Here is an 87,440-nt window from a genome sequence, read left to right on the forward strand (position 1 = left end):
CTCGATCGCCTCGAACCGGCCGGTGAACTCATCCCAGTCGGTGACTGTTCGTTTCACCGGTTGCGCGACTGTCACCGACGGTGGCGGAGGCGCGGCCGCCTGCGATTGCGCCTTGTCTTGGCAGCCAACGAGCGCCAACGCAAGCAGCAGAACGATCGGCGCGCCGCTGCACCGAAGGCGACGAAACGAACTACACACGGGAGGTTCCGCCGCCGCTAAGGACGGAGGTCGCAGTGTCAGCGTGCCCATGGAGCGAGGATTTCGAATACATCGTTCTTAGCATGTCGACCCACTCTCAAAGATTCCCATGTTGGTCCGGGTGCCGAACCTCGAAACCGTAAATATCCCTCGACGATACTTTGGAGAGTGACCTTGCAACGTCGGCGACTGAAATCACCTCTTGCTATGGAGTTGATAAACGGCCGTTATTGCCGCTCGACCCGCGAGCACGACGCCTAGCGAGGGACCTCAGAAGCCGCACCGCACTCGAGGGCGCCGCGTTACTCTGCAGAGGCTTCCAGGCCGCGTGCAGTCATCGGGTATCGATGCCGCCGCGAAGTCGCGTCAAGGGCTCCGAGCAAAGCTCGTACGACGGGCTTCGTTGCGTTATCCTGAGACTTAACTGGCGCAACCATCACTGAAGAAGGTCACGCATCGTTTGAGGACCGAGTGTGGAAAGCGGTGTGCTCGTCCACGTTCTGGGACTTCGGCTGACTGGAACTTAATGCATTCTTCGTGACCGGACGGACCCTAGGCCCGCCACACGCATTGATGCAGTTGTTCACCCGGACGTCGATACGCTCGACGGAGCATTCCTGGCGATTATGGAAATGATAACTTTACCTGAAGGACCTTCGGACTTACCTGCTGAACGCGCTCGCTTGCGTGGACGCAAGGCTGGGATCTCCCACCACAGCTAACATCTATTTCCTGCTGTCACTGGCGGACAAGCTCGTCGAAGTCGATGGATCAATCATTCGAAGGATCGGGACCTAATCGTGACCAAGATTCGCGAAGTTGTTGTCGCAACCGACCCCACCAATCATAGCGCGCTGATTTGCCATGTCGGCGAATCTCGGTTTGCTGTCGGCGGCCCAGATGGCATCGGCCACAATTCTTCTGGACCCAATCCTTACGACCTTCTCAGCGCGTCTCTTGCTGCATGCAGTGCTATGAGCGTTCGTTTCCAGGCTCAGCGCCAGAAACTACCGCTGGAGCGCGTGAAGGTGGGCGTCAGCTTCCATCACGGCTCCCGAGGCAAAAAGGATTCGTTCGAGCGCACCGTGGTGCTTGAAGGAGACCTCGACGCGCAGCAGCGCACATTCTTGCTGGAAGCCGCAAACCTCTGTCCCGTAGGCCAAATTCTCGGTTCTGGTGCGGATATTACCACACGTCTGGACGTTACAACCTCCGGCCACCTAGAAAGCCCTCAGGCCAGCTACGAGGATGACGTGGCTCTGCTCCCGATTCCGAATATTACTCCGGATTGACCGTCTCTCGTGCCGTCGATCACAGCACCGGGGCATCGCAGTCTGTCATACCCGCAGGGTCTTCAATTCGCGGCGCGCGATGCCCCGCGGGGCATTCGCTCCGCCGACGCGCTCTGGGCTTTCGCGTCCATGGCATCGATTGCATAGCCACCCGTCATTAGACCATCGATTTTCACGACCGTACTTTTGCTCGTCTGCAAGAGAACTTGAAAATGACGACACACCACACACAGGGAGGCCGATGATGAAGGCAATTGTCGTAACGGACCAGGCGGCGGGAACTGCGGGTATGAGGCTCGTGGATCGGCCCCAGCCGCGAGCGGCGATCAACGACGTCGTCGTTCAAGTTCATGCGTCGGGATTCGTCCCGACTGAGCTGGAGTGGCCCTCTACATGGACCGACCGCCTCGATCGTGACCGAACACCGTCGATTCCCGGACACGAGCTGGCCGGAGTGGTCGCCGCCCTCGGCTATGGCACAACGGGGTTGTCGGTTGGACAGCGGGTGTTCGGCCTCGCCGACTGGTATCGCGATGGCACCCTGGCGGAGTATGTAGCAATGGAGGCGCGCAACCTCGCCCCGCTCCCGGGTGACGTCGACTTCATAGTAGGCGCGAGTCTGCCAATCTCGGGCCTCACGGCGTGGCAGGGGCTCTTTGTGCACGGCCGCCTTCAGGCAGGGCAGAGCGTTCTCGTGCACGGCGCGGCCGGCGCAGTCGGATCAATCGTGACACAGCTCGCACGAGAGGTCGGCGCTTACGTCATCGGCACCGGGCGTGGCGCTCATCGTCAGAAGGCGCTCGACTTCGGCGCGAATGAGTTCGTTAGCCTCGACAACGACGTCCTGGAAGACGTCGGCGGAGTCGATCTGGTGTTCGACGTAATCGGTGGCGACATCGGGAAGCGTTCCGCCCGCCTGATCCGAGCCGGAGGAACGCTGGTGTCCATCGTCGGGCCGAGCGAGGCGTCGCGCGCTGCCGACGCCTTGGCGGTCGACTTCGTCGTCGAATCCGATCGTGCCCAACTGACTGAAATCGTCCAGCGGGTGCGGGACGGGCGACTGCGGACGAACATCGGCACCGTCTCGATCCTCGATGACGCCGTCGCCGCTTTCAATCCGACCGAGCGCATCGACGGGAAGACGATCATCCGCACTCGCCCCTGAACGACGTGCGCCTTCGATGCACGTGGCCGGGCGCGTCCTATCGGAAGAGCCGGAGCAACGTGGGAAACTACCGAGCGGGCTCCGTAGCATTTCCAGTAAAAGGAGCAAAAGCCCTCATTATCTCAGCCTATTCCCTCACGCAGAACAACAACTTGACCAACGGAATCACTATGACCAGCAGAAGAACTATGACCAATGAGGTCATCGAATGCATCCTGAGCCGCCGGGCCACGAAGTACTACGACCCTGCCGCCACGTTGAGCGACGACCAAATCCGCGAGTTGGTTCGAATCGGGACCACCGCGCCGACATCCTTCCACTTGCAGAACTGGCGCTTCATCGCGGTGCGCACGCCGGAAGCCAAGGCTCGCCTCAGTCCGATCGCTTGGAGCCAGCCCGCGATCACCGAGGCGGCTGTTACTTTCATCATCTGCGGCCAGTTGGCCGACTCTAGCGTAGTACCCGACCGTCTGGCACCGCTGGTAAAAGAGGGCATCATGCCGGCAAAGATGGTGCCGGAATGGGAGATCCCCGCACGGGACCTGTACATGGAATACCCGCAGCGCCAGCGCGACGAGGCCGTACGCACCGGCACCTTCGGCGCGGCGGCGATGATTTATGCGGCCCGCTCGCTAGGCCTGGGTTCGACCCCGATGATCGGTTTCGATGCGGAAGCAGTGCACCGCGAGTTCGCGCTTACGAAGGATGAAGTACCGGTCATGCTGTTGTCCGTAGGGGCCGAGCGTCCGGGAAACTGGCCACAGAAGCCGCGGCGGCCTTTGGCTGAAGTGTTGAATCTGGTCTGATTATTAGTGAAGCCACCGAAATACAGAGAACATGATGCCCAGGATTGCAGCTCTAAAGCCGGAACAAGTGCCACCCGAATCGAAACCGACCCTCGACATGTTCACCAAGAACATCGGGTTCACGCCGAACATGATGGCGACTTTCGCGGCAAGCCCGATCGCGTTCAACGCATGGGCCGCCCTGCTCGGCTCCTTGAGCAAGTCGCTCGACGTGAAGACGCGTGACAGCATCGGTCTCGCTGTGTCCGAAGTGAATGGCTGCGACTATTGCCTGACGGTTCATAGTTTTACGGCCGATCATATGGCCAAGCTGCCGGCCAATGAAATAATTCTCGCTCGGATGGGTCACGCCAGCGACCCGAAGCGGGACGCCGGGATCCAGTTCGCGCGCAAAGTCGCCGAGACCCGCGGCAAGATCAGCGACGCCGATCTGAAGACCGTCCGCAATGCCGGCTACACGGATGCGAATGTCATTGAGATCGTCGCGCTCGTGGCCATGTACTCCCTGACGAACTTTTTCAACAATGTGTTCGATCCCGAGAAGGACTTTCCCGCCGTTGCGCCGGCTGGCTCGGTCTAAACTCCATCCGGTCGTATCGAACACCTCCGAGAGTGCTCGGAGCGTTCATGTGATGCGAACGCAACACCACTGCCCGGATGCGCCCAGGAAAAATGGTGGGAGCGCCTCCGGGCGTTTTGGTACGTGCCGACGAGGAGTTTACGAAAAGCCAGAACGGCGATTGTCACTATGAGGGACAGCTTGGCAAGTGCGAAGGAACACAGGATCGGCGCGATACCGAGAAGAGGCCGGGCTCGCTCATAGGATCGGAATTGTTATCAGCTCGAAGCCTTAGCGAAACGGCAAACTAGCACTCGCGACATGAAGCGAAGGAACGATAGCAGAATCGGAGAAGACCGTTGATGTGAAACAGTACGTCTCGTCCGCCTCCCTCAATAGGCAATATCTTAGGCCGAGCAAGATGGGCGTAACCCTCAACAGCGGCACAAAAGCGGAAAACGCGGGAGGTGGCCGAAGGGCCGAGTGCGACGTAACGTCCGGGTCTGCTCGGATCGAGTGGTGGGTCGGGGACCTAGCTCCGTGCTACCGCTAGACCTGGGTATGAAAGAACAGCTTCATTGTTAACCGCGTCACCGCAATATGCAGAGTTAAAAATGGGACTCGATCGCGGCAATGGAAGTATTTGCAGACGCAGTCGTTGAGAGTCCTCGTTCGGGCATCATGCGGCGCGGCGGCAATAATGATCGTCTATCGACTCTATGGCCAGAGGTGATTTCCCTCGCCGGCCTTGCAACGTCATTCTTGCCGGGGGGTAGAACGAACAGGAGCTACTCATGAAGATTCAAGTCCGCAGCCTCGCGATTGCCCTCGCGATTGCTGTACCTCTTGCAGTGACCGCCACCGCCCAGTCGTCTGCTGCGCCGATTAATGGTACGTCGATTAGAGCGGCGGGACCGGCCCTGACGATGGACGTGCGCTATCAGGCGCGGCGGGGTCATCCTGATCCTTCGTACTCGGGCTATCCGACCGATGATGCGAACTGGGGTTATCCCGCCTATAGTTCGTATTGGGGCGATCCAATCTATAATTCATATTATCGAGCCTACGGCTACGGATATTACAGGTCAGGTTGTGCGCCCGGACCGCGCGTCGGCGCCTTTGCGACAGCCCCCTGGGCCGACTTGCCGACTTGTCCGCCGTATTGACAAAGTCCTCTGCGCTCCCGAGGGTTTGCGCCTGCATGTAAGGAAGTCGGCGCCGACCTCCGGACGATCCACGATCAGATCACCGCCGTCGATGACACCCCAAGGATTGGCGATGATATTGGAGCTATCCTACCATTACTGTCCGAGCTTCTCTTAGGGTCCGGCTGGCCACGCTCGTCGTGACCCCAAAGCTTGGCGGCGTGCGGCTCCTCACGCCGCCGCTGGCCAACATGTATTTGAAAGAGTTTAGCGTCCCTCGGTCATCCAGATGACTAACTAGGAAGGCAACTGCCACCCCTCTATGATCGTTCAGCATTCCCCCTGAGGATGCGATGGCGTGAGTGCATCTGCCCGTCAACGCACCGATCTTCTTGAAGTCCAGCAGACCTTCCGGCCGAGGCCTGCGGCTAACGAATCCGGTAATCAAGTCCGAGGATGGCGTTCACGGCGCCAGCGTCAAAGGCTCGCGGCGTCGCGAACATCGCGATAGTCCGGCTTCCGGGCAACTCGTGTTCCAGCGCCTGGTGCGTCTGAGCCTGGATCGAGACACTCCGCTCCGAATGGCTCGGCGAACTTGAGGGCATCTGGCAAGCCAATATCGAATCTAGTTGAATTCCATGGGTCTAGACGCCTCCCGAGCCGCCCGCTTTCGTGTCGGCCGGCATGGCGATTATTGCGGCTGTAAAAGCTCCGCAGATTGAGGTCCCAGCGGCTACGGCGAGACCGATCTCGTAGCCGGAGTCGAAAGACGCGGCACCGGCGGCTAATGCCGCACCTGCAAGCTGCGCAACCCGGCTCGCTGCATTGTTGATGCCGGAGGCGAGCCCTTCATCCGTCTGGTCAACGCTTGACATAACGGACGCGGTGAGCGGTGCCACGAGCACCGCGAAGGACAGGCCAAGCAGCGTCATGGGTACGATCACGCCGAGCATCAAAGATTCTTTCTGACCGAGCGCCAACCAGACATAGGCGAGCGCGGCACCTGCCGGTCCCGCGATAAGCATGGTCCGCGTGCCAATCTTGTCGGCCAACCCGCCGAAGACATTCGACAACAGCCCCACGCCGAGCGTGAAAGGCAGGAACGCCAGCCCGGCATCGGTCGACGACAGGGCGCGGCGGTCGACGAGGTCAAAAGGTAGAAGGAAGAACACGATCGAAATCCCCATATAGATCATCAGCGTCGCAACGTTCAGCCCGAGAAAGGTGCGGTTCTCCACCAGGCGGGGTGGCGTCATCGGATGCTCGCTTCTGCGCTCCCACAACGCGTAGACGGCGAACCCGAGAACGCCGAACCCGGCGACTATCGTGAGCACCGTCACGGATTGGGCTGGTGCGTTTGCAGCGGCCCGAGCTTGACTTGGTCCGATCTGGCTCAGCGCCCAGGTGAGTGTCCCGAGCGCTAAAGCAAGGATCGCTGCGCCAATCCCGTCGAACCGGCGCTGGATAAGGTCATCTCTGCCCGCGAAGACTAGCAGAACTCCCACTGCTACGAACGCGAGCGGCGGGTTGATCCAGAACACGGATGGCCAGCCAAAGGTCTCGGTCAGCCAGCCGCCCAGGACAGGACCTCCGGCGGTGGTGAGAGCGGATGCCGCTGCCCATGCGCCGATCGCCCGGTTCCGCTCTGCGCGCGGATAGGTTGCTCCGATCAGGGCGAGACTTGCAGGTGTGACGATCGCTGCGGCCGCTCCCTGCGCCACCCGGGCAGTGATCAGCCATGCGGGCGAAGGCGCCAACGCGCAAGCCGCGGACGCCAGAGCGAACAGGACGCAACCGAGGGTGAGCATGCGCGCCTTGCCATAAACATCCGCGAGCGCCCCGCCGATCAATGTCAGGGAGGCGAGCGCCAGCATATACCCGTTGAGAACCCATTGGACGGAGACGAGGTCAGCACCGAAATCGGCGCGCAATATCGGCAGCACGACGGGCAGCGCTGTCCCATCGATGAACGCCATCGACGACGCGAGCACACAGGCCGTGAGCACCATGCGTCGGCATGGAGCCGGCGCTTTCCGCCCGAACTCTCGAGGGCAGGGGTCTGGATCGATAACGCCGCAGCTGCGGCACTCTACATGTTTTTGCGCCATTCATTCACCTTCGCCATAGTTTGCCGCTGCTCCTCACTAGTTTTGCCGAAGGCTTGAGGTCGCGGGCCAGACCCAGACGGCCGAATAGACGGAGTCACGATCCGGCTCTTGGGATTGAGAACAAAGCTGGTTGCCTGGAGATAGAGGGATCGTCATTGGCGATGCTCCGGTGACTACGGAGACCACCGGCGCATCGGAGCCGTAGGCGATCATGAAGCTGAGCTTTTCAACAAGCGCCTCCGTGTTTTCCCGACCGTCCAACGATACTGCTTCGATTTGCCCCGGCCGCATTGTCCACCGTCGCAAAAAGCTGCAGGCGGTTACACAGGATGGCGCCGACCCGCTCGCCTGATCGCTAAGCAAATGGATTTAGCCGCCACAGCGCATGCAAAAGCAAGAGAGACGTCGCTAGTCTGCAGCCTCAGTATCGCACTCCTCATTCCGGTATCTGGCGATCAAAGCGCCGGACGATCCTCCACTGCCTTTGCCACAAATGCGGTCTCACACGATGGCGGTCGCCCAGCGGTGAGGGAAATCATCTCGCGGCATAGAGTTGATAGACCATGGTTATTGCGGTTCTGCGGGCAGCGTGCTGCAGCAACGGACTGCGCAACTCGCCTCGACCTAGAATGGATTGAGGAACGGCACCGTGCCATTCCCAGTTTCCATGCTATACGCATGTGCAATTGGCAATGTTCGTCCAGCGTTGGGATTGCAGCGCGGGCCGGAAGCGATAGCGGTTTAGGAAGAGTCTGCTTGAGGTTGCATTGATGCCGAGAGAGTGATTTGTCAAGGGATGCGGCGGCCCGGCTTCAAGCTGTTGGCCAATGAATTCGCGCCCGCGAAGCGCTCGACTTAAACCTGAAGGATTACGTCGTGAGCAGCGCGTCCCTGATGCCGGCCGACCACCGCCTGCCGCTCTAAAAGCCTAGGCCGTCGGGCACAGCACAAACGTGCTCTCCACATGCAGCGTGGGCAACTGCCTTATGTTCGTCAGGAGCGCCGTCATCATGGTCCCCTCGCGGCGATTGGCGGACATGGCCCTGTCGCCGTTCCAAGTGCACTGGCTGATGAACGCCGAACTGCGCGGACCGTCCTCGCGGGGCCGATCTCCACGCCTCGGCGCCACCGTGGTTGGCTCCGCGCCGGCTCATCGTCGGCCGGTCACTGCAAGGTTTGGGCGAAGGCTTGATCCTGCCTGACGGCCTTTCGGTGCACGAGCAGCGATTGCCCACTGACAAGAGAGTCCGTGCGGTAGGCATCTGGTCCGGCGCCACGGCTGTCGCTAGCGGCGTTGCGCCCGCGGTGGCCGGTGTGGCATGCGGCTGACCCGCTGGTTGCCTCGAGCAAGTTGCAGTTCACGCGATGTTTTCAGATCGACGATGGCGGCGCCCGGAGTAACTGGCCGGTGACAAAAAGAGTGCGACTTTGGATCAACTGTGAACACGCGTTCAGAACGAGATTTGCTCAAAATCGATGGGATGGAAGGCCCCTGCCCCGCCGGTGCTACGTTCGCACGACTTAGCGTGGCAACCCGGGAGCGTTCGAGCGGAAGAGATTTCTACTCGAGCGCTGGTCTAACCGACCGCGCGGGGCGCCCTGGCGTCTGAAAGCTTTAGACCGGGCGGCTGGAGATAATGAAAACGATAACGATCCGACATTTCTAACCTCGCGCGGACGGGAATACGCTCTTTATACGCCCTATCGATATTTGGTGGCAGCACGGGTCGCCCAGATCACAAGCCCCTATTTTCGATGTCCCGACAACTCAATCTAGCAGCCCAGCATGCAGGAGTTCCGCCATGTCATTCCGCTTCATCACAAAATTTATCCGCACGTACCTAATCGACTGTCCGGTCGCCGTCGTTTTAATTGTTGCGCCATTCCTGCTCAAGCTTGGCAAGAGCAGTCCCGTCGCGCTGTGGCTTTCGGTGGTGACCCGCGTCTCACTGCTGCTGTCGGCATTCACGGATCACTCGACGGCACTCGTCGGAGTCATCCGTGCCTCGCTACAATGGGTGGACCGCGCATTGGGTGTGATCTCCATCACTGCCCCCTCCGCTTTCCATGTCACTGGGCCAGACGCCGGCTATTCCTGGGTGTTCGCCGCAGCAGTCTTGCTGACGACCTCAGCTCTCAACGCGCCCGAGGTGAGCGCCGCCCGGAGAGCGAACCTCAACATGCGGACCCGCAGGCGGGGATCGGTTCGTCTTAGCGGGTCAAAAGAGCAAGCCCAATGACCGACGATGCTCGATGTTCTGTGCTGGGGGCAAGCTACTTGCGGAGCTCGGAACTGCCGCGATCGGCGGGATGACGGCCTGTCACGCGGGCTACACCAGCAGGCGCTCAAGATAGCAAGAGTGTCGCTGTGGTGCCGTAGATGCTTGCGTTCGAGGTCAATGATTCGCTGCTCAACATCCGGCACTGTGGCCGCTGTTTGAGCGGTTATTCAGCGATGCGCAGCAGATTGGAAGCAATAACCCCCGTTTGGGGGCCCACACACCTTCTTTAATGTTGACCGAAACCCGTGCTGCAAATCGATTGGTTGGGTCCCGGCATCCCGATCCAACACGCGAGCCCTTCGAAGTGGAAGACGATCCGCTACGATGCCGCGCACCCCAATGTGCCCATTGCGTCCCGTGGTGTGGTTTAGCTGGCGGCGGATCACCGCGTTTCCGGCGAGAGCCGGGCAGGTCAGCTGGCGAGAGCCGTGAGGCTGACGCTCGAATCATCGCGCAACGGCGCGACTGCTTCCGTTATCATAACGGGCACAGTGAACCGCCCATTCTTCGTTTTGCTCGAGCAGGATCGCGCCGATGAGGCGAACGACGGCGTTCTCGTTGGGGAAGATGCCGGCCACCTCGGTGCGCCGCTTGATCACGCCGTTGAGGCGCTCAATCGGGTTGGTGGAGTGCAGCTTGGTCCGGTGCTGCGGCGGGAGGTCGTGTAGGCGAGCACGTCGGTCTCCGCCGCCTCGAAAAGGCGCAAGCTTCGGCAGCTTGTGGCGGAACTGATCGGCAACCTTGCGCCACTGCGGCTTGGCTGCCTCGGCATCGTCCCGGGCAAACGGTTTTGAAGGCGGAGACGACGCGCCGTCCGGTCTTGCGGCATGCGCCAATGCACTGCGCATGAAGTCGAAACAGCAGCGCTGCCAGCTGGATTTAAGCAGATTTGCTACGGTGGCCTTCATGCCCTCGTGGGCATCGGACATGACGAGCTTAACGCCTCTGGCGGCGTGCCCCGAGCGAGTGGAATGGAAACCATAACGACCAGGCACTTCTAATGCTTGGCGTACCGTCATAGGTTTCCTGTGTGTCTAACGGGCTGACCCTTTACGATTGTGCAGAGTGCTTGCTGGCATACGGCGGCACGAGCAGCAAAGCACGTAGGAGTCACTGATGTCGTTCCGCTTTATAACCAAATCTGTCCACGCTTACCTGATCGACTATCCCGCCGCGATCGTCCTGATCGCAGCGCCATTCGTGCTGAACCTGGGCCAGAGCGAACCACTCGCGATGTGGCTTTCCGTTGTCGTAGGTGTTGCCGCGCTGCTCTTGGCCGCTGCAACCGACCATCCCACCGGTCTCGTCCGTATCATCCCCTACTGGCTGCACCTTCGGCTCGATCGCGCCCTTGGGGTGGTGTTTGTGATCCTACCCTTTGCCCTCAAATTCGGTTGGCTCGACGCGTCGTATTACTGGATCCTCGCTGCCGCTGTCCTGCTCACGACGTCAATCTTTGACGCGCCTGAAGAGCCGGTCGTAAGGCGTCAGGGATTGCACACGCGCACAGCGGGTTAGGCATGAAGCCCCCCGCGCTGTGCAGCAAACCTTGCGCCGCGTTTGAATGCAAGTCCCGGGATGCGACATCAGCGCCGGCTTGCTAAGCGTCGAGCGATTCAGCCACGTGAAGGCATGCATCGACCACAACCCCGTCGCCCGAGCGCCTCCTCCGGAAAGGCGGCCGGCTCAAGCGTGGCCGATCGTCGTGGTGGGTCGCGGTCTTCCCGCCCAGAAGATGTTCCAGGAGTTCAGGTTGCGGCTCTTTGTGAATTTTCCTCACGTCGGAGGCTATGCATCTCCGTTTCGAGTCTGCCTTCTCGCTCGTCGAAGCGACCGATGAACCGCCGTAAATCGGGCCGGCATCGGAGTAACGAGCGAGTTTAAGACAAGGTATGAGGGCCCTCGCACTTTGGCAGTTCGGGACTTTTTCTAGATGACAATAAACGGCAGCCGAAGCGTTTTACCCTCATTGTCACCGGCTCAGCTCTCTTCGGCGCCGAGGTTCATTTTGCTCTCCGTCACTGCTAGGGTTCGATCACCAGATCGCGATTGACGATCACGTTGACTCGAAGCCTCGCCTGATTGTCATTATAGCTTGAATATTGCAGGTCACGGAACGATCTGCTGTCGGGTCTGGCTCAGAAAATTTTCCGTCGCCGATCGAAGCGCCTGGACGACGGCCTGTTATGCGCGCCAGCGCTGAGCTCTGACCCAGCGCCCAGGACCGTAGACAACAGCCCTGCCCTTACAATTCGAAGCCGATTTAGTCCTCAAGACCAGAGTGACGGCCGAGTCGGCGCCCTCCTGTCGCTCCGAAAAGATCGCGCGACCGTTTGACATTATTAGCCGCGTCCACACCCGCAGCACGCGTCACTGCTCGTGCGACCGTGGTAGGTTCGGTCAAACGCGTTCGCTGTCGATCTAGCTGCGGGCGGTAGGGGTTTCAAAATGATCTCTCTACTTGCGCGGCCATGGCTTGATCTAAGCGGCAAGACAATCATTCATGCGCCCGGAGTCATCGATTGAAGAACGTCGTCGCGCAAATAGAAGTGGTGGAAGAGAGCCGCGGCTGTATGCACAGCGGCAATCCAGAGGATGGCGTTGCCGAGGATGGTGTGTATTTCCATGATCAGCTGCCCCAGTCCATGCGCCTTCGCGATCAGGGGGGCGATGTCGAATCCGGGAAGGGTGACGGGAATCCCCTCCAGCCAAGTGCCGAGCACCGCGGTTGCCGGAATCGCGATGAGGAGCGCATAAAGCGCGAAGTGAACGAGCTTTGCGGCCGCAGCCATCCATGGCAGCATCGGCTGCTTCGCGGGCGTAGTCTCGATCAAGCGCCATAGCAGCCGCAGCACGACAACAATGAATAGGACGACCCCAAGCGCCTCATGAACCCTGCGAAGCCCGTCCGCGGCCGCGGAATAGAGCGAATAGCCGTCGCCGGTGCTCAGCACATAAGCGGCGAGAACTAGCATGACGGTCAGCCAATGCAGGACTTTGGCCCCGGCGCCGTGGCGAGAGGAATTGCTGCGCAAGCCGATCATCTCGCTCCGATCCCGCCACACGGTTGGTGAACTGTCGCGGCGTCTAGCCAGAGATTTGGGCGGTGGTAAGCCGGCCGGTTGCCCCGGCGATCAACTTTACCTCCGACCCATTGCCCAGGGGCCCAAAATGGGGCGTCTGAGCCTCCGGTGCTATTAAACCCAGACTGCAAGCGGGAGATGATCATCGCCAGGGCCGCGGAGATTGGAGGGGAGGTCGTAAAAAAGAACCGCCGATTAGCTTCGTTCCGTCGTGCTCACAACTGGAGTGATAAGCGCACAGCGTAGTTGTCTTCGCTCCTGCATTGACGGATAGCATGTTCGCCGGAGTCTCGGAGGACGACCAGCGAACGCCGCCTTCTAATCTAAGCGCCCCTGCCATCCTGTCTTCCAATTACGCAGCGCCATGCGGCCAAACGCTCGGCCGGATGCTGGTTCATCCAGTCGGCGAGCTGCGGCGCGCCCATCAGGCAGGACTGCATCGAGACCTCGGCGAAGTCCGAGGTGGTGACAATTTGCTCGTGGCAATTCGCCGGAGAGGAAAGACTGCAGAGGACGGCGATGATTTTGATCATGAGAACTCGCCCTCGTCACCGGTGGTGCCGCCCACTTCGTGACTTGTCAGTGCCTTGTCCTGCTGCTCCGGCGGGAAGATACTGTCGTGGATCGCGCGAGCCTCTCGAATTAGGCGAACTCGCTCGCGCTCAGATTTTGGGACAAACCGAATGACTTCGCCCATATTCGCTCCGAAAAGCTGCCTCGTGAACCAGCTTCGCTATGATATGACCATAATCATTTCATTCAGATGTACCATCTGAGCTCCAACTTTGAAGCCGTGCGGGCGGTTCAATAAAACTGCTCGTGACCGGGGTCGCGCGCCGGACGTTCGAAAGATCGCTTCGATTTCTTCCGAAGACGAGCGATGAAGCAGCCCGTCAGGTCATGCACGCCACTCATCTCAGTTCTTGGCAACCGATCGAGCCGATGCCGTTGGGTTGATCAAGATGCGAACGTTTTCATCCTGCGACTGGTAGTCGTCGGCAAGGGACTTGAGCCGGGCCGCAATCACAGAGTCAATCACCGCTTGAGCCGTGCGGAGCAAAGTCCGCCCTGCTTCCAAGCACACAGTGCCGCGTTGCGAGCTCCGGAGCGTCATGATGAGCCCGGCCGTTTCTCTGGCAGTTGGTTGAAGGCGATCGGGAGCCAGCTTACCCAATCGCGGTCACGTTCCCTGCGAGCTCTGAAGCGATCGACGCATTTCTTGGAACATAGCCCGGTTCGCCACGAATAGTGCCGGACGAGACCAAACTTGCCGTCACAAACTGCGCATCGCGCGGCTCTGCCAGACTTAGGAGTTTCGGAGCAATAGGGCATCGCAGTCTCCTTCTGGTTTTAGTACAGTTGTTCCTCGATCCTCGTTTTTCCTCATCGCACTTCATAAACTCGTGTGCGTTCCAACAGATGCAGCCTAAGACCATCGGGGCCAGCAGCTCAATCGGACATAGGTAATCATCGGGCACCAAAAAGTGGGCACGGAACGATACGAAGGTGTATGGTGTTCGTCTCTAAGTCGACAGCTCCACTTTGATCGATTGCGCTGAAAAACTGCGACGGCCGGAAGGAGGTTTGTTCGGCTCCCGATCTCAGTCAGGTGGACAGCGAGTTCGGCGGCGCGCTCGTAGCAACCCGTTGGTTTACAGTTCGACTGCGAGCTGGGCCACCAACCGGCCGCAGCGGCGCGTTCTATCCCGCGGGGCGCTTGTCAGCGGTGGAACGCACATCGCCTAGAGCGTGGCGGGTCGCTCGAAGCATCCGAGCACGAAAAGAGTTCCGGTCGGAAGCGCGCATGCGCTCGAGAATATCCTTGAGCACCTTGAATCGAGCGGTGCGGAACGTTGATCGAAATAACCGCCGAGCTCAGCGGAGCTTGTTCGTTACACACACAATTGTTGCCTATGCGGTTACGCTCGCGGCGAGTTCATTGGTCACTGTGGGTCTTAGGGCCATGCCAGACGAAATCCTACAATGCTTTCTACCTTGCATGGCGTTGGTTTCGCGTTCGTTTCGGTGAAGGCAGTCGGTTTCCACGGCATCATGGTTCAAGACGCGGCGTAAGGCGGCGCTCGTCAGTCGCAAAGTAAGTCCTCATCTGAGGAGCCCGCCTCAAGCGAGCGTCTCGAAGGATGCGCCGCAAGGAAGAATCGCTCTTCAGCCCCGCACCCGCTTCAGCATCTGCTCGACATGGGCGATCGGCGTCTCCGGCTGGATGCCGTGGCCGAGATTGAAGATGAACCGTCCTTGCGCGAAATTCGCCAGCGTGTTGTCGACCGCGCGGTCGAGCGCGGCGCCGCCTGTGATCAGCACCAGCGGATCGAGATTGCCTTGAACCGCGACCTTGCTCTGCACGCGCTCGCGGATGAAGGCCGGCTCCGCGGCCCAGTCGATGCTGACGGCGTTGACACCGGTCGCCTCGACGAAACCGGGCAGTTGCGCGCCGGCGCCGCGCGGAAAGCCGATGATCTTCGCGTCCGGCACCTTGGCGCGCACGCCTTCGATGATGCGCCGGGTCGGTTCGACCGACCAGCGCGCGAACTCGGCGGGTGGCAGCACGCCGGCCCAGGTGTCGAAGATCTGCAAGGCGTTGGCGCCGGCCGCAAGCTGCGCCAGCAGATATTCGATCGAGTTCTCGACCAGCACGTCGATGATCTCGGCGAACGCCTCCGGATGCCGGTAGGCCATCATCCGCGCCGGCGCCTGGTCGGGCGTGCCGTGGCCCGCGACCATATAGGTCGCGACCGTCCACGGCGCGCCGCAGAAGCCGATCAGCGCGATCTTGGGATCGAGCGCCCCGCGCACGATTTTGAGGGCCTCGAACACCGGCGCGAGCTTGCCGAAATCGGCTTGCTTCGCCAGGGTCGCGACCTTGGCGGGATCATCCAGCGGCTCGAGCCGCGGACCCTCGCCGACCTCGAAGCGCACGGAACGTCCGAGCGCATAGGGGATCACCAGGATGTCGGAGAAGATGATCGCCGCATCGAAGCCGAACCTCCGGATCGGTTGCAGCGTTACCTCGGCGGCCAGCTCCGGGTTGAAGCAGAGATCGAGGAATCCGCCGGCCTTGGCGCGCACCTCGCGATATTCGGGCAAGTAACGGCCGGCCTGCCGCATCATCCAGACCGGCGGGATCGCCTGTCGCTCGCCGGAGAGCACGTCGCTGAAAGGCTTGGTCGGAGACTGGGGCACGAACCGTCCTGTTGCAGATTGAGGTTCCTGATACACCGGCGAGGGCCCGAGCGGAAAAGGGGAACCAGCGGTGCGACTATGCCGGGCTTCAACTCGGCTCAGCTTGCCACGTTGAAGAGTAACTCCTTGGACCTTCCAGAACTTCCCTCGCCCGCTTCATGGAATGTCGTGGGTGGCTGGGTAAACGTCATCCACGCGCCTATGTAGCCGTTGCGGCCTCCAGAAAGACGTTAACTTCCAGTTATCCGCGCGCGAAGCTACATTGTAAGCGCCGGGCCCTGAACCCATCTCACGTTCATTAGGCTGGTGCGATAGCGTTCTCACCGCGCACCCGCGAGGTCAGCCGCATCAGAAGACCAGTAACCGCGATAACTACAAGGTAGACGATGAGCTGCATTTGCGTCGGTTGATCACTATAGCCGATCAGCGTGTGCAAGGCGCGGCCAGGAATGCTGGCTTCGGATAAGAACCAGCCCGAGTCCCACACGACGCTGTCGAGCGACGTTAGCCAGTTAGCCCGCTCCAGGAAGGCGACGGCCTGCGCCGCCAAACCCGCCGCCAGGAGGGTGATCAAAACAGTCGTCGTTGCGAACAACGCGCGCGGTGGAATCCGCACCAGGCCCAAATAGGTCAGCAGGCAAACCGCGACCCCGAGCAACAGGCCGAGGCAGCCGCCGAAGGTAAGGCCCAGGGCCGAGCCGCCTTCGGAGGTCCCGACCCCATAGAGAAACAGCGCGACCTCGCTGCCTTCGCGCAGCACCGCGACGCCGACCACAACCGCCAGTGCCCCTAGCGGCTTGCTGCCCTCGGCCACCGCGTGGCCAACCGCGCGCATTTCGAGGGCAATCTCGCGGCCATGGCTCGCCATCCACACATTGTGCCAGGTCAGCATCACGACGGCGATTCCGAGGATGGCGGCGTTGAACAGTTCCTGTCCCATGCCTGCGAACAGCTGCGATAAGCCGCCAGCAAATGCCGCGACAAGACAAGCTCCCCCGATTCCCGCTAGCACGCCGCCGACAATCCAGCGACCGCGGTGGACGACATCACGCGTGACCGCGAGCACGATGCCGACGATGAGGCCAGCCTCGAAAACCTCGCGGAAAACGATTATGAGCGCGGCGAGCACGAGACGTGGGCCTATTCGACGACAAGAACGCCACGCGCGCTCTCGTTAAAATCGTCGTAGAACTCATAGCGTCCTGGCTTCAGAGGGCGGACATTGATAACACCTTGGCTTTTGGCGGCTACGACCTTTTCCACTCTTAGTGAGGTGCTTTCAAACTCCATCGCCTTGCCCTCGAGATTCCTGATCCGGAATAGGACAGGCTTGTCTGCTGGGGCACGCACCTCGCGGGGCTGAAACTGCCCGTTGGAGTAGGAGATCTGGATTTCGGTCGCCTGCTGCGCCGATGCTGTAGAGAACGGCAGCATAGCCGTACAGAGCGTTGCGAAGACCAGCTTCCTGCTCATGGTCAAAACGTACATTCTGAGCCCTGGATTTGAGGGAATTAGAACTCGATGGCGAATTTGAGTTTGGCGCGATTCCGCTGGAATTCGGCAAGATTGAGCGAGAACGGACTGCCGACTTCGCGACCCCATACTTGCGTATTCCACGCCGCTGTCATGAACATCTTTGGCGTAAACCGCACGAAAAGCGTCGGACCGAGCATCACGGCATCACCCGTAAAGGCCGAGAGCGCGAAGTCGTCATAATGACGCAGATACCAGACTTCCGCTCCGATGAGGACGTTCGGCGTGAGGCGGAACGACAGCGCGGCGGAGCCGCCGAGCTTCGTTTCCCGGATGGTCTCGTCAAGCAGGGTGTGGGTGTATTCAGGCTCATACAGGAGATTGAAGCCGGCGAAGAGCCGGTTTCTGACCAGCTCGAGGTCAGCATTGAGAGTGGTCTCGAATTCGTAGTTGTGAACCCGCTCACCACTTGTCTCATCGACTAGCCGAACCGTCGGTTCGAATGCAAGCGTCACCGACAGCGGGTTGTTCGACGTCCGCTCAAGCGCAAGGTAGCGGAATTCACCAAACCCGCCGCTGAACGCAACTTGGCGACGGTCGTCGAGATCAGTAGCATTCCGGATGTCATGGGTCGATCCAAGCGCCCCAAATTCGATTTGCACGAATTGAGACGGGGTGAATTCGAACTCGTACTTCGTCTCCGTCGCACTGTAGCGTCCGCCGCGCTTGCCAAACCGGCCGATCGTGTCGGTCGTGAACTCCTTTTCGCCTTCAATCCCGATACCTGAGCCGGTGGTAAATCCGAAAATGTATTTTGTCTCGATCTCGCGCCATGAGCTTGCATCCGAGCTGGCGGGGCCGCCAGCGCGCGCAAATCCGCTGAGACCAATCAGCACAATGAACGCGCCCATTAGCGCGCTCGAATGCCGTACACGTCCAATTGTTTGGCGCATTCCGTCGGCCCTAGCCTATTCGGCTGCATTGATTAGCGGATTACAGCACTCGATCCAAAGAGATTCCCGTCCCGCTAATTTGGAATGCTTCAAAAGCGGGCGTCAACACGCTAAGCCGGTGTGCGATGGATAAGAAAGGTTCCGGCCAAGCATGGAGTTCCGCGCGACGAATGAGAAATGACGTCACGCCATGAAGTTGATAACCCCGCGTTATGATGCCCGTAGGCACCTGAACTCCGCTCCGCGGTTGCCTATGCGAACCGGCGCAGTCCCACTGCATCGTCCTCTGCTATTCCGACAATTGGCGGCTATCGGCTTTTTCTCGGGTGTTTGGCGACGCTGCCACGAATATGCAAGACACCAGCGGCGCGACCGACTTGTCGGTCCCCCGTGTGTACTCTTCGGCCAGCGGGATTCTTGCAGACGACCAGGCGCATTAGCGCATTTCACCGCTCCGCGCGCTAGTTGGTTTGAACCGGGAGACCGCTGGCGCACTCGGCCGGCGCGGGTCGCGCGCGGCCTGTCGCCGGGCCGAGCGGGCGCACGGCCGCGGGCTCCGCGCGGCCGGTCCCCGCCCTAGGGGAACGTCAGGCCGAAAGCAGCCGGATCGAGCTGCTCGCCTTTGCGAGGGACCAAGAAGCGCTCCAGCCCACCCGGCACGAAGCTGAGCAGCAGGATGGCCTGATCGCCGACCACCTCTATTGTATGCGGCACACCGCGGGGAAGAGCCGCGTAGGCGCCCTGCCCCACCTCAATGCGGGCATCGCCGACTCGCGCGATCAGCTGCCCCTCCACAACGAAGAGCAGCTCGTCCTCGTGCGAGTGGGTGTGCAGCGGCGGCTCCTCCCCGGCCCGCACCGTCCACAGGACGGTGCCATATTCGCCTCCAGTCTGGCTGCTCTCCACCTTGATCTCGTGCGTTGAGCCCCCGCTCGACGTCACCGTCTCACCGCCGTGGGGCGGCGTAAGAACCGGCTGCTTCACTGCCATTTGTAGCCTCCTGATTGTGGACCCTTTGCTCGGGTCTCGGAGTGGCGACGTAAGTTGCCGCTCACACTCGTCAGCATGAGATTGCGCGCGGCGTATGGGAAATGACGTCACGCCATGAAGTCGATAGCCGCGCGTTATAGTGGCCGGGAGCACGTGAACGTCTCTTCGCGGTCGCGGAGAGTTGCGTTTCAGGGATTGTGGATCCCCTGCGCCACCCAGTTTGGTCTGCAAGATCCTCGAAGCCGCAAAGACCCGGCGAACGACACCGGACAAGCTGCGGGAGACCGGCCGAAAAGCCCTGACACACGTGGCCTTGATCGGGCGAGGTGCGGGTTGAACTTGCAGGTGACGGTGTTGAAGATCTTGGTGAGCTACCCGGACAGGTTCGCTGTGGTGGCGGACCTCAACCGCATGTGGCGATCCTCGCCACCAGCGGCCGGAGTGGGCCGAGCGCACCAAGCGACTGGCCGCGCGCGTGCCCGGACTGGACATCTTTTCGGACGGCCTCGTTGAGCGTCAAAATGGCGCGTAGAGGGTCACTGCCAAAGGGCGAGCCGTGCTCGAACGCATGGAGGCGCACCGAAGCCAAGACCCTGCGATTGAGAAGGACCCAACAGAAACGGCTGGCGCGCCGGTGCCTGCGTTGCCGCAGCCGATAGAGCGAGCGAAGCGCCGACGCGAACGTCGCCAGCGTCGCTGAGAAGCCCGTGAACGCGCGAGGGCGCATGCATCATAAACGTGGGGGCGGCGCTCAGATTGTCGATTCCGTCACACTCCGCTCAACCGTCAGTCTGCCGAGCGGCTATTTTTCCCAACTGTTCTGGGAAACGCATCCGTCTCTCCTCGTGGAATGCGCGATCCGTGGCCGGCTAACTCGCCCGAAATCCATTGTATCAGACGAATCTTGAGCAGTTCGCGACTAGAATCCCCTTGGAATGGGTCGCGGTCGTGATCTCCCTCCGATCGGGCGTGGCGCCGAAGAGCTGGTCGCCGAGCCCAATGTGCCAGCTGGTCTGCTGACTGGGGTTATCGCTGTACTGATCCAGCCAAGGATCACGTTCAGCGAGGGCTAGTTCGTGCGCCTCTCGGTCCGTCAGCGCCTTGGGTCCGGCGCTCAGATTAGCCCAGCGGACCTCAAGTCCAGGGAGCACCTTGAGCCGACGGAACGCTGGTGAGTCAAAGCAGGCGGCTGATAGCCCCGCTGGCCCATCAACGAAGTAGTAGCACGCGCCATCGGCATGGGCAGGATGGATCGACAGGCGATCGGCGCTAAGTCCCACCGTCCGCCGCCCGCATGCGGCATCGCCACGAGCACAAGGAGACCTAAATGCAGTATTCGTCTTTCAACAGATCGGCGCTGCCGCGGCTCGATTGACTTGATCGGGATCAAGCAGCACTAGGGTGGGCATGTCAGACAATCCCGGGATCCACCGTTGATCTCGACAGCTGGCATGATCTTCGTCGCCTCATCTTCCGGAAACAGACTTCCACGGCGCTCCGCGCTCAGGTCGGCAGGGGGCCACCAGGCTGTGAGCAGATGCGAGAGCTAGTGTCGCGGCGTTCGTCCGCGTATACGGTCGAAGCCCTGCTTGATCGCTGCGAAGCGGTCGTCGATGAACGATTCGTGCTCGGTATCCGTGAATATGTAGGGCCAGTCGTTTTCGATGGCCTCGCGAACCAGTTCGCCCACATACAGCGGATCAATGCCGTGGTTGATCCGTTCCTGTAATGCTTTGATGAAGTTGGCGCGGGGTCCTTCTGTCGGCGGAGGGGGGCCGACAGCCAAAGCAAATCGCTGCGGCACGTTGCGCCGAGAGTTCATGATCTGCGTGCGGATGACGCCCGGACACAGAACGGAGACCCCAATCTTCCTCGGCGCGAGCACGTTACGCATCCCCTCGGACAGCGCCACCACACCATATTTGCTCACATCGTACGCCAAACTTGGTCCCGCAATCAGCCCGGCGACGGAGGCCGTGGAGACAACCTGTCCTCCTTCGCCGTGCGCTTCGATCAGCGGACCGAAAATCTCGAAGCCCCAGATCACCGACATCAGGTTGACGCCGAGGACCCAGTTCCAGCCTGCATCAGTCCACTCACCATAGGTGCCGCCGCCGCCCACGCCCGCATTGTTGACCAATATGTGGATTCTGCCGTACCGGGCGACGGTCGCGTCCGCTGCCGCCTGAAGTTCGCCTTTGAGCGAGACGTCGGCGTTCACGCCGTCGACATCGACGTCGGTCCGTGTCTTCAGGTCCGCGACCGCTTTTTTCAGCGCCTCTTGTTCGATATCGCAGAGCATAACCTTCACCCCGGCCTGTGACAGCGCGGTCGCGATCCCCAGTCCGATCCCCGAGGCAGCGCCTGTCACGAATGCGGTCTGTCCAGCCAAGTCTCTCATGCGCTTTCCACCTTGCTTTCACTCAACAAATTCACCCGCCAGGCCGCGCCGCAGAGTGGCACAATGAACGCGGCGTGGTCTAATGTTCCGCGCCCCCGCGCCAAGCCTAGAAATAACCGGTCGCGAGTTTCAAACTAGCACATTGGAAACCACTGGATAACGAGGGTCAGGGTCGGCTTTTGGAAGCGCTGGCTCCACAATAACGATAGACACATTCATTGGTTCATAAGGAGAAGCGAGACGTCCTTCGTCGCACGACGATTGGCGGCGTTTTCGACCGCCATTATAATGCTTGCTGCCAGCGGAGGCAGCGTATTTGCCAGAAGAAATACGATGCCGGCGCAACCGACACCGAAATCAAGATCGGCAACATCACCTCTACAGCGGCGTCGGCTTACGGTACTACAGGCAAGACCGAGGCCGCCTACTTTCGCGAGATCAACTGCGAAGGCGGCATCAACGGCCGCAAAATCAACTTCATTTCCTATGACGACGGTTACAGTCCACTAAAAGCGGTCGAGCGGGCGCGCAGACTGGTTGAGAGCGAAGAGGTTTTCCTCATCTTCGGTGCGCTTGGCACGCCGTCCAACACCGCCACACAGAAATACATGAACGCGAAAAAGGTGCCGCAACTGTTCGTGCAGACCGGCGCGACCAAATGGAATAATCCGCAGAACTTCCCGTGCACTTTAGGTTAGTCGCCCAACTATCAAAACGAGGCGCGGATCTAGGCGAGGTATATTTTGAAGGAAAAGCCGAACGCCAAGTCGCCGTTCTCTACCAGAACGACGACTACGGCAAGGATTACCTCAAACGCCTGAAGGATGGCCTCGGCGCCAAGGCTGCGTCGATGATCGTTGCCGAAGACGCCTATGAGGTGGCCGAGCCGACCATCGACTCGCACGCGGTCAAGATGAAGTCGCTCAATGCCGACGTATTCGTTGACATCGCCACGCCAAAGTTCACGGCGCAAGCCATCAGGAAGGCGGCTGAGATCAGCTGCGTTGGAACTCCTGGGGCCCTGCGACGCACTCGCCTCTGCCGAGGCCAGTGCGCACGCCGGCATCGGAAGGACTTCCTTTCCAAGGTCGGTGAGCTGCGTCAGCTGGCGCTCGCGGTACAGCAACGGGTCGCCGAGTTCCAGCTCGCGCCGGGCAAATCGCTCGTAATCGTGCTAAACGAACAAGGATCTACGTCCGCCCTACCCGGCAAGACAAAGGGAAGGCTGGCATTTCTCTGGTGATGGAGTACGATTTCTCGAGGCGGAGAGAGGCCGCGCGCGTGGCGCGCGAAGAGCTTGATCAGCCGACTTCAAGCCGAAGCCCCCACGGCGGAGTTTGACGGATGGTGCAGCAGTCGCTGAACGTCACGTACTCGGACGGCGGCTCTGAGGTGTTGTGGGAGGACGGCGAGCGCGTGTTCAGTCGCGGCTGGCGACTGGACGACAATGGCAACCGGCTCGCCGTGCTACTTGTTGCGCCTGCCGCCGACCACCCGGCCCGGGCGAGACTCGATCGCCTCACGCACGAATACGAGCTGAAAGATGAACTCGACGGGGCATGGGCGGCGCGGCCGCTCGCCCTCATGCGCGACGCCGGTCGGACCGTACTGGTGCTCGATGATCTCGGTGGCGGGGAGCCGCTCGATCGTTTGCTCGGGGGGCCCATGGAGGTAGGACGCTTCTTGCGCCTTGCTATCGCTGTTACCTCTGCTCTGGACAAGGTTCATCAGCGCGGGCTCATCCACAAAGACATCAAGCCAGCTAATATTGTAGTGGACTGCGCGGATCAACACGTGCGGCTCACTGGGTTTGGCATCGCATCGCGCCTGTCCCGCGAGCGGCAGGCGCCCGAGCCGCCCGAGACCATCGCAGGTACGCTTGCCTACATGGCACCCGAACAAACCGGGCGGATGAATCGCTCGATCGACGCCCGCAGCGATCTCTACGCCCTCGGCGTCACGCTGTACCAGATGCTCACGGGCGTTCTGCCCTTCACGGCGGCTGATCCGATGGAATGGGTGCACTGCCATATTGCCAGAAAACCAGTGCCGCCAGGGGAACGGCTAGAGGATGTCCCAGCGCCCGTCTCGGCGATCATTATGAAGCTGCTCGCCAAGACTCCCGAGGATCGTTACCAAACCGCCGGCGGTGTCGAGCGCGATCTGCGACGCTGCCTGGCGGAATGGGAAGCGCGCCGCCGTATCGATGACTTTCCGCTCGGCCTGCTGGACACGCCGAACCGGCTGCTCATCCCCGAAAAGCTGTACGGACGAGATCGTGAGATCGCCACGTTGCTTTCCTGCTTCGATCGCATCGTCAAGACCGGTGTACCAGAGTTGGTGCTGGTCTCCGGATATTCCGGTATCGGCAAGTCCTCTGTCGTCAATGAGCTGCACAAGGTGCTCGTACCGCCCCGCGGTCTTTTTGCATCGGGTAAGTTCGACCAATACAAACGCGACATCCCGTATACCACGTTCGCGCAGGCCTTCGGCAGCCTTGTCCGCCCGCTTCTCGGCAAGGAGGAAGAGGAGCTGAGCATCTGGCGCGATGCCTTTCGCCAAGCGTTGGGGCCAAACGCGGAGCTTATCATCGATCTTGTCCCGGAATTGAAACTAATCATCGGAGAACAGCCTCCGGTTCCTGTCCTTCCGCCATTGGATGCGCAACGCCGATTCCAATTGGTATTCGGGCGATTCATCGCCGTATTCGCGCGGCCGGAGCACCCGCTTACGCTGTTCCTCGACGACTTGCAGTGGCTCGATGCAGCAACGCTCGATTTGCTCGAAGATCTTCTGAGCCGGCAGGACCTGCGGTACATGATGTTGATCTGCGCCTACCGAGACAACGAAGTGGACTCCGCCCATCCTCTGACGCGCAGGCTCGAATCAATCCGCAAAGCTGGCGCGCTAGTGCAGGAGATCACCCTCGCGCCCCTGGCCTGTGAACACTTGGGACAATTGATTGCGGACTCCCTTCATTGCGAGCCGGAGCGCGCCACATCGTTGGCGCAACTAGTTCACGAGAAGACTGCTGGCAATCCATTCTTCGCTAACCAGTTTATTTATGCGCTTGCCGAGGAGGCGTTACTGAGTTTTGACCACTGCAACGCGCGATGGTCTTGGGATGTAAATCGCATTCACGCAAAGGGTTACACTGATAACGTGGTGGAGCTCATGGTCGGGAAGCTGACTCGGCTGCCCGTTCGAACTCAGAACGCATTGCAGCAGCTTGCCTGCCTAGGCAACAGCGCGGATTTCGCACTACTTACGAAGGTTTACGGAGGCTCGAAAGATGTAGTGCATCGAGATCTGCTGGAAGCGGTCCGAGTTGGGCTCGTTCTCCACTCCGAAAGCGCGTATAGCTTTCTGCATGATCGTGTCCAGGAAGCGGCTTATTCACTAATACCTGAAACGGCCCGCGCCGAAGCTCATATTCGAATCGGCCGCCTCCTCGCAGTCGGCATTCCGCCAACGCAGATCGAAGAGAAGATCTTCGATATCGTAAACCAGCTCAATCGTGGCTCTCATCTCATAGTGTCAGATCAGGAGCGTGAGCGGGTCGCAGAATTGAATCTAATTGCAGGTAGACGCGCGAAGATCTCAACTGCGTATACTTCAGCGCTTTCGTATCTCGCCGTTGGGCGGGCGTTTTTGACCGAGCAGAGTTGGGACGACAACTACGAGCTCATCTTCGCCATCGAATGTCTCACAGCCGAGTGCGAATTACTGACCGCGAGTAAGGTGGCAGCCGAAACTCGACTTTCGATGCTGGCGCGTCGTGCTAGAAGCGGCCCCGACACCGCCGCCGTCACACGTTTGCGGCTCACGCTTTATACCACTTTGGACCGGAGCGATCGCGGCCTCGAGATATGCCTTGAATACCTCCAGCGTGGAGGCATTGATTGGTCACTTCATCCGACTCGTATCGAAGTACAACGCGAATACGATCGAATCTGGTCCCAGCTTGGAAGTCGACAAATCGAGGAACTCGTCGACTTGCCTTTGATGAGCGATCCGGACTTACTCGCTACTCTAGATATATTAGCCGAGTTTCCGGCAATGCATATCGAGGAGAACTTATCTTCGCTCGTTGTTTGTCGAATGGTGAATCTGAGCCTCGAGTATGGCAACAGCGATGGGTCATGCTTCGCTTATGTATGGTTCGCCCAGATCGCGGGACCTCGCTTCAGCAACTATCAGGACGGTTTTCGTTTCGGCCGGCTTGGCTATGAACTGGTAGAAAAGCGCGGCTTGAAGCGCTATCAAGCTCGAACGTACATGTCCTTTGGTAACATTGTCATGCCGTGGGCAAAACATGTCTTAGAGGGACGTGATCTGGTACGTCGCGCCTTTGCTACTGCTGACCGCACAGGGGACGTCACATTTGCGGGTTATAGCTGTAATCACTTGATAACCAACTTTTTGGCAGCGGGAGACCCGCTTGCTGAGGTGCAGCGGGAAGCCGAGAGGGGTTTCGAGTATGCGCAGAAGGTTCGGTTCGGTTTCGTCATTGACAATCTCGCCATGCTGCTCGGATTTATTCGGACGCTTAGCGGACTGACTCCGACGTTTGGCTCCTTCAACCACGAGGGTTTCGATGAGCTTCGATTCGAGCGCCACCTAGCGAGTAATCCGGTCTTGAAGCTGCTCGAGTTTCGATATTGGGTCCGTAAGTTACAAGCACGGATCTTCGCTGCGGATTATGCTTCCGCCATGGATGCGTCATTGAGAGCGCAACAGCTACTTTGGACCTCACCATCACATTTCGAAACGGCTGAGTATTGCTTCTATAGTGCGCTCGGCCACGCGGCAGCATGGAATTCTGCATCGCCGGACGAGAAACAGGAACATTGTGAGGCTCTTGTGGCCCACCGCAATCAACTCGAAGTATGGGCGGCGCGCTGTGCGGAAAACTTCGAGAACCGCGCTGCCTTGGTCGGTGCCGAGATCGCCCGCATGGAGGGCCGCGTATTGAACGCTGAGGAGCTGTACGACAAGGCGATCCGCGAGGCCCGCAAACATGGGTTCGTGCACAACCAGGCCATTGCCAACGAGATTGCCGGGCGTTTCTACGCGGAGCGCGGTCAAGAGAAGATCGCTGCGACCTATTTGCGGGCCGCGCGGGCCTGCTACCTGCGCTGGGGAGCCGACGGAAAGGTTCGCCACCTCGAGGAACGTTATCCGCACCTCAAAGTGGACAAGGAGTCCCCGGCGACGATAGTGACACCCTTCGAGCAACTCGATTTGGCTACCGTAATCAGAGTTTCGGAAGCGGTGTCAGGCGAGATCGTTTTCGAGAAGCTAATCAACACGCTCATGAGTGCGGCAATCGAACACGCGGGTGCCGATCGAGGTCTCTTGATTCTTCCGCGAGCCGATAAATATCAAATCGAAGCGGAGGCCATAGCCAGCAGTGACAACGTGACCGTGGTCCTGAAACAGGCGCGCGTCACGACCGCAGATCTACCAAGCTCGGTGTTTCACTACGTGCTTCGCACAAAAACAAGCGTTCTCCTGCACGATGCGTCCAGTCAGAACCCGTTTTCAGCGGACGACTATATTCGCGACCGTCGCTCACGGTCAGTGCTCTGCCTGCCGATACTGAAACAGACCAGGTTGATTGGCCTGCTGTACTTGGAGAATACGCTTACGACTGCCGCATTTACTCCTACTCGAATGGCGGTGCTCACGCTGCTCGCCTCCCAGGCGGCTATCTCAATAGAGAACGCTAACCTGTACCGCGAGCTGGCCGAGCGGGAGGCGAGGATCCGACGGCTAGTGGATGCCAATATAATCGGCATCCTCTTCTGGGATATAGACGGCCGGATCATCGATGCTAACGAAGCGTTTCTCCGCATCACCGGATACGGCCGCGACGATGTTGTCTCCGGTCGACTGCGCTGGCGGGATCTGACGCCCACCGAATGGCGCGATGCCGACGACCGACGAATGGCGGAGCTCGAGGCGACCGGAACGGCGCTACCCTACGAGAAGGAGTACTTCCGGAAAAGCGGCAGCCGCGTACCGGTGCTGGTCGGGGCAGCGACGTTCGGCGGGCGGTCCGACCAGGGCGTGGCCTTCGTGGTAGACTTAACTGAGCGCAAGCGAGCAGAGCAGGAAATTCGCGAAAGCGAGCGGCGCTATGGCGAGGTGCAGATGGAGCTCGTGCACGCAAATCGAGTCGCGACACTGGGGCAGCTCTCGGCTTCGATTGCCCATGAAATCAACCAGCCGATCGGGGCGACGCTCAACAATACTTCCGCTGCGTTGCACTGGCTGAGCAAAGAACCGGCAGATTTGGAGAAAGCTCGGCAGGCTCTCAACCGGATCTTTGCAAACGGCAATCGCGTCAGCGACGTCGTCGCTCGGATGCGCGCCCTTTTCAAAAAAGCACCTCTACGGAAAGAAGACGTGGACATTAACGCTGCAATTCTCGAGGTCATCACCCTGACCCGTGGCGAGATCGTGAAGAACGGCATTTCGGTCAAGTCGCAGCTCGCGGACGACTTGCCGCTTATTCAAGGAGATCGGGTTCAGCTGCAACAAGTGATCATGAACCTGATCATCAACGCCGTCGAAGCGTTGAGTGCGGTCAGCGAGGGGGCGCGAGAATTGGTGATCACCACTCACACCGGAGAGCCCTCCGGCGTGCTCGTCGTGGTGCGGGATTCGGGTCCAGGTCTCAGTTCAGAGGGTCTCGAGCGTATCTTTGACGCCTTCAACACCACAAAGCCTGGCGGCTTGGGGATGGGTCTGTCGATTTGCCGCACCATCATTGAAGCGCACGGAGGGGGACTCTGGGCCACCGCTGCCCAGCCCCAGGGCGCAAGTTTTCAATTCACGGTGCCCGACCAGTCAAATGAGGCAGCGTAAATTGAACATCTGCAGCAGGCCATCACCGGAGCGAGCGCCTACAGAACTGACGAATCTTGATATGATTCTTGCAGTTTTGTGATTTCAAGCACGCGGCATTGCCCGCGACCGGTTCGCAGCAACTATGCTGCAAAACCGGACACAAATGTGCCTCTCGTCTAGCCACCCTGATGAACGGTGGAGAAACCGAAGGATGCCTGGAGTCGTCTCGTCTCCGCATGCGGAGCGAATGACGGGTCCTTCGGATTCGCTTGAAGAAGCAGACGAAGAGTCGGGGAGCCACCTGCAAAAAGTGGTGCGGGCTTGAGCCTCCCGATGGGAGAACCGAAGATCGACGCCGAGATCGAGGAGCTGATCGAAGACGACGCGAAAACCGACAGTCGCCATCGAATCGCGGCCGCTGACTTACGACACGCGCGCCGCGGGGCGGCGCTAGGTGGTCGGAAGCCGGGAGACCACTAGGCGCACCCGACCGGGGCGTGAAATCAATCATCCGACGCTCGCGCGCGGCCCGTAGGCCGGGCCCGAGCGGGCGCACGGTCGCCGTTCAGCGAAAATGCGCCGCCGACAATCGGGCACCTCGCAATCGAACCTCCGCGTGATCACGCAAAGGCGCATTTTCCTTGCCTGTATAGGCCAAATCCGCAGCCTGTCGGTCGTATGGGCTATGATTCTTGATCTCGCCCGCACGATGCGCACGCGGCCACGCCGCTTTCCGCTCGGGCCGCTGCAACAATCGAGTCACATGAATCACCTGCGCTCTGGATAACTGACCCACTCCTCACAAAGAAGGAAATCCAAATGCTAGCTTGCATGAGCCTGAGTCCTCCGCTGGAGAAACGCAAGCTCGGCAGAAACATCGTCGGATCTGAGTCCGACCCAATGTTCGAGGCCGATACACATTCAGTGCCTACGGAACGACTGAACCGGTTACGGCGAATGAGACACGCGCCCGCTCGTATTATTGAGGCGTCTCTGGGTCGACGCGACGGAAACAGGGCCAGACGCGCATAAAAACAAGCCGACAAAACACTCCTGCAAGAGATTGCGTCAGAAGGCAAACTGCGTGCGCATCGCCACGGCATCGAATTTCGAGCCGACATCGGCAGTCGAGACCGGCGAGGCCTGCTTGGAGATATTGCCATGCAGGTAGTCGAGCATGAAGCGGACGTTGCCGTTGACATACCAGTTGAGCGCGAGCGTGTAGACGGTCTGGCGTCCGCCGGCGATGCCATTGGCGGTCGCGAGCTGATCGTTGAGGTCGATCTGGCTCACGCGTCCGGCGACTTCCCAAGCACCCCAGCCGCCGCCATCCAGCGAGAACGGATGCGCCGGCTTGACGCCGTTATAGGCCGCGTTCGCCGCATTGTAGCTACGACCTTCGCCGGTCAGCACGTAGCCGGCCTGCGCGTAACCGCCCTGGAACTTCAGGCTCGACGCACCGACCAGCGGCACGCCGGTGTTGGCGGTGCGATCGACATTGTACCAGAAATACTCGCCCTGGAGGATCAGTGGTCCATAGGTGGCGGCCGCCTCGAGACTGTAGACCTGCGCGCCCGAGACATTGGCGATCGCACCGGTGGACACCAGCGTCGTCGGGTCCAGACGCAATTCCGGACGGTCGCTCAGCGTGACCGTCTGTGTGTTGGCGATGAGATTACGCGGCGGCTGGATCAGCCACTGCGCGTCGGCACCGATATGCACCGAATAGTCCTTGCCGCTGATGGGGTTGCCTGCAACGCGCGCCACGGCGCCATATTGCTCGCTGGTGCCGGCTGGCGCGGCGCTCGAGGCGGAGTGGATCGCGCCCGTCGCTGGTCCGGTGACATAGCCGCCGACCCAGAGCTGGTCGTTGTACCACCGCGTGCCGGCCGCGGAGCGGAAGTCGCCGGCGGCAATGTTGGTGGCGATGATGCCCGGCGAGGCCCGCTCCATGAACATGATGTCGTTGGAACTCGTGGCCTCATCGAGAGTGTAAGGCAGGTCCATGATGCCGGCTTCGACTGCCATCCTTCCGCCGAACGGCTTCAAACCGGTGTAGCTGAGATAGGCATTCTCGAGGCCGGAGACGCCGCCGCCGGGCAGCGATCCCGGAGCTGCGCCGCCAAATCCATCGGAGGTGCCGCCGAAATCGTAGACCAGTGCGAAATTCCAGTCGTTGAAGAATTTGCCGGCGAGCCCGATGCGGGCGCGGCGGACGTTCTCGCCGCTGTCGAGCTTCTGCGGCACCGTGGCCGCGGTGTTGGGACGATAGTCGTAGCCGCCGACATCCCAATGCACGCGGCCAGTGATGGCGACGCAGTTCGCTCCATCGGCGGTGCAGATGGTTGGCCGGTTGTTCGGCATCGTTACGACAACGCCGGATGCCGGTGCAGGGCCCTTGAGCGGGATCGCAGCACTTGCGTTGGCGACGACAGCCTTGGCCTCCGACCGCGCTTCGGCCTTTGCCTCTGCCCTTGCTTCGACTTTGGCCTTCGCCGTGGCGGCCGTGTTCGCGGCAGTCTGGCTCTGGAGCTTATCGAGCTTCTGCTCCAGCATCTTCAATTGCTGCTTCAGGAGCGCTATCTCCTGCTCGCTGTTGCCTGCCGACTCGGCATGAGCTTGCGATATCATGAGGGCACCGGCGATGCCCAGTGCCGTTGCAAATGCTTTCCTGAGCATTTCACATCCCCTGCTTTCCATGAGACGTCCACCCTCATTCAACAGCCCGAGCGCCAGGATCACATAAACTACGTCGGTCGCTCGGAGCCGTCGTCAATTCCTCCGACGCACACACCTGCAATAACGTTGCGCCGAGTGAGCTCAAATGCCGTCGAAGAATTGTCGCACTACTTGACCATAAACTAGACCTTGTGGCCAAGAGCGCTAGACGCGATGCCGATCCTGTCGTGCGCCCCGTGCTGATCGATGCGACCTTCGCAGGAATTCTCTGTCACATCAAGGTATCTGTCGTCATGAATAAGCGGCTACCGGCGCGGTGCCGAAGCACTATAACGAAGGATGCAGAGCAGTTCGAAGAGGGCTTGAACCCTCCGTTCAGCGCTCTCGCTCTTGCAGTCTGACATGTTCACTCTTGTGGGTTTGATAATCCCCGTGCTTGTCACGGCCCAGTTTTTCACCGCGAACGGGTTCCATTACTGTCGCGCGCCTGAACGAATGCCCCTTCTCGAGGTGTTGGGCGATGCGCTCCTTTGCGGCTGCAATGATGCTCTCACGTGCGCGCTCGTCCTTTGGGAACGCGCGTGCTAGCAGCTTCTCGATGATGGCGACTTGCGACCGTGCCGCGACCAGATCGGGATCCCGGGCGGCCGTAGGTCGGTCGGTTACGCGAAATTTCTCCGCGGTCACACGCCAGCGGTTTCGCGGCACCTGCCGCCTTTCCGTTCGCGCACCTCCGGCTGCATCGATGACCTTGATAGTTTTGAGAACGCGCTCGACGCCCTCCCGGCGCAGTTGGATTTGGTCGCCGGGCCCTGCCTTGCTGTCGGCGATCGCCTTTTCCAGACCCACGCCCCACACTTTATGCCGCTGGCCGTTGTCGAGCTCGATGGCCAAGTAGGCCGTTGTCTCGGCGTTGCTCCGATTGCCGTAGGGTGCCTGGCCGAAGTCGATCAAACGCCCCGAAATGCCTTTGTCGTAGTCGAGCCTTGCCGTGGGCGCGTCCTTGTCAACATTTGAACGAGTCTCGACCTCACGCGTGCGAGGGTATGTTCGATTCCGGACTTCTCTTCGGTCGGCCAGCGCCTGCCGATCGAGATCGGTCGGCTGATACCCCTGAACTTCGATTCCGCGCGCACCAGCCTCAAGCCAGGCCTCGCGTCGGAATTCCGCGGAGCCGCGGACGTGAAGTGCCTCCCATTGGCGATGTTGTGCCACGCTGACCATGTCCCGGATTACTTCCGCTGCGGCCAGCCGGGTGACCAGTCGATCTTCCGTGATTTTGAAGGCCAGATACTCGCCACGTTCGTCGGCATAGAAGCGCGTTTCCCCGCTATGCCGGTCTCTTCCGGTCTCATTTGAAATGACGTAATATTTGCGACTGATACGCTCGGGGAGCGCATTGTCATCAACTATCGCGGCGGACGACCTCGCAGCCGACTTTGACTTCGCTTGCGCCTGGTCGCCCGGTTCGTTTCTCCCCGGATCGCGCCCGGCGCGACGTTGCCGCTCCAGGCTGAATTCCTCGCCAGCGTCATGCTTGTCGTTCATGCTGCTCACCCTTCTGCCTGCGGCCGGCCCGCCGCGGCGGCGGAATGACCTGAGCGTCGATGTAGTTCAGGGTCCAGGCCTTTAACTCGTCTTCGGAGAGCCCTTCGAGGTCCACGTCCACGTCCCCGAAATCGAAACTGGCACCTGCAGGAATGGTGGAGGGGTCGGCCACCTCCTCGTCGGTCATCGGTCGCGACCGAAATACCATGCGGAGCTCAGCGACTTCGGACCGAAGCTCTTTGATCTCTGCCTCGATCAGCGCATTCGAACGGCCTTTGGCCATCTCCGAAACAGGCGGCGGGAGCAGACGCCGCAGGAAAGCCTTGTCTTCGTGATACACGATCTTGTCGGCGATGACGGGCGGCAGCCCCGAGGCTAGGATGAAGGCTTTGGACCTAGGCAAGAGTTTCAGTTCCTGCGGCAGCATCAGGGCGCGGCGATGCTCGGAGACGGTCTCGCTGGTCGCGCGCCTCGCCAGCCCTTTTGGTCCGCTCCGGCTGCGCGCCTTCACCGTGTCGTAGCCAATGCGCTCTGACAGCTCATTGGCGACATCCTGTTCCTTCGGCGCAAAAACGACCTCGACGGCGTGGTTGGTCATGAAGTTACGGGCGGCGTCCACGCCGTAAATTGCGCGAAGCTGAGCCGGACTTTGGACCACCGTGAGAAGGCGGATGCCGTATCCGGCAATGAAGGCGACCGATTTCGCAAGCACATTGACATTGCCGAGCGCCGGAAACTCATCGAGTAACAGCAGCACCTTGCGATCGAGTTTGGGATTCTGCTCCGGCAGTTCGCGGGTGTTAAGATCGACCACCTGCTGGAAAAACAGATTGAGAAGCGGCGCCATACGGTCGAGATTGTCTGGCGTGACCCCGAGATAGATCGACATCGGCCGTCGCCGCAGCTCCCGCAAATCGAAATCGTTGGTCGAGGTCGCGGCATCGATGCGAGGGTTGAGCCAGAGACCAAGCCGCGCCGTCACGGTCTTGCGCACCGAGTTCATGGTGTTTTCGGAAGCGGCGAGGAAGTCGTTTAATGCCGTTATGCAATGCCGCGACAGTTGCGAAGGGCCTGACTTGCGAGCGGAGATGATTTTCTCGAAATGAGACTTGAGGTCGCTTGCTGCCGAGAGCTGGTGCAGGATCTCGCCAATCGTCAAGGGCAGGCCAGGCGTTTCCGCGACATAACCGCCAATCGCCACAAAGGCCGAACGTGCCGCCTCGAACCAGAATGGGTCGCCCCGGCTTTCTGCCGGAAACAGCATCACCGCGATGCGCTGCAGATCGTCATAGAGATCGGCGGGATCGCTGCGGACATAGCCCAGCGGGTTGTAGCGTGCGGTCCGACCGTTCTCGTCAAGCGGGTCAAACAGATGGACCTCTTGCCCGTGGGCTGCGCGAAATCCCGCCGAGCGATCCCAGTTCTCCTTTTTCACATCCAGCACGACAACTGAATCCGGCCAATTGAGCAGGTTCGGAATGACATAGCCGACGCCCTTGCCCGCCCGAGTTGGGGCGTAGACCAGGACATGCTCCGATCCGCCAAAGCAGAGCAGTTTGGCGTCCTTGCGGCCGAGCAGCACGCCCTCCTTGGATCGCAGGCCGGCGGCCTTGATCTCGCGCTCCGAGGCGAAACGGGCGCTGCCATGAAGCGGCAGAGATCGCTGCCGGAGGATAGCGCCGAGCAGGCCAAAGACGACGATCACCCCGGCTAGAGTTGAGAGCGTCAGCCAGCGGTCAAAGCGTGGGTCAGTACCGTACCGGGGCCAGCCGGTGGCGATTTCGGACCAATGGATGCCTCCGTCGTGATGCCTGAGCCCGAGCAGCAGAATATTTGAGGCGACCAGCAGAAACAGCCCGATGGCGCCGACCGCAAGCGCAGTACCGAGCGCGAACCTAGTGGGCGTGGTCGCGTTTGCGAACGGGGTCATAATAGATTTCCGAGATGCGATAGCGGCCGTCGCGCTTCTGCATCTGGACGACGACGTCGACCAGAAGCAGCAGCAGCGAGCGGATATCGTCGCGATGAAGGTCGCGGCCTTCCGCGCTTTCCTTCACCAACAGGGTCAGTTGCTCGAAGGCGAGCGGGGCGCTGTCGGCGTGGACCGTTGTGATGGACCCTGGATGTCCGGAGTTCACGTTCCTCAAATAGAAGAACGCCGTCCCATCCCGAAGCTCCTGCAGCAGGATCCGATCTGGCCGCATCCGCAAGCACGACTCGAGCAGTTCGCGCGGTCCAATCTTGGCGACGCCCTGCCCGTCCTTGGCATAGAGCAGCCGCACGTAATTCTGATGAGGGATGACCAGCTCGGCGGTATCCTCAATCGTGATGAGCCGCTCGTGCGGCGGGATCGCCGCGATCAGCGCCTTCGACAGGGTGGTCTTGCCGGAACCGGTTGCGCCAGAAATGAGAATGTTGCGGCGAGCTCTCACGGCCAGCTCGAGGAACTCGCGCCATGCGCCGGCTTCCTTTAGGGCAAGTAAGCGATGCTCGTCAGGGCTGAGCTCATGACCGGTCACACGGATCTCGTCGAACAGCTTTGCCTGCTCGAAGGCGTCAAGCGTCATGGTCAGGGTCGAGGGCTTGCGGATCGTCAGACTTATCGTCCCGGCCGGCACAGCCGGCGGGACCACGATCTGACAGCGCTCCTCGCCGATCAGGGTCGTCGACACCACTGGATGCTCCGGACCGATGTCCTGGCGGGTGTGACCGGCGGCGGCAGTCGCCAGATGCGACAGATAAGCGTGCGTCAACGCCGGCGCGTCATGCCGGGTCCAACCGCCGGGCCCTTCGACGAGGATCTCGCCAGGGCGGTTGACGACGATTTCGGTCAGGCTCTTGTCCGCCAGGTATGGCGCCAGCGGCTCGAGATAGCGCTCCAGGACAAGGCGGCCACCATCGCGTTCAAGCGATGCCACGTGGCTCATTTCGTCACCAGAGCCGGGGCCACGATGCCACCAGGGATGGTGCGGTCGAGAATCTGGGTCCGGGTCTCAATTCGCCGAAGTTGATAGACCGAGGAGAAATCGACGTCGCGTGCGACAAAGATATTGACGAGTTCGCCCTGGTTCTTGTTCAGCGTCGGCGGGATGTTGATCGACTGCTCGACAGCGATAGCGGAGGCCGTATTGGTGGCCCCCGCGGTGTTGTTGATTTGGATGGAGCCGTCCTGCATCTGCTGACGGCCGATCGATGAGGCATCGCTGACGATCGAGAGCAGGAGCGCCGAGCCAAACCGCTCAAAGAAGTGGGTGTCAATGTCACCGTCGAAGCCGGCGCGGCCCAGCGCATCGGTGGCCGGCGAGGCCAGTGCTACAATCACGCCGGTCGGCGTCTTGGCGCGCGTCCATAGCACGAACAGGCGTTTTGAACCGCGCCGCACATTGCCGCGATACTCGCCAACCACCTGCGTGCCTTTCTCCATGAGCACCACGTTGCCGGAATCCGACATCACGTCCCGTATGACGACGCAGGAGACGAAGCCGGCCACGTCTGACGACATCGCAGTTTCTAGTACGCACGGAATTGAAGTGCCCTGGGTGACGAGCAGATTGCGGTTGGGAAGCCGCGCGGCGCGCACGCCCTCGATCGGAGTGGGCTTCAGCCTGTCGGCAAGATCGTTGCGCGGCTCGCTCCGTCCAAACTCATAGGGCTCGGTCAGGACGCTTCCGGTGGCGCTATCGCGGGCGGGGCGCCCGGAAGAAATCGGCCGATTATAAGCGAGTACCGGCGCCCGCCGCGCGCTCTCTAGGAGCTGGTCGGACGGAGGTGCCGGTGCCGCTGGGGCGGCTGCGACCGGTATCGCTATCGAGGCTGTGGTGATCGGCGCCGACGGCTGTTCCGGGGCGGGTTCGAAGGCCGCCGCCGGCCGGATCATCAGCTTGCGAGCGGAGTCGCTCACCGGCTTATCGCTCTTCCAGGTGCTCCAGATAATCAGAAAGGCAAAGGCGGTCAGCGCCAGCGCGCCGAAGCCGCGCTTGAGCATCGCCGTTCGACCATTGTCCCCTCCTCCCACGGGGGTAATGCCGCGGTCGCCGGCAATCGTCTCGTCATCATGCTCGGTCATGTCGCGCCCGCCTATCGTGACTTCAGGGTTGGAGGTGATTTCTTCGCCCGCCGCTCAATCGAGGGGCTGGTGGTATTGGTACCCGGGTTGATTCCCACCGCGTCGAACGCCTCGTTGAAAATGCAGAGCACGTTCTCGCCCTTGCGCAGCCGAAACTCCCGCGCCGTGGCATGAACGACCACGAGCTCGCCGCGGACATCCTTGGGCACCAGGCTTTCCGAGCCGTCTGAGTTGATCAGGTAGATCGCTGGAACTTCGCGGTTGCCGGCGAAGCGGAACGTGGTCTCCTTGCCGTCGTCGAACACGGCTTCCGGCTCGAGGTCGATCGAGCCCTGGGCCGAAAACCGCCAGTTGCGCGCCCCATAGGCATGATGCAGATCAAAGGTCTGCTCGATCAGTGCCCCTTCCCGCTCCGCGCCGCGCGCGGCAGCTTCCATGCGCCGGCGCTCGATCTCGTCACCGGGATAGGCGAAGCGCACAACGAAATAACTGTCCGCCAGCGTGGTCTCGGCGATCGACAGTTCGAACTGGTACGAGCGCTTGCGGCCGTCAGGACGGGTGGTCACGACCTGCAGATTGGTCGGCGGATGCTTTTCGCGCGGCTTGAGGAATAGGATCGAACCCGCCGGTGCGACTTCCCATGCGACCGAGTCGCCGATCGCGACATGCGCGACCTCCTCGTCATCGGCAAACAAAATCTGGGTTGAAGCCCGGATGACACCATTGACCCGCACAACGTTGGCCGGATCGTAAGTGACCGTGCGCACGCGAGCGTCGCGTTGACCAGGCGCGGGCTGCTGCAGTGCCAGCACCGGCCCCGCGAATCCCAGCGCAAAGGAGATCAAAAGGAGGAAACGTTTCATGGCACGACCTCCGGATCGGCGCGATATTCCGAGACCAGGAAGCCGAGGGGATTGATGAGACGGTCGGCGGAGGACATGGGCGCACTGGCATAGGAGAACGTCAGGGTCGAGACCCAATGGGTGATGCGGGTTTCCTCGCCTTTGCGGCTCTCCTTCATGAACCGCACAGAGGCGACATTATCGGCCAGGAGCGAAATCGCCTTGATGCGTACGGTGGCGACGCCGAAGCGGCCTTGAACGACCTGCGGGCTTTCGGGATTGGACCCGCGGTACCATGCCGCGAAACGAGCTTGCTCGCCTGCGCCGGACAGCAAGGAAATGGTTCGAAAGTTGGTTTCAGCCTCCGGATAACTGTAGCCCTCGCGTGCACGCACGTAGCGGCCGAGAAAATACTTGGTGACGGCCTCGTCGTAGCGCGCCGGCGTCGATTTGAGCGCGGAGACCGTATCAACGATGCCGGTGGCATTATCGACCCGGACGACGAACGGCTCGACTGTTTTGAGTGGCGCAAGGGCTGCCACCGCACCGACCGAGGCAGCCGCCAATACGCAGGCACCCGCGGCAATCACCCACGCCGTTCGGCGCGAACGATGGGCCGACAGCAACAGATCCTGTTCCCACCGGCGCGCGTTGTCGAAATAGGTCTTCAGATCATCCTGCCGGACCATCTCACGCCTCCTTGCCGCAGGCGCGGTAAGAGGCTGCAATGTCCAACCGAGAGCTCGAATTGGCGGTATGGCTGGATGGCGCGGACGGGTTGGCGTTGCCTTTGCGGATGATGGGTGCTGGCCCGGACGGCGGAATTGGCGCCTCGGGCGCCGCAAGCGGCGTGCCGTTCTCCCAATCCCAAAGTGAACGATTGAGTGGGCGGCGCGTCAGACCGTCACAGGACGGCGGCCCCTTTGACCAGTTCGCGCAGGCCCCAAGCTGCCATGCGATAACGCAAATGATGAATAGTCGACGCCACATCGTTCTGATGCCCCTGTCTTTCTTGTCGCCTGATGCCGGCGATCCTTGCTTACGCTGTCGTAGTGTCCTGGGGTCGGATCCGCCGCATACTGCCGCCCTGCCGGCTGGCTCTGACTGCAGCAAGACCCCGGCTTGCCGACCAGCGTGCGCCGGCATAAGCGCCGCCCGCAGCCGCCGTGGCATTGGCAATCAAGGGACTTGTGACCAGCCGGCTTGCGAGCGATGCCCCGCCCCCGGCAAGGCCGCCCGCGATGATCGGCAGTTGCAGCGAGATGTATCCGGACAGACCGAGCACTGCGCTGATCGCGACCGCGGCCACCACCATCTCGCCGGCTGTGCCCGCATTGGCTGCGAACCTGTCGATGAAGCCGCTGACCGTGCTTAACATCAGTCCGACCAGCGCGACCACCAGCACCAGCAGGATTACGAAATTCGCGACCTGCCGGAGCCAGGCTTCCGTAAACGGCCGCGTCGCCTCAAATAGCCCCAGCGCAATGAAGATCGGTCCGAGCGCTATGACGACGCCAAGACCAACTTTCGCGTAAAGCAGGATGGCAAATTGCAAGAAAGAACCAACCGCCACGAACACAAGCAGAATGCCCGCAATGAGCGCCGGCGCTACGTCGGTTATTCCTGCTTGATCGTAGATCTTGTTGGCAACATCGATCCCTTTCGAGAGAAGCTGGTCGAAAGGAGCTCCGGAACTGGTGTTTAGTCCTGAGCCCGCTAATGCATTGCCGATTTCCTTGGGCAAGGAGTCGAAGAACAGGCCGGTGACGTATTGCTGGAACGCGCTTGAGTTGGTCGCGAGCAGAACGACAACCACGATCCGCATCGCCCGCCAGGCGAATTCCATGATCGGCTCGGAAATGGCGCCGCGCATCACAGCAAAACCGTAGAGGACAACATAGAGCATCACGGCCACGCGCAGCGGGCCATCGATGTACGACGCGAGATTCGAAACCGACGTCGACACGAATGCCGTTATCGGTTGCTCGAACTCCTTCAGGAAACTGTCGAAGACGTTTACGTGCATCGTGGCGGTCCTTACTTGATGGCGTCCTTCATCTCTTTGACGAAGGCCTTCTTGCGGGCTTCATTGGCGTTGATGCAGTCGGGAGTCTTCCCGCGCTCGCCCGGATTGTCGCGGCACGCCTTGAGGGCCATCGCAAGTTCATCCCGATGATCCAGAAACCAACCGACAGTTTTGACATGCTCACCCTCATTGGCGTCGTTGCAGCCCGTAAGAGCTGCCGCGGCGACGTTGAGGAGAACAATGGCAAGCCTCATCCTCATTGCAGGGCCGCCTTCATTTCATCGATGAGTTGTCGCCGTCTCTCCCGCTCCCGCTGCCCGTCCATGTCCGTGCGGGCCTGCTGGATCATCGCGAGGCCCTGCATTCGGAGCACATCGTTCTGCAGCAGCGCCTGTTCAGCCTGCAGCCGGGCAGACAAGTCCAGTGTCTCCTTGACGTCGGTCGCAGTGCTGATGCGAGTTCTGAGTTCCTCGAGCGCATCGATACGCTGCGAGGCAGTGTCGTAGATTGCCTGGCCCATGGAGTGCTTGGCGCCGGTCTGCCGCGCGATCCGGTCGAGCTCGCTCTGGTAATACGAATTGCCGCTATTGCCGGCATATGCGCGGTTCTGCGTCAGGTAGTGGTCGATCGCGTCGGCGAAGTTGCCGCCGCCCTGCCCCACGACGAGACGTTCGATCTCTGAGAACTGTTGGGGCAGCGTTTTCCGGAACTGCGGTGTGTTCAAGAGCGCCCCGATCTCGTTGGCGTTGGTCAGCTTGTTGAAGCTGTCATAGAGCTGCTTGGCCTGGTTCAATTGATCCTGCGCCACCTTGAGCTGCGACGTCAGGGTATCGACCTGCTTCTTCAGCTCCGTCAGTTGCTCGAATTGCCGCGCGAAGACGTTGGGGTCGAACACAATCTCGGCTGCTGCCGGAGACGCGATCAGGAGGGCTGCGACTGACGCGGAGGCAAACATCCCCGACATGCGCTGAACCATCATCGAACTTTCCTCCGCTCCGCGTGAAATACCGGCAGCCATTGGGCCGGATCGTTGCCGACCTCGCTGCGAATGCGATCGAGCAGTTCGACCGTTTCCGTGCGCCCTGACAGCACGGCAAGGGCGTCGTCGAAACCGCCGAGATCAAGTTCCGCCACGACCGAGTTGTGGCCCTGCTTGACCAGGAACCGCCGGCTTTCGGGCGCGAGCTCCTCCTTGATCAGGCGGAATTCAGTGTCCGTCAGATGGAAGCCGTCGATGTAGTCCGAGCGCGTCCCACGCGCGTTCGGCAGGAATATCTGCGTCGGGCATTGCTCCACAATCGTGTGCGCGATCGGCGAGGCCAGCGCGTCGCGTGGCGACTGCGTGCCGAACACCATGACGCCGTTCTGCTTGCGGATAGTTTTCAGTTTGTTGTTGGCGAGATCCCGAAATGCCTCATCGCCGAGCGCCTTCCAGAACTCGTCGATGTCGATGATGAGGCGCCGGCCGTCGATCAACCGCTCGACCCGGTGGAACAGATACATCATCAAGGGCGTGCGAACGGTCGGATGATCCAGGAGGTCGGTCATGTCGAAGCCCATGAACCGGGCCTCTAAGGCGACGGCATCCTGGTCACCATCGAGCACCCAGCCGTAGGGAGCACCCCGGCACCATCGCTCCAACCGTGCGCCGATCCCTTCCCGATCTTGCTGGCCGAGAAAGGCCCGCAGCGCCCCGAACGAGCGTTCTACCTGCCGCAATTGACCAAGAGCTCTTAACCCGGAATCGATCCGTTCCTCCTCGGTCACCGTCAGCGGCCGGTTTTCCGGTGTGACGAGTTTCCGGACAAGTGCGCCGAGGAAAGACAGGTTCGCTGGCGTCAGCTCCAGCGCCTTGAGCGGTGCGCAGCCGGTCGCAAGGCCGTTGTGGAGCGTCAGATAGGTCCCGCCGGCAGCGCGGACGAAAAGTTCCGCGCCACGGTCCTTGTCGAAGAAGACGTAAGTGGCGCCAAGCCGCTCGGCCTGCGACAGAAGGAAGTTCTGCACGACGGTCTTGCCGGACCCGGACGGGCCGCAGATGAAGGTGTTGCCGAGGTCGCCGTGATGGAACGAGAAGTAGAACGGCGAGCCGGAGGCTGTTTTGAGCATCGCAACCGCCGGACCCCAATGGTTGCCCGCAGCCCTCCCGGTGGGGTAGGTGTGGAACGGGGAAAAGGCCGCAAAATTGCGGGAGCTGATCGCCCCAGTTCGTGCCCGATACTTGAACATGCCGGGCAGCTGCGCCCAATAAGCCGCTTCAAGTCCAAGATCTTCGCGCGCGACCACGCTACCGGCATCGGCCAGTGCGCGCCGCGCCACGCTCATATATTCCTGTAGCTGGGAAGGCGTCTCCGCATAGATCAGCAGCGAGAGGTGGTGATCGCCGAGCGCGAATCTATTGGATTCGAGATCGTCGAGCGCGTCAGCGAGTTCGTCGATCTGCGAGGCCGCCGGATCTTGCGCCGACACCAGCTGGTTCTGCTTGCGCGTCAGGACGGTCTTGGCGTCGGCTTTTGAGAGAAACGCAAAAGATTGCGTGAGGATGATCTCGAAGGGCGCGGAAAGCAGTGCATTCAGCAGCCCAGGCCGGGTGGACGCCGGATATTCCTTGATCCCGAACATGCCAGCGAAGCGCGATCCGCCGGCACCCCGGATTTCGATGGCTTCGCGGCCGAAGATGACACGATTAGAGTAGAGGGCCGGCCCGATCGGCCCTTGTGGCAACGGGACCGGCAGCCACTCCCCGCTTGTGATGGCGTGGAGCAGTTCCATCGGTTCTGAAAAGAGGACGCCGTTGCGCTCAACCAATCCAAGGGTATGGGCACCGTAACGTTCGAGGGCCGCGACCAAGTCGCGCCTCGCATCCTCAAGCCGCTTCAAGGCATCGCTGTCGACTTCGGCGGATTGCGCAGCGCGTCGGCCAAGCTGCTTGAAGAACACCGCGGCCACGTCCGTGGTGGCGCGGCCGGGATGCCAAACCAGCGTCAGATAGAGATCGTTGCGAAAGAGCGCTTCGTTGCGGAGCCGGTTGCGATATTGCGCGTCGAGCGTGGCTGCAAATGTCGAGCGGAACGTACCGGCCGGGTAGTCCGACGTTCGACGGCGCACCAGATGGGTGCATAGCGCCAGCCGTGGATCCGCCACGTTGCGCAGCGTGAGGTTCAGCTTGGCGTGAAGGTCGTTCAGATCCGCCGTCTCGGCGGTTTCGAACGAAGTGCCGTCAAGCCTGATCACCGTGATTAGCGCTCGGGTCGTGAGACTGATCACCATATCGGTGACATGGCGGCCGAACGGCAGGTAGGCGTCAGGCCCGATCTCTCGGGTCTTAAGTGCTGCGTTACGCATAGCCAAGATCTCTTGTTCGATAACGCCGAACGAGCTTGAGCGGCGTGCAGGACGATCCGCCCCAAAATGCCGCGTTGCGCGTGCGCCCTCGCGTTTCGATCCAGGCCAGCAGAATCCGGAACATGTTTGGGTCGTGCCGGCAGATGATGCGGCAAAGACCATGGATCGGAATCGCGACCAAGCCGTAGAGAATGCTGCCAGCCACCAGAAACAGGATGCAGGAAAACATTACGTTGAACGCCATGGCTTCCATGGTGACGCCGGCAATCATGGCCGGACGCGTGCAGGCCAGGAACAAGGTATCCTCCGTGAGGCGCGCGACCTCGATCATCAGTGGCCCCCGGTCAAGGTCGAGACCACCTCGGAGGCGCCGAACGTGATGGCGACGCCGAGCACGACATAGGCCGCCTTGCGCAGATCGAGATACCCGAACATCCAGGCGATGCCCACGATAATGACCGCTAGCGTCGCCAGCAGGCGGGCGACGTTGCCGGTCAGCATGTTGACGATGTTTTGCAGCACGCCTTCGATGTTCGCCGTCTGCGCGAACGCCGGCTCAACCAAGGCGACGCTGAGAACGGCGCCCAAGCAAAGGAGGGCAGCGGAGTGTTTAACAGGAGAAGTCATGGCACGGCTCCGATTGGCACTGCAGCCGGACCCCAGCAGCCCGGACCGCGGCAGTGAGTTGAGAAAAAACGGCGATCCTCATCGTTCGTAAACAAAGGCTGACGTGCCTATTCCCGAGCGATAGACGTCCCAGGGCCGGCGCTCGCTGGCAGACCCTGCGGGTGGATTGACTATCGTATCGCCGGTGGGGCGATCACGACCGGTGGTCGCCATCGGCTCGACACGAGGCTCCGAGAGCTGACCGGAAGCCTTGGGCGCGAAGCTCGCGATGACTTCGGCAATTGCCTGGTCGCGGTCTGCGCGTTTTACGCTCGCCGCTTGCAGTCGCGCGTCGAATAATCTGCCAAGCCCGGCAATGTGCTGACACGCATCGAAGGTGGTACTAGCGGTCAGCCCGGCCTTTCGTGTTTCCTCCGCATCAAGTTGACCGAGACCCGTTCGGACCTGCTGACCGGTCGCGATGGCCTCGGTTGCGAGCTGGATGGCTTCGTCCCGGTCGGTTGCCTGAATCGGAATCGGCTTGCGCCCCTGAATCGTGATGAGCAGCGGCTCGAAGGAGCTCGCCTGCCGGACGAGTTCCGTCAGCGGCCGAGCCATTGCCGTGGGGGCGCATCGTTCGACCAGAGCCGCGAATGCAGCTGGATCCATGGTTGAGAGCCTTTCTGTCAGCAGCTGAGATGTTCGATGCTAGGCGGCGATCGCCAGGCTTGATGGCGCGTCAATTGCGCAGCTTGAGATCTGCCCGGCCGCTCGGATCGCGCCGAGAGCCTCCTCGGTAATCGGCAACAATCCGGCGACGGCTTTGGTCGCCCCGATTTGACGAGGCGTGCCGAGGCGATCGAGATGCCATCCGGCCCGACGCAGGATGCGTTCCATGCGCAGGTCAGTGACGGTTGCGATGGCCTGAAGATTGTGCTGCTGACCCCATTCGATCATGGCCGCAAACAACAGGAACGTCGCTTTGCGCAGACCATTCTCTGCTGTTGCCGCGACGGTCTTTGTATCAACGCAAAAGCGCGAGCTCTCCCAAATCGTGGTCGCCTTCGGCGCCGGGTTGCCATCCAGCAACACCGGAAACGTATCCGCGAGCATGTTGCGCCCTGTGGTGGGCAGCAGACGAACACAACCAACAACGTCGTTCTGCTCGAGTGCGAGGAGATAAGTTGGCTTGAAGGTGTCGTACTGATCGATCTCCAATCCGTTGCAGACAGAGACGTCCCAGTCGAGCCGTTCCTTGAACACACGCCCACGCAGGCGGTGCATTCCTAGCGTTAGTTCGGAGTCGCGCAGGAGTGCCGCACGGCTACGCACAATGACCTTCATTCTTAACCTCAAACTTACGAATCACAGCTTCGAGATCAGGAAAGCAGCCACGGTCACGACGTTGCGCTGTCAGTTCTGACAGGGCGTTATGGATCTGCTGGGTCACGACCGTATTCGCAAGGCACGGCTATCCGCGCGCGCACTTTGGAAACTGTATAAGTTCCGTGATGCGCAGGTCTGACAGCGCAGGGAATGAAATTCCTTAGCCTCCACCACGTGGAGAGAATATTTTGTTTTAAGTGGCTGCAGTCAGAGGTTGTTCTCCTCCGTCGTATGTGCGCGTTGCTGCTGTAGGTTTGAAAGGGGCGATATCGAATTGTTCGTGCCGCAAAGCTGCCGCAACGTCGCAATAAATGTCTGCACGTGGAGCGCGAATCATCAGAAGTTTCGCGTTGTGGGAACTAAGAAAAGACTGAAGTGGCGCAATGAAAGACGTCAAAAGAGCATGCGATGAATTTGTCGATTGTCTGCACGCTGCCCATACGGAAGATGATTTTCGGCGTGTTGCGGAACGAGCTGCGCATGCCCTGGGATTCCGGTGGTTTGCCTATTTTGGTCAGCGCGCCAATGGCCCCATTCTGATCTCATCCTATCCGAAGAGCTGGACCAGCCACTATTTTAGGGAAGGCTATCACAACATCGATCCCGTTCTTCAGGAGCCACGAAACACGAGCCGTGTGTTCCTGTGGGATGGACGTGAGGCGCGAAGCGCAAAGTCGGCGAAAGAGCGCCGCCTGTTCGATGATGCGCTCAGCTTCAAAATCAGGACCGGCCTGACCATTCGCATTCCCTCAAGCCAAAATCGGTTCGCGGCGTTCACGCTGGCGGTGGATGAGCGCAGCCTTGGACTCGATCGCTTCGTCGAGAGCTCGCAAGATATGTTGCAAATGGTGGGGCTCACCTACCATGCTCATGTGAGCGCTGCCGGAATTGGACAGACGCCTCGGTATGCTCAGCAGGTCTGCACCTTGACCCAGCGTGAAAGGCAATGCTTGGGGTGGATCTCCGAGGGCAAGACGATGCAGGATATTGCGCAGCTCCTCGGTGTTCGCCCGCGGGGTGTAAAATTTCATTTGGATAATGCCCGGCGGAATCTTGCTGCATTAACCCTCCCGCACGCTGTGGCTCTCGCGCTTCGGCAGGGATTGCTCCCGTAATGCGCAGAATAGCCGTCCGGCTTGCAAGAAGTTCCGAAGATCGACGGTTCAATCAGGTGGGAATACTGGGCCGCTGCACTCAGGGCGCGGGATTCTTTGGTACATAACCACGGCGTGCTTTGCGGACGAGCCAAGCCTCGAGTGCTTCGACGGCCTGGACCCTCCCGGCAAACAGATCCATCCGCCGGCGGCCGCGTTGGCCCAGACGTCCCCATTCGCGCACCAATGCCGTATCACCGAACAGAGTCGGTTCGATCGTGAGGACATAGAACCTGGCCATATTGCGGGCCGGATCGCAACGTTGGAGCACGAGGTATGGCACCGTGAGTTTGGACATGCGCAAGAATCGCACCTGTCGAAACCGTCGTCCAATTAAGTTATCGAATCGATCAGGCCTATCGATTCAGAATGTTAATACCGGTGACGAAAGCCATTGAGGGTGCTCAACGAACGGTGTCCGAAACTATAGGGTGTTGTGCGCCTCTGACTGCGAACAAAGTGGGCGTCGCCCTGCGGGCCGGGCTGGAGGCTGCGCTGAAGCCCCCCGAGCGGTCTTCCCCCTTACGGGCTGCCATCCCTGACGCGAAACGGCCCGAGTCCCGAACAAGACAGCTGCTGAGTCATCGAAAGCTCCCGCATATTCGCGTCGGACCTTTCGCGGAGCAACCTCCCGGTGGGCAAATCACTTTGCCTCCGGAAAGGACAGCGGCTGTTCTCGCTGTCAATCAGACCAAGACTTCATCCACTGGACGAAAGATGTGCGCCCTGGCTCGCCATGCTTTTCGGTGATGGACCAACCCCGCTCGCTAATGGGCTTTCCTTGGTTCTGGCACGGCCTTCCACGATCGACCCACAAGGGGTTCGCTACGCAAGCGTGCGACCTCTCCGGCTTCGCCTACGAGGTGACCGCAGCCGCCCCCGAACACGTCGGCGCCTGTCGAGCGGGGATGGTCCCCGCCGCAAGACGGAAGCCCTTGATGTCGCACAATCTCACCCTCGCTCAGAACCACGCCTTCGATCTGGCCCGCACGCTGATGGTGCCGGTCATCCTTTTCAAGACTGAGAGCGAATTCAGTGTGATGGTCTCCAGCGAATACGAGGGCGACCAGGACGCCATGGTCCATGAATACGACCCCTGGTGCCCGGCTCATTGAGCCGGGTGACCGGCTGCCGCTGACGCCATGCCGGCTGCAAGGGAAGCTACGCCGCGCCCAGCTATCTGACAAATTCGTCAGCTTGTACGCGCGCCCTTGCATTCGGCAGGCTTCGCGGCCGGTCGGGGATGTGCCGCAAGGCCGGGAACAAGTGAGACCAACAGAAGAAGGGGCCGGACGCCGTGTGCGCGACGCCGGTGCAAACAATGGACAAGAGAGAAATCGAAGAGCTGCGCGAAAACGTTGGCTGCGCAGCCCTGCTGGAGAAAGACGGCTGGAAGGTCGATCTCAAGGAAAGTACCCGCCGTGCGATCAAGTATCGCCGCGACACCAACATCATCATTGTCATCCACCAGGGCCGCGGCTGGTTCGATCCCCTGTCGCCGGCAAAAGGGGACGTGTTTTCGCTTGCCGAACACCTCGGCGCCCACGGTTTCGTCGAGGCATGTGACCGTGTTGCAGATGTGGTTGGCTTCGTTCCGAGCGCACCTACGTGGCAGCGGCCGGCAAGGCTCAAGGCCCTTGCGTCCGTTGTAGAGCGGTGGAGACATCGCTTTCGTCCGCGCCCCGGCTCGCCTGCCTGGCGCTATCTCACTGGCGAACGCGGGCTTCCGGCGGACATCGTGAAGCACGCAGTCGCGCGCGACCGGTTGCGAGAGGGTCCCCAAGGCAGCATGTGGGCGGCGCATAGTGATTCTGCTGGAGCACTCACAGGCTGGGAGGAACGTGGACCGACATGGCGGGGCTTCGCTACGGAAAGCGCCAAGGAGCTTTTTCGCTTCGGGTCCGAGGAGTCCGAGCGGATCTGCGTCACCGAGGCGGCCATCGACGCGATGAGCCTCGCCGCGATCGAGGTCCTGCGCACCGACACCCTTTATGTCAGCACCGGAGGCGGCTGGTCTCCCGCGACTGATAAAGCCATCCGCGGCTTGGCAAAGCGCGCCAACGCTTGGCTCGTAGCAGCAACCGACAACAATCGGCAAGGCGACATCTACGCCGACCGCGTTCGTGCAATCGCCGCGGATACAAGTGCGCGCTATGCCCGATTGCGGCCGTGCGCCGGTGACTGGAATGAGGATTTAAGGGCCTGACGGCCTCTGATAGCTCGCGAGGGCGACGCGCAAGCTGAGTGGTGGCGCCGCGCCAAGGCCTCCGCATGAATAGATCTCAGATCCCTCGGTCGTGAGCGAAGGAAAAGGAGATCGAACGATGGGGGAGGAAAAATGAAATGGGAATGAGGCGCTACCGCATGCGCGCCCGGCGCGTCAAGGGTGAAGCTTCGCCCGCGTTCCGCGGCCCTTGACCCACCGGGCCTTCGATGCGGACGGCGAGCAGGTGTGATGAAGGACTGAAGTGACGGAGGGATCAGGCGGATCGCTCGCGCTGTCAGTCCGATCAGGCCAAGAGGAGCCGCCCATGCACACCTCCCCCAACATCCGCAAAGTTTTCGAAGGCGTTGCGCGCGCCACGAATGCACCGCTTATTCAACCGCCATCGTGGTGACCCCGCTATGGCCGAAGATGTAGGCCAGCATCTCTTCGCCGGTGAGTGGTTCGAGACCGGGGGTCGCCGGAGCGGATGAAGGCGGCGATCATCGAGCGCGAATCGCGGCGGTCCGCGCCATGACGCGCGACGAGCGGCTCGAGCACATGTGGTCGAGCACGCATGAGGACTATCGCGGCTATGCCAGCGAGCGCTGGCCCACGACCATGCGCGCTCGCCGCACCGTGCTCGTCTACACGGGCCAGCGCGGCACCATCCTGAAGCTTCTCGACGACCTCACCGAGGCGGAGATCGCGGCCAAGCTGCCGGTGCAGCCGTCGAAAATGACCCAACCCGGACCTCTAGGTTGTGCCGATCTTCTCAGCCTCGCTGTGATAGTTTCGTGCGGCTCGACGCACCAGGCTCACGAAGTTGCGGACCACCGGCGACGGTTCGCCGCGGCGCGATGCGAGGTTCAGGACGGCTTTCGGTTGAGCGTTACCTTTGAGACGCCGGTACGCGATGCCATCCATCGTCATACGCTGCATGCATGCAGGAACCAGCGAAATCCCGAGCCCGACGGCAACCAAACTTAGGGCCGACGCAATTCGGGCCGCTTCCTGGCCAAGCCGCGGGCTGAACCCCGCCTTGAGGCAGGCCACCATCGTCGACTCATAAAACGCGGGCCCGAGCTGACGCGCGTAGACGATGAATGTTTCGTTGGCGAGGTCCTTCAATGAAAGAGTCCCGCCACCGCGGTCGCTCCGCGCCAGCGCGTGGTCGCTCGGCAACGCCACCACCATCGGTTCTACCAGCAATGGATTGACGACGAGGCTCTGTGGTTCGACGGGTGCGCGCAAAAAGGCAACGTCCATCTGTTCGTCCCGCAGGCGTTCGAGCGCCTCCTTCCCGAGACACTCGTCGAGCGTCAGCGAGACCTGCGGAAAAGCTGCGCGAAACGCCCGAATGACGACCGGCACGAAGGGATGAAACGGGGTGGTCGGCACGATCCCCACGCAGAGGCGGCCCTGCTCGCCCCGCGCCGCACTGCGGGTGGCTTCGAACGCGCCGTCGTATTGCGCAAGCGTCGCACGCGCCCGATCGAGGAAAACCCGCCCTGCTTCCGTCAATTCGACCCCGCGCGCCTTGCGCCGAAAAAGCTGGACGTCGAGCTCGGTTTCGATCGCCTTGATCCGTTGGCTAAGTGGCGGCTGCTGCATGCCCAGCCGCTCGGCTGCCCGGGTAATATGCCCCTCTTCGGCGACGGCGACGAAGTGTCTGAGATGCCGTAGCTCCACTGCCATATCCTTTTCAATATGATTTGTGCCAGATCCATATAATACCTCAACTGCCGCACAAGCGATAGACAGCCTTCTGTCCGACTGAGGAGATGGTCATGACGCTGTTGCGCCGGAAATTTTTGCAACTGGCGGCGGGCTCCATCATCGCACCCGCGTTGTCGTCCTTCGCGCTTGCGGGCACCTATCCGTTGCGGCCGGTGCGTCTGCTGGTGCCGTATGCGCCTGCTGGCCCAGCCGACATCCTTGCCCGCCTTGCCGCTCAGAAGCTGTCCGAGCAGCTCAGAGTCCAGTTTTACGTAGAGAATGTCGGCGGCGCCGGCGGCAATATCGGAATGGGTCAAGGCGCGAGAGCCGTGGCCGACGGTTACACCGTTCTCGTCGTGCCGCCGAACATCGTCATCAATCCGGCGATGTACGACAACGTGCCGTACGACCCCTACAAGGATTTTGAGCCAGTGACGGTGGCAGTGAGTGCGCCCACGGTGGTGACAATTCATCCTTCGCTCGCGGCCAGGACTCTGAGCGAGTTGGTCGTGCTTATCATGGCGGGCGGAACAAAATACAGCTTTGCTTCACCCGGCACGGGCACGCCGCCACATCTCATCGGCGAGCTATTTCGGCTGTCCTTGGGGCTCGACCTTGTGCATGTCCCCTTCAACAGCGCGGGCCAGGCGGTCGGCTCGACGCTGGCGGGTCACACTCCGATCGCGTTCACGTCATTACCGCCCGCAGTACCGCAAATCCGTGAAGGAAAGCTGCGTGCGCTCGCCGTCACCAGCAAGATGCGATCGCCGGCGCTACCCGAGGTGCCGGACACGGCCGAAGCCGGATACCCGGAGATTCAAGGCGAGGGTTGGTTTGCGTTTGTCGTTCCGGCCGGGACGCCAAAGGAGATCATCGCGCTACTGAACCGAGAGATCATTCAAGCCATGGCTCTCCCCGACATCAAGGAGAAAACGGCAGCGCTCGGGTTCACGGTGGTCGGTACCACGCCGGAGGAATCCGCGGCGTTGTTTCGTGCCGAAAGCCTGAAATGGTCCAAGGTCGTCCGCGAGGCAGGCATTAAGACAAACTGACACGATCAACCGAAGGATTAGCGTGATGCGCGACCGTGGGCATGTTGTGGGTATCATGGCAGCGGGTGGGGCTCCACCTGTCGCACGATTTAAGGATGGCATGCGGGAGCACGGCCTAGCCGAGGGCGAAAACGTCGTGTTCCACGAACGGATCGCTCATGGTGATGCGACAAGACTCGCCGGATTTGCGCAGGACATGGCTCGCCTCCGCGTCGATCTGATTGCGGCGGTCGGTGCGGTGACCGCGCGCGCAGCGAGAGCGGCCTCGGCTGAGATTCCGATTGTCTATTCGGTGGTCGTCGAGCCGGCCGGTGATGACCTTGCGAGTCTTTCGGGCGATCCCCTACCGAACATGACCGGCGTCACGACGTTTGACGACGGCCAAGCGGCAGCTCAGATCGCGCTGCTGCGCTCGGTCAAGCCGGATCTTACGAGGATCGCCTATCTGGCCGATGCCGCCGTCTCCGATTGTCTTCGCAGCGCCAGCATGCTCGCCGCGCAGGAGGCCGGTCTCCATGCGATCATCGTGCGTGTCGTCGGGCCTGAGCCCGATCTGCAGATGGCTTTCGCCGAGATGCAGGAAGATGGTACGCAGGCGCTTGTTGCGCTGGAAAACCCGATCATCGGCGTGAACGCCGCGCAGATTGCCGAGCGCGCTCTGTCGCAGAATCTACCCGCCCTAATGGCGCTGGAGCAGGCTGAAGCGGGCGGCCTTCTGAGCTACGGAACCTCGCTCGGGCAAGCTGCTCACCGCATGGCGTGGCAAGCCAGCCGGCTCCTTGACGGCGATGCTGCAACCGACCTGCCGATCGAGACCCTGTGCGACCCAGACCTTGTCGTGAACATACGTACTGCGCGCCGCCTGGGGCTAACGATACCGCCCGAAGTTTTGCGGCGCGCGCGTCGAGTAATTCAGTAGCCTGTAGGCTAAGGGTCCGTGCAGTCCCAAGGTCCTTAGTGGCACATTGCGCTGCTGCGCGAACACGGTTCGTATAGAGGCAACGCGGTTCCTTTTCGTTCGATCACGCGCCCGGTTTTATGATGGGGTGGACGCCCCGCCGACGGCATCGATGTGCCAAAGTGGAGGTGTTTAGCACCACTTTAGGGAGGCGTCCGTGATGCAGGTTAGCACAATCGGTCTCGATATCGCCAAGCATGTTTTCCACGCACATGGAGCGGACGGGAAAGGACAGGCTGTATTCAGCAAACGGATCAGCCGAGGAAAGCTCTTGGATTTCTTCGCAGCTCAGCCGAGTTGCACGGTAGCTTTAGAGGCATGTGGCGGAGCCCATCACTGGGCCCGGCAGCTTACGCAGCTTGGCCATCAGGTTCGGCTGATCCCGCCCGCCTATGTGAAGCCGTTTGTAAAGCGGCAAAAGAATGATGCAATCGATGCTGAGGCGATCTGCGAAGCTGCGCAGCGGCCGAACATGCGGTTCGTTGCCGTGAAGAGTGAAGAGCAGCAGGCTGCGGGTCTGGTGTTTCGAACCCGGGACCTGTTGGTGCGGCAGCGAACCCAGCTCATCAACGCGGTCCGAGGACACCTCACGGAATATGGTTGGATAGCGCCCAAGGGGCCATCGCATGTGGCGACGCTTGCCGACCTGATCGAGGAAGAAGCGATGGCCAGCTCCCTTCCCGATGCGGCCCGTCCCATGTTCCGAGTGATGCTAGACCTTCTCGCCGAGTTGAATGGCAAGATCGCGGATCTCGACAAGGAGATCACGCGACGCGCTCGCGAAGACGAGGTATCGCGCAGACTGATGACCATTCCTGGCGTCGGCCCGATCTCCGCCACCGCGATCGCCGCCCTAGCGCCGCCGATCGAGACTTTCACCAAGGGGCGCGACTTTGCCGCCTGGTTGGGTCTCACGCCTCTTCAAAAATCGACGGGTGGCAAACAGAGGCTTGGCGCGACGTCCAAGATGGGGGAGCGAACGCTCAGGCGCCTCCTCATCATCGGCAGCAGCGCCGTTGTGCAACAGGCGAGCAAACGCGGAGCGCCAAAGGGTTCCTGGCTCGAACAGATGTTGACCCGCAAACCTCGCATGCTGATAACGGTCGCACTTGCGAACAAGATGGCCCGGATCGTCTGGGCATTACTTGTAAAGCGCGAAAACTACAGGGCTCCGGTCTCAGCCAAGACTTGATCTTGGGGGGCCTGAGGTCGTCAGAGATGTAGTCGGTCGAAGGAGGGTATGGCGCAACAGTCGGCGAGACGGGGCCGGAAGAACCAGGTGTACTCATCGTGCCCAGAGCACGCGTTTATGATTTGGTTTCGGTCCGCGAACTCCCATACGGGCCCGCAGCTTCATCGCTGCACCATCAGAGGCCGGACAGATGGCAGCATCCGACTACGTGCCGATCTTCTTCAAAAATCGCTTGCATCTCGCGGGGCGTCCACAGATGAGTACACGGCCTAGTTCCAACGTAGCCATCTCGAGACCGAATGATGCAGCGGCCAATCGCTGCAGCGGTTCAATCAATGGCGCCAAGGGTCCTACCAGGGAGGCCATACAGAACCAAACCTTGTGTGATCTTTCACGCTTGCGAGCCATATTGGCGGCGAGCGGCATCGAACCTATCAAAACGACCACAATGGACCACCACATTCGCTACCTCCGGCTGGCTTGCGTGTTCTAGTACGGAACCCGACTCGGTGCTCTGCCTGCAGCAAAAACTGATACACGATTGGCCATTCGTCTGCTGATGGCCCACCTCACCGTCGATTTCAGTCCCGATTTTCGGGACGCTAAGGTTCGTGCTTCGAAGGTTTCCTGGGACATCGGCCTCATGACAACTTTCGAATTTGACATGACTATCCCTCCATTGATTGCGGCCTGATGGCTGCTTGGAGGAGGCAATCAGTGAAATATCTCGCCCGTTCTTCAATTGCGATTTGGCTCATCACAGCTGTTTGGACGACTGCCGCCGCGGTCAGTGGGTCGGCTGCGGCCGAGCACTTTCCCCACCGCACGATCAAGATCGTCGTACCCGCACCGCCGGGACCGTTGTTGGACGTCATACCTCGGATCATGGCCGAGAAGCTGTCAGCGAAATGGGGCCTAGCCGTCATCATCGAGAACCGGCCCGGGGCGGCTCAGAACCTCGGTGCCGAGGCCGTGGCCAGGGCAGATCCCGACGGATACACGCTCCTGGCCTCGCCCCCAGGGCCGCTCGTTGTCAGCGGTCATGTTCGGAGCGGGTTGAACTTTGATCCCGACGCGTTTGTGCCGGTGAGCCTGATGGTCAAACTTCCGACGGTGCTCGTCATCAATCCCAAGGTACCGGCCTCAAATCTCCAGGACTTGCTTGCCTATGCCAAGGCCAATCCCGGCAAACTCACATTCGGATCGCCAGGAACGGGCAGCACGCCGCATCTCGCCACCGAGCAATTGATGAAGGCTGCCGGCATTCGCCTGGTCCATGTGCCTTATCAAGGGATGGCGCCGGCGATGAATGATCTGATCGGCGGTCATATCGACATGATGATCGACCTCTACGGCAACGTCGCAGGCAACATCAAGGAGGGCAAGCTCAAGCTTCTCGCGGTTACAACGCCAGAACGCCTGCAACAGGAGCCTGCCGTTCCGACGATTTCCGAAGCCGTGCCGGGATTTGCTCACGAGGAATGGTTTGCGATCGTCGCCCCACCGAAAACACCGGATGCTATCGTCGCGAGGCTTTCCGCGGCGATCAGGGAAGTCCTGGCGCGTCCTGACGTGGCCGGACGCCTGGCCGATCTCGCCGCGGTTCCGGTGGGCAGTAATCCGGATGAAGCCGCCGCCTTCATCAAGGCCGAAAGCGCCCGCTGGAGAGAGCTGATCGACACGACTGGTCTCAAGATCAACTGATGACTCCGGCCAGCGCCCTTGAGATGAGCAAACCCCGCGCCTTGGTCATCGGCGGCTCCCTGAGCGGACTGCTCACGGCGAACCTGCTACGTTCCATTGGCTGGCATGCCGATATTTTCGAACGCACACGTGGAGATCTTGCGGGACGGGGGGCCGGACTTGGCGCGCAAGCCGACTTGTTTATGGTCCTGCGACAGATTGGAATCCCTATCGACAGGTCAATGTGGACGGAGGTGCGCTCGCACGTCTGCCTGGCCCCGAGTGGTGAATCGATTTGCCAACTCCCGGTGCGAGAAGTGACCACGGCATGGGACCGGGTTTACCAATCTCTCAAGGAGACTTTCTCGACCGGATCCTACCATGGGGGAATAACGCTCATCCGCAGCGAACAGAACGAGCGCAGTGTCGTTGCCCTGTTCGAAAAGGGGGCGCGCGTCGAAGCTGATCTGCTGATCGGGGCGGATGGTATCCGTTCGACGGTGCGCCGACAGTACGTGCCTGAGGTCACCCCGCGCTATGCGGGCTATGTGGCATGGCGAGGCATCGTCGAGGAAAACAGCATCTCGCCGCAATGGCGCAGCAGTACACACAAGGACATGGTGTTCTGCCTTCCGGACGGTGAACTGGCGTTCTCCATCCCTATCGCAGATCGTGATGTGGGTGGCGGCCGCAGATGCATGTTTGTCTGGTTTCGTCCGGCCGACTTCGCTTCCACGCTGCGGGAGTGGTGCACCGATCCGACGGGATATTGTCACGGAGATTCGATACCGCCCCCGCTCATTCGAGAAGAGGTCGTCGCCGAACTCAAGCTGACCGCTCGCAGGTTGCTGCCTCCTCAGCTCGCGGAGTTGGTCGCCAGCAATCAACAGCCGATTCTTTCCGCAATCTTTGACCTCGAAACCACGTGCATGACGTTCGGTCGTGTCGTTCTCGTTGGCGACGCGGCTTTCGTGGCTCGACCGCATGTCGGCACCAGCGTCACCAAGGCTGCACAGGACGCCTGGGCGCTTGCAGACGAGCTCGCCAAAGGAGACGTTGGCGGCGCGTTGGACGCTTACGAGCGACGCCGAAAGCAAGCGGGCAGAGAACTTGTCGCGCGCGGACGGCTCTTGGGCAAATATCTCGAACCCACGGGCGGGGGCACACGGCCTTCGATTGATAGGCTTCTAAGGGAGTACGGACCCGGCAGCATCGGCGTGTGGCCCTCGACGGTCTAGTGATGGATGTGGTAACTTGATGCCACAATCGTGGTAAAGCCGCACACCCCAGTGGGTACCCGTGTTGCCTTCAACGCAGCAGATCCGCTTTTGCGCCAGCCGGGATGGCACCCGCATCGCGTATGGGACATGCGGCAACGGACCTCCGCTGGTGTGGGTCGCGCATTTTGTCCACCACCTAAATTTCGATTGGGACAGCCCGGTCTGGCGTCCCTGGATATCGGCGCTGGCAAAGCGGCACACACTGATCCGCTACGATTTTCGCGGGACCGGCCTATCCGATCGTGCGGGTGTCGAGTTCACCTTCGAGAAGCTCGTTGAGGATTTTGAAGCCGTTGTCAGCGCGTCTGGAGTCCGCGATTTCGCACTCCTGGCCATGTCAGGTGGCGCGCGAGTCGTTCTCCCCTTTGCCGTGCAGAATCCTGATCGTGTTAGTCGCCTCGTGCTGTACGGCACATCGCCGGCGGGGCCATTGACGGCAAAGGCATCCCCTGAGCGGGTCGAGAATATGCAGGTACAGCTCAAGGCGTTCGAGTTGGGTTGGCCGCAGGACAGTCCCGGATTCGGGACCTTCCTGACATCTCTGCACATTCCGGACGCGACTGCGGAGCAGGCTCGTTCTTTCAACGAGCTGCTACGCTTGACAACCTCTGCTGCAAACGCCGTCGCATTGCTGCGCACCCTCGTCGAGAGTGATATGCAGGACCTGCTGCCGAATCTGCGTTGTCCGACACTTGTCTTTCATTCCCGCCAGAGCGCGGTGTTGCCTTTTGATGATGCCCGCAGGGTCGCGGCGTTAGTTCCTGACGCACGGTTCGTGGCGCTCGAGAGCCGCAATCACATTGTGTTGGGCACCGAGCCGGCCTGGAAGCAGTTCGTGTATGAGCTGGACCAGTTCCTTCCCTGCACCTTGCACGAAGGGGCGTCCGAGTCATTCGATGAGTTGACCGCGCGGGAGCGTGATATCGTCGAACTTCTTGCGCACGGTATGAGCAATGCCGACATCTCTCTCCGGCTGAAGATCTCGGCAAAGACCGTCCGCAATCATGTCTCGTCGGTCTTGGGGAAGCTCGGAGCCAACAGCCGCGCCCAAGCCGTGGCTGTTGCTCGCGACGCGGGCTTCGGCCGAAGAATGATGACGCGTACCGGAAGCGGACAGCGCTCTGATTAGCTCTAATTGTGAACTGGCGTTAGGCGCCCGTGAGGTCCCCGCTACCGCCGATGTCGGCATGTGGCCCATCGCGACATTTGCTCCGGTTGCACAAAGGCGGTCGGTATCGGAGCAAAGCGGAGATCGCCGATAGTTTACTTTATGATGGGGTGGACGCCCCGCCGACGGCATCGATGTGCCAAAGTGGAGGTGTTTAGCACCACTTAAGGGAGGCGTCCGTGTCGGAGGTTAGCATAATCGGTCTGGACATCGCCAAGCAGGTTTTCCGCGCTCATGGAGCAGACGGGAAAGGGCGAGCTATATTCAGCAAACGGATCAGCCGAGGAAAGCTGCTGGATTTCTTCGCAGCCCAGCCGAGTTGCACGGTAGCGCTGGAGGCATGTGGCGGAGCCCATCACTGGGCCCGTCAGCTCACTCGGCTTGGCCACGAAGTTCGGCTGATCCCTCCCGCCTATGTAAAGCCGTTTGTGAAGCGGCAAAAGAACGACACGATCGACGCCGAGGCGATCTGCGAAGCAGCGCAGCGGCCGAGCATGCGGTTCGTGGCCGTGAAGAGCGAACAGGAACAGGCTGCGGGTCTGGTGTTTCGGACCCGTGACCTGTTAGTGCGGCAGCGAACGCAGCTCATCAACGCGATCCGGGGACATCTCACTGAATATGGATGGGTCGCACCTAAGGGGCCATCGCACGTGGCGATGCTTATCGATCTGATCGAGGAGGAAGAGATGGCCAGCTCGCTTCCCAAAGCGGCCCACGCCATGTTCCGATTGATGTTGGACCTGCTGACCGACCTCAATGGCAAGATCGCGGATCTCGACCAGGAGATCTCGCGACGTGCTCGCGAGGACGAGGTATCGCGCCGGCTAATGACCGTTCCCGGCATCGGCCCAATCTCCGCCACCGCGATCGCCGCTCTAGCACCGCCGGCCGAGACCTTTGCCAAAGGCCGTGACTTCGCGGCATGGCTCGGTCTCGCGCCTCTTCAAAGATCGACAGGCGGCAAGCAGAAGCTCGGTGCGACATCCAAGATGGGCGAACGCACGCTCAGGCGCCTTCTCATCATCGGCAGCAGCGCAGTCGTGCAACAGGCGAGCAAACGCGGTGCGCCAAGGGGATCGTGGCTCGAACAGATGCTGGCTCGCAAACCGCGCGCTGGTAACAGTCGCGCTCGCGAACAAGATGGCGCGGATCGTCTGGGCGCTACTTATCAAGAAGGAGAATTACAGGGCTCCGGTCGCAGCCAAGGCGTGATCCTGGCCGACCTGAGGTCGTCAGAGATGTAGTCGGTCGAAGGAGAGTATGGCGCAACAGTCGGCGAGACGAGACCGGAAGAACCAGGTGTACTCATCGTGCCACCGAGTACGCGTTTATGATTTGGTTCCGGTCTGCGAACTCCCATACGGGCCCGCGGCTTCATCGCTGCACCATCAGAGGCCGGACAGATGGCAGCATCCGACTATGTGCCGATCTTCTTCAAAAATCGCTTGCATCTCGCGGGGCGTCCACAGATGAGTACACGGCCTAAGGCAGCTCGGCGTCTGAGCCACCAGGTACAGCGGACGTTACCGGCTCAAACCCTTTTCGGCTTAGCAGCAGAGGAGACTCTGCTGGTGAGTAAGCAACGAGGTTCCTAGTGCTCTCATTGCTCGCGGACGCCAGCCTTTCTAAGTCCATCGAGGATGTTGTCGTACTCGCGACGAAACTGCGCATTACTCGAACGTGCGTAGCCTCTTTGACGGAACCATTGGACCGTGAAGTCCGGCAGGATTGCATCCAGTTCTGTCGTCACTTGGGAGGTCATTTCAAGTTGGCCGGTGGCTCCATAAGCTGAAATCAGATCCACATATGACATCCAGTATAATTTATTCAGGTTGATCGAGCGCCTGCATTCCTCAATGGCTTCGTTGTACTGCTGCACATGGACGTGAGAATGGCACAGGAAGAAATGCCAGGTGCTACGCGCCGGATCTTTGGGGCTCAGGCGTAAAGCAATCTGAACCGGCTCGAAGGATTCGCGCGCGTCCCGCCGCGACAAGTGCAATTCCCTTTGTTGCGTATGCAAGCGGCGAATTTGGGTCGGCTTCCAAAGCGGCGTCGAATTCAGGTAACGCTCCCTCGGGATCTCCATAGAGTAAAACGTTTCCTTTGGTTATGTGCGCATTCGCGCTCGTCGGCCGCTTTGAAAGAACTTGATCAATCAAGCTGGTGGCGATCTTTTTGTCTTCGATCACGGACGTTGACCATCCGCTGAGTATGCCGCTGGCTATGCACCACGCTTTACCGAGCATTGCATCAATGTGGTCCGGATCGAGATGCAGCGCGGCCTCAAACAGGTCCTTTGCCTCGGTGATCGTTACCTTACTCTGAGGTCCATAGACTTTTGCCCAGCCGCGCATGGTGAAATCCACGGCATCTGGATTCGCGGGCTGGTCCATCAGACTGCGCCGACTTTCGGCCTGGATGAGTTCAACGTTAAGAGAGCGAGCAAGCCGCGCCGTGACCTGGTCCTGCAAGCTAGCGAGATTCATCCGATCGCCGTCAAAACGATCCGACCAGATGTCACGACCGGTCGAAAGGTCAGCAAGAGACACGTTCATCCGGACTCGATCTCCAGCCCGTTGCACGGCGCCCTGTACCGCCCACCGGATGCCAAGGTCCTTGCCGAGCGTCTTGAGATCGACCTGCTTATTCCTATAGGTGAAAGCCGTCCCGCGCCCGATCACGAATGTATCGGGCATTTGCGCGAGGTCGGTCGTCAGATCGGTCGTAATGCCATCGGCGAAATAGTCCTGCTCTGCATCGTTGTTGAGGTTGGCGAATGGCAGGACAACGAGAGACAAACGGGGAGCAATGTCGGGCCGGGCCGTAGCCTCTTTCTACGTTTTCTGGCTTTCCGGAAACACGTCTGTGCGGAGCGTCTTCCAAACAGTCCAGTAGCCGACGAGTCCGCCCGCGAATGCACCCACGGCCGCGATCGAGGCAAGCGCGCCGCCGATCAATTGCAACCGTGCCCGCAAGCTAATCCTTAAACTGCGGACGGATGGCGGCTTCCCCGGTTGCTCCTCATCGGGGCCTGCTTTGCCCGGTTGCCTATTATCGGATGGCGGCTCGCCAGATGGATCGTTGGAGACCTCCCAGTTTGTCACGGTTGTCTTCCTGCACGGGCCACACGCCCGGATCTCTAACGCTAGCAGAATTGCACGGCTTCAGGTTGGGTCAGGGCCTATGACTCATTCGCGCTCATTTAAGTTGCCGCTCGACAATTGCCTAATGCTGGGTTTGGGATTGTCGACGACCGCCATGCAAGACGGACCTTACGTGGGCTGCGACACGATCGTTTGAAGAACCTGGGTGAGAGGTACGGGAGCGGTTATGTGCGCCGAATGGCTGGCGTCGAGTTCGTAGTAATGCCAATTGCGATCGCTTTTCGCGCGCTCGGCGAATGGTCGGAAAGGGTCCGAAGGAGCTACGCGTGTGAGATAGATGTAGCTACGCGGTAAGGACAGCTCCCCACCGTGCATCTTCAGCGGCTGCTCGAAGCATTTGATGGATTGGGGCAACCGGCGTTCAGAAATCCACTTCACGTCGGCATCCGATGTGTCGGGCGGAATGGGATTCGATGGCACCCGCCAGCCATCGCCCGCCTTTGCGAGCTCCTTCATGCGCTGCCGTGCCATCGGGGGACCCGCATCCATCAGAGACTGTCCATCCGTTGGTACAAATGCGTCCAGATAAACCAATCGGGTGATACGGTCTCGCGCCCGATCCGCGACCGCCGTCGCGACCATGCCACCGTAGCTATGGCCGACTAGCACAACGTCGCGCAAGTCTTCGTATTTGATGACCGCCAGAATATCCTGAATATGGGTTTCGAGATCGTTTGACGGGCTGGCTAGGTGTTCCCGCTCGCCAAGACCTGTGTAGGTCGGAGTGACCAAGCGATGTCCGCCCACGGCCATTAGCGGGTACATCTTCTTCCACGACCATCCCGCAGACCACGCACCTGTACAGACCAAAAATGTTCTTCCAGAAGTCTGCGCAATGGCCGGCGTAGCCGTCGCAACACCGGCGATACTTGCGACAGCTGCTTCCAAGAATTCTCGACGTTTCATCGTCTTCCTCCTTGCAATGAAATTTCGATGATCGAAAATGGTGTCGTCACTTCCGTTCGTGCCTGCAGCTCACTCACGTCAATCGGGTTGCAATGCAGGGAACACCGTTCTGGAGCACCAGCCATCAGCCCCACTGACGTCGCACAAAGCGATCGTGCTTTCGCGTCAATGGGACTTGCCCCTCCTGATCACAGTTGGAGCGAAGGGATAGCCAAGCGGGGCAAGGCGCGTCTTCCATAATAGCACGGATGAAGGTTTGCATTTCAAAATAGCAGTCGATCAATCCCCGCAAGCTCGGCTTTGGGTCCAAAAGCAGTCCACGCTCGATTGCGAAACGGCACCTGAGGGTCAATCGCGTCGGTTGGTGCTTCCGTGATGATTTCCGGTAAGCCCCGATGAGCGGACATCTTAAGTGACCATCGCAAGGCCTCAAATGGGCCATAACCGGACTCATGCGCCGCCCCGGAGACGTTATTCCGTTCCCTCGTAGGCGTCGGAGGGTTCTGGTTCAGCTTCAACGACCAAAGTAGACGAACATTGATTCGATTGCTGAATACAAGATCGTGGGTAGAAGGAGATTCGAACGGCGCCATCTTCCCCTAATGGGACGGGAGGCCTTCTGTGGCCTTAGCCAGTAATCCTCATGCCAATCCGGCTGAATCCAAATGCGGACAACATCATCGTCGTTCAAACTGATTTAGGCGAGACTTCTTCGGCCGCGCACATCAGCAAAAAGGAGACACGCCTCGTCCGCTCGATAGGCATAGCGGACCAAATTTACTCAGATTGAGTTTCGCGTATTTTGACCCGTCGCGGACATCACCCCTCACGCACCCCGACGAGGCGCAGACCCTCATACAGCCGCTCGCGCCAAGCAAGGTAAGTCGGGTTGTCGCTTGATTTGGCGGCGCGCAAGCGATGGATGGTAAAGCCCGGGTTGAGCGCTAGTCCCGCCTTTGCCGCGGTTCGCCCTTCTTCCAGCGCGCCAAGTAAGCCCAAGGCAGCGGCCAAGGCAAAATGAGCGAGAGGATAATTGCGGTTGGTCTCAATGCTTCGTCTTAGCCAATCGGCGGCGTCAGCATCCGCATCGAGCTGCAGCTTGGCCATACCCACACAATACATCCACCAGTAGGCAGCGATGTCGCGCGGAGAGAGGCGGAAAGCCTCGAGTATATGGCCTTCGGTCTCAACAGCGCGCCCCGTGTACATTTTGGCCAAACCAATAGCGCTATGAGCGCCGGCCAAATTGGCATTTAGCACTAATGCCTGCTCGCATTCAGCGATTCCACGGGCAGCATGGTTTGTAAAAATGTAGACATAACCTAAGACCAAGTGGGCTTGTGCATGATCCGGGGCCAATGAAAGCGCCTTGATCGCATTTGTCTCGGCTGCCGAAAGCAGCGCGGCTCGGTTGTCTGTTAGCAGGTCGGCCGCAATCGTCACGTCGACAAATGCCATGCCGACCAGTGTTTCAATATTTCGTGGATCGAGGGCCAAGGCTCGTTCGAAAAAACCGCGCGCCTGAGTAAGGTACTCGGGGTTCGGGCCCTGAAATATAGAGGCCATGCCCTGGAAATACAGATCCATCACGTCAGGATGCGACGAACGCTCCGCTCGTCGTGCCTCGGCTACAATAAGTTGAGCATCTAGCGCGCGGGCGAGCCTCGATACGATTTCGTCCTGCATATCGAAGAGATCGGCGATGGGCTTGTCGAAACGCTCGGCCCATAGGTGATTGCCACTTTCGGCATCGACAAGCTGCACATTCACCCGAAGCCTGTTCGCGCTGCGCTGCACGGAACCCTCGAGCGCGTAACGGACGTTCAACTCGCCTCCGATCTTCCTGAGGTCGATTGCTTTATCCTTGTACGAGAAGGCGGTGTGTCGGCCGACCACGAATGAACCGGAGATGCGCGACAAATCCGTGGTCAAGCTCTCGGTCACGCCATCAACGAAATAGTCTCGCTCGGGATCTCCGCTGCGATTGGCGAACGGCAGTACAACGATGGAGAGGCGAGGTGCTGAATTTGGGGTCGGCTTCATGCCGCCGTTGAGCGCCGCCGAGCTAACCGGCTCAACTGTGAGTCTCTGTGCTTCCTGCACTGTACCTACGAAGCGGAAACCTTTGCGCGGCAATGTTTTTATTAGGCGTTTCGTCTCGCCCGTGTCGCCGATTGCGCTCCGAGCGGCATTCACGCGGGTCGTCAGTGCGGCGTCAGAAACGATACGTCCGTTCCAAACGGCGTTGATGAGGTCGTCCTTGCTGACGACGCGCTCCCGGTTTCGGATTAGGTAATCAAGCAGATCGAACACCTGCGGTGTGACAACAATCACGTCTGTTGCGCGGTGCAGTTCGCGCCGGTCGGTATCCAATGCATAATCCTCAAAAAGATAGCGCAAGCTGTCATCCTTTTTGGGGGCACCTCTGAAGGCTCAGGAGCGCAAAGAATAAGCCGTCAGTGAGGAAAATGTAAACCAGCTGTTAAGCGCGCCAGTGGATGTGCTGGCAACTTTCGCTGGTGACACAGCCCAACTTGGACACAGCGCAAATGAGCACGATCCACGGGACCACTGAGCTCGGACCGGTAACCGCAAGACGGCAGTATTACAGCCCCCTCGAAGTATATTGGGATGCGATTCGTGAGTGGCGCAAACGTGAGAGGCTGCGAACCCAGCTATGTCGGCTGACTGAGGGCGAGTTGAAGGACATCGGCATCACGCGTGGCGAGATCGACTACGTCGCCAGAAATCGCGCTATCGACCCACGCGGCGCCGTCCTCGTTCCGTGAATAAGCTCGCATGCTGTCCGGACGTGAACCAATTCACATGTGTTGGGGCCGGCCAGCTGTAGTATGAAAGCTACGCCCATTTAGAACCGCGGGGCCGGGCGATGATTCGGTTTTTCACTGTACTCTCCGTTTTGTGTGCTGCCGCAATGGGAGCCACCGCCGAGACTCCGATCGAGCGCGGCAGCTATCTAGTCAATGCGGTCATGGCTTGCGACGGCTGCCATACGCCGCGGGGGCCCAGTGGTCTCAACATGGAGCGGCGGTTTTCAGGCGGCTCCATCGTCTGGGACGGACCGGCTTATACTGTCCACGGGTCAAACATCACGCCCGACCGCGACACAGGCATTGGAGCTTGGAGCGACGCGGACATCAAGCGACTGCTGACGAGCAGTGTGCGGCCGAACGGAGTAACAGTTGCGCCACAGATGCCCTACTCTTTCTACAGGATTCTGACAGCCGGCGATCTCGATGCGATCGTGGCCTACTTGAAGACCATTAAGCCGGTGAACAACGAGATGCCGCCACCGGTCTACAAGGCCGCGACATATGCCGTGCCACTGCCGGGTGCCGAAACATCGATCGTTGAAATGGTCCCTCAAGATCCGGTCAAGCGCGGCTTCTATCTCGCTACCCTCCCGCATTGCATGGAATGCCACTCGCGTAAACCCGATGGTACTCAAGACTTTAAGAACTGGTGGGGCAAGGGCGGTCACGAGATGAAGGGCCCTTTCGGCTCCGTCATCGTCGCCAACATCTCCTCCCACAAGGAGAAGGGAGTCGGCGCGTGGACGGACGCCGAACTCAAGCGCGCGCTGACCGAGGGCATCAGCCGTGATGGCCGCGCTCTCAAGCTGCCGATGGCCCGCCAACGCTACTTCAGCAAGATGACTGAGCAGGATCTCGACTTTATCGTCGCTTGGGTGCGCGCCATTCCCCCGATCGAACAGTTCATGATCACTTTCGAACTGTCGAATGTCGCAGATGGGTCACAAGCAGCCTTTCGGCATTCCGGCTGCTTACGTCCGGTTGAGCCCTGGGTGCCGACATCAGCTGCGCCCGTCGGGAGGTCCGCGACCGGCCAGAAGGAGACTTGTTCAACGAGCATTCGCCCAGCATAGTAATCGGCGTCTTAGGCTTTCTCTCCTAGGGAGATTCTTCAGTGACATCCAACCCTTGGCTCACCCTCCTCGGACTGATCAACGGCTTTCAGGTCACACAGGCAATTCATGTCGCGTCAAGTCTTCGTATCGCAGACCATCTGAAAGGCGGCTCTCGTTCGGCAGAGGAACTGGCCCACCTAACGCAGAGCCATGCAGGCGCACTCTACCGACTGCTGCGGGCGCTCGCCGCAGTGGGCGTTTTTGAGGAAGATGAAAGCCGAAGGTTTGCGCTGACACCAATGGGAGACTGTCTGCGCACTGACTCCGCGACACCAATCGGCGCGTGGGCGGAGTGCGTCGGGAGTCCCTACGTTTGGAGCACATGGGGCCATCTGCTGCACAGCATTAGAACCGGCGAGAATGCCTTTCAAACTCTGAACGGTAAGGACATTTGGAATTATCGCGCGGAACATCCGGAGGAGAGCGCGGTCTTCGATCGCGCTATGACAGAGTTTTCGCGCGGCGGCGCTGAAACCGTTATCGCCGCCTATGATTTCTCCGCTTTCCATCATGTTGTGGATGTGGGTGGCGGACGCGGTTTAATGCTGGCAGCCATTCTGACTGCTCATCCCCGGATGCAAGGCACGTTGTTCGATCAGCCAGGGGTCATTGCCGGAGCCGAGGCGGTTCTGGAGGCGCACGGCGTCGTCGACCGGTGCCGAATGGTGGGCGGAAGTTTCTTCGAATCGGTACCTAAAGGCGGAGATGCCTACGTGATGCGAGTGGTGATTCACGATTGGGACGATGACGAAGCGATCGCCATTTTGAAGACGTGCCGGCGTGCGATGCGGGAGACGGCGAAGTTGGTTCTCATCGAGCGAATTATCGCGCCTGCGAACGAAGTGCCGGCGACAAAATTCATGGACCTCCACATGTTGGCTTTGCCTGGTGGGCGGGAACGGACTCGTGACGAGTTCTCTGACCTGTTTGCCAAGTCTGGCTTCGAGCTGACGCGCGTTGTGCCAGCGGGAAGAATCAACGTCATCGAGGCCCGGCCATATTGAGCACAAGGCGGCCAGGCCTCCGGTGACGTCCGTTCCGGGTCAGAAGGCGAAATGCTGATCTCGCCTACATTGGTCTGCTTTACCGAGAAGCGGCGCTTATTGAGTGGGCGCCCAAGACCCGCTCCTGACGACCAGGAGCGCGCGCATCGCACGGACGAATGTCCCACTCCGGTCCGACGGTCGTCCGGGGAAGCGGCATGGCGCGGCGGCATAGCGGGACCCCGCCTGAATTCCCGGCGCGCTTGAGCGAACGTCGCGGAGGAACTTTCCGGCATCGTCAACCCGGCCCCAACCCTGTCGCCTCCCCCTCGGGTTTGCTGCGGTCTGCGCCCCCGGCGGTCCGCTTCAAGGCCAAGTCGCAAGCGACCGGAGACCGCCGATCTCGGCAAGGCCCGGCCGCGTCCGGCGCAGGGCCCAGTAGCGTGGCCCCGCTTGTCCGCAACCAAACCTCGCTCGCCTGGCGGTCCCCGGACCTTGAAGCGGCCCTCATCCCGGCGGCGCTGGGCGACCGCACCCGAAGGGAGAGCCGGCAGGGGCCGGACCGAAGCCGACGGCGAAACCAGAAAAGGACTTCACCATGACGAAGACCGCTCGCGCACCCCGCACCAACGCCCGCGTCGTCCCGCTTCGGCGCGGCACCACCATCGAAATGGTCCGGATCGTTTGCCCGGACGCAGCCCAGGCCGCCCGTATCGCCGAGAGCTTCGGCCTCCCCGTCCTCGACAGCGACGCCATCTGCGACCTGCATCAGCGGCTCATCAGCGAGACCGCCGACGCGCTCGGCGAAGGCGTCAACGAACGCGCCATGCAGATTCACCTGCAGCGCATCGTCGGCTCCTATGTCGGCTCGGCCCACGGCGCCGGGCAGTTCTACAGCCGCGCGGTCACCGAAGCACGCGCGGCAACGGCAAAGCTCGCCAACGACACGCGCGACGAGGACCTCGATGGACCGGTCGGGTTCGAATCCGCCGCCCAGCGCAAGCGCGAATTCGCCGCCGAGGTCGCCGTTCAGGCACACGCACTGCGCATGGCGGCCGAAGGCGCTGTCGCCGCCTACGAGCACGTCATCGGCGAGAGCTGGAAGCCGTTCGAACGCCAGCCCGATCACCCGCGCGAGACCGTCAGCCGCAAGGCGGCCGAAGTTCAGATGGCAGCGTTCGGGTGATGCCGCCGGCGGGCTTCGGCCCCGCCTTTTCTCGTTCACGATCCGATGTCGGCCGGCCCCTGCGGGCCGGCCGTTTTCATGTCGCACATCGCGACGGCGCAAACGAGCAAACAGAAATGACCCGGGATCAAGCGCACGTCGCGGCCCGTACCGGCTTTCGGTCGATGCTCCGGCCGGCGCGGCAGCGCAACGGCTTTGCCGTCCTCCACTGCGTTCCGGTCCGGCGTCTCTCCCCTCACCCCGACCACCAGCGTCACCGGATGCGCGACCCCGCAGGCCTCGCAGCGGACCGCCGTGACGGGCCGCGACAGGCGCGGCCTCCAACGGAGGTTAGAATCATGGCTGGTAAGGAAACCAAACCCCGCGCCGACATCTATGCGCGGATCACCGATCGCATCGTCGCGGATCTGGAGCGCGGTGTGCGTCCTTGGGTTAAGCCGTGGAGTGCGGCCAACGCGGCTGGATGCATCATGCGCCCGCTGCGTCACAACAGCATGCCCTATCACGGCATCAACGTCGTGCTGCTGTGGTCGGAAGCGGTCGCGCGGGGCTTCACATCACCGATCTGGATGACGTTCAAGCAGGCTCTCGAACTCGGCGGCCACATTCGCAAAGGTGAGACCGGAACGATGGTGGTCTATGCCAACAAGATCACCAAGACCGAGACCGATGAGCATGGCGACGACGGCGAACGGCCCGTTCCGTTCGTGCGCGGCTATACCGTGTTTTGCGCCGACCAGATCGACGACCTTCCGGATCACTATTACGGGCACCCCGCTCCGAGCATCGCACCGGCGCAGCGTCTGGCGCATGTCGAGGCCTTCTTCGCCAACACCGGTGCGAACATCCGGCACGGCGGCGACAAGGCATTCTTCGCGCCGGCGCTCGATCTGATCCAAATGCCGCCATTCATCGTGGTTGGAGGTGCTGGCCAACGACAGGCGTTTCATCTTCAGCGCGGCCGCCCACGGTCAGCGGGCAGTCACCTATCTGCACGATCTTCAACCCAAGTCGGCCGAGATTGACCAAGCGGCATGAGGCGCAACGATCCGTGCCTCGGCCGCTTGCCCTCATCGTTCACCTTTCTAGGACAATGACGAAGGCCTCGTCTCACGGCGGGGGCCTTTGTTTTGTGCGTCGTCATGCCTGTGCCGGCGACTGGAGAGGCGGCGCTTCCCATCCCGACGGCGTAGGCGAGATGCGCCGGGCGGGTTCTTCGGGCTTCCGAGATGCCCGTCTGTGTCTGGGCGGCGTCTTTCCGAAGCCGCAGAAGGCTGGTGTCATCGCGATACGACAGTTCGGGGTTGTTATTGCGTCCGCTGGACTGGCGGAAAGCGTACTCGGCGCGCGCGAGTGCCATTCCACCAATGCGCCCGTCGTCGTGCGGTGTGGCTTGCCTGTCGCTCAGTCGTATCCTCATCGTTCGGCCTGTCGCGCCCAATGCGTCCTCGATTTGGCATGTCTAACCGAAGGCCGTCGTCGCTCCGCTCCGCCTCGATCAAAAGACCGCAACGGCCGTTCTCAGCTTTCTTCCCCTGGCCGCTGCGCGCCCATTCCTCGCGAGACAAGAAAGCCTCCCCCTGGCCGCCCTCTACTGCGTGGCGGCCCTTCGGGTGCGGTCCGATCGCCTCCGGTCAACGACAGCCATCGAGGTCGCGATGGTCGCGGCCCGAGAACGAAAGAGGACACGAACATGGCTACCATCGGCAACTTCACCGTCAACGGCAACGGCTTCGTCGGCACCGTCAAGACCCTCGCTCTAGGCACCGTCAAGACCAAGATCGTTCCGGCCGAACGCACTTCAGACAAGGCCCCGGACTACCGCATCTTCGCGGGCGCGAACATCGAGTTCGGCGCCATGTGGAAGAAGAAGTCCCAGGACACGGGCCGCGAATACCACTCGGTCAAGCTGGACGACCCGAGCTTCCCGGCTCCGATCTACGCGACGCTGGTCGAGATCGAAGGCGAGGAAGGCCACTCGCTCATCTGGTCTCGCCCGAGTCGCGACTGAAACGCCGCGCAGGTGGCCCCGCCGCGAGGCGGGGCCTTCACCTGTAGGCGGAAAGGAGAAACGATTTTGAACGCGCGTAAGGTCGGCATGCGCTGCCTCATCTGCCGCCGATCCCTTCATGCATAGCTGATGGACTAGGCCGGAAGGGCCTCGTCGGCAGTCACACCGCATCACCTGCGGGCCGTGGCGACGGCCCACCTACGCTCATCCAAATAGCCGGGCCAGCGCATTCGATTGCTCGGCGAATTTTCGGGCGTTGGTCTTCCGAAGCCTTTCCAGGTTTTGCAGCTTCCATCGCACGCCGGGAAGCTGCTCCAAGTGCGGCACGCCCAGTAGCGACCAGTCAGGCTCTGCGGCGACCAGCGACAGCAGGAAGCGGCGCTCATCGGCGTTCAGACCTTGCTGCAGTTCGCGCATCATTCGCGCGCGCGCTGCCAAGAGCGCGTCGAGTTCAACGGGCTCGGTGGTCATGCCCGCGAAATTGTGTTCGAACTCCTGGCGGAGATCCCGCAGCGATGGAAACAGGACCTCGTGCACCGGCCGGTTATGGCTCGCAAGATAGACGACGAAAGCGCGGCGAATGCCCGCCGTGATTCCCTCGTGCACAAAAAGCTGCGTGACATCGAACAGATCGCGGGGATGCTGCCGGTCCATCGCCGCAACCAGTTTGCCGCCATATACGTCTTCGAACGACACCACCGGGATTTCGAGATCCGCCTGCAGCGTGTCGCGCGCGGCCTCTGTCAGCGACGCCATGTGCACCGGATGGACGGTGCCGCGCATGACGAAGTTGACCTCGATCTTGACCTCAATGCCCCCTCGCCGCACCATCAGCTTGGTCTCGCCGGACTCCGTCGCGGCCGGCGCATGGGTCAGAAAGCCCTGCTTCTGCAGGCGCGCGGCCGACTGACGGATGGCCTCGTTGATGCGCCGCAGCGCCTGCTCGCGCGGCAGTGTGTGGTCGGGAAACACCAGATCGAGATCGACCGAGAGCCGCGGCATGTCGCGCACGAACAGGTTGATCGCCGTGCCGCCCTTGAGTGCGAACGTATCGTCGACGAGCACCAGCGGCGCCACGCGCGTCAGCAACCGCGCGCTGTCAAGGTAGACCTGGTTCATGGCTTCAGCACCAGGAGCCCATCAGCGGAGCGGGACACCCAGGCCCGGTCGCTGCCCTTGGGCAGTTGAGACGGATCGAGCTTGCTGGCCCAGGGCTGAGAGAGTTCGCGGCCAAGCTGCAGGCACAGGCGCACGGTCTTGACGCTGGTGCAGCGCTTGAGCAGGTCTCGCAGCAGATCGGCACGCAGGCTGTAAGTGCTTTCGACCAGTTCGCGCGCTTCTTGCAGCGGCTGCCGGACGCCGACTTCGCTCAGCACCTCCAGCAATGCGCGTTCCGGCGCCGAGACGAGCGGGCCGCCCTTGCGGCTCTCGAAGGGCCAGACATGAAGCAGCGCGCCGGGTTCTTCCTTGAAGAGTCGCTTGCGGTGGTACTCGGCCGGGAAGCGCTGGGTGAACCACTCCGGAAGGCGTCCGGCTTTCCAGCCGTATAGATGGAGGACGGGCCGCTGGGAGACGTACTGGCGGATGCCGTGCCAGTCGAAGGCCGACTTGCCGCCGACATGCAATCCTTCGAAGCTCCGCTGCAGCAGGACGAGGCTCGGGTGCAAAGTGGGCGGATCGTTTGGCCGGCAATAGACGCCGCGTGCCAACCGTTGCAACCAGCCGGCACGGACATAGTGGACGGCAAGGTCAGCCGATATCCCGAGGGCGGCGAGGTCACCGGAGGTCAGCGGCGCTCCCGGCGCCAAGCGGGTGTAGAGCCTGCTTAGCTTGTTTCTTTGGGTCGTAGCCATGCTACGATAATAAGAATAATATCAAACTTCTGCAAGCTTGCATTAGAAGTCTAAGTCGTAGTCCGGCTACGATAACCCGGATTAAGCTAAGAAGACCGCAAGATCGACCAGGAACTCGTCAGCTGCGGTTGCGCTGTGCTCGGCGATACCCGCCAGGCACCACGTGGTGCGCAATTCGGGTCTACTCACCGTTGCACGAACGCGCCTACTCTCTGCTGACAAGGAACCTTGCCGGCGAATACACCCCATGCAGAAGTCACCTTTCAATCCTAATGTCGCCGATGCCGCACCGACCGCGCCACTTCTGACCGGCTATGACGAGCAGCACCTGGTTACCTATCTCCGTCTGCTCGACGCCGCAGCCGATGGCATCGACTGGAAGGAGGTCGCGCGGACCGTGCTGCATATTGACGTCGCGCGCCAGCCGGATCGGGCGCGCCGGGCGTGGGAAACTCATCTCGCCCGTGCCCGCTGGATCACCGAGCATGGCTACCGGGATCTGCTGCGGGGCGGGGCACCGCACTGAGGGCGCCTACAGAATCCCCCAGGCCCGATATCGTCCCCTGCCGGTCACCTCCCGCAGGTCAAGCTCGCCGACCAGGTCCTGAGCGGCGCGCGGCGTGATCTTAAGCTCCTTCGCGATCATACCGGCCGAGGCGATCGGCCGGGTCAGCATATAGTCGAGCAGCGCCGGCAGTTTTGACGTGGCGCGACGGCCGGCGAGTTTTCGGGCGAGCAGGGTTCGCTGGTTAAGCCAGCGGTCGTGGTCCTTGAGACCGGCCGCCGCGGCAGCAGTGATGGCCTCGAGCTGCACGGCGAGTCGCGCCGCCGCGTCGCGCGGCCGCCGGCGTTCGCGGGGGATGGCCTTCAGCCCGTCATGCAGGCAGGGCAGATGCCAGCGGGTCTTGGCCCGCGCGCGCAACACGCTGGCTGACAGCAGCCGGCCGAGCCACGGCGTATGCTGCAGCGGGGCGATGGCGTCCCAAGCCTCAGTCGCAAGCGCGGCCGCGAGCGTCGGCGGCAGTATGCGGGTCTGCTCGACCACGGCGCGCCAGTCGTCGAGACGCGCGTCCTCGTCCCAGTCGGGGTCGTAGAGCAGCGGGTCCCGCTCGGACTCGGTGCGGCTCCCGCCAGCGAGTGTCCGCTCCGCCTTGGCATTCGCGGCGTCGATCGCGGCGAAGGCGGCGGCCAGGTGCGGGTCGGACTCGGTGCCGCCAAGCGGCGTGTCGAGATCAGCATCATCCTGGTCGCCGCTATCATCGCCGCCGACAAAGTTTCGCTCCCCTTCCTTTCGGATGCCTCTCGCCTCCCACTCGCCCTGCCCGCTGCGGCCGCGCAGGCTGTCGAGCCCCGCTGGCGACGGCGCCCAATCCGGCTTCGCGTTCGCGATGCGGCGCCGGGTCCGTAGCACGGCGTGGGCGCGCGTGAGTTCGTGGGTCGGTGCGCGGATGTCCATGCCAGCGTCGTGGAGAACCAGATCTTCGAGGTGGACCAGCTCGCCTTCCAGCCACAGACTGGCGCACGCGTCAGTATAATGTGTGCGCGCAATCCAGCCGTCGCGGATCGGGCTCTTGGCCAAGCGTTCGTCGAGCCGGGCAAGCGCGTCCTCCGCGATGGCGAGCGGCTCGGCGAGCTGAGCCCAAGGCAGTGGATCGGGGATTCGGTAACTGTTTTGCAAGGTCTTGATAACCTTAACAGGAATCGGTCAAACAGAAGCTATCACGCGAATAGTTTCCGTCATAGCGACAGGCTGGTTCCCCGTGGCGCTCGCCGTCAACAACCACTGCAGGCCGTTAAAGCGTATCAGCGATCCGAGAGCCGCAGCCCGGTAAACTCCCCTGCCCTGGTCCGGACAAGCCCCTTCCTTTCCGCGCCGCGGCCGCCCCAGCCGGCTCGCTTAGGCGGCTTCGATATCGGTTTGCGGAAAGTCACCGCCCTTGAACATCAAGGGCTGCCCCAGATGCCGGGCGCAAGCGTAGGCAAAACAGTCCCCGAAATTGAGGCTCGCCGGATGCCGGCCCTGGCCGTAACGGTCGAAGGCGTCGAGCGCGAGCCTTGCCGTTTCAAACGGCACCGCGACTACGGCGATCTCCATCAGAGCCAGATACTGTTCGACCGCTTCGGCGGCGGCGCTGACCGAAAGATCCAGCACGCGCGCGACCGCGACCGCCGCCTCCCATACCGCCAACGGTGACGTCAGACGCGTTCCGGTCTGCTGCAGGCGAGCCAAAAGCTCGCGTGCCTCCTCCTCGTCGGTCAGGAGCGCGGTCAAAGCCGACGCGTCGATGAACATCAGGTGTCCTCATACAAACTGTCGCGGAACGCCTTATCGGCGGGCTGTCCCTTGGCGGAGTTGCCCCTCGCGCGTAGATCCCGGCAGAACTGGACGCCAAGGTCGACCAAAGACGGCTTGCCCTGCTCGCGCTCGAGTTCATGGGCGAGCGCCACGTGCACTGCTTCGGTGAGGCCGAGTTTTTTTAGCGAGGCCACCTTGCGAGCGAGCGCATCGGTCTCCGGGTTCTTGATGTGGAAGGCCATGGCGCGCTCCTCTAGACCGCGTAGTGTATACCTATATATCATCACGGATACACTGACGGAAGGGCTGGCCTCGTCGTTTGCGCCCCTAAGACGCGCGGCCTTCGTGGCGTATGAGCGCAACTTTTATGGTTAGTTGTCTATGAACGCCTGCCCTCTCCGTCTCCCGGATGCTCCTTCCCTCAGGGCTGTCCTGGCAGATCATCTGGCCTCGGGCTAATAACGACCATCCCGCCCTCGCCCGCTCATTCCTCGCTTTGAATTCTGCACGGGCGCGGATCGACGTCGACTACTGATGCGATACCGATCGTTGACCCGACTGGTGTGCGTCGCGCCTTGGCGAATTGAAGCGAGGGATGACCGCAGGGCACAAATTGTTGTCAGCTGACAACATCCATCCTTGGTAGGCCCCTGTTGTCAGCTGACAACAATCGCCCGGCGGGTCGCTGCTGTCTGCCAACCATTATCCAGGCGTCCGCGGTCAGATCGGCTTCGTTCGAGAGCCACGCAGCTCGATATCCACGCCAGCACCCATCGGGAGATCGTATACGTTCGACGGCCTTGCCGCTCGCCAAAGGAGCACCCCCCAAGCTGGACGCCTTCCGATCAACCTTCCACTAGACCGGGCATTCAACCGCGAGGTCGGCCTGACCTCGCCCAAGGTCCTGACTGCGTTCGCCTGCTTGGCCCCTGACGTCGGTCCATTGTTGCCCTGGTCGATTCGAGTCAACAGGAGGTTCCCGCCTGGCGATGCGATGCGGCTTTCGAGGAAAACAGTCCCTATCTGGAAGCCTGGGCGATCTCGGCGAGCGTTGCCGCGAATGGATCTGAAGGCCCGGCGTCGAGCCTCCCGGCTCAAGATTGATCCGCACCACGGCATGCTCGAGGTGACGGCCCGTTGCCGTTCCCTCGCCGGATCGCACGCGCCCGGATGAAGCGATGACGAGCTGCGGCACTCCTGCATCGCTGGAAAGGGCAAGAAGATACCGTTGCCAGCGCCGCGCCCCTGAGGTCGATGTCGCGATCCGTCGGTGTAGCCACACGGCGGTGCAAGAGAAGGGCCAGCGTGGATGACCTGGGATGTGTCTGGTCGGTTGCGACCTGTTCGTCCGTGCGACGGTGCGGTTCTTCTGCTTGCCCTTTTTTGGGGCGAGCGGCGGCGCAGCGAAGTGACGCGCCAGCCCCCCGTGATCGACACCGGGAAGGTGCGGCGCGCCGCCGATCCAAGCGAGACGACATCGTCGCTTTACGCTGTCTCGCCATTCCAGCTTGGGCGTCTGAGGCCATTGTCGTGAACGAGGCGGGGAGGGGGCTTACTCGCGGGACTGCGGCGCCGGGCGTCGGGCGAATGGCAGGCGGGAGGCGACGCTACGAGACGGCGCGATTCTCTAGAATTTGCAGTACATGGCCTGAGATCAGAGCACTCAACGGAGGCTACGCGCCGGGGGTGTCCCGTTGCCCGGCTCCAGCCGTGGCAGGACCGTTCAGCGCAGCGGTTGGCGAGCCACAAAATGAAGCTCTGGGGAGTCGTGAAGGCGAGCCGACTCACGCCATAGTAGAGGTTCATCCCCTTCGCGCTGAAGCCGTTGTTGTCAGCTGACAACAGCAGGGCGGTGCACCAAAAAAGGGCCCTGCGCGCCGTTTGGCAAGTCATCGCGCGTTAATAACTCGTTAACCCTTTAATTCTTGCTCAAATCACAGAATCGTGGCCATCTCTCAAGACGGAGATTAGGCGTCTGACGAGCAGAAACCGTCTTGAGAAGGCAAATGACGATCTTAGCGGAAGATTCGGCTACCATGAGGGAGACTGCGTCTGCGCGGATCACTCGGCACGCGGGCATTCTTTCCGGCCAGCTTCGCTCGCTCGCGACAACTCTTTTCCCGCCTTCAGCGAGCAAGTCGCTCCGGTCGTTCACCTCTGGAGAGGTTGCGCGAATTGCGGGCGTGTCCGATGGGTACCTTCGGCAGCTCTCTCTTGACGGACTTGGACCGACCCCAGCGACAGGAACCGGGGGGCGACGGTCTTACACTCTGGGTCAGATTCATGAGTTGCGCGAGTATTTAGCCACTGCGCGGCCGCGCGAAGCAATGGAATTCCTTCCGCGCCGGCGCCCAGGCGACAAGCTCCAAATCATCACCGTCGCGAACTTCAAAGGCGGCTCCGCCAAGACGACGACGGCATTGTATCTTTCACAATACCTCGCCCTTGCCGGCTTTCGGGTCCTCGCGATTGACCTCGATCCGCAAGCTTCGCTTTCAGCAATGTTTGGATATCAACCCGAGTTTGACATTGGGGCGAACGAAACGCTGTACGGTGCCATCCGATATGACGAACACCGCCGGCCACTGCGAGAGATTGTCCGGCCGACTTATTTTGACGGGATAGGGCTCGTTCCAGGCAATCTCGAGCTTATGGAGTTCGAGCACACCACGCCTCGAGCAATGGTCGAGCGGCGTGAACGCGGACACGACCTGTTCTTTCGCCGCGTCGCCAGTGCCATCGACCAGGTTGCAGACGAATACGACGTCGTTGTCATCGACTGCCCACCCCAACTTGGTTATCTGACCATGGGCGCGCTAAACGCCGCGACCGCTATGCTCGTGACCATCCATCCGCAGATGGTCGATGTCGCATCCATGAGCCAATTTCTCCTCATGACGTCGGACCTCATGTCCGTTATCGAAGAAGCTGGCGGGCGACTCGATCACGATTTCATCCGGTATGTCATCACGCGTCACGATCCCAATGACGTGCCCGAAGCTCAAATCGTGGCTCTCCTCCGTACCCTCTTTGGTTCGGATGTGCTCCAGGCCACTGTGTGGAAATCGACCGCCATCGCCAATGCTGGTCTCACCAAGCAATCACTTTATGAGCTGGAGCGCGGCGCCGTAGGGCGGGGCGCCTACGACCGGGCATTAGAATCGGTCGACGCGGTCAATGCCGAAATCGCGCAACTTCTTAAGAAGGTGTGGGGTCGATGAGCAAACGTACTGACACTATCAAGAGCCTTTTCACGGCCCCGCAATCAAGTGCGTTGTCAGCTGACAACATGCCCGCTGCCTTGCCGCGGGTCTCGTCGGGCTCGGTTCGCTCGTTGAAAGACTCTTTCTCTGAGGTCGAGAAAGAGAACGAGGAGCTTCGCGAAAGAATTGCATCCGGGGCTGTGATACTTGAAATCGACCCCTCACTCGTCGATCCGTCGCCGCTGGCCGACCGTTTTCGCGAACAGGATGATAGCTCGTTCGAAGCGCTCAAACAGTCGATCGCACAGCGTGGCCAAGAGGTGCCCATTCTCGTTCGGGAGCATCCTGAAGCGAAAGGGCGCTATCAAAGCGCCTATGGTCATCGCCGCGTCCGCGCCACGCGCGAATTAGGTATTTTCGTCAAAGCGATTCTGCGACCGTTGACAGATGAAGCGCTTGTCGTGGCGCAAGGACTTGAGAACGCACCGCGCGAAGATTTGAGTTTCATCGAGCGCGCCAGCTTCGCGATGCATATCGAGGATGCCGGGCATAGCCGCTCAGTCGTGCAAGATGCGTTGTCGGTCGATCGGGCGGAGGCCTCGAAACTTCTTGCCGTGGTTCGATCGGTTCCTCCCGAGGTCATTCAAGCAATCGGGAAAGCTCCGAAAGTTGGCCGCGGCCGCTGGCAGTCATTCGCTGAATTGATCAAGGATTCCGCGGCGCTCAAACGTGTCAGAGCGGCGATCGCCGAATCTAAATTTGCAGAGCGCGAAACCGACGCACGATTTCTTGCAGCATTCTCCGCAGCAACCCGTTCATCTCGCGGGGAGCCTCGGAAAGAGCCGGACGAGAAGCCGGTCTTTTCCGTGTCCGGGGATAAGATTGCGCACGTGCGTCACGCCGAGCGCGAATTGAAGCTTACCATCGACAAGAATGTCTCGACGACATTCGCGGCATTTCTTGTGGACCAACTCCCGGCCCTGTTCGACGCCTTTTCCAAGACGAGCAGTGGCCAGGAAAGTACCGAGACCTGACGGTCTCGTCCCGTAAACACGAACCAGGAGCAGACAAGGCAAAAGAAAAAGGCCCCCGAAACGGAGTTCCGGAAGCCCTTCTCTTCAAGTTTGGCGACTGACAGAGAATCACTTTCGCGAATCGCAGTCAAGAGTTTCTACGCGATTTTATCGTCGTTTCGGCGAGCGGATTTTCTTTGCCCAACTGAGGCAAAGACATGCAGTCACACTCTCCAACGACGCCCTTTGGGCGGCGATCGTTGACGCTTGCCCATGTGGCAAGCCAGATGGTCGCAACGGAACGTCCACCCGAAAAGCTCGTGCACAAATGGAAGATCTTCCACGCCATCTGCACGGCACGGCCGCGCCTTGGGGTGTCGGAGCGCGCGCTCTCGGTGCTAAACGCGCTCCTAACCTTCCATCCCGAGACCGCGCTGACAGGAGAGGATGACCTGATCGTCTTCCCCTCGAACCATCAGCTCGCTCGGCGAGCGCACGGCATGCCGGCATCGACGCTGCGACGCCACCTCGCTGTGCTGGTAGACGCGGGGCTAATCGTTCGGCGCGACAGTCCAAATGGCAAGCGATATGCGCGGAAGGACGATGCTGGCGAAATCGAGCTCGCGTTCGGCTTCGATCTGTCACCGCTCGTCGTGCGCTCGGAAGAGTTCGAGAGCCTGGCGGCCGATATCGAAGCCGAGGCCCGCGCACTCAAGCTCGTACGTGAGCGGATAACGCTGTGCCGGCGCGACATCGCGAAGATGATTGCAACTGGCATCGAGGAAGCCGTCCCGACGCGAAGGGGAGGGCAGGGGCCTGCCGATTGGCAGGTCGTGCACGCTGCCTTCCGCGCGATCGTCGATCAGATTCCGCGCACGGCAACGCGCCAGGAGCTCGAGCCGATCGCCGACGAGTTGTCTCAGCTCGCCGACGACGTGCTCAATCTTCTGGAAACACATATTAAATCAAGGAATCCGGGCGCCAATGAGTCCCATTCTGAGCGCCACATACAGAATTCAAATCCAGATACCCTCGTTGATCTTGAACCTGTCTTCCGAGAAGGCAGGGCGGCGGGAGCTGAGCCCAAACCTCAACCGTCGCGAGTCGGGGAGGGGGCGTATCCGTTAGGAATGGTCCTCAGTGCCTGCCCGGACATCGTCGATTATGCGAAGGGCGGAGTTTCGAACTGGCGCGATTTCCTCGCGACCGCGGCTGTTGTGCGATCGATGCTGGGCATCAGCCCGAGCGCTTGGGAGGAGGCGCAAAAAGTTATGGGCGAGGTGCCCGCAGCCATCGTGGTCGCGTGTATCCTGCAGCGCGGGACGGCGATCAACTCCGCCGGCGGTTATCTGCGCGGCCTGACGCGAAAAGCCGAGGTCGGCGAATTTTCGCTTGGCCCGATCCTGATGGCGCAGATCAATTCCCGTCGGCGGGACAAGCAGCGGGCGTGAGGCGATGAGGCGCCGTTTCCAGACCTTGCCTTTTCGTGTGATCGAAACACCCGCACTGACCCGGCTTCTGCGCTGTGTCGACGCAAAGCCGTTCGGAGAAATCGTCAATGACAAAACACCCTTCAATCATCCTCGCCCCGTTTTTCCAGCCTCGCGATGAGGGCGTCGCGGAGCAACGGATGTACGTAGCGGGGTTCGCGGACGAGGCGGGCGAGGCTTGGGGGACGCTGATTCCGTTGGATGCGGAGATGGTCGAGCACGCCGTTCTGGGACAACAGACATTCACCGCTTGGTGCAACTCCGACGGTCGCATCCAACCGCGGCCGAGCAGCGACAGTCTTTTTGAAGAGCTTCTGGAGAAAGGCCAATTGAAGGAGACGCCCCTTGATGAGCTCGTCGCCGAAGCCATCGAGCAGGGCAAGAATGAAACCAATGATGACATCCTCGATCTGTTCGAGACCCTGCATGAGCGGCTGGTGCGGGCGGAGGGCATGGTCGCTGACGAGATCGCGCGGCGCAGGCGATGACTCCTCGCGCCGCGGTCAGCGCGATTCAGTGCAATAGGGCCCAGCTTGTACTAACGCGAGCACCGCGACCGCGGGCGGCCGACACCTCCGGTCATGAAGACATAGAAACCCGACGACCGGCCCGCGCTCCGACTAGTTTTAAGCTTCGCCGGAGCCGGAAAACAGCACCGTCGGTGGCGTCGCGCGCGGTGGCGGGAGAGTCCGACCGCCCGGGGCTCCCGGTCTGCTCTTGAGATCGTATCGCTGGGCCAGGTCGAGTAGCCGCCGCTTGGTGAATGGGTCCGCGTTCTCCGCCAGATCGCGCGCCCGCTGCGCGAAGCCCCTATAAAATTCTTCCACGACGCAACCCCCGCAACATCACTGAAAATCGGATTTCAGTGTGAGACGCGCTCCGCGTCAAGGGGTCTGGTGCATGCGGACGATTTTCGCCGATCTACTTGTGCTCGCGACGCAGGGGGAACTAAGCTGGTCCCGGCAGGCAAAAATCATGACTCCGCTCTACCTCAGCCGGAAGCTGTGCCCGAAGTGCGGTAAGCCGATGACGGCCGTGCCCGACGACGTCGCGCCCGGCCGGCCGCCCTACGTCTGCGTGGTCTGCGAGGACGATCCGCTGCGCGATCCCGCCGCCCGGAAGTGGGCGGAAAGCCCGCTGCGACCGCCGGCCAAATAACGTTCGAGTTGAAATCGAGCCCGGCAGCCGGATTGCTGAAGAGGCCGCTTATGCTCACAACCCTCTCCGACGATGTGGCGTGGCAACCCCGAACGACCAGCTTCGTTCCATCGCGCGTGCCGGCGGAATCGTCCCGGACTGGGAGGCCGGCATGCCCAGCGACGGTAGCGTCTGTTTTACGCCTCGCGGGGCGCTCGGTCGCATGGATGCGGTGGGCGGGTTGCATCCACATGGCGAGTACGTTGCCAGCCTCGTTATCGATCTTGCGATCGCGAGTTCGACCGTTGCTGACAGCGACGATCTCCATTGCGGGTGATGACGCGCCGTCCAGGTGACCTAACTTAAGCTGAGCCGCATTTTGCTGCCACGCCCGTTGCCGAATGGCCGAACGGATTAAGGCCGCCTGTCTTTCATTCCATGTGTTTTCGCGACGGGCGCACCCATCAGCGTCCTCGATAAAGGCTGGTCTGACCGAAGGCCGATCCCGCTCTGCGGGCTCTCGATCTTGTCCCTGCAACGTCCGTCCTCGACTTTCTTCCCCTGGCGCTGCGCACCATTCCTCGCGGTCCAAGAAAGTCGCGGCCGGCCGCCCTCCATTTCATTTCGGCCCTTTGGGTGCAGGTCGATCGCCTTCGGTCTCACGACCGCCATCGAGGTCGCGATAGGCGCGGCCCGAGAAAACCAAGGGAATGAGAGAATGGCTACCATCGGCACCTTCACCTCCACGCGCAATGGCTTCTCTGGCGCGATCAAGACGCTCAACCTCAACGTCAAGGCCAAGCTGATCCGCCTCGACACCCCTTCCGACAAGGGACCGCACTTCCGCATCTACTCCGGCAACGTCGAGTTGGGCGCCGCCTGGCAGAAGACCGCCAAGGACACCGAGCGCGACTACCTCTCCGTCAAGCTGGACGATCCGAGCTTCCCGGCTCCGATCTACGCCACCCTGATTGAGGTCGAAGGTGCGGAAGGTCTCCAACTGATCTGGTCCCGGCCGAACCGGGACTGAAGCTCCAGGAAGTCGGCTCCGCCGCAAGGCGGGGCCCGCTTCCCTTCTATCGAGATGCGATCATGACTGTCGACACCATTGAAGAATTGCGCGCCGAGCTGCGCGACTGCGTGTTCACGCCGGCGGAGCGCAAGGCGCTCGAAGTCGAACTGGCCGAACTCGTCCGCCAACGCGACGAAGCGCTTGCAGCCGAGGAGGGGGCTTAAGCCCGCTCGTCTTGCATCTTGCGATGCTCCGTCGTTACCGTCCGCTCCTCCTCGTTAAGACCGACCTTGATGGCTTTCGCAGGTGTGAAAGTCAGCTTCCTGGAAGCTACGATCGCAATCGTTGCACCGGTCGATGGATTGCGGCCGTCACGGCGGGGCGATCCTTCTTGAACTTGCCGAACCCGGGAAGGCTCGTCTCGGCTCCGCTCACGGCCGCATCAGCGATCGCCTTGAAAACGCTATCGACGATGGCTTTCGCCTGAGTCTTTGTCAGGTCGTTCTCGGCTGCGATCTTTTCGGTGATCTCATTGGCGGTCGTCATGGGCGAACTCCGTCTGTCTGGATTTTGCTCGTCCGACACCAAGACCGTGGAACAGATAGAGCCGGCATCACGGGCAGAGCGGCAATCCTCGGACAATTATCAGACTAAGACGGTTTTTCGTCCGTGACAGCGTGACCGCGCCTCCGCTTGGCACGCTCCAGGCGTACGAACGCTTCGATCGCGTCCGCACGACCATCGAAAGGTTTGCACCATGGTCTTGCCACTCGTGCTGATCCGGCCCCAATTGCGGACCAACGACGTTTCTCCGAACAAAGTGGGCTGCGTGGACAGCGCATAAAACCGCCGCATATTTCGCGCGGCAACGATGCGGCGCAGATGAAGCGGTTCTGGTTCGCGTTTCGGCACGGACAGATTCTCGCTTCCGAGGGAAGCCGCGTCCAATGAGTTTTATGAATCGGCCGGGCAGATCGATTCATTTTACAAATAGGTCCGTTGCGCCGGAAATGCCGCGGCCCGTCTCCTATTGCCGGATGAAATCTCTTCTCGATGGAGACTTGGCCATCGGGGCGCGCGCGTCGCAATGCCTAGCTTGCCATTGCACCAGCCCCGATCAAAACAGCCGCCCGCAAGAGATCGGCTCTTAATTCAAAGCTTTCTGCGGCTCTTACAGCCTTGTCTGCTTGGGCGAGCCCCTTCGGGGCCGGCTCTACTCGCGCCGCCGCGGCGACGCTCCCGGAGCCCACAAGCGGTCTCCGCGCCTTCGCGTGACGATCCTCTCGCGACCTATCGCGGAGCGACCAGCAACGAGCACGATTGCCGGCTCACTTCGTCAGAATTTTCCTCGATGGCTATGGGCTGACCTGACTCTTGTGGCAGGGGATTCGCCGGACGAATTCCGGGATCGTTCCGGTGATCGGATTCGCAATCGTCTGTTGGTTCAAACCAACATCCCACAGGACATGATGGACAAGGACATGGCCCCCGCACCGTTAGATCCATTTCGGAGCTTAAGATGAAGACCATTGTCATCAACAATCAAAAGGGCGGGGTCGGCAAGACGACGCTCGCGGTGCATTTGGGCTGGTTCCTGGCGGAAGCGAATCGCCGCGTTCTCGTGATGGACGTTGATGCGCAAAGCAATGCGTCGGATACGTTGAGGCACTACGCCGGTTCAACGTTAGCCGCGGATCTGTTCAAGCCGGGAACTCGGGTCGTACCTCGGGAAGATGAAGGCCTAACGCTCGCGCCGGCCGATAGCTCGCTGACCGATCTCGATCGCAGCAGTGCGGCCGCCATAACGACTCTGCAAGAGAACCTCGCTATCGCGTCGGATCAGTTCGATGCCTGCGTCATCGATACGCCGCCATCACTTGGACTGCGCAGTGTCGGCTGTTTGGTGGCGGCGTCGCATGTGCTGGCCCCTATTTATCTGGAGGACTATTCGATCAAGGGCGTCAAAGGTCTGATGCAGACCGTGATCGGCGTGCAGAGGCGCTACGGCCGCCAGAATACGAAGTTCCTCGGGTTGCTGCCTTCGAACTTCAACACGAAATCGCCCCGTCAAAGGAGCCATCTTGAGCAAGTGTTGCGCGAGGCGGGCAAATATGTGTTTCCGGGCCAGATTGTTGCAAGGGACGGCTACGCTGAGGCCGTCGCCGAGCGCGTGCCGGTCTGGAAGCTGAAGCGCCGCTCTGCGCAGGAGGCTGGTCGGGAAATCCGCGATGTTCTCGCCAAGATCGTCGCGCAGATGGACGAGCCGGCCCATGGCGCTTGATCTCAGCTTTAAGCAGCTCATCGACGCCGCCGAAGATGGTGCCGCCACAACCGGACAAGCGGCTTGCATCGCCATCGACCGTATTGACGAAGATCCAGACCAGCCGCGCCGCAGTTTCGACGAACAGAAGCTCGAGGAGCTTGCGCAATCAGTCCGTCAGCATGGCGTGCTGCAACCGATCGTGCTGCGGCAAGCGGCCGATGAAGGCCAGTACGTGATCATCATGGGCGCGAGGCGGTATCGTGCTGCCAAGCGCGCCGGGCTACGTGACATCCCCGCGTTCATTCATGCCGTTGGTTCTGCGGATCGTTATGTTCAGATGATCGAGAATATCCAGCGCGACGACCTCAATACCCCCGAAATTGCGGCGTTCATCGCGGGCCGCTTGGAGCAGGGTGATACCCAAGCTGACATCTCACGCAAGCTCGGCAAGCCCAGGGACTGGGTGTCTCGCTACGCGTCGGTCCAGAGCATGCCGGAGTTCCTCCGATCGAAGCTTGCCGGCTCGTCGATCCGTGCTGTGTATGAACTCTACCAGGCCTGGCGTGAGCAGCCCAACGCCATCGAGACTTTATGCGCAGCGCAGGAGAGCTTCACCGACGCCCACGCCCGTCAATTGGCTCGCAAAGTTCGGACGGAAGTTCGCGGTTCCCCTGCTGATGGCGAGGGGTCCCCTGGAGATCAACCACCGGCAAGCCCAGTCGCACCGCAAGCGGCATTGCGACCCATAGAGAGAGATCGTCTAACAGCGACCGTGGAGAAGCCCCCCAGCTCTTCGGTCGATCGAAACGAGCGAATGAGCACGTCACTGACGATCAGAGTGCGTCACCAAGATCGCACTGGCTGCCTTCTGGTCGATCGACTCGCGTCTCAAGGCTCTCGGCACGCAGTACTGTTGGTTGATGGCGCAGCAGAGGCGGAAGAGGTTCCAGCATCGACCATCACAATCGAAGAGATCCTGTTCGCATGAAGCTTGTGTTAGAGAGCTTCCTCAGAATCGCTGCTACAGTTGGTGCGCCGGCGGAGCGGATTTCCCATCCGAAGGATGGCGCGCCAGCGCAGCAGCCGGAGGCCGAACGCGCCCCCCACAGCGCTGTAGAGAGGCCGGAGGCTGCTGGAAAGCCGCGGTCCACATATTCGGTGCAAATATTGCCGATCTGCGCGCACGGCGTTCGTGGAAAGCAAGGAGCAGCGGCGGCGGCTGCGTCATTCCAAGAGGCATTCTCCGTATCGATCGTCGGCTGGGTTGGATCTCACCTGCCGCAACTTCCGATCTTTGAAAGCCGAACTCGTTGGCTTGAACCAACATGGAGGGGGTGGAGAAATTCGCGTTTTCTAGTGCAGGATAGGCTTCGCGCCAGCGATGTATTACATCGCGATTGGGATCGGAGTGCATGGCTCTGATCTCGCTTCGCGTCCCCGACGAAGTCGCGGCGCAGTTCTCCGCTTTTGCAGCTACGCAAGGCGGCAAGTCCGCGCTGCTGCGGCGTCTCATTGCTGATGCCCTAGCTGCACCAGCGCCGCACATCTTGGCGTTGCCGGTCGGGCGGCCGGAGAAGGTGACTGTGCGGTTTCGCGAGAGTGAGATGCGGCAGCTCGCTGAAGTGTCACATCAGCGTGGCATGACCCGAACCGGCTGGATCGTTGCCCTGGTGCGCTCACGATTGGGGTCGCCAGTGCAGCATTCCCCAGATGAGCATGCGGCGCTTCGCGCGATCGTTCGCGAGCTCAACCGGATCGGTGGCAACGTCAACCAGATCGCGCGTGCCGCAAACACGAGTGTGCTGCAGGGCAGGGCGGTTGAGCCCGATCTGTCAGTAATTCGAGAGGCCAAATTGGTCATTGAAACAGAACTCTCGCAACTACGTAATGCGCTGCGTGGTAACGCGAATTATTGGGATGGGCGGCGATGAGCCGGCGCCACTCGCCGCGTCCGACCGACCTGGCCTCCGAACTTCCGCCGATCTCGTATGTCTGGGAAACGCCCAATCGGCGCCCGCGGCGGGCCGAATGGGATATCCCCGATCCGGCCGCTCCCGGACGCCTTACGCCGGCGATGCGCGCAAAGCTCGAACGCATCGTTCGCCGGGCACCAGAGGTGATGGTCAAGATCACCGGTCGCACCAAGGGCGTGGCGCATCTCAAGTCGCACCTGGCATACATCATGCGAAACGGCGAACTCGATGCGGAAACGGAGCAAGGTGCGGCTCTGACGGGTCGTTCCGGATTAAAGGATCTGCAGCAACGCTGGGAGGATGATGCCGGTCTCGACAACAAGCGTCGCCGGGATGGATCGCTTTCGATCAACATCATTCTGTCGATGCCGGCTGGTACCGATGCGGTCGCTGTTAAGGATTCAGCCCGGGCTTTTGCCATCGAGACGTTTGGCTACAACCACGACTACGTCTTCGTTCAGCACCTCGATGACAAGCATCCGCACGTGCACTTGACCGTCCGGTCCCTGGGCCAAGACGGTAGGCGACTCAACCCTCGGAAGGCGGATCTGCAGGCATGGCGGGAGCGGTTTGCAGGCGAACTCCGGCTTCGCGGGATTGCAGCGGAGGCGACGCCCCGGCGAACCCGTGGCCAGGTTCGGAAGGCACATCGTGGGGCGGTGCTCGCTCTGCGCAAGCGAAAGATCACGCCGGAGGTCGATAGGCTCGCTCGAGAGGAGGTGCTTTCGGAGGTGAGGGGCGGCAGGACTGCCAAACATCCTTGGGATGAAAAGATTAGGTCACGTCAGGATGCGATCCGGCGGCGATATCTGGACTATGCTGCCGAGCTTCAGCGCTCGGGAGCGGCGGCAGATCAGGTGCTAGCGCGACAGATCGGGCAATTTGTCAACGACATGCCCGCTGTTGAAACTCGCCGGCATGAGCTGAAGAACGAGCTTTCGGAACTGGCCAGTAGCCGGCGGCGAGACGTAAAGCAGGACGTTCATGCAGAGCGGCGCGACAAAACACGAGGCGACGAGCGGACCAGATAGGTGGGGTCAGATATTCCCAACTAGAGATGATCTATGTAGATATCGGAGGGCGTCAAGGCCATTTAAAGACTCTATCAGGCTCATAACCTGAAGGTCATAGGTTCAAATCCTATCCCCGCAACCACTTTCATTATTGTCCAGACCGGAGACATAGGTAACAGGTCGTACCTAAGACATGGGTGACAACCTCGTGCCGAACGGGTTGTCGAGGGGTTTCAAAGTCGTTTACTCCAAAAGTCGATCCAGTTTGAGGCCGCTGGTCAGCGATCTGCTGTGTTCCGGCGAGACGCATCTATGGCCTGGCCATTGTTGCTTGGCTCGCGCTGTCGCCATCAACCCCGCGCGTGCCGCGCCCCTGTGGGCTTCGGGGGTTGACCGCGACAGCGGAGCCAAGCAAAGGGCCTGCCATGCCAAGAATGCACGAGAGCGCGTCGCGCTCAGGGCGCTGCGGTGGCAGCTGAGACATCGGTGACGGGCTTCGGGCCGAACGGGTTGTCGAGCGGCTGCAAGGTTTTCTGCTCCAGATCGAAGTAACCGAGATCGTAGTGCATG

General features: G+C 60.8%; 77 protein-coding genes and 5 pseudogenes (1 of these 82 cut by a window edge). 41 read left to right on the forward strand and 41 right to left on the reverse strand.

Going from position 1 to position 87,440, the window contains the following annotated elements; translation table 11 throughout:
- Window positions 1-249, reverse strand: partial view of an efflux RND transporter periplasmic adaptor subunit gene (locus ABIB91_RS23345; RefSeq protein ID WP_354167165.1) — the start only. 993 nt of this gene lie to the left of the window's left edge; 249 of the gene's 1,242 nt are visible here — the first part of the coding sequence; it begins with the start codon at window positions 247-249; the stop codon falls past the left edge of the window.
- A 749-nt stretch (window positions 250-998) separates the two neighbouring features.
- On the opposite strand from ABIB91_RS23345, the gene ABIB91_RS23350 reads away from it, so the two are divergent.
- From ABIB91_RS23350 to ABIB91_RS23370, 5 genes are all read left to right on the forward strand, one after another.
- Window positions 999-1,490, forward strand: a complete 492-nt coding sequence (locus ABIB91_RS23350) for an OsmC family protein (RefSeq protein ID WP_354167168.1) — start codon at window positions 999-1,001, stop codon at window positions 1,488-1,490.
- Window positions 1,491-1,734: 244 nt separating this feature from the next.
- Window positions 1,735-2,655 carry an NADP-dependent oxidoreductase gene (locus ABIB91_RS23355; RefSeq protein ID WP_354167171.1) on the forward strand — a complete coding sequence of 307 codons (921 nt, stop codon included), beginning with the start codon at window positions 1,735-1,737 and terminating at the stop codon, window positions 2,653-2,655.
- 188 nt (window positions 2,656-2,843) lie between these two features.
- Entirely contained in the window at window positions 2,844-3,461 is a 618-nt protein-coding gene (locus ABIB91_RS23360) for a nitroreductase family protein (protein WP_009859398.1), read from the forward strand.
- Between the two features lie 34 nt (window positions 3,462-3,495).
- On the forward strand, window positions 3,496-4,041 hold the full coding sequence (locus tag ABIB91_RS23365; protein ID WP_009859399.1) for a carboxymuconolactone decarboxylase family protein: 546 nt from the start codon (window positions 3,496-3,498) through the stop codon (window positions 4,039-4,041).
- A gap of 773 nt (window positions 4,042-4,814) precedes the next feature.
- Entirely contained in the window at window positions 4,815-5,186 is a 372-nt protein-coding gene (locus ABIB91_RS23370; protein ID WP_009859400.1) for a hypothetical protein, read from the forward strand.
- 623 nt (window positions 5,187-5,809) lie between these two features.
- Here the strand turns inward: ABIB91_RS23370 and ABIB91_RS23375 are convergent.
- Window positions 5,810-7,174, reverse strand: coding sequence for an MFS transporter (locus tag ABIB91_RS23375; RefSeq protein WP_354167176.1), 1,365 nt, complete (start codon window positions 7,172-7,174; stop codon window positions 5,810-5,812).
- Between the two features lie 1,901 nt (window positions 7,175-9,075).
- Here ABIB91_RS23375 and ABIB91_RS23380 point away from each other — a divergent pair.
- On the forward strand, window positions 9,076-9,513 hold the full coding sequence (locus tag ABIB91_RS23380; RefSeq protein ID WP_354167179.1) for a hypothetical protein: 438 nt from the start codon (window positions 9,076-9,078) through the stop codon (window positions 9,511-9,513).
- 488 nt (window positions 9,514-10,001) lie between these two features.
- On the opposite strand, the gene ABIB91_RS23385 is transcribed toward ABIB91_RS23380, so the two are convergent.
- Window positions 10,002-10,484, reverse strand: coding sequence for a transposase (locus tag ABIB91_RS23385; RefSeq protein WP_354167182.1), 483 nt, complete (start codon window positions 10,482-10,484; stop codon window positions 10,002-10,004).
- Between the two features lie 187 nt (window positions 10,485-10,671).
- Here ABIB91_RS23385 and ABIB91_RS23390 point away from each other — a divergent pair, with 187 nt between their 5' ends.
- Window positions 10,672-11,073 (forward strand): hypothetical protein, encoded by a 402-nt coding sequence (locus tag ABIB91_RS23390; protein ID WP_009859403.1) that lies wholly within the window; start codon window positions 10,672-10,674, stop codon window positions 11,071-11,073.
- 983 nt (window positions 11,074-12,056) lie between these two features.
- On the opposite strand, the gene ABIB91_RS23395 is transcribed toward ABIB91_RS23390, so the two are convergent.
- From ABIB91_RS23395 to ABIB91_RS23430, 8 genes are all read right to left on the reverse strand, one after another.
- A complete protein-coding gene (locus tag ABIB91_RS23395) occupies window positions 12,057-12,599 on the reverse strand; it encodes a cytochrome b (RefSeq protein WP_009859404.1) in 543 nt (180 codons plus the stop codon).
- 362 nt (window positions 12,600-12,961) lie between these two features.
- Window positions 12,962-13,171, reverse strand: coding sequence for a hypothetical protein (locus tag ABIB91_RS23400; RefSeq protein WP_354167187.1), 210 nt, complete (start codon window positions 13,169-13,171; stop codon window positions 12,962-12,964).
- Window positions 13,168-13,335, reverse strand: a complete 168-nt coding sequence (locus ABIB91_RS23405; RefSeq protein ID WP_009859406.1) for a hypothetical protein — start codon at window positions 13,333-13,335, stop codon at window positions 13,168-13,170. Before ABIB91_RS23405 ends, ABIB91_RS23400 begins: the two co-directional genes overlap by 4 nt.
- A gap of 1,469 nt (window positions 13,336-14,804) precedes the next feature.
- Entirely contained in the window at window positions 14,805-15,839 is a 1,035-nt protein-coding gene (gene hemE / locus ABIB91_RS23410) for a uroporphyrinogen decarboxylase (RefSeq protein ID WP_354167192.1), read from the reverse strand.
- Window positions 15,840-16,137: 298 nt separating this feature from the next.
- Window positions 16,138-16,968, reverse strand: a complete 831-nt coding sequence (locus ABIB91_RS23415) for an FTR1 family iron permease (protein ID WP_009859410.1) — start codon at window positions 16,966-16,968, stop codon at window positions 16,138-16,140.
- A gap of 11 nt (window positions 16,969-16,979) precedes the next feature.
- Window positions 16,980-17,312, reverse strand: a complete 333-nt coding sequence (locus tag ABIB91_RS23420; protein ID WP_157158512.1) for a cupredoxin domain-containing protein — start codon at window positions 17,310-17,312, stop codon at window positions 16,980-16,982.
- 38 nt (window positions 17,313-17,350) lie between these two features.
- Window positions 17,351-18,223 (reverse strand): DUF6662 family protein, encoded by an 873-nt coding sequence (locus ABIB91_RS23425; RefSeq protein WP_354167197.1) that lies wholly within the window; start codon window positions 18,221-18,223, stop codon window positions 17,351-17,353.
- Between the two features lie 618 nt (window positions 18,224-18,841).
- On the reverse strand, window positions 18,842-19,255 hold the full coding sequence (locus ABIB91_RS23430; protein ID WP_009859413.1) for a cupin domain-containing protein: 414 nt from the start codon (window positions 19,253-19,255) through the stop codon (window positions 18,842-18,844).
- Between the two features lie 333 nt (window positions 19,256-19,588).
- On the opposite strand from ABIB91_RS23430, the pseudogene ABIB91_RS23435 reads away from it, so the two are divergent.
- Window positions 19,589-19,955: pseudogene (locus ABIB91_RS23435) on the forward strand (hypothetical protein).
- Window positions 19,956-20,801: 846 nt separating this feature from the next.
- Here ABIB91_RS23435 and ABIB91_RS23440 read toward each other — a convergent pair.
- Window positions 20,802-21,656, reverse strand: coding sequence for an SDR family NAD(P)-dependent oxidoreductase (locus ABIB91_RS23440; protein WP_009859414.1), 855 nt, complete (start codon window positions 21,654-21,656; stop codon window positions 20,802-20,804).
- 218 nt (window positions 21,657-21,874) lie between these two features.
- On the opposite strand from ABIB91_RS23440, the gene ABIB91_RS23445 reads away from it, so the two are divergent.
- From ABIB91_RS23445 to ABIB91_RS23455, 3 genes are all read left to right on the forward strand, one after another.
- Window positions 21,875-22,354 (forward strand): ABC transporter substrate-binding protein, encoded by a 480-nt coding sequence (locus tag ABIB91_RS23445; protein ID WP_256375783.1) that lies wholly within the window; start codon window positions 21,875-21,877, stop codon window positions 22,352-22,354.
- Window positions 22,339-22,899 carry an ABC transporter substrate-binding protein gene (locus ABIB91_RS23450; protein WP_256375784.1) on the forward strand — a complete coding sequence of 187 codons (561 nt, stop codon included), beginning with the start codon at window positions 22,339-22,341 and terminating at the stop codon, window positions 22,897-22,899. Before ABIB91_RS23445 ends, ABIB91_RS23450 begins: the two co-directional genes overlap by 16 nt.
- Window positions 22,900-23,000: 101 nt before the next feature.
- Complete coding sequence (locus tag ABIB91_RS23455; protein WP_354167203.1) at window positions 23,001-28,529, forward strand: trifunctional serine/threonine-protein kinase/ATP-binding protein/sensor histidine kinase; 5,529 nt, start codon at window positions 23,001-23,003, stop codon at window positions 28,527-28,529.
- A 1,050-nt stretch (window positions 28,530-29,579) separates the two neighbouring features.
- On the opposite strand, the gene ABIB91_RS23460 is transcribed toward ABIB91_RS23455, so the two are convergent.
- The 15 genes from ABIB91_RS23460 to ABIB91_RS23530 form a co-directional block, all read right to left on the reverse strand.
- Window positions 29,580-31,190 carry an OprO/OprP family phosphate-selective porin gene (locus ABIB91_RS23460; protein WP_247480437.1) on the reverse strand — a complete coding sequence of 537 codons (1,611 nt, stop codon included), beginning with the start codon at window positions 31,188-31,190 and terminating at the stop codon, window positions 29,580-29,582.
- A 375-nt stretch (window positions 31,191-31,565) separates the two neighbouring features.
- Window positions 31,566-32,738: an LPD7 domain-containing protein gene (locus ABIB91_RS23465; RefSeq protein WP_354167207.1), complete on the reverse strand. Its 1,173-nt coding sequence runs from the start codon at window positions 32,736-32,738 to the stop codon at window positions 31,566-31,568.
- Window positions 32,722-34,668, reverse strand: a complete 1,947-nt coding sequence (locus ABIB91_RS23470) for a type IV secretory system conjugative DNA transfer family protein (protein ID WP_354167210.1) — start codon at window positions 34,666-34,668, stop codon at window positions 32,722-32,724. The genes ABIB91_RS23465 and ABIB91_RS23470 overlap by 17 nt, the downstream gene beginning before the upstream one ends.
- Window positions 34,634-35,665 (reverse strand): P-type DNA transfer ATPase VirB11, encoded by a 1,032-nt coding sequence (virB11, locus tag ABIB91_RS23475; RefSeq protein ID WP_009859419.1) that lies wholly within the window; start codon window positions 35,663-35,665, stop codon window positions 34,634-34,636. Before virB11 ends, ABIB91_RS23470 begins: the two co-directional genes overlap by 35 nt.
- Window positions 35,662-36,804 carry a type IV secretion system protein VirB10 gene (virB10, locus tag ABIB91_RS23480; RefSeq protein WP_009859420.1) on the reverse strand — a complete coding sequence of 381 codons (1,143 nt, stop codon included), beginning with the start codon at window positions 36,802-36,804 and terminating at the stop codon, window positions 35,662-35,664. The genes virB11 and virB10 overlap by 4 nt, the downstream gene beginning before the upstream one ends.
- An 11-nt stretch (window positions 36,805-36,815) precedes the next feature.
- Window positions 36,816-37,667, reverse strand: a complete 852-nt coding sequence (gene virB9, locus ABIB91_RS23485; RefSeq protein WP_354167217.1) for a P-type conjugative transfer protein VirB9 — start codon at window positions 37,665-37,667, stop codon at window positions 36,816-36,818.
- Window positions 37,664-38,335: a VirB8 family type IV secretion system protein gene (locus ABIB91_RS23490; RefSeq protein ID WP_009859422.1), complete on the reverse strand. Its 672-nt coding sequence runs from the start codon at window positions 38,333-38,335 to the stop codon at window positions 37,664-37,666. Before ABIB91_RS23490 ends, virB9 begins: the two co-directional genes overlap by 4 nt.
- A 350-nt stretch (window positions 38,336-38,685) precedes the next feature.
- Complete coding sequence (locus ABIB91_RS23495) at window positions 38,686-39,672, reverse strand: TrbL/VirB6 family protein (RefSeq protein WP_354167220.1); 987 nt, start codon at window positions 39,670-39,672, stop codon at window positions 38,686-38,688.
- 11 nt (window positions 39,673-39,683) lie between these two features.
- Window positions 39,684-39,932 (reverse strand): EexN family lipoprotein, encoded by a 249-nt coding sequence (locus ABIB91_RS23500; RefSeq protein WP_085398259.1) that lies wholly within the window; start codon window positions 39,930-39,932, stop codon window positions 39,684-39,686.
- Complete coding sequence (locus ABIB91_RS23505) at window positions 39,929-40,567, reverse strand: TrbJ/VirB5 family protein (protein ID WP_354167224.1); 639 nt, start codon at window positions 40,565-40,567, stop codon at window positions 39,929-39,931. The genes ABIB91_RS23500 and ABIB91_RS23505 overlap by 4 nt, the downstream gene beginning before the upstream one ends.
- An 80-nt stretch (window positions 40,568-40,647) precedes the next feature.
- Window positions 40,648-43,014: a VirB4 family type IV secretion/conjugal transfer ATPase gene (locus ABIB91_RS23510; RefSeq protein WP_354167227.1), complete on the reverse strand. Its 2,367-nt coding sequence runs from the start codon at window positions 43,012-43,014 to the stop codon at window positions 40,648-40,650.
- Window positions 43,007-43,345, reverse strand: a complete 339-nt coding sequence (locus ABIB91_RS23515) for a VirB3 family type IV secretion system protein (RefSeq protein ID WP_354167230.1) — start codon at window positions 43,343-43,345, stop codon at window positions 43,007-43,009. The genes ABIB91_RS23510 and ABIB91_RS23515 overlap by 8 nt, the downstream gene beginning before the upstream one ends.
- Entirely contained in the window at window positions 43,345-43,641 is a 297-nt protein-coding gene (locus ABIB91_RS23520) for a TrbC/VirB2 family protein (protein ID WP_009859429.1), read from the reverse strand. The genes ABIB91_RS23515 and ABIB91_RS23520 overlap by 1 nt, the downstream gene beginning before the upstream one ends.
- Window positions 43,642-43,719: 78 nt before the next feature.
- A complete protein-coding gene (locus tag ABIB91_RS23525; protein ID WP_009859430.1) occupies window positions 43,720-44,289 on the reverse strand; it encodes a lysozyme family protein in 570 nt (189 codons plus the stop codon).
- A gap of 39 nt (window positions 44,290-44,328) precedes the next feature.
- A complete protein-coding gene (locus ABIB91_RS23530; RefSeq protein ID WP_354167235.1) occupies window positions 44,329-44,964 on the reverse strand; it encodes an acyl-homoserine-lactone synthase in 636 nt (211 codons plus the stop codon).
- Window positions 44,965-45,389: 425 nt separating this feature from the next.
- On the opposite strand from ABIB91_RS23530, the gene ABIB91_RS23535 reads away from it, so the two are divergent.
- Entirely contained in the window at window positions 45,390-46,121 is a 732-nt protein-coding gene (locus tag ABIB91_RS23535) for an autoinducer binding domain-containing protein (RefSeq protein ID WP_354167238.1), read from the forward strand.
- Window positions 46,122-46,200: 79 nt separating this feature from the next.
- On the opposite strand, the gene ABIB91_RS23540 is transcribed toward ABIB91_RS23535, so the two are convergent.
- Window positions 46,201-46,458, reverse strand: coding sequence for a WGR domain-containing protein (locus tag ABIB91_RS23540; RefSeq protein WP_354167241.1), 258 nt, complete (start codon window positions 46,456-46,458; stop codon window positions 46,201-46,203).
- 640 nt (window positions 46,459-47,098) lie between these two features.
- Here ABIB91_RS23540 and ABIB91_RS23545 point away from each other — a divergent pair.
- The 3 genes from ABIB91_RS23545 (at window position 47,099) to ABIB91_RS23555 (ending at window position 48,857) form a co-directional block, all read left to right on the forward strand.
- Window positions 47,099-47,275, forward strand: coding sequence for a hypothetical protein (locus tag ABIB91_RS23545; protein ID WP_354167244.1), 177 nt, complete (start codon window positions 47,099-47,101; stop codon window positions 47,273-47,275).
- Between the two features lie 206 nt (window positions 47,276-47,481).
- A complete protein-coding gene (locus ABIB91_RS23550) occupies window positions 47,482-48,366 on the forward strand; it encodes a DUF3991 and toprim domain-containing protein (RefSeq protein ID WP_354167247.1) in 885 nt (294 codons plus the stop codon).
- Window positions 48,367-48,785: 419 nt separating this feature from the next.
- Complete coding sequence (locus tag ABIB91_RS23555) at window positions 48,786-48,857, forward strand: hypothetical protein (protein WP_354167359.1); 72 nt, start codon at window positions 48,786-48,788, stop codon at window positions 48,855-48,857.
- A 262-nt stretch (window positions 48,858-49,119) separates the two neighbouring features.
- Here ABIB91_RS23555 and ABIB91_RS23560 read toward each other — a convergent pair whose 3' ends face one another.
- On the reverse strand, window positions 49,120-50,061 hold the full coding sequence (locus ABIB91_RS23560; protein WP_354167250.1) for a LysR family transcriptional regulator: 942 nt from the start codon (window positions 50,059-50,061) through the stop codon (window positions 49,120-49,122).
- 92 nt (window positions 50,062-50,153) lie between these two features.
- Between ABIB91_RS23560 and ABIB91_RS23565 the strand changes: the two genes are divergently transcribed.
- The 7 genes and pseudogenes from ABIB91_RS23565 (at window position 50,154) to ABIB91_RS23595 (ending at window position 58,627) form a co-directional block, all read left to right on the forward strand.
- The gene (locus tag ABIB91_RS23565; protein ID WP_354167253.1) at window positions 50,154-51,134 is read left to right on the forward strand and encodes a Bug family tripartite tricarboxylate transporter substrate binding protein; all 981 of its coding nucleotides are present in this window, start codon (window positions 50,154-50,156) and stop codon (window positions 51,132-51,134) included.
- Between the two features lie 25 nt (window positions 51,135-51,159).
- Window positions 51,160-52,053, forward strand: coding sequence for an ABC transporter substrate-binding protein (locus tag ABIB91_RS23570; protein ID WP_354167362.1), 894 nt, complete (start codon window positions 51,160-51,162; stop codon window positions 52,051-52,053).
- 196 nt (window positions 52,054-52,249) lie between these two features.
- Complete coding sequence (locus tag ABIB91_RS23575; protein ID WP_354167256.1) at window positions 52,250-53,284, forward strand: IS110 family RNA-guided transposase; 1,035 nt, start codon at window positions 52,250-52,252, stop codon at window positions 53,282-53,284.
- 717 nt (window positions 53,285-54,001) lie between these two features.
- Window positions 54,002-54,988: a Bug family tripartite tricarboxylate transporter substrate binding protein gene (locus ABIB91_RS23580; protein WP_354213113.1), complete on the forward strand. Its 987-nt coding sequence runs from the start codon at window positions 54,002-54,004 to the stop codon at window positions 54,986-54,988.
- On the forward strand, window positions 54,988-56,205 hold the full coding sequence (locus ABIB91_RS23585; protein ID WP_354167259.1) for an FAD binding domain-containing protein: 1,218 nt from the start codon (window positions 54,988-54,990) through the stop codon (window positions 56,203-56,205). The genes ABIB91_RS23580 and ABIB91_RS23585 overlap by 1 nt, the downstream gene beginning before the upstream one ends.
- A gap of 64 nt (window positions 56,206-56,269) precedes the next feature.
- Complete coding sequence (locus tag ABIB91_RS23590; protein WP_354167261.1) at window positions 56,270-57,376, forward strand: alpha/beta fold hydrolase; 1,107 nt, start codon at window positions 56,270-56,272, stop codon at window positions 57,374-57,376.
- Between the two features lie 218 nt (window positions 57,377-57,594).
- Window positions 57,595-58,627: pseudogene (locus tag ABIB91_RS23595) on the forward strand (IS110 family RNA-guided transposase).
- A 388-nt stretch (window positions 58,628-59,015) separates the two neighbouring features.
- Here the strand turns inward: ABIB91_RS23595 and ABIB91_RS23600 are convergent.
- The 4 genes from ABIB91_RS23600 to ABIB91_RS23615 all read right to left on the reverse strand — a co-directional run bounded on the left by ABIB91_RS23600 (window position 59,016) and on the right by ABIB91_RS23615 (window position 63,888).
- Window positions 59,016-59,411 carry a hypothetical protein gene (locus ABIB91_RS23600; RefSeq protein WP_354167264.1) on the reverse strand — a complete coding sequence of 132 codons (396 nt, stop codon included), beginning with the start codon at window positions 59,409-59,411 and terminating at the stop codon, window positions 59,016-59,018.
- Entirely contained in the window at window positions 59,332-60,216 is an 885-nt protein-coding gene (locus ABIB91_RS23605; protein ID WP_354167267.1) for a tetratricopeptide repeat protein, read from the reverse strand. The genes ABIB91_RS23600 and ABIB91_RS23605 overlap by 80 nt, the downstream gene beginning before the upstream one ends.
- Window positions 60,217-60,690: 474 nt before the next feature.
- Entirely contained in the window at window positions 60,691-61,488 is a 798-nt protein-coding gene (locus ABIB91_RS23610; RefSeq protein ID WP_354167270.1) for an alpha/beta fold hydrolase, read from the reverse strand.
- A gap of 819 nt (window positions 61,489-62,307) precedes the next feature.
- Window positions 62,308-63,888, reverse strand: coding sequence for a winged helix-turn-helix domain-containing protein (locus ABIB91_RS23615; RefSeq protein WP_354167273.1), 1,581 nt, complete (start codon window positions 63,886-63,888; stop codon window positions 62,308-62,310).
- 149 nt (window positions 63,889-64,037) lie between these two features.
- Here ABIB91_RS23615 and ABIB91_RS23620 point away from each other — a divergent pair, with 149 nt between their 5' ends.
- The 6 genes and pseudogenes from ABIB91_RS23620 (at window position 64,038) to ABIB91_RS23645 (ending at window position 69,617) form a co-directional block, all read left to right on the forward strand.
- Complete coding sequence (locus ABIB91_RS23620; protein ID WP_354167276.1) at window positions 64,038-64,277, forward strand: DUF1127 domain-containing protein; 240 nt, start codon at window positions 64,038-64,040, stop codon at window positions 64,275-64,277.
- Between the two features lie 101 nt (window positions 64,278-64,378).
- Window positions 64,379-65,395 carry a c-type cytochrome gene (locus ABIB91_RS23625; RefSeq protein WP_354167279.1) on the forward strand — a complete coding sequence of 339 codons (1,017 nt, stop codon included), beginning with the start codon at window positions 64,379-64,381 and terminating at the stop codon, window positions 65,393-65,395.
- A gap of 41 nt (window positions 65,396-65,436) precedes the next feature.
- The gene (locus ABIB91_RS23630; protein WP_354167282.1) at window positions 65,437-66,441 is read left to right on the forward strand and encodes a methyltransferase; all 1,005 of its coding nucleotides are present in this window, start codon (window positions 65,437-65,439) and stop codon (window positions 66,439-66,441) included.
- A 577-nt stretch (window positions 66,442-67,018) separates the two neighbouring features.
- The gene (locus tag ABIB91_RS23635) at window positions 67,019-67,606 is read left to right on the forward strand and encodes a hypothetical protein (protein WP_354167284.1); all 588 of its coding nucleotides are present in this window, start codon (window positions 67,019-67,021) and stop codon (window positions 67,604-67,606) included.
- A gap of 338 nt (window positions 67,607-67,944) precedes the next feature.
- Window positions 67,945-68,644 (forward strand): annotated as a pseudogene (locus ABIB91_RS23640) (ArdC family protein).
- Window positions 68,645-69,299: 655 nt separating this feature from the next.
- A complete protein-coding gene (locus ABIB91_RS23645; protein WP_354167287.1) occupies window positions 69,300-69,617 on the forward strand; it encodes a DUF736 domain-containing protein in 318 nt (105 codons plus the stop codon).
- Between the two features lie 204 nt (window positions 69,618-69,821).
- Here ABIB91_RS23645 and ABIB91_RS23650 read toward each other — a convergent pair whose 3' ends face one another.
- Window positions 69,822-70,736 (reverse strand): nucleotidyl transferase AbiEii/AbiGii toxin family protein, encoded by a 915-nt coding sequence (locus tag ABIB91_RS23650; protein ID WP_354167290.1) that lies wholly within the window; start codon window positions 70,734-70,736, stop codon window positions 69,822-69,824.
- Window positions 70,733-71,470, reverse strand: coding sequence for a type IV toxin-antitoxin system AbiEi family antitoxin domain-containing protein (locus ABIB91_RS23655; protein ID WP_354167292.1), 738 nt, complete (start codon window positions 71,468-71,470; stop codon window positions 70,733-70,735). The genes ABIB91_RS23650 and ABIB91_RS23655 overlap by 4 nt, the downstream gene beginning before the upstream one ends.
- A gap of 247 nt (window positions 71,471-71,717) precedes the next feature.
- Between ABIB91_RS23655 and ABIB91_RS23660 the strand changes: the two genes are divergently transcribed.
- Window positions 71,718-71,996, forward strand: coding sequence for a DNA -binding domain-containing protein (locus ABIB91_RS23660; RefSeq protein WP_354167295.1), 279 nt, complete (start codon window positions 71,718-71,720; stop codon window positions 71,994-71,996).
- A 6-nt stretch (window positions 71,997-72,002) separates the two neighbouring features.
- On the opposite strand, the gene ABIB91_RS23665 is transcribed toward ABIB91_RS23660, so the two are convergent.
- The 3 genes from ABIB91_RS23665 to ABIB91_RS23675 all read right to left on the reverse strand — a co-directional run bounded on the left by ABIB91_RS23665 (window position 72,003) and on the right by ABIB91_RS23675 (window position 74,008).
- Entirely contained in the window at window positions 72,003-73,148 is a 1,146-nt protein-coding gene (locus ABIB91_RS23665) for an RHE_PE00001 family protein (RefSeq protein WP_354167298.1), read from the reverse strand.
- A 219-nt stretch (window positions 73,149-73,367) separates the two neighbouring features.
- Window positions 73,368-73,763, reverse strand: coding sequence for a type II toxin-antitoxin system VapC family toxin (locus ABIB91_RS23670; protein WP_354167301.1), 396 nt, complete (start codon window positions 73,761-73,763; stop codon window positions 73,368-73,370).
- Entirely contained in the window at window positions 73,763-74,008 is a 246-nt protein-coding gene (locus ABIB91_RS23675) for a type II toxin-antitoxin system VapB family antitoxin (protein ID WP_354167304.1), read from the reverse strand. The genes ABIB91_RS23670 and ABIB91_RS23675 overlap by 1 nt, the downstream gene beginning before the upstream one ends.
- Before the next feature lie 1,764 nt (window positions 74,009-75,772).
- Here ABIB91_RS23675 and repA point away from each other — a divergent pair.
- From repA to ABIB91_RS23695, 4 genes are all read left to right on the forward strand, one after another.
- A complete protein-coding gene (repA, locus tag ABIB91_RS23680; protein WP_354167307.1) occupies window positions 75,773-76,987 on the forward strand; it encodes a plasmid partitioning protein RepA in 1,215 nt (404 codons plus the stop codon).
- Window positions 76,984-78,003, forward strand: a complete 1,020-nt coding sequence (gene repB, locus ABIB91_RS23685; protein WP_354167310.1) for a plasmid partitioning protein RepB — start codon at window positions 76,984-76,986, stop codon at window positions 78,001-78,003. The genes repA and repB overlap by 4 nt, the downstream gene beginning before the upstream one ends.
- 197 nt (window positions 78,004-78,200) lie before the next feature.
- Window positions 78,201-79,433 carry a plasmid replication protein RepC gene (gene repC / locus ABIB91_RS23690; RefSeq protein WP_354167313.1) on the forward strand — a complete coding sequence of 411 codons (1,233 nt, stop codon included), beginning with the start codon at window positions 78,201-78,203 and terminating at the stop codon, window positions 79,431-79,433.
- Between the two features lie 107 nt (window positions 79,434-79,540).
- The gene (locus ABIB91_RS23695) at window positions 79,541-79,960 is read left to right on the forward strand and encodes a hypothetical protein (RefSeq protein WP_354167316.1); all 420 of its coding nucleotides are present in this window, start codon (window positions 79,541-79,543) and stop codon (window positions 79,958-79,960) included.
- Between the two features lie 138 nt (window positions 79,961-80,098).
- Here ABIB91_RS23695 and ABIB91_RS23700 read toward each other — a convergent pair whose 3' ends face one another.
- Window positions 80,099-80,299 (reverse strand): hypothetical protein, encoded by a 201-nt coding sequence (locus tag ABIB91_RS23700; protein ID WP_354167319.1) that lies wholly within the window; start codon window positions 80,297-80,299, stop codon window positions 80,099-80,101.
- 148 nt (window positions 80,300-80,447) lie between these two features.
- Here ABIB91_RS23700 and ABIB91_RS23705 point away from each other — a divergent pair, with 148 nt between their 5' ends.
- From ABIB91_RS23705 to ABIB91_RS23720, 4 genes are all read left to right on the forward strand, one after another.
- Entirely contained in the window at window positions 80,448-80,630 is a 183-nt protein-coding gene (locus tag ABIB91_RS23705; RefSeq protein ID WP_354167322.1) for a hypothetical protein, read from the forward strand.
- Between the two features lie 79 nt (window positions 80,631-80,709).
- Window positions 80,710-80,946: a hypothetical protein gene (locus tag ABIB91_RS23710; protein WP_354213109.1), complete on the forward strand. Its 237-nt coding sequence runs from the start codon at window positions 80,710-80,712 to the stop codon at window positions 80,944-80,946.
- A gap of 381 nt (window positions 80,947-81,327) precedes the next feature.
- Complete coding sequence (locus ABIB91_RS23715) at window positions 81,328-81,639, forward strand: DUF736 domain-containing protein (protein WP_354167326.1); 312 nt, start codon at window positions 81,328-81,330, stop codon at window positions 81,637-81,639.
- Between the two features lie 62 nt (window positions 81,640-81,701).
- Window positions 81,702-81,845: a hypothetical protein gene (locus tag ABIB91_RS23720; RefSeq protein ID WP_354167329.1), complete on the forward strand. Its 144-nt coding sequence runs from the start codon at window positions 81,702-81,704 to the stop codon at window positions 81,843-81,845.
- Here ABIB91_RS23720 and ABIB91_RS23725 read toward each other — a convergent pair.
- Together ABIB91_RS23725 and ABIB91_RS23730 are read right to left on the reverse strand one after the other, a co-directional pair.
- Window positions 81,842-82,167 (reverse strand): annotated as a pseudogene (locus ABIB91_RS23725) (HU family DNA-binding protein). The gene ABIB91_RS23720 and the pseudogene ABIB91_RS23725 sit on opposite strands and share 4 nt — an antisense overlap.
- Before the next feature lie 104 nt (window positions 82,168-82,271).
- Window positions 82,272-82,476: pseudogene (locus ABIB91_RS23730) on the reverse strand (WGR domain-containing protein).
- A gap of 664 nt (window positions 82,477-83,140) precedes the next feature.
- Between ABIB91_RS23730 and ABIB91_RS23735 the strand changes: the two are divergent.
- From ABIB91_RS23735 to ABIB91_RS23750, 4 genes are all read left to right on the forward strand, one after another.
- Window positions 83,141-83,902 carry a ParA family protein gene (locus tag ABIB91_RS23735; RefSeq protein ID WP_354167332.1) on the forward strand — a complete coding sequence of 254 codons (762 nt, stop codon included), beginning with the start codon at window positions 83,141-83,143 and terminating at the stop codon, window positions 83,900-83,902.
- Window positions 83,892-84,872, forward strand: coding sequence for a ParB/RepB/Spo0J family partition protein (locus tag ABIB91_RS23740; protein WP_354167334.1), 981 nt, complete (start codon window positions 83,892-83,894; stop codon window positions 84,870-84,872). The genes ABIB91_RS23735 and ABIB91_RS23740 overlap by 11 nt, the downstream gene beginning before the upstream one ends.
- 424 nt (window positions 84,873-85,296) lie before the next feature.
- Window positions 85,297-85,815: a MobC family plasmid mobilization relaxosome protein gene (locus ABIB91_RS23745; protein ID WP_354167337.1), complete on the forward strand. Its 519-nt coding sequence runs from the start codon at window positions 85,297-85,299 to the stop codon at window positions 85,813-85,815.
- Entirely contained in the window at window positions 85,812-86,888 is a 1,077-nt protein-coding gene (locus ABIB91_RS23750) for a relaxase/mobilization nuclease domain-containing protein (protein ID WP_354167340.1), read from the forward strand. The genes ABIB91_RS23745 and ABIB91_RS23750 overlap by 4 nt, the downstream gene beginning before the upstream one ends.
- Window positions 86,889-87,440 lie beyond the last annotated feature (552 nt).

Source organism: Bradyrhizobium sp. JR4.3 (assembly GCF_040547695.1).
GTDB classification, from domain to species: Bacteria; Pseudomonadota; Alphaproteobacteria; order Rhizobiales; family Xanthobacteraceae; genus Bradyrhizobium; species Bradyrhizobium canariense.

Bases quoted from the DNA above. Each gene is read 5' to 3' on its own strand.
- ABIB91_RS23355 (WP_354167171.1), top strand. From the start codon at position 1,735: ATGAAGGCAATTGTCGTAACGGACCAGGCGGCGGGAACTGCGGGTATG.
- ABIB91_RS23360 (WP_009859398.1), top strand. From the start codon at position 2,844: ATGACCAATGAGGTCATCGAATGCATCCTGAGCCGCCGGGCCACGAAG.
- ABIB91_RS23365 (WP_009859399.1), top strand. From the start codon at position 3,496: ATGCCCAGGATTGCAGCTCTAAAGCCGGAACAAGTGCCACCCGAATCG.
- ABIB91_RS23370 (WP_009859400.1), top strand. From the start codon at position 4,815: ATGAAGATTCAAGTCCGCAGCCTCGCGATTGCCCTCGCGATTGCTGTA.
- ABIB91_RS23375 (WP_354167176.1), bottom strand. From the start codon at position 7,174: ATGGTGCTCACGGCCTGTGTGCTCGCGTCGTCGATGGCGTTCATCGAT.
- ABIB91_RS23380 (WP_354167179.1), top strand. From the start codon at position 9,076: ATGTCATTCCGCTTCATCACAAAATTTATCCGCACGTACCTAATCGAC.
- ABIB91_RS23385 (WP_354167182.1), bottom strand. From the start codon at position 10,484: ATGTCCGATGCCCACGAGGGCATGAAGGCCACCGTAGCAAATCTGCTT.
- ABIB91_RS23390 (WP_009859403.1), top strand. From the start codon at position 10,672: ATGTCGTTCCGCTTTATAACCAAATCTGTCCACGCTTACCTGATCGAC.
- ABIB91_RS23395 (WP_009859404.1), bottom strand. From the start codon at position 12,599: ATGATCGGCTTGCGCAGCAATTCCTCTCGCCACGGCGCCGGGGCCAAA.
- ABIB91_RS23400 (WP_354167187.1), bottom strand. From the start codon at position 13,171: ATGATCAAAATCATCGCCGTCCTCTGCAGTCTTTCCTCTCCGGCGAAT.
- ABIB91_RS23405 (WP_009859406.1), bottom strand. From the start codon at position 13,335: ATGGGCGAAGTCATTCGGTTTGTCCCAAAATCTGAGCGCGAGCGAGTT.
- ABIB91_RS23420 (WP_157158512.1), bottom strand. From the start codon at position 17,312: ATGAGCAGGAAGCTGGTCTTCGCAACGCTCTGTACGGCTATGCTGCCG.
- ABIB91_RS23425 (WP_354167197.1), bottom strand. From the start codon at position 18,223: ATGGGCGCGTTCATTGTGCTGATTGGTCTCAGCGGATTTGCGCGCGCT.
- ABIB91_RS23430 (WP_009859413.1), bottom strand. From the start codon at position 19,255: ATGGCAGTGAAGCAGCCGGTTCTTACGCCGCCCCACGGCGGTGAGACG.
- ABIB91_RS23440 (WP_009859414.1), bottom strand. From the start codon at position 21,656: ATGAGAGACTTGGCTGGACAGACCGCATTCGTGACAGGCGCTGCCTCG.
- ABIB91_RS23455 (WP_354167203.1), top strand. From the start codon at position 23,001: ATGGTGCAGCAGTCGCTGAACGTCACGTACTCGGACGGCGGCTCTGAG.
- ABIB91_RS23460 (WP_247480437.1), bottom strand. From the start codon at position 31,190: ATGCTCAGGAAAGCATTTGCAACGGCACTGGGCATCGCCGGTGCCCTC.
- ABIB91_RS23465 (WP_354167207.1), bottom strand. From the start codon at position 32,738: ATGAACGACAAGCATGACGCTGGCGAGGAATTCAGCCTGGAGCGGCAA.
- ABIB91_RS23470 (WP_354167210.1), bottom strand. From the start codon at position 34,668: ATGACCCCGTTCGCAAACGCGACCACGCCCACTAGGTTCGCGCTCGGT.
- virB11 (WP_009859419.1), bottom strand. From the start codon at position 35,665: ATGAGCCACGTGGCATCGCTTGAACGCGATGGTGGCCGCCTTGTCCTG.
- virB10 (WP_009859420.1), bottom strand. From the start codon at position 36,804: ATGACCGAGCATGATGACGAGACGATTGCCGGCGACCGCGGCATTACC.
- virB9 (WP_354167217.1), bottom strand. From the start codon at position 37,667: ATGAAACGTTTCCTCCTTTTGATCTCCTTTGCGCTGGGATTCGCGGGG.
- ABIB91_RS23490 (WP_009859422.1), bottom strand. From the start codon at position 38,335: ATGGTCCGGCAGGATGATCTGAAGACCTATTTCGACAACGCGCGCCGG.
- ABIB91_RS23495 (WP_354167220.1), bottom strand. From the start codon at position 39,672: ATGCACGTAAACGTCTTCGACAGTTTCCTGAAGGAGTTCGAGCAACCG.
- ABIB91_RS23500 (WP_085398259.1), bottom strand. From the start codon at position 39,932: ATGAGGATGAGGCTTGCCATTGTTCTCCTCAACGTCGCCGCGGCAGCT.
- ABIB91_RS23510 (WP_354167227.1), bottom strand. From the start codon at position 43,014: ATGCGTAACGCAGCACTTAAGACCCGAGAGATCGGGCCTGACGCCTAC.
- ABIB91_RS23515 (WP_354167230.1), bottom strand. From the start codon at position 43,345: ATGATCGAGGTCGCGCGCCTCACGGAGGATACCTTGTTCCTGGCCTGC.
- ABIB91_RS23520 (WP_009859429.1), bottom strand. From the start codon at position 43,641: ATGACTTCTCCTGTTAAACACTCCGCTGCCCTCCTTTGCTTGGGCGCC.
- ABIB91_RS23525 (WP_009859430.1), bottom strand. From the start codon at position 44,289: ATGGATCCAGCTGCATTCGCGGCTCTGGTCGAACGATGCGCCCCCACG.
- ABIB91_RS23530 (WP_354167235.1), bottom strand. From the start codon at position 44,964: ATGAAGGTCATTGTGCGTAGCCGTGCGGCACTCCTGCGCGACTCCGAA.
- ABIB91_RS23535 (WP_354167238.1), top strand. From the start codon at position 45,390: ATGAAAGACGTCAAAAGAGCATGCGATGAATTTGTCGATTGTCTGCAC.
- ABIB91_RS23540 (WP_354167241.1), bottom strand. From the start codon at position 46,458: ATGTCCAAACTCACGGTGCCATACCTCGTGCTCCAACGTTGCGATCCG.
- ABIB91_RS23545 (WP_354167244.1), top strand. From the start codon at position 47,099: ATGTCGCACAATCTCACCCTCGCTCAGAACCACGCCTTCGATCTGGCC.
- ABIB91_RS23550 (WP_354167247.1), top strand. From the start codon at position 47,482: ATGGACAAGAGAGAAATCGAAGAGCTGCGCGAAAACGTTGGCTGCGCA.
- ABIB91_RS23560 (WP_354167250.1), bottom strand. From the start codon at position 50,061: ATGGCAGTGGAGCTACGGCATCTCAGACACTTCGTCGCCGTCGCCGAA.
- ABIB91_RS23565 (WP_354167253.1), top strand. From the start codon at position 50,154: ATGACGCTGTTGCGCCGGAAATTTTTGCAACTGGCGGCGGGCTCCATC.
- ABIB91_RS23570 (WP_354167362.1), top strand. From the start codon at position 51,160: ATGCGCGACCGTGGGCATGTTGTGGGTATCATGGCAGCGGGTGGGGCT.
- ABIB91_RS23585 (WP_354167259.1), top strand. From the start codon at position 54,988: ATGACTCCGGCCAGCGCCCTTGAGATGAGCAAACCCCGCGCCTTGGTC.
- ABIB91_RS23610 (WP_354167270.1), bottom strand. From the start codon at position 61,488: ATGAAACGTCGAGAATTCTTGGAAGCAGCTGTCGCAAGTATCGCCGGT.
- ABIB91_RS23620 (WP_354167276.1), top strand. From the start codon at position 64,038: ATGAGCACGATCCACGGGACCACTGAGCTCGGACCGGTAACCGCAAGA.
- ABIB91_RS23625 (WP_354167279.1), top strand. From the start codon at position 64,379: ATGATTCGGTTTTTCACTGTACTCTCCGTTTTGTGTGCTGCCGCAATG.
- ABIB91_RS23635 (WP_354167284.1), top strand. From the start codon at position 67,019: ATGACGAAGACCGCTCGCGCACCCCGCACCAACGCCCGCGTCGTCCCG.
- ABIB91_RS23645 (WP_354167287.1), top strand. From the start codon at position 69,300: ATGGCTACCATCGGCAACTTCACCGTCAACGGCAACGGCTTCGTCGGC.
- ABIB91_RS23650 (WP_354167290.1), bottom strand. From the start codon at position 70,736: ATGAACCAGGTCTACCTTGACAGCGCGCGGTTGCTGACGCGCGTGGCG.
- ABIB91_RS23655 (WP_354167292.1), bottom strand. From the start codon at position 71,470: ATGGCTACGACCCAAAGAAACAAGCTAAGCAGGCTCTACACCCGCTTG.
- ABIB91_RS23660 (WP_354167295.1), top strand. From the start codon at position 71,718: ATGCAGAAGTCACCTTTCAATCCTAATGTCGCCGATGCCGCACCGACC.
- ABIB91_RS23670 (WP_354167301.1), bottom strand. From the start codon at position 73,763: ATGTTCATCGACGCGTCGGCTTTGACCGCGCTCCTGACCGACGAGGAG.
- ABIB91_RS23675 (WP_354167304.1), bottom strand. From the start codon at position 74,008: ATGGCCTTCCACATCAAGAACCCGGAGACCGATGCGCTCGCTCGCAAG.
- repA (WP_354167307.1), top strand. From the start codon at position 75,773: ATGACGATCTTAGCGGAAGATTCGGCTACCATGAGGGAGACTGCGTCT.
- repB (WP_354167310.1), top strand. From the start codon at position 76,984: ATGAGCAAACGTACTGACACTATCAAGAGCCTTTTCACGGCCCCGCAA.
- repC (WP_354167313.1), top strand. From the start codon at position 78,201: ATGCAGTCACACTCTCCAACGACGCCCTTTGGGCGGCGATCGTTGACG.
- ABIB91_RS23695 (WP_354167316.1), top strand. From the start codon at position 79,541: ATGACAAAACACCCTTCAATCATCCTCGCCCCGTTTTTCCAGCCTCGC.
- ABIB91_RS23705 (WP_354167322.1), top strand. From the start codon at position 80,448: ATGACTCCGCTCTACCTCAGCCGGAAGCTGTGCCCGAAGTGCGGTAAG.
- ABIB91_RS23715 (WP_354167326.1), top strand. From the start codon at position 81,328: ATGGCTACCATCGGCACCTTCACCTCCACGCGCAATGGCTTCTCTGGC.
- ABIB91_RS23720 (WP_354167329.1), top strand. From the start codon at position 81,702: ATGACTGTCGACACCATTGAAGAATTGCGCGCCGAGCTGCGCGACTGC.
- ABIB91_RS23735 (WP_354167332.1), top strand. From the start codon at position 83,141: ATGAAGACCATTGTCATCAACAATCAAAAGGGCGGGGTCGGCAAGACG.
- ABIB91_RS23740 (WP_354167334.1), top strand. From the start codon at position 83,892: ATGGCGCTTGATCTCAGCTTTAAGCAGCTCATCGACGCCGCCGAAGAT.
- ABIB91_RS23745 (WP_354167337.1), top strand. From the start codon at position 85,297: ATGGCTCTGATCTCGCTTCGCGTCCCCGACGAAGTCGCGGCGCAGTTC.
- ABIB91_RS23750 (WP_354167340.1), top strand. From the start codon at position 85,812: ATGAGCCGGCGCCACTCGCCGCGTCCGACCGACCTGGCCTCCGAACTT.